Raw genomic sequence first — 112,318 nt, forward strand, 5'->3', positions numbered from 1 at the left:
GCCCAGGACGCTCCGCGTCCGTGACGCGGAGCGTCACTAGAGACATTCCCACGCATAGCGTGGGAACGATCATGAGTCCTACACAAATCCACCAATACCACTATCACCTCTTTTTGCCTTTCTGCCACACCCGCTACGCATTGCCCTCCTAGCATGGCCTTCATCCGTTCGATGAGGTGCCACCATGCACACAGCCCTGACCCAACCCGGCGCACCGATGAAAGTGCGCGCAATCCAGAAACGCTTTGGCGCCTTCACCGCGCTGGACAACGTCTCCCTGGACGTCGCCGCCGGCGAGCTGGTGTGCCTGCTGGGCCCTTCCGGCTGCGGCAAGACCACACTGCTGCGCTGCATTGCCGGCCTGGAGCGCCAGGACAGCGGTGAGCTTTACCTGGGCGAGCGGGACGTGTCCCTGCTGCCACCCCAGGCGCGGGACTACGGCATCCTGTTCCAGTCCTATGCGTTGTTTCCCAACCTCAGCGTTGAAGCGAACATCGGCTACGGCCTCACCGGCAGCGGCCGCGATGAAGTGCGCAAGCGGGTCGCGCAGATGCTTGAGCTGGTGGGCCTGGTGGGCAGCGAAAAGAAGTACCCCGGCCAACTCTCCGGCGGCCAGCAACAGCGCGTCGCCCTGGCCCGCGCACTGGCGCCGGCGCCGTCGTTATTGCTGTTGGATGAGCCGATGTCGGCCCTCGATGCCCGGGTGCGCGAGCACCTGTGCACCGAACTGCGCCAACTGCAGCGGCGCCTGGGTATCACCACCTTGATGGTGACCCACAACCAGGACGAAGCCATGTTGATGGCCGACCGCATTGCCGTGATGAACAACGGCAAGGTCGAGCAGTACGCCACGCCCCAGGAAATCTACGACCGCCCGGCCACGCCGTTCGTGGCGGAGTTTGTCGGCCAGGGCAACTGGTTGCCGTTCAGCCGTAACAGCGCCAGCCATGCTCAGGTGGGTGGGTTGAACATGCGCCTGGCTGAGGACGCGGGTGTCGCCCAGTCCGGCCGCTTGTTCTGCCGCCCGGAAGCCATTTGCGTCAACCCACCGGTGCATGAAGAAAACCTGTTCCCGGCCAAGGTTCGCGAGATCACCTTTCTCGGCAACCGCTGCCGCATGAGCTTTGAGCTGGAGCAGTTGCCAGGCCATCCGTTGCTGGCTGAACTGGCGCCGGAAGCGATGCCGCGCCTGGGCGCCCAGGACATCTGGGTGGCGTTGCCGCCGCGCAGCCTGCAGGTGTTTGCCTGAGATGGGGGCTGTGATGACATTGCCGGTACCGCGCCAGGTGTCCCGCGCCGAGTGGGGCGACCGCCTCTTCGTGGTCGGCGGCAAGTGGCTCTGGCTGGGCCTGTTAGTGGTGGCGGTGCTGTTGCCGCTGTTGGCGATCTTCTGGCGCGGCTTCAGCAGCGAAGCCGGGCAGGGCGGTGGCCTGGTAGCCGCTCGCGAACTGCTGAGCAGCGCCAACTTTCACTGGTTGCTGGGCAATAGCCTGAAAGTTTCCCTCAGCGTGGCGGCCATCGTCGTGCCGCTGGCCTACTTGTTTGCCTATGCCCTGCAACGCACGCTGATCCCCGGCAAGTCCATCTGGCGCGGCCTGTCATTGCTGCCATTAATGGCGCCGTCGATGCTGCCAGGTATTGCCCTGGTTTATCTGTTCGGCAACCAGGGCCTGCTGCGCGGCTTGTTCTCGGAAAATATCTACGGCTTCTGGGGCATTGTGCTCGGTGAGGTGATCTACACCTTTCCCCATGCCTTGATGATTTTGCTGTCGGCGTTGTCCTTGGCGGATGCACGCTTGTTTGACGCTGCTTCGAGCATGGGCGCCAGCCCGGCACGGGCGTTTCGCAGCATTACCTGGCCAGCCACGCGCCAGGCGGTGTTCGCCGCTTTCTGCCTGGTGTTCACCTTGACCATCACCGACTTCGGAGTACCGGTGGTGGTGGGCGGCGATTATCAGGTGCTGGCGCTGGAAGCCTACAAGGCGGTGGTGGGCCAGCAACAGTTCGGTCGCGGCGCGTTGATCGGCATGGTGTTGCTGCTGCCGGCGCTGTTCAGCTTTGGCGTGGATGCGTGGTTGCGCCGTCGGCATGGCGACGCGATGAGCGGCCGCGCCCAGGTGTTCCAGCCAGCGCCATCGCGGCTGCGCGACGGGTGCTACCTGGCCGTCGTGCTGCTGATTTGCGCGGCGTTGCTGCTGGTGTTCGGCATGGCGGTGTACTCCTCGCTGGTGAAATTCTGGCCGTACAACCTGTCGCTGTCGCTCAACCACTACCAATTCGAAGACACCGCCGGCGGCGGCTGGCTGGCCTATCGCAACAGCCTGACCATGGCGCTGTGCACGGCGTTGATCGGCAGCGTGCTGATTTTCACCGGTGCCTACCTGATGGAAAAGACCAAGGGCCAGAAGAACCTCAACCTGGCGCTGCGCATGCTCAGCTTCGTGCCGATGGCCGTGCCGGGCCTGGTCCTGGGGCTGGGCTACGTGTTCTTCTTCAACCTCAACGGCAACCCGTTGCATGTGTTGTACGGCAGCATGGCGTTGCTGGTGGTGTGCACCATTGCGCACTACCTGACCACCGCGCAGATGACTGCAACCACCGCCTTGCGCCAGTTGGACGCCGAGTTCGAAGCCGCCGCGTTGTCCCTCAAGGCACCGTTGTACCGCCATTATCTGCGCGTCACGGTGCCGATCTGTCTGCCGGCGCTGCTCGACATCCTGCGCTACCTGTTTGTCTCGGCGATGACCACCGTCTCCGCCGCGATCTTCCTCTACAGCCCCGACACCATCCTCGCCGCGGTCGCGGTGCTGAACATGGACGACGCCGGCAATGTGGGCGGCGCGGCGGCCATGTCGACCCTGATCCTGTTCACCTCGGCCAGCGTCTCGCTGCTGCTGGCGTGGGCTTCACGTGGCGCGCTGCGCCGCTCCCAAGCCTGGCGCCAGCGCGCACCTGGCCAATAAACATCCCTGAAGGAGGTGCTCCATGTTCAAGCCCCTGGCGCTGGTCGCTGCAGTCCTCACGGCATTCAGTCTGAATGCCTTCGCCAAGACCGAGTTGACCGTGTACACGGCCCTTGAAGCCGAGCAATTGAAGACCTACAAAAAAGCTTTCGAACAGGCCAATCCCGACGTCGAGATCAAGTGGGTGCGCGACTCCACCGGCATCATCACCGCCAAACTGCTGGCGGAGAAAGACCGCCCCCAGGCTGACGTGGTGTGGGGCCTGGCCGCCTCCAGCCTGGCGATCCTCGATCAGCAAGGCATGCTCGACAACTACGCGCCCAAGGACTTGGACAAGATCGGCAAAAACTACCGCGACGCCGCCAACCCTCCGGCCTGGGTCGGCATGGACGTGTGGGCCGCCACCCTCTGCTTCAACACCGTCGAAGCCGAGAAGCAGGGCCTCACCAAGCCGGTGAGCTGGCAGGACCTGACCAAGCCTGAATACAAGGGCAAGATCGTGATGCCTAACCCGGCGTCTTCAGGCACCGGCTTCCTGGATGTCAGCGCCTGGCTCCAGACCTTCGGCGAGAAGCAAGGCTGGCTGTACATGGACGACCTGCACCGGAACATCGGCCAGTACGTTCACTCCGGCTCCAAGCCGTGCAAGCTGGCGGCGTCCGGTGAGTTCCCGATAGGCATTTCCTTCGAATACCCGGCGGTTCAGCTCAAACGCCAGGGCGCGCCGCTGGAGATCATCCTGCCCAAAGAGGGCCTGGGCTGGGAGATCGAAGCCACCGCCGTGATCAAGGGCACTGCCCATGCCGACGCGGCGAAAAAACTCGCCGACTTCTCTGCCAGCACCGCGGCGATGGACCTGTACAAGGAAAACTTCGCCGTGCTCGCGCAACCGGGTATCGCCAAGCCGCAGACCGAATTGCCGGCGGACTATGAGCAACGGTTGATCAAGAACGACTTTGTCTGGGCTTCCAGGAACCGTGACAGCATCCTGGCCGAATGGCGTAAGCGTTATGACGGTAAGTCGGAAAAACAGTAACCGATCGTTCCCACGCTCGGCGTGGTAACGCCGCTCTGGACGCTCCGCGTCCGCTTTTAAAGGTCGTGACGCGGAGCGTCACCGGATGAATTCCCACGCGGAGCGCGGGAACCAGAGGACAGTATGAGTAGTGATCTGTTAGTCGTCGGCGCCGGCATCCTCGGCCTCTCCCACGCCTATGCCGCCGCCAGGCGCGGCCTCAAGGTCAAGGTGTTCGAGCGCAGCGCCACGCCATTGGGCGCCTCAGTGCGCAACTTCGGCCAGGCACTGGTCACCGGTCAACCACCAGGGCCAATGCTGGACCTGGCGCGGGAAAGCCGCGAAATCTGGGGCCAGTGGGCGCAAGCGGCGGGCCTGGCGCTCAAGCGCAATGGCTCCTACCTGTTCGCCCGCACCGAAGCCGAAGAACATCTGCTCGAAGCCTTCTGCGCCGGGCGCGCGCGGGAGCACGGCTACAACGTCGAGCTGCTGCAGGGCGCTGCCATGAACGACCTGTACGCCGGCCAGTTCCGCCATCACCGCGCCGCCCTGCATGGCAAGGATGACCAGCAGTTGTACTCCCGCGAGGCGATCCCGGCGCTGATCCATTACCTGAGCCAGCACTTGCACGTGGAGTTTCACTTCTCCACGCTGGTACGTGACGTAGAGCCGGGCCAGCTGCACAGCACGGCCGGCAGCTTTCGCGGGGAGCAGATCGTTGTCTGTTCAGGCCACGACTATCAGACCCTGCTGGCCGAATCCATCGCCCCGCTCAACCCGCACACCTGCCGCCTGCAAATGCTGCGTGCGCGGCCGGTGCTTAATCTGAACCTGCAACACGCGCTGCTCACCGGCTTGAGTTGCGTGCATTACGGCGCTTTCGCCGACCTGCCGGAAGCCGCTGTGGTCCAGGCGCAGATCCTGCGCGAAACGCCGCATCTGCAGGAGCACGGCATTCACCTGCTGATCAGCCCCACGCCCCATGGCGAACTGATCATCGGCGACTCCCACCATTACGACAGCGACCCGTCGCCCTTCAATGCCGAGCAGATCGATGACTGGATGATCGAGCTGGCGCAGCAGACCCTGGGGTGCAACATCCAGGTGGTCGAGCGCTGGCAAGGCGTCTACGGCGCTCGCGGCCCCGGGCCGTTTTCGTTTGTGCAGGCGGCACCTGGCGTCAGCGCTGCCTTGATGCACACCGGCGTAGGGATGAGCGTGGGGCCGGCCATGGCCGAGCGCAATATCCGCAGGTTATGGGGAGAAGCGTGATGAACCCGGAACAGGCAGGCATTGGCGGTTCAGGTCTGGTCCAGGCGTTGGGCCAGGGCTTCAACCTGCTCCTGGCGCTCGGCCTGGCTTAGTTTCGCGTGGGGGTTGAGGGATGACCATTGCGGATAGGCGCGGGCTTTGTTCAAGGCGTCGGGCAGTTTGCCCTCGCGCCAGGTTTTGTCCTGGGGCGTATCGACCTTGATGCTGTGCATTGCCGCATGGCCGCGCAGGTTCAGGGCCTTGAGCAACTGGCGCTGGCGCAGGGCTAGCAGGCGCAGCACGCTGTCGTCGACGGTCAGCTCGCGCTGGCCCTTGATTTTGCCGAGCAGGCGACTGCCGTAGCTGCGTGCGGTTTGCAGGGCGCCACCGGCGATAGCTCCGGCCAGGGCCGCAGCGCCAAGGGTCAGGCCGCCGACCAGCAGGTCCACGCCAGCACCGGCCGCAGCGCCCGCGGCGATCCCGCCGCCGACCCGCACGCCAAGCTGCTTGAGGGTCTCGGGGTTGAACAAGTCATCGCCCCAGCGACCGTCGAGCAACGGTAGGTCACTGGCGGCGGCATCCTGTGGGCGAAAGCCGAACAGTTTGAGCAGGGCTTCAACGCACTTTTGTTCGCGTTGGCGCACGGCCTTGCGTAAGTCGCTGACGGCTTGGGGCTCATTCTCGGTTGTCACACTGCGACGGCAGGCCGCGCAGTCGATCAACAGTTCGGCGATCAAGCGGGCGGCGCTTTGCTGGCGAGCCTGGCGCTGGGCTTCTTGATCGAGGATCAGGCGTTCCAACTGCGGCCGTGAGTTTTCCAGCAGCAGGGCCAGGCTTTCATACAGCCGGCGTTCGCCGTCTTCGGGCGGTGCCACGCTGTCAAAACGCACCAGCGCATGCAGGCCGAGGCGGGCCAGGGCTTCGCGCCAGTCCGGTTCGCGGTGGTCGCTGCTGCTGACAAAGTTGAGCACCGGCAACAACGGCTTGCCGCAACTGGCCAGCACTTGCAGTTCGTCGCGGTACTTGGCCAGCACCGGCTCGCGAGCGTCGATCACGTACAGGCCGGCATCGGAGGCCAGCAACTGGCGCAGCACCTTGGCTTCCTGTTCGAAACGCTGGCGCGCCTCGCTGCCTTCCAGGAAACGCGCCAGCCGCGCAGGGCCATCCAGGCGTTCGCCGGGGCGGTCGAGGCGTTCCAGGTAATCGAGCAGGGCGATGGCGTCTTCCAGGCCGGGAGTGTCGTACAGCTCCAGCAAAGCTTCGCCATCTACCGATAGGCGTGCACCTTCCACGTGCCGCGTGGTGCTGGGGCGATGGGACACTTCGCCAAAGCCGACATCGCGGGTGAGGGTGCGCAACAATGAGGTTTTGCCCACGTTGGTATGGCCGACCACGGCGAGTTTCAGCGGTTTAGTCATGACCTGTCTCCAGCCAAGTGAGCGGCGCGCAATCGGCAAACGACACTTCAAGCTGTTGCAACGCGGCATGCCAGTCGCCCAGGCGCTCGGCGTCCAGCGCCTGGCCCGGTGGTGCCTGCAGCAGCCATACGCGAGTGTCGGTGGCGCTGCGTGCCAGCTCGGCGATCAGTGCCAGGCTGCCACGGTCGGGCGAGCGGCGCGGGTCACAGGCGATGGCCAGGCGCGCGGGTGGGAAACGGCTGAGTTGCTCCAGCAGTTTGTTGCGTGATTCGCGGCTGTCGAGGATGCCGGCGTTCTTGACGTTGGCAGGCAGTTTGGGGGGCCAAGGGTGTTGGTCGTCGAGTTCGATGGCGACCAGCAAGGCGCCATCACTCTCCAGCTCACTTGCGCCGCCGCTGATCGGGTGCAGGTGATCGGGCGCCACATCGTTGACCCCCAAGCGCTCGCTGCTGGGCATCAGGCGTTCGCGCAGTTGGGCGTAGCCGGGCAGGTTGAGGTCCAGGTGCAACGCTGCGCGCCCGCGTTTCCATCGCCACAGGCACAGCAAGGCAAGGATCAACCGCGGCAGCAGACCGTAGACCAGCAACACGCCCACCAGCCAGGCCGCCCAGGCCTGGCGGGCGCTTTCGATATTCAGCGCGGAGTCGCCGCTGGCGCGGATCATCTCCACGGTGGGCACATTGAAACCGAGCAGAGCCGGGAGTGTGCCGAGGGCCTGGGTCACGGCGACAAAGGTATCGGCGCCGAGAATGGTGGTTTCCCACACAAACCCATAGCGGCGGGTGGCGAGCAGAGTCAGCAGGATCACCAGGGCGCTGAGCAAGGCCAGCAACCACAAGCTGTTGACCAGCACACCCACCGCCCAGCGATTGAGTTTTTGCCGTTGCAGCAACAGCAACAACGCCGGGGTCAGTTGCGCGGCCTTGGCGTCACGGGCCAGTTTCTCGCTGAGCCACAACCACAGCCGGCCAAGGCTGGCGCTGTGTTCGCCGGCAAACAGCAGGCCCAGGGCCCAACTGATCAGCAAGATCAGGTTCAGGCCGAGCAGGCTGCCCAAGGCCCAGAACACATTCACCGGGGCCAGGCCATTACCCAGCGCGGCGAACGCCAAACCGGCGCCGCTGATGACGGCGACCGCCGCCAGTAACACCAGCGCCAGGCGTGCGCCTTGCAGCCAGCGGCTGAGCGCGGCGGCCAAACCATCGCGCTCGGCCAGGTGCAGCGCACGCTGCTGGATGCGCGTGGCCAGGTCGCCCCCGGCGGTGCGGGCCAAGCGGTTGGCTTCCAGGTCTTCCAGAGGGCCGGCGTGTTCTTCCCGCAGGCGCACGGTTTCTGTCAGCCAAAGTCTGTGCAGCGGGTTCAGTGCAGTCACGCGCCGTCCTGTCGTGTTGATGAGGTTGGAGCATAACCGCTGGCTCGCCGCTCTGGTATTCTCGTCGCCATGAAAAAAACTCTCCCTTTAAGCCTGATCGCAGCCCTCGGTGAAAACCGTGTGATCGGCGTCGACAACAGCATGCCCTGGCATTTGCCGGGGGATTTCAAATATTTCAAAGCCACCACCCTTGGCAAGCCGATCATCATGGGGCGCAAGACCTGGGATTCCCTGGGCCGACCGCTGCCGGGGCGCTTGAACCTGGTGGTCAGCCGTCAGACCGATCTTGTGCTGGAAGGTGCGGAAGTTTTTCCTTCACTGGGTGCAGCGGTCGAGCGCGCTGAGGAATGGGCCAAGGCGCAAGGCGTGGACGAGCTGATGCTGATTGGCGGCGCGCAGTTGTATGCGCAGGGGCTGGAACAGGCCGATCGCTTGTACCTGACCCGCGTGGCGCTGAGCCCGGGAGGGGATGCGTGGTTTCCGCAGTTTGATGGGAACCAGTGGAAGCTGGTGTCGAATGTCGAAAATCCGGCTGAAGGTGATAAGCCGGCCTACAACTTCGAGGTGTGGGAGCGCAACTAGTGTAGGAGCGAGCTTGCTCGCGAAGATCGTCAACGATGACGCGTGCATTCTGAATGAACGCGGCGCCCTCAGGTTCTTCGCGAGCAAGCTCGCTCCTACAGGTTATAAGCCTTTATGCCTGCGCCAGTTCGGCATGCTCATCGGCATCCAGCAACGCTTTATCCGTCTGCCCCATGATCTGGCTGGTAATCGCCCCCGCCGTCATCGAACCATTGACGTTCAACGCCGTACGGCCCATGTCGATCAGCGGCTCCACGGAAATCAACAGCGCCACCAGTGACACCGGCAAGCCCATGGCCGGCAGCACGATCAGCGCGGCAAAGGTCGCACCGCCGCCCACGCCGGCAACGCCCGCCGAACTCAAGGTCACTATCGCCACCAGGGTCGCGATCCACAGCGGGTCCAACGGGTTGATGCCCACAGTCGGCGCGACCATCACCGCCAACATCGCAGGGTAAAGACCGGCACAACCGTTCTGGCCGATGGTCGCGCCAAACGAGGCGGCGAAGCCGGCGATGGATTGCGGGATGCCCAGGCGACGGGTCTGCGCTTCAATGCTCAGCGGGATGCTTGCAGCGCTGGAGCGGCTGGTGAAGGCGAAGGTCAGCACCGGCCACACCTTGCGGAAGAAGCGCAGCGGGTTGATCCCGGCCAAGGACAGCAGCAGGCCGTGCACCACGAACATCAGGCCCAGGGCCAGGTACGACACCACCACGAAACTGCCCAGCTTGATGATGTCTTGCAGGTTGGAACCGGCGACCACTTTGGTCATCAGCGCCAGCACACCGTAGGGGGTCAGCTTCATCACCAGGCGCACCAGGCGCATCACCCAGGCTTGCAGGGTGTCGATGGCGTTAAGGACTTTCTGGCCTTTTTCCACGTCGTCCTTGAGCAGTTGCAGCGCGGCAACCCCAAGGAACGCGGCGAAAATCACCACGCTGATGATCGACGTCGGCTTGGCCCGGGCCAGGTCGGCGAACGGGTTGGCCGGTACGAACGACAGCAGCAACTGCGGGATATTCAGGTCGGCAACCTTGCCCGCGTAATCACTCTGGATCACTTGCAGGCGCGCCATTTCCTGGGTGCCGGCCACCAGGCCTTCGGCAGTGAGGCCGAACAGGTTGGTCAGGCCGATGCCGATCAGGGCCGCGATGGCCGTGGTGAACAGCAGCGTGCCGATGGTCAGGAAGCTGATCTTGCCCAGGGACGAGGCGTTGTGCAGGCGCGCCACGGCACTGAGGATCGAGGCGAATACCAGCGGGATCACGATCATTTGCAGCAGCTGCACATAGCCGTTGCCGACCAGGTCAAACCAGCCGATCGAAGCTTTGAGCACCGGGTTGCCGTCGCCGTAGATCGTATGCAACGTCGCACCGAACAGCACGCCAAGCACCAGGGCGAACAGCACCTTCTTGGCGAGGCTCCAGTTAGTACGGCCAGTTTGTGCCAGGCCCAGCAACAGGGCCACGAACACCAATAAATTGAGAATCAGGGGCAGATTCATTGAAGCTCCGTTGAGAAGGCAGCCAATCGCGTGAGCCTGCGATTGCGAACTGGGAAGCCTAACAGCTTGAAATATATTGATTTAATACCAATATGGAATGGCGACTGTCGTTTTTGGAATAAGCGTTTGACGCCCAGGCGTATGCGCTTGGCGCAATCGCGACGTCAGCGGTCGCGCTCGGGCGATAAGTGTCATACGGATTTGTTAGCGTCGATGTCTTTCACTTGAGGGAGACAACGCCTATGAAGCTCGCGCCGAAACTACTGTTATCCGCCGCCTTTTGCCTCGGGCTCGCCAGCCAGGCATTTGCCGCCACCGAGTTGAAACACTGGCCGGCACCTGCCGCCAAACAACTCAATGAAATGATCGCCGCCAACGCCAACAAGGGTAACTACGCGGTGTTCGATATGGACAACACCAGTTACCGCTACGACCTTGAAGAGTCCTTGCTGCCGTTCATGGAAAACAAGGGCCTGATCACCCGCGAAACCATGGACCCTTCGCTCAAGCTTATCCCCTTCAAAGACACCGCCGACCATAAGGAAAGTCTGTTCAGCTACTACTATCGCCTGTGTGAAGTCGACGACATGGTCTGCTACCCCTGGGTTGCGCAGATTTTTTCCGGCTTCACCCTCAAGGAACTCAAAGTGCAGGTCGACGAGCTTATGGCCTCCGGCAAGCCCGTGCCGGTCAGCTATTTCGAAGGCGACGTGGTGAAAAAATCCGAGGTACAGCCGCCAAAAGTCTTCACCGGCCAGGCCGAGCTGTACAACAAACTGATGGAAAACGGCATCGAGGTCTATGTGATGACCGCCGCGTCCGAGGAGTTGGTGCGCATGGTCGCGGCTGATCCGAAGTACGGCTACAACGTCAAACCCCAGAACGTCATCGGCGTGACCACCTTGCTCAAGGATCGCAAGACCGGCGAGCTGACCACCGCACGCAAACAGATCACTGCCGGCAAGTATGACGAGAAGAGCAACCTCGGCCTGGAACTGACCCCCTACCTGTGGACCCCGGCGACCTGGATGGCCGGCAAGCACGCGGCGATCCTCACCTACATCGACGAATGGAAAAAACCAGTGATTGTCGGCGGTGACACACCGACCAGCGACGGCTACATGCTGTTCCACGATGTGGACGTGGCCAAGGGCGGCGTCCACCTGTGGATCAACCGCAAAGACAAGTACATGACCCAACTCAACGGTATGATCGCCAAGCACGCGGCGGCGCAAGCCAAGGAAGGGCTGCCGGTGACGGCGGACAAGAACTGGGTGATCGTCAAGCCGGAAGAGATCCAGTAAGACCGAGTCACCTGCATCGCAGACAAGCCAGCTTCCACCGTCGACCGCATTCTCATGTTGGGGCGCGGTCAACTGTGGGAGCGGGCTTGCCCGCGAAGGCGGTCTTAAGAACACCGCAGACTCAAAGGCAAAATAGATATCAATTGCGAACTAATCTCATTCTTTGCTAGCGTGCGCACTCCCTGAACCGTCCGTTCTTCTCAAGGTAGTGCTGTGTCCTCCTGGAATACGCAGATCGCGCGCCTGTTCGCGGAGCAGAAGAAAGCCCTCGAAGCCTTCGTCACGCGCCGCACCGGCAGCGCCCAGGTGGCTGCCGACCTGACCCAGGAATCCTTCCTGCGCCTGGCGCGCCTGGAGTCCGGCGAGAAGATCGATAACCTACCCGCGTTCCTCTTCACCATTGCCAGCAACCTGGTGCGCGACCACCAGCGCCAGGCTATCCGCCGCGAGCGTCTGGATGCCGGCGCACCGAGCGAAGAACTGCCCTGCAGCAACCCCGGTGCCGACGAACAACTGGCCGCCTATCAGCAGGAGCAACTGATGCAGGATGCGATCCTGGGCCTGCCCGAGGCGACTCGGCAGATCTTCCTGCTCTATCATGTCGACGAGCTTTCCTACCGCGAGATTGGCGAACGCCTGTCGATCAGCCCGCGCAGTGTGGAATACCAATTGCGTCGCGCCTTGATTGAATGCCGTGGGTACATCAAGACGCGCCTAGCCTGCGATGCACAAGGACGTCGGTCATGACTGCCCTGCCTACTGCTGATGTGTTGTTCGAAGAGGCGTCCGGCTGGTATTTCCGCCTGCACGCCGAGGACTTGACCCCGGCTGAAATGGACGCCTTTGCTGCGTGGCTCGGTCAGGGCCAGGCCCAGGATGATGCCTGGCAGGAAGTGCAGGCGATGCTCGGCGGCCTGCGTGAGCCGGCGCGCGTCATTCGCCGTGGCGAGCAGGCCAACTGGCGTAAACCGCTTCGGCGCTGGGCGTATGCGGCTGCCGTGTTGCTGGCCGTGGGCCTGATCGTGCAGAACACTCCCTGGCTTGACCGCTTGCGTGCCGACTACGCCACCGGCACTGGCGAGTCGCGCACCATCGAACTGGCCGATGGTTCCCACCTTCAGCTCAACACCGACAGTGCGGTGCAAATCCGCATGACTGCGGGTGAGCGGCAGATTCGTTTGCTGCGTGGCGAAGGTTTCTTCGATGTGACCAAGGACCCCGCACGGCCCTTCGTGGTGCAGTCGGGCGACGGCTGGGTGCGAGTGGTCGGCACCCAGTTCAGTGTGGCGCGGCGTGATGACCAGACGCGTGTGCAGGTGGCGCAGGGCAAGGTTGAAGTCAGTGCAGGGAGCGGCACGCCGGTCTATCTGGAACCGGGGCGGGCCGTGGAGTATCAGAGCCGGCACCTTGCACACGTCCACGGTTTCGACCCGGCCAGCGGCTTTGCCTGGCGTCAGCGGCAACTGGTGTTCCGTCAGCAACCTTTGTCGGTGGTGGTCTCTGAACTGAACCGTTACTGGCCCGGCAAGACGCTGGTGCTCGGTGATGCGTTGCGCAGTCGGGTAGTGTCCGGCGTGTTCGAAATCGACAAGCCCGATGCCGTGCTCAAGGCGTTGGAATACACCCTCAACCTGCGTGCCGAGCACTACACCCCGTATTTGCTGGTGTTGCGTGAAGGCAATGCGTCCTGACGGCAATTTCTCAAAATATTTTCAGGGTTTCCCCGCAAGCCATCGTCCTTGATCACTGAGGCGTAAATAGTAAGCACTCTCAAGTAGTGCGGCGCCGATCACAGACTTTTGTACCGGGGAGCACCATTCATGGCACACCGATTCGCCACACGGCCCTTGCTGGCCTTGGCCATTTCCTTGGCCAGCTGTATCGCGCCGTCGTACCTGCAGGCCGCTGAGGCCAACCAGGCCCAGACCTACCGCTTCGATATTCCCGGGCAGGGCCTGGACGCTGCGCTGGCGGCGTTCTCGGCGGTGACGCGGGTTCAGGTGCTAGTGAATGGGGAGTTGACCCAGGGGGTGATATCGCCGGGTGTGAAGGGCAACCTGGGGCAGCGTCAAGCCTTGGGGCAGCTGCTCGGCGGCACGGGACTGAGCGCGGCGTTTATCAATGCCGATACCGTCACCCTGGAAAAACGTGTGGTGCCAGGTTCTGCCCTGGAAGTGGGCGCCACCACCATCACGGCCGAACGCCTGGGCATCACCACCGAAGGCACGGGCTCGTACACCACGGGGGCTGTGACCCTGGGCAAGGGCGAGCAAAAACTCAAGGACATCCCGCAGTCGGTCAGCGTCATGACCCGCAAGCAGATGGATGATCAGAACACCACCAAGCTCTCTGAAGTGGTCAAGCGCACGCCCGGCCTGACAGCGACCAAGTCTCCCGGCTCCGGTATGTTCATCTTCTCCCGTGGCTTCGAGGTTGGCACCCTGCAATACGACGGTGTGGGGATTCCACGTAACACTTACACCTTGGGCAGCTATCTCACCGAAAACATGGCCATTTACGACCGCGTCGAGACGCTGCGCGGCCCGGCCGCCTTGCTGCAAGGTGCCAACAGCCCCGGCGGCACCATGAACCTGGTGCGCAAGCGCGGGCAGCAAGCGCCGACGGCGACCATTACCGCCGAGGCTGGCTCATGGGACCACTACGGCACTCAGGTCGATGTCGGTGGCCCGCTGAACGCCGAAGGCACCTTGCGCGGACGCTTCGTGGCGGATTACGACACCACCGACTCCTTCGTCGACTATGCGGGCGGCTGGAACCAGACGGTTTATGGCGCCGTCGACTACGATTTCACTCCCGACACCACCGTCGGCCTGGGCATCAGTAACCAGAAGGGCCATTCGCGCCCCAACTTCATGTCGTTGCCCCGTTATGCCGACGGCAGTGATATCGGTCTGCCGCGTTCGACATTTGTCGGCGCCAGTTGGAACCGCAGCGTCAACAATCAGACTCAGGTGTTTGCCGACATCGAGCACCGCTTCAACGATAACTGGAAAGTGAAAGCCGCACTGGTAGCCATGGATGAGCACAACGACGCAACCTACCAGGCGACGTGGGACACGGTACCCGTCGGCGGTGGCGCTGTGCCCTATGTAGATTGGATCACCGACTTCAATACCAAGAGCCGCGGCGCGGATGTGTATGTAAACGGCAAGTTTGAGGGGCTGGGCTTCCAGCAGGAAGTGGTGCTGGGCGCCAACTATTCCAAGCTCACCACCGACGACCAGTGGGCACGGGCTTCAAACCCCGGCGCGGATATCTTCAACATCGACCACAACCGCCCACAGCGCGACAAATACCAATTGTTCCAGGAGGGTGCCGCCTCGAAGAGCTGGTATGACATTCGCCAGAAAGGCATCTATGGCACCTGGCGTGTGAAAGTCCTGGACCCGCTGACGTTGATCGTCGGTGCGCGTACCAGTTGGTATGACTATTCCTACATTGGCCAGAGTGGTTTCAAAGGCACATATGGTGCCCCGCAAGACAATACCACCCAGTCCAATGGCAAGGTTACGCCCTACGCCGGCCTGGTCTATGCGCTCAACGAGCAGTGGTCGGCCTACGCCAGCTATGCCGATGCCTTTGAGCCGCAAACCAACCTGACCACCTCCGGCTCCCTGCTCAAGCCTATCGAGGGCAAAAACTACGAGTTGGGCATCAAGGGAGAGCTGGCTGACGGGCGCCTCAATACCTCGTTTGCGATCTTCCGTTACGATCAGGAAAACCGTAGCGTGCAGGACCTGCAAGGGCCAATGAACTGCAATGGTTGGTACTGCTCGGTCGCCTCTGGCAAGGTCCGCAGCCAAGGCTTTGAAGCCACACTCAGTGGTGAGGTGCTGCCAGGCCTGCAGCTGGCCTCCAGCTACACCTACAACACCACTGAATTCCTCAAGGACGACACCTACCAAGGCAAGATTTTCAGCACTTGGACCCCCAAGCACTTGCTCAAGGTCTGGGGTGATTACCAGTTGCCGGGCGATTGGCAACATTGGAGCGTGGGTGCCGGTGTGACCGCGCAAAGCAGCACCGAAGCCTATGACCGTACGTTCAGCGTGCCGGGCAATGCATTGTGGGATTCGCGGGTGGCCTACAAGATCAACCAGGAATTCACCGTGGCGGCAAACCTGAACAACATGTTCGACAAGAAGTATTACATCCCGGCCTACAACGCGAACTGGGGCAGCAACTACTACGGGGACCCACGCAATGTGATGTTCACCATGACCTATACCCCACAGTTCTAAGAGATTACCTATATCCAATGCGGGGGCTGGCTCGCCCGCAATGGCGGTGTGCCAAACAAGAACTCACCGGCAGGCCTATAGCTATCGCAGGCAAGCCAGCTCCCACAGTTGATCCTCGGTGTTGTGGAGGTTTTGGCCAGGCATAAAAATGCCCCGCACCTGGCGGGGCTTTTTTATGCGCGGGGCTTACAGGCCGTCGAGCATGGCTTTGTTGCGTACGGCACCCTTGTCGGCACTGGTGGCCAACAACGCGTAGGCCTTCAATGCGGTGGTGACTTTGCGCGGGCGCTTCTCCACTGGCTTCCAGCCTTTCTTGTCCTGCTCAACGCGGCGTGCTGCCAGTTCTTCATCGCTGATCAACAGGTTGATCGAGCGGTTCGGGATGTCGATCAGCACCTTGTCGCCATCCTGCACCAGGCCAATCGCGCCACCGGCAGCGGCTTCCGGCGAAGCGTGGCCGATGGACAGGCCCGACGTGCCGCCGGAGAAACGGCCGTCGGTCAGCAGGGCGCAGGCTTTGCCCAGGCCTTTGGATTTCAGGTAGGACGTGGGGTAAAGCATCTCCTGCATACCCGGGCCGCCTTTGGGGCCTTCGTAGCGGATGATCACGATATCGCCTTCCTTGACTTCGTCCGCGAGGATGCCGCGTACCGAGCTGTCCTGGCTTTCGTAGATCTTGGCGCGGCCTTCGAAGACGTGGATGGACTCATCCACGCCTGCCGTTTTGACCACACAGCCGTCGAGGGCGATGTTGCCGTACAGCACGGCCAGGCCGCCTTCTTGCGAGTAGGCGTGCTCGACACTGCGGATGCAGCCGTTTTCACGGTCGTCATCCAGGGTGTCCCAACGGGTCGACTGACTGAACGCCGTCTGCGTCGGGATACCGGCCGGGCCGGCCTTGAAGAAGGTGTGCACGGCTTCGTCGTCGGTCTGGGTGATGTCCCACTTGGCGATGCCTTCGGCGATGGACTTGCTGTGCACGGTTGGCAGGTCGGTGTGCAGCAGGCCGCCACGGGCCAGGGAGCCGAGGATCGAGAAGATCCCGCCGGCGCGGTGCACGTCTTCCATGTGGTACTTCTGGATGTTCGGCGCGACTTTGCACAGTTGCGGCACGTGACGGGACAGGCGGTCGATGTCGCGCAGGTCGAAGTCGATCTCGGCTTCCTGGGCCGCGGCCAGCAGGTGCAGGATGGTGTTGGTGGAACCGCCCATGGCGATGTCCAGGGTCATGGCGTTTTCGAACGCCTTGAAGTTGGCGATATTGCGCGGCAACACCGACTCATCGTTCTCGCCGTAGTAGCGCTTGCACAGCTCAACGATGGTGCGGCCGGCCTGCAGGAACAACTGCTCGCGGTCGCTGTGAGTGGCCAGTGTGGAACCGTTGCCCGGCAAGGCCAGGCCCAAGGCTTCCACCAGGCAGTTCATCGAGTTGGCGGTGAACATGCCGGAGCACGAACCGCAGGTCGGGCAGGCGCTGCGCTCGTATTCCGCGACCTTCTCGTCAGAAGCGCTGGAATCGGCGGCGATCACCATGGCGTCGACGAGGTCGAGGCCGTGGGAGGCGAGTTTGGTCTTGCCGGCTTCCATCGGCCCGCCGGAAACGAAGATCACCGGGATGTTCAGGCGCAAGGCAGCCATCAACATGCCAGGGGTGATCTTGTCGCAGTTGGAAATGCACACGATGGCGTCGGCGCAGTGGGCGTTGACCATGTACTCCACGGAGTCGGCGATGATCTCGCGGCTCGGCAGCGAATACAGCATGCCGTCATGGCCCATGGCGATGCCGTCATCCACGGCAATGGTGTTGAATTCCTTTGCCACGCCACCGGCGCGTTCGATCTCGCGGGCGACCAGTTGGCCCAGGTCCTTGAGGTGGACATGGCCAGGCACGAACTGGGTGAAAGAGTTGGCAATCGCGATGATCGGCTTTTTGAAGTCGTCATCTTTCATCCCCGTGGCACGCCACAGCGCGCGCGCACCGGCCATGTTGCGGCCGTGGGTGGATGTTTTCGAGCGGTAATCAGGCATTGGAGCACTCCGGGCGGCTAATCAAGTACTAAAGGGGAGTGAGCTTCTAATTGACGACTGGAACACTCAGAAAATGGCCGTGTGTCCGGAAGTTGCCACTCGCGTCGCGGGATCGCCGCGTGCTTGGGCCTCGAGCTCATAAACCCGCCGGGGGATGACTGGCGATGAATAGGGCCGATTCTACACCGCTGGCGGCTGGAGGGAATGGGCGCAACCTTGAAGTTAGCCGCTACAGGACGTGCGGGCGCCGCCGTGCCCATGAGTTCAACGCAAGGGCGGCAAGGCTCAGGATCAGAAAACACAAGCCAAGCGCAGTACTCAACTGGTGGGTAAAGGTGCTGATAAACGCACTGATACAGCCGCCAGCAATGAACAGCACTGCCGCAACGGCGGAAGCTGCGGCTCCCGCATTGTCTGGAAACAGGCTCATGGCCTTGGAGTTGGAAATGGGCCGGGTGATGGTGGTGCCCGCCGTGCAGAGCAGCATGGGCACCAATACTGTCGGGGTTGATAAGCCTAACAGGTAGGCCAACAGCAGCATGACTACGCCAGAGATTGCGATCAGAACCAGCCCGACTGCCATCTGGGTAGCCGCCGCCAGCCGTTTGTGCAGGACGCCGGCACAGAGGCCTCCCACTACGTAGGCGGCGCCGTAGAGAAGCAAGGTCAATGAGTACTCATGGGGTGACAGCTTTAACTGGTCCATGAAAATGAGCGGTGACACAACGATGAATGAGAAATGACAGGCGAAGGTGATCGCGGAGATCGTGGCGTAGCTGGCGAAATGTCTGTTGGCGAAAACCTTGGCGTAGGCCCTGAAAATACCCCGCTCGCCTGGCGCGGTTGGAGGGAAGCCGCCATGCAGTAATCGGTGAGCCATAAACCACGTTGCGGCACAGAGGGCGATAAACGCGTAGAAGCTGGCTTTCCATCCCCAGTGCAATTGCAGCCATGCGCCCAGCACTGGGGAAATCGAGATGAAAATGCCTCCGGCCGTGGCCATTGCTATGCGCAACCGCTCCTGTTCCCTGCCGAAAAAAAGGTCCTGCACCAGCGCTTGGGACAGTATGAAACCACCGCAGCCTATGGCCTGAATGACCCGGAAGAACAGGAATTGGGGCGTGTTTCTGGCGGCCAGACACCCGACTGCACCCAGGATGGCTACTACCATACTGGCCAGGAGTAGCTTCTTGCGACCGATTCTGTCGGACAGCGGGCCGATCAGCAGCATTGAGCAGGAAAATCCAATGGCGAACAGGCTGACGGATCGAGCGATATGGGTGGTCGAGGTATGGAAGTGTTCAGCCAGGGCGGGAAAGGAGGGCAGTACGACGTCAAGGGGGAAGACGCCCAGCAAAGTCATGGTCATCAGCCAGAAAACCAAGAGCGGTTTTTCAGCCTGTGTAATTGCCTTCGACATGCGCGAGCCTCGGTTCCATGAGAGGGGCGAGGATCGAGTCTGCGCTACGGAAAGTCAAAGCCTGGGGCAGTACGACATTTCCTGAAAACCTGTAGGAACCCGCAAGTCCCTACAGGGAACAGCATCAGCTATTGGGTAGCAACCGGCAGGTAATGCTCTTGATATACCGCGTCTCGACAATCGCCGGGTGCACCGGGTGGTCCGGGCCTTGGCCGCCACGTTCGAGCATCTGGATGTTGCGGTCCAGATGGCGGGCGCTGGTGAGCAGGATGTTTTGCAGGTCGTCTTCCGGCAGATGCATGGAGCACGACGCGCTGACGAGGATGCCGTCTTTGCTGAGCAGGCGCATGGCTTGCTCGTTGAGGCGGCGGTAGGCGCCTTCGCCGTTTTTCATGTCTTTTTTGCGCTTGATGAAGGCCGGTGGGTCGGCGACGATCACGTCGAAGCGTTCTTCGCTGGCTTTCAGTTCTTTAAGCGCTTCAAAGACGTCGCCTTCGATACAGGTCATCTTCTCGGCAAAACCGTTCAGCGCGGCGTTGCGCTCTACGCCGTCGAGGGCGAAGGCCGAAGCGTCGACGCAGAACACTTCACTGGCGCCGAAGGCTGCAGCCTGCACGCCCCAGCCGCCGATGTAGCTGTACAGGTCCAGTACTCGCTTGCCCTTGGCATACGGGGCCAGGCGGGCGCGGTTCATGCGGTGGTCGTAGAACCAGCCGGTTTTCTGGCCCTGGATCACCGGGGCTTCGAACTTGACGCCGTTTTCTTCCAGCGCCACCCACTCCGGCACCAGGCCGAACACGGTTTCGACGTAGCGGTTGAGGCCTTCGGCGTCGCGTGCGGCGGAGTCGTTCTTGAACAGGATGCCGCTGGGCTTGAGCACTTGGGTCAGCGCGGCGATCACGTCTTCTTTATGCGCTTCCATGGTCGCCGAGGCGATCTGTACCACCAGGATGTCGCCGAAACGGTCGACCACCAGGCCCGGCAGCAGGTCGGAATCACCGTAGACCAGGCGGTAGAACGGCTTGTCGAACAGGCGGTCACGCAGGGACAGCGCGACGTTGAGGCGGTGCACCAGCAGCGACTTGTCCAGCGGCAACTTGATGTCGCGCGACAGCAGGCGGGCACAGATCAGGTTGTTCGGGCTCATGGCCACGATGCCCAGGGTCTTGCCGCCGGCCGCTTCCAGGATAGCCTGGTCGCCTGCCTGGAAGCCGTGGAGTGGGGTGGCGGCCACGTCGATTTCGTTGCTGTAGACCCACAGGTGGCCGTTGCGCAAACGACGATCGGCGTTGGCTTTGAGACGCAGGCTTGGCAGGGACATGACGTCGCTCCGGAAAAAAGAGCGGGAGTATACCCTTTGCGCACTCTTTCATGTGGGAGCTGGCTTGCCTGCGATGCGGGCGGCGCGGTGTATCAGACGTACGGTGGTGAGGCTATCGCAGGCAAGCCAGCTCCCACATTCGATCGGGTTTCAGTTGGGTTTTTGGGTGTCGGCCACATCGGCATAAGGGGTAGAATTCGCGCCTAGCCCAGAGTGTGTACTTATGTCCCAAGAGCTTTCCCCCGAGCAGATCCAACAGGCCCTGCAAGGCATCAGCGTGCCGCCCCAACCGCAAATCATGGTGGATTTGCAGATGGAGCAGTACATGCCCGACCCGGACCTGGAAGTGATTGCAAGGTTGATCTCCCAGGACCCGGGCTTGTCCGGCGCGCTGCTCAAGATCGTCAATTCGCCGTATTACGGCCTGAGCAACAAAATTGCATCGATCCAGCGCGCGGTAAACCTGTTGGGCAGCCGCTCGATCATCAATTTGATCAACGCGCAGTCAATCAAGGGCGAGATGTGCGACGACACCATCGTCACCCTCAACCGCTTCTGGGACACTGCCCAGGATGTGGCCATGACCTGCCTCACACTGGCCAAGCGCACCGGCTCGCAAACCGTCGACGAAGCCTATGCCCTGGGCCTGTTCCACGATTGCGGCGTGCCGTTGATGCTCAAGCGCTTCCCCAACTACATGTCCGTGCTGGAACAGGCTTACGCCAACGCCGGCCCGGATTGCCGCGTGGTCGATACCGAGAACAATGCGTTCCACACCAACCATGCGGTAGTCGGCTACTACACCGCCAAGTCCTGGCGCCTGCCGGAGCATGTCACCGACGCCATCGCCAATCACCATAACGCCCTGGTGATTTTCAGCGATGAGACGACGCGCAACCCGCAGCTCAAGAACCTGCTGGCCATTTTGAAGATGGCCGAGCATATCTGTTCGTCTTACCGCGTACTGGGTAACCAGGCGGTGGACCATGAGTGGAATGCCATCGGCCACCTGGTGCTGGATTACGTGGGCCTGTCGGACTACGACTTCGAGAGCCTGAAGTTGTCGATCCGCGAACTGGGCGCGCACTGACCCGTCATTCAAGAGGTACACATGCCCGAGTTACCAGAAGTCGAAACCACCCGACGCGGCATTGCCCCGCACCTGGAAGGCCAGCGCGTCAGCCGCGTGGTAGTGCGTGAGCGGCGCCTGCGCTGGCCAATTCCGGAAGACCTGGATGTGCGCCTGTCAGGGCAGCGCATCGTGCTGGTGGAGCGCCGGGCCAAATACCTGTTGATCAATGCCGAGGTGGGCACCTTGATCAGCCACCTGGGCATGTCGGGCAACTTGCGCCTGGTGGAGGTAGGTATGCCGGCGGCCAAGCATGAACATGTGGATATCGAGCTGGAATCGGGTATGGCCCTGCGCTACACCGACCCGCGGCGCTTCGGTGCGATGCTCTGGAGCCTCGACCCGCACAACCATGAGTTGCTGATGCGGCTGGGGCCGGAGCCGTTGACCGACCTGTTTGATGGCGAGCGTTTGTTCCAGCTGTCTCGCGGCAAGTCGATGGCGGTGAAGCCGTTCATCATGGACAACGCGGTGGTGGTAGGCGTGGGTAATATCTATGCGACAGAGGCGCTGTTTGCAGCGGGGATTGACCCGCGCCGCGCCGCCGGGGGAATTTCACGCGGGCGTTATTTGAAGCTGGCGATTGAGATCAAGCGGGTGCTGGCCGCTGCCATCGAGCGGGGCGGTACCACGTTGCGGGACTTTATCGGCGGCGATGGGCAGCCGGGGTATTTCCAGCAGGAACTGTTCGTGTATGGCCGGGGCGGCGAGGCGTGCAAGGTCTGCGGCACTGAGCTGCGCAATGTGGTGCTGGGGCAGCGGGCGAGTGTGTTTTGCCCTAGGTGTCAGAGCTGATGGTTGGGTGAGGGCTGAGATTGCTATCGCAGGCAAGCCAGCTCCCACATTTGAATGTATTCACATATCCAAGTGTGGGAGCTGACTTGCCTGCGATGAGGCCTTTACGGGCAATGAAGAGGCTTAGGCCTTACCGGTAATCTTGCGGTACTTCTCCATCAACTGCTCTTCAGTCTCAGGGTGTGCCTCGTCCAGAGGAATGCAATCGACCGGGCATACCTGCTGGCACTGCGGTTCGTCGTAGTGGCCGACGCACTGGGTGCACAGGTTGGGGTCGATCACGTAGATCTCTTCGCCTTGGGAAATGGCGGCGTTCGGGCACTCGGGTTCGCAGACGTCGCAATTGATGCAATCGTCGGTGATGATCAGGGACATGGAAACTCCTGCCAGGGCACTCTGCCAAGGCATCTGAAAACTAATGCGCGCAATTGTGCCGCATTGACGCCCGCAGTGCGAGCCTGTCTCTGTGGTGAGGGATGAAAGGATTGGGACTGCTGCGCAGTCCAGCGGGAGCAAGCTCCCTCGCCACAATGAGCCTTACTTCTTGAAGCGCAATGTCAGTGCGTCTGCTACAGCTGGATGCACGAACTTGGTGATATCTCCGCCCAAAGCAGCGATTTCACGAACCAACGTCGAGGAAATGAACGAATAACGCTCCGACGGCGTGAGGAACAGGCTTTCCACGTCCGGCGCCAATTGGCGGTTCATGTTGGCCAGCTGGAATTCGTATTCGAAGTCCGACACCGCACGCAGGCCACGCAGGAACACATTGGCGTTCTGCTCCTTGGCGAAATGCGCCAGCAGTGTCGAAAAGCCCACTACTTCCACATTCGGCAGGTGCTTGGTGACCTCTTGCGCCAGCTCCACACGTTGTTCCAGGGGAAACAGCGGGTTTTTCTTGGGGCTGGCCGCGACCGCGATGATCACATGGTCGAACAGGCGAGAGGCGCGTTCGACCAGATCGCCATGGCCTTTGGTAATCGGGTCGAAGGTACCTGGGTACAACACTCGGTTCATCGCGTCGTCCTGGCGGAGTCCGTTGGGGAACCGGATGGTATCGCAGCATTACCGGTGGGCCAAGTCGACTTATGTAGATAGATACCGTGAATACCCTGTCTTTTCATGCCGTTTTCAGACGTTCGGCCAATGCGCTCGCCAGTTGCGCGGTCAATCCGTACACCGACAATTGCGGGTTGGCGCCAATGCTGGTGGGGAACAGCGAGCCATCGTGGATCGACAGGTTACGCAACTGATGATGGCGACCCAGGCTGTCGGCGACGGCATTTTTCGGATCTTCACCCATGGCACAACCGCCCATCACGTGGGCGCTGCCCAGGGTGGTGCGATGCAGTTCCAGGTTCAGACCGTCGATCACGCTGCGCGCTTCGGCCAAGTTGTTCACAAAACGCGCGTCGTGATGCAGGGGCTTGACCGATTTGGCCCCCGCCGCGAACTGAATCTCGGCCATGCTGTGGAAGGCCCGGCGCAGGCCGTCCCAGGCGTAGGGCGAGACCTGATAGTCGAGCACTGGCGTGCCGTCACCGCGTAACTCCACCGTGCCGCCTGGGCTGTCGGGGTGAAAGCCGTCGCGCAGCAGGGCGAGCATGGCGTGGGTGTGGGGTAATTGGTTCATGTCCAGGGCGTTCTGGTTGCCGTAGCCACCAAACAGGGTGCTCGCCAGGCCTGGATGCAGGGGCGGTGCTTCCAGTTTGTAGGACATTTTGCCGGTAGTGCCGTCCTGCCATTGGAAGTGGTCGGAGTAGATGGATTGCGGCGCACCGTAGAAGGGGTTGATCACTTCGTCGAACAGCCCGGCGGAGAAATTGACCAGGTGCAGGAAGGTGCGCTTGCCCAGCCGCGAGTGTGGGTCGGGCGCGTCGGAGCGCATCAGCAGGGCCGGGCTGTTGATGCCGCCGCCCGCCAGCACATAGTGCTTGGCTTTCACCCTGATCTTGCGCCCTGTTGGCGCTACGCAGCGTTCGTCCATGGCCACGCATTCGAGGCTGCTGATGGTGTCGCCGCTGTATGTGAGCCGTTCGGCGCGGGCCAGGTAAAGCAGTTCGCCGCCCTTTTCCAGGGTGGACGGGATGGTCGTCACCAGCATTGACTGCTTGGCGTTGACCGGGCAGCCCATGCCGCAATACCCCAGGTTGAAGCAGCCGCGCACATTGCGCGGGATCACATGCCAGCTGTAGCCGAGCTTTTCACAGCCTTTGCGGATCACATCGTTGTTGGCATTCGGCGGCAGCGCCCAGGGCGCGATGCCCAGGCGCTGCTCCATTTTTTCGAACCAGGGCGCCATTTCGGCGCTGCTGTGGCCTTTGACCGCATATTCGCTGGCCCAATGCGCGAGGGTAGCGTCAGGGGTGCGAAAGCTGGAGGTCCAGTTGATCAAGGTGGTACCGCCCACCGCCCGGCCCTGCAGGATGGTGATAGCGCCGTCCTTGCTCATGCGGCCGATGCCTTCCTGGTAAAGGCTGGCGTAGGCTTCGTCTTCCAGCAGCTTGAAATCACTACTGGTCTTGAGCGGGCCTTCTTCGATCAGCAACACTTTGTAGCCGGCGGCGCTGAGGATTTCGGCGGTGGTACCGCCCCCGGCGCCGCTGCCGATGATGGCGACATCCGCTTCCAGGGTCAGGTCGTGATCCAGGGCGGCGCCATTGTGGGTTTTCCAGCCACGGGCCAGGCCGTCGCGGAACAGATCGGGTACGGGCATAGGTGTGCTCTCTTATTCTTGTCGGAAGATGCAATCTTGGGGGATTGCCCAGGCTAGATCTTGGGCGGGCCGGGGTAGCCGCAATGGGCCCAGGACTCGGGCCGGAAGTACCAGGCCATGATCACTAGTTTGAGCAGCGAGCCCTGGCCCATGCGCAAAAGGTTCAGGTAACTGTTTTCCCAGCGGTGCAGGAAATTGCGGATCTGTTCGCTGCTGGCGTTTTCCCAACTGCCCCAGATACCGGTCAGCGGGCCGCGGGTAATGCCCATGCCCAGTACGTCGAATAATTGCTGGGTGAGCTTGAACATCTCGGGCGACAAGTGCTGCAGGCTGTAATCGAGCTTTTTCAGGGTGCCCTCAATACCTGCAAGCACTTGTTCGGCACTAGCCGCGCCTTCTAGCAGCACCGGGATTACCGCCCGCAAGAACGGCAAGTCGCTGGTGCGCAACATCGCAAAGCCGCTGGCCGGCGTACTGCTGGAGCAACCACTGAGGCTGGCGCCCAACCCGGCGGTGGCGAGGAAGGCGCTGGCACACAGGCCGATTTTCAAGACGCCGCGCCGTGACAGCGCGGGTGAATCAGTCAGGCTGGGGTTCATTGTTTTTATAGTCCCGAAGGTGGCGGTTATCAGCGGATAAACAGCTTCTGGATCAGCTTCTGGATCGACTTACCATAGGGCGGGTAGATCAACTTCGCTGCGTTCAGGCGCTGTTTGACCAGCACACCCTTGGCCTTGCTGAACGTCAGGAAACCTTCGTGACCGTGGTAATGGCCCATGCCTGACGGGCCGATGCCACCGAACGGCATATCGTCCTGGGCGACGTGCAGCAAGGTGTCGTTCAGGCACACACCGCCGGAATGGGTTTCGTGGAGCACCCGCGCTTGTTCGCCTTTGTTGTAGCCGAAGTAATACAAGGCCAGTGGGCGAGGGCGCTGGTTGATGTAGGCAAAGGCTTGGTCAAGGCCGCGATACGGCACGATGGGCAGGAGCGGGCCGAAGATTTCGTCCTGCATCACGGTCATGTCGTCGCTGACATTCAACAGCAGGCTGTGGGCCATTCGCCGCGCCTGGCCTTGCTCGTACAGCGGGATCAAGGTGGCGCCTTTGTCGGTGGCGTCCTTGGCGTAGGCATTGAGCCGGGCCAGTTGGCGTTCGTTGATGATGGCGGTGTAGTCTGGGTTGTCGGCCAGCGTCGGATAAAACCCGCGCACGGCTTTGGAATACGCCTCGACAAAGCCCTCCACGCGATCTTCCGGTACCAGCACATAATCCGGCGCCACGCAGGTTTGTCCGGCGTTCAAGGCTTTGCCGAAAGCGATGCGTTCGGCAGCATCCTTGAGCGGCACGTCGGCCGAGACAATGGCTGGCGATTTGCCGCCCAGCTCCAGGGTCACCGGCGTGAGGTTTTCGGCCGCCGCACGCATCACGTGCTTGCCTATGCTGGTAGCGCCGGTGAACAGCAGGTGATCGAAGCGCAACTTGGAAAACGCCATGCCCACGTCAGCTTCGCCCAGCACGACGCACACCAAGTCCTCGGGGAAGATCCTGGCCAGCAACGCCTTGAGCAGCTCGCCGGTGGCCGGCGTGGACTCGCTGAGCTTGAGCATCACCCGGTTACCGGCAGCCAATGCCCCAACCAGCGGGCCGATGGCCAGGTACAGCGGGTAGTTCCACGGCACGATGACGCCGACGACGCCCAGTGGCTGGTAAATGACTTTGGCTGAGGCGGGCTGGAAGGCAATGCCTACAGCGCGGCGGGAAGGTTTCATCCAGCCCTTGAGGTGTTTGCTCGCGTAGTGAATGCCATGCAGGCTAGGCATCAATTCGGCAAACAGGGTTTCGTCGGCGCTGCGATGGCTGAAATCCTGGCTGATCGCATTGATCAGCGCCTGGCGTTCGTCGCTCAGCAGATCCCGCAGAGCCTTGAGCCATTGCTGGCGCTGCCCGGCCGGCGGCATCGGGTTGGCGGCATAGGCGCGGCGTTGGGCGTCGAACAGGTCCTGGAGTTGATCCAGCGCCTGGGAATCTTGCAGGTAGGCAACGTTGGCAGACATGGCGCGGCACCGATTGTTATTGGTCTGCCTGGATTTTTAGAGTCATTGCTCTAAATTGTCAAATAACATTGCAGTAACATCCAGATTTATCCTGGCCGGGTTAGGCCGTAAGATGCCCCATCCCGTGTATAGAAGCTGATCCCCTATGGCACCACGAGTAAAGACCAGCGAGCGCATTGTGCAAACCAGCCTGGAGCTTTTTAACCAGCAGGGCGAGCGCAGTGTCAGTACCAACCACATTGCCGCCCACATGGAAATTTCCCCGGGCAACCTGTACTACCACTTCCCTAACAAGCAGGCGATCATCGCCGTGCTGTTCCGCGAATATGAAGCGTTGGTAGACAGTTTCCTGCGCCCGCCCCAGGGACGCACGATGGTGGTGGAGGATAAACGCTTTTACCTGCAAGCCGTATTGGCCGGCATGTGGCGTTATCGCTTCCTGCATCGCGACCTCGAACACCTGCTGGAGAGCGACCCGGAACTGGCGACCGGCTACCGGCGTTTTTCCCAGCGTTGCCTGATCCAGGGCGGCGCGATCTACCAGGGCTTTGTCGATGCCGGCATTCTCAATATGGACCCGGTGCAAACAGAAGCCCTGACCCTGAATGCGTGGATCATCCTCACCTCGTGGGTGCGCTTTTTGTGTACCACCAATGAAAAATCCACCCACCTGAGCGCCGAGGCGATCAAGCGTGGGGTTTATCAGGTGCTGGTGCTGGAGGCGGGGTTTGTCACGCCACAGGCCAAAGAGGCGGTGGACGCCTTGTTCAAAGAGTTTTACGTGCCGTTGAATCAGGCACTGGAAGAAGTGAAGTAAGACCTTTCCCCTTTGTATTCACAGGAGTCAGTCATGCCGCTTGCCCAACTGATCAGCCCCCAGCAATTGGCCGAGCGCCAACAGTCGAGCGGGTGGGTGATCCTGGATTGCCGCTTTGCCCTGGAAGACCCGGACTACGGCTTGTGCAGTTACGCCGAAGGGCATATCGAGGGCGCGCAATACGCCGACCTGGAGCGCCACCTGAGCGGCCCGGTGACCAAGGGCGTGACCGGTCGTCATCCTTTGCCGGCGGCGGACACGTTCGCCAGGCAACTGCGGGCCTGGGGTATCAGTGCCGACACCGATGTGGTGCTGTATGACGACGGCCCCGGTGCCTACGCCGCCCGTGCCTGGTGGCTGCTGGCCTGGCTGGGCAAGCGTGATGGTGTGTTTATTCTGGATGGTGGCCTCAAGGCCTGGCATGCCGCCGGTTTCCCCCTGAGCCTGGACGCGCCCGTGGTTGAGCCAGGTACCTTCGCCGGTACGCCGGATCATCGTCTGTTGCTGGATGCCGAACACCTGCAAAAACGCCTGGGCCAACCCGGCCTGACCTTGATCGACGCCCGCGCCCAGCCGCGCTTTCGTGGCGAAGTAGAACCCATCGACCCGATTGCCGGGCATATCCCTGGCGCGCAATGCGCGGCGTTCAGTGAAAACCTGGGCAGTGATGGTCGTTTCTTACCGGCTGATCAGCTCAAGCAACGCTTTGCCGCGCAGCTGCAAGGGCGCCCGCCGCAGGAGTTGGTGGCGTATTGCGGGTCTGGGGTGACGGCGTGCCATAACCTGTTTGCGTTGAGCCTGGCGGGGTACCCGTTGGGTAAGTTGTATGCGGGGTCGTGGAGTGAGTGGATTACTGATCCAGCTCGGGAAATAGCCACGGGCGAGTAAACGACCGGTGTAAACGTTTCATTGAAATGTGGGAGCTGGCTTGCCTGCGATAGCAGAGTGTCAGCCACCTCAACATTGGCTGGCCCACCGCTATCGCAGGCAAGCCAGCTCCCACACTATTGACCGTATTGGGTCTGGAGCCACTGCGGGATCCGGCGTTCCAGGTAGTAACCAGGGCGCTTCAACGAACCCTCCACAAACCCCACATGCCCGCCCTTGGCCAGCAACTCGAACTCGGTGCAGGCCGACAGCTCACTGGCGTCAGGCAAGCTGTGCGCAAACACAAACGGATCATCAGCCGCCTGGATAATCAGCGTCGGCGTGCGGATACCGCCCAGGTAATAGCGGCTGGAAGCGCGGCGATAGTAATCCTCGGCACTCAAGAAACCGTGCAGCGGCGCGGTTACCCGCCCGTCGAAGTCCCAGAACGTGCGCATCTTTTCCAGAGAGCCAAGGGCCTCCAGGGTTTTGAGCCCATCCTCACGACCGTCCTGCAGGAATTGGCGTTGCTTGACGCGGATATACGCCAGCATCTCGCGCATGAAGTGCTTCTGATACACCCGCGAGAACCCCAGCCCAATGCGATCCGCGCATTGATCCAGGCGAAACGGCACCGACACCGCCGCCGCGCCCTGCAGCCCTGAAGCCTCGCCGGTTTCCCCCAAATGCTTGAGCAACACGTTGCCGCCCAGGGAGTAACCCACCGCGTACAAGGGCGCCAAAGGCCGTTTGGCGCGCAGATGAGCAATCGCGGCTGCCAGGTCTTCGCTGGCGCCGGAGTGATAGCTGCGAGCCAGCAGGTTGGGCTCGCCCGAGCAGCCGCGCCAGTTCAACGCAGCACTGGCCCAGCCTTGGGTGGCGAGGACTTTTTGCAGGCCGGCCACATAGGGCGAATTGGACGAACCGGTCAGCCCATGCAACACCAGCACCAAAGGCGCTTGCACGTCATGAGGCCCGTGCCAGTCGAGATCGAGGAAGTCGCCATCCTCCAGCCACAGGCGCTCACGCTGACGCTCGAGGTGGGTGGTCGGCCGCCACAGCGGCCCCCACAGTGTCTGCAAGTGAGGGTTGCTGAGGCCGAAGGCGGGTTTGAACAGGTCGCAAGAAGGGGTCATGACGCTCTCGGTGGCAAGTGAACTCACTGTGGCGAGCGAGCTTGCTCGCGCTGGGCCGCGTAGCGGCCCCATCAAGAACACTGCGTTTATTCAGTCGGAACACCTTGGCAGGTTTCAGGGCCGCTTCGCAGCCCAGCGGGAGCAATCTCTAGCCACACGATCAGGCGGCGTTTTCGACCAAACGATGCCACAACGCGTAATACACCCGCCCGGACTTCTGCTCCCGGTGCAGGCGCCAGCCACTTGGCAGGCCGAGCGTGGACGGCGCGGTCTCGCTCTCAGTGTAGATCCAGGCATCCGGTGCCAGCCACTGGCGTTCTTCCAGCAGTGTGCAGACGGTCGGCAGCAGGTTCTGGTTGAACGGTGGATCGAGGAACACTACGTCGTATTCAGTGGCCGCCTGGGTTTCCAGGTAGCGCAGCGCGTCGGCCGTCTGCACCTGGCCGGTGGTGCAACGCAGTGTGCCCAGGTGCTCCTTGAGGCTGGACACCGCCACATTGCTGGCGTCCAGCGCCTGGCCCTGGGCCGCGCCACGGGACAGCGCCTCCAGGAACAGCGCGCCGCTGCCGGCGAACGGGTCCAGCACTTTGGCCCCGCCTATGTACGGCGCGAGCCAGTTGAACAGGGTTTCACGCACGCGATCGGGCGTCGGGCGCAGGCCCACGACGTCGGGGAAGCTCAGCTTGCGGCTGCCCCATTCACCGCCAATGATGCGCAGTTGGCCCACACCGTTATGCACGTTGTGGACAGGTTTTTTCGGGCGAGATGAACTGGCCATTAATGCTCCGGAACCCCGAGCGGCTGCTCGGCAGGTTTATCAGTGGGGGGCGGTAGTGGCTTTTGCGCAATCGTCGGGCCGGCGGTCACGATGACCATCTTGTCGGCGCTCAAGTGTTTGTTCATTGCAGCCTTGACCTGATCGACGGTCAGGGCCTGGGATTGTTTCATGAAATCTTCCAGATAGCTCAGCGGCAGGTTGTAGAAACCCATGGCGCCCAACTGCCCGACGATATCGGCGTTGCTGGCGGTGGACAGCGGGAAGCTGCCGGCCAGTTCGCGCTTGGCGTCGTCCAGTTCTTTTTGTGTTGGGCCGTTCTTGAGGTAATCAGCCAGTACATCCTCAACCAGGCGCAGGGTGCCGCCGCTCATTTCGGCGCGGGTCTGCAGGTTGATCATGAACGGGCCGCGCACCTGCATCGGTGAGAAACCGGAGTACACGCCGTAGGTCAGGCCGCGTTTTTCACGCACCTCGCTCATCAAACGGGTACCGAAGCCGCCGCCGCCAAGGATCTGGTTGCCCAGGGACAAGGCTGCGTAGTCCGGGTCGGCGCGGTCGATGCCCAATTGCGCAAACAGCAGGTGGGTTTGCTTGGACGGAAACTCGATACGGCTCAGGCCGGCTTTTGGCTCGGTCGGTTGAGCGATCTTGACCATGGCCGGGCCTTTGGGCAGCGATGCCGACACTTTGGCCGTCATGGCCTCGGCTTCTGCACGGGTCAGGTCGCCGACGACCGCAATCACCGCATTACCCGCCGCATAGGCTTTGGCATGGAACGCCTGCAGCTGTGCCAGGGTAATTTTCGGCACGCTTTCTGGGGTGCCTTCGCTCGGATGCGCGTAAGGATGGTCGCCGTACAGACGCTTGAACAGCTCGATGCTCGCCAGTTTGCCGGGGTTCTGTTTCTGGTACTCGAAACCGGCCAGGATCTGGTTCTTGATCCGCGCCAGGGAATCCGCCGGGAACGTCGGCTGGCCAATCACCTGGTCGAACAGGGCCAGGGCGGCGGTGCGCTTATCGTTGTCGCTCAGGCTGCGCAGGGTCACCAGCGCCATGTCGCGATAGGCGCCGTTGCCGAAATCGGCCCCCAGGCCTTCGAACCCACTGGCGATCTGGCTGACATCCTTACCCGGCACGCCTTCGTTGAGCATGGCGTTGGTCATCAGCGCCAGGCCTGGCACGTCGCCATCCTGGCTGCTGCCGGCGGCAAACAGCAGGCGCATGTCGAACATCGGCAATTCGTGGGCTTCGACGAACAGCACCTTGGCGCCTTCGGCGGTGGTCCAGGTTTGTACGTCGAGCTTGCGGTTGGTCGGTGCCTTGCCATCCAGTTCCGCCAGGGACTGCAGGGTGCTGGCCGTTTGAGCCTTGTCCAGGGCCTGGCTGGCGACCGACTCGCTGGGGCGCAAGAAGTAAACGGCGCTGGCCGCCATCAGGGTGACGGCGATCAGGCCGGGCAGGATCAGGCGGCTGTTTTTGCGATCACTCATGAGCGGTCTCCTCAGGCAAAACATGGGCGACGCTCAGACGTTCGCGGGTGAAGTAGGTGCGCGCGGCTTTCTGGATATCTTCCGGCGTCACGCTTTGCAGGTCGGCCAATTCGGTGTCCATGAGCTTCCAGGACAGGCCGACCGTTTCCAGGGAGCCGATGGCCGTGGCCTGGCTGGTGATGGAATCACGCTGGTACACCAGGCCCGCAATGACCTGGGCACGGATGCGCTCCAGTTCTTCAGCGGTCGGCGGCTTGGCCTTCAACTCATCGAGCAGGCGCCACAGGCCGGCTTCGGCTTGGGCGACGGTTTTCTTCTTCTGCTGGTTCGGCGTGGCCGAGAGGGTAAACAGGCTGTCGCCACGGGTGTAGGCGTCGTAGTTGGTGGAAGCCGCGGACACAAGTTCCTCACCGCGCTCCAGTTGCTCGGAGATCCGTGCACTGTAGCCGCCGTCCAGCAGCGCCGAGATCAGGCGCAGGGCCTGCACCGAGCGTTTGTCTTCGGCGGTGGCCAGGCCAGGCACGTTGAAGCCCAGGAACACGCTTGGCAATTGGGTCTGCACGTGCAGGGTCAGCAGGCGCTCGCCGGGCTCGGCCAGTTCCATCGGGATTTTTGCCGGCGGCACGTCACGCTTGGGGATCGGGCCGAAGTAACGTTGGGCGAGGTTTTTCACCTCGTCCGGGGTCACGTCGCCGACCACCACCAGGGTGGCGTTGTTCGGCACGTACCAGGATTGGTACCAGTGGCGCAGTTCCTCGACCTTCATGCGGTCCAGGTCGGCCATCCAACCGATGGTCGGCGTGTGGTAGCCGCTGGCGGGGAAGGCCATGGCCTTGAAGCGCTCGAACGCTTTGGACATGGGGTTATCGTCGGTGCGCAGGCGGCGTTCTTCCTTGATTACTTCGATTTCACGGCTGAATTCGTCGGCCGGCAGGCGCAGGCTGGCCATGCGGTCGGCTTCCAGCTCAAAGGCCACACCCAGGCGATCACGGGCCAATACCTGGTAATACGCGGTGTAGTCGTCGCTGGTGAAGGCGTTTTCTTCGGCGCCCAGGTCGCGCAGGATCAGCGAGGCTTCGCCGGGGCCAACCTTGGCGCTGCCCTTGAACATCATGTGTTCCAGGGCGTGGGACAAACCGGTCTGGCCCGGGGTTTCGTAGCTTGAGCCAACCTTGTACCAGACCTGGGAAACCACCACCGGCGCGCGATGATCTTCGCGCACGACCACCTTGAGGCCGTTATCGAGGGTGAATTCATGGGTGGGTTGTGGATCGGCAGCCAAAGCTGAGAGAGGCAGACAAACTGTGCTGAACAGCAGGCCTGCGGCGCGGCGGGCTAGAGCATTCATTCGTTTTTAAACCTGTTGGGCTGCCCGCTTGGTCTTAGCGTCGGCGGGCGAGGAGGTGCTAGGATACTGATCCGACCTAGGGACGGCCACTGTGGCTGTCTTGTTGAGGCCCTATTTAGGCCTTACAAAATGTTGCGCATGAACGAGCTGGCTAAAAAACAGTCTGTTACGCATCGAATTTTATTTACCGAAGCGCCCCTTGGCGCGTCGCTACCTTGAGATAGCCGTCTCCATGTTTGGTTCCAACGACGACAAGAAGACCCCAGCTGCGGCTGGCGAGAAGAAAGGCCTGTTCGGATGGCTGCGCAAAAAGCCGCAGGAAACCGTCGTCGAACAGCCACAGGTTCACGCTGAACCCACCCCTGAACCCGTAATAGAAGCCGAACCGGTTGCCGAGACGCCAGTTCCGGTGGTGTTGCCGATGGCTGAGCCGGTGTTGCAGCCGGTCGTCGAGGCCGAGCCGGAACTTGAGCCTGCGCCTGAGCACAAGCCTTGGTTGGAACTGCCGGTGGCCGAAGAGCCTGTGGCGTTGGTGGAGGATGTTCAGGCCGAGCACGTCGTGCCGCCGATTCCTGCAGTGGTTGAGCCGGCGCCGGTAGAGGTTGTGGCTGAAGTTCCGCCCGTCGTTGAAGTGCCGGCACCGGTTGTTGCCGCACCTGCCGTCGTCGAGCCAGAGCCTTTCGTCGCCACCACCGAAACCAGCAAAACCGGGTTTTTTGCCCGTCTCAAGCAGGGCCTGAGCAAGACCAGCGCCAGTATTGGCGAAGGTATGGCCAGCCTGTTCCTGGGCAAGAAAGTCATTGATGACGAGCTGCTGGAAGACATCGAGACCCGCCTGCTCACCGCCGACGTGGGCGTCGAAGCCACCGCCGTGATCATCCAGAGCCTGACGCAGAAGGTCGCGCGCAAGCAGTTGACCGACGCCGACGCCCTGTACAAATCCCTGCAGGCTGAGCTGGCCGCCATGCTCAAGCCGGTTGAAGCGCCGCTGGTGATCACGCCGAAAAAGCCGTTCGTCATCCTCGTGGTAGGGGTTAATGGCGCTGGCAAGACCACCACCATCGGCAAGCTGGCCAAGAAGCTGCAAGGTGAAGGCAAGAAAGTCATGCTCGCCGCCGGTGACACCTTCCGTGCCGCAGCCGTCGAGCAGTTGCAGGTGTGGGGCGAGCGCAACAAGATCCCGGTGATTGCCCAGCACACCGGTGCCGACTCTGCGTCGGTGATTTTCGATGCTGTGCAAGCCGCCAAGGCGCGCAACATCGATGTGCTGATCGCCGATACAGCCGGCCGCCTGCACACCAAAGACAATTTGATGGAAGAACTGAAGAAAGTGCGCCGCGTGATCGGCAAGCTTGACGCCGATGCACCCCACGAAGTCTTGCTGGTGCTCGACGCCGGTACCGGCCAGAACGCCATCAGCCAGGCCAAGCAATTCAACCAGACGGTGCAACTGACCGGCCTGGCATTGACTAAGCTCGACGGCACGGCCAAGGGCGGTGTGATTTTCGCCCTGGCCAAACAGTTCGGGTTACCGATTCGCTATATCGGCGTCGGTGAAGGCATCGACGACCTGCGCACCTTTGAAGCCGAACCCTTTGTACAGGCACTGTTTGCCGAGCGGGAGCGTTCATGATTCGATTCGAACAGGTCGGTAAACGCTATGCCAACGGGCATGTGGGCTTGCATGAGCTGAGCTTTCGAGTGCGTCGCGGCGAATTCTTGTTTGTCACCGGCCATTCGGGCGCGGGCAAAAGTACGCTGTTGCGCCTGTTGCTGGCCATGGAACGCCCGACCACCGGCAAGTTGCTGCTGGCGGGCCAGGACCTGGCTACCATCAGCAATGCGCAAATTCCATTCTTGCGCCGCCAGATCGGCGTAGTGTTCCAGAACCATCAGTTGCTGTTCGACCGTACGGTGTTCAACAACGTGGCCCTGCCGTTGCAGATACTGGGGCTGTCCAAGGCCGAGATCGTCAAGCGCGTGGACTCGGCCCTGGAGCGTGTAGCCTTGTCGGACAAGACCGACCTCTTCCCCGGCGACCTGTCCACCGGCCAGCAACAGCGTGTCGGTATCGCCCGCGCCATCGTCCATCGCCCGGCTTTGCTGCTGGCGGACGAACCCACCGGTAACCTCGACCCGCGCCTGGCGGCCGAGATCATGGGGGTGTTCGAAGATATCAACCGCCTGGGCACCAGCGTATTGATTGCCAGCCACGACCTGGCCCTGATTGCCCGTATGCGTCATCGCATGCTGACCCTGCAGCGCGGCCGCCTGATCGGCGATGGGGAGGCGGGCGTATGAGTGCTACACGCAGCCCTAAAGTATCCGAACGCGTGGCGCCGAAACCGGCCGACCCGCAACCGAAAAAGAAAAAACACGACGACGACGACGACGGCCCGGACTTCGGTACCCTGGTGCACGCCTGGATTGAAAGCCATCGCGCTAGCCTGCTGGACAGCCTGCGGCGCCTGGGCAAACAGCCGATCGGTAGTTTTTTCACTTGCCTGGTGATGGCGGTGGCCTTGAGCCTGCCGATGGGCTTGTCGCTGTTGCTTAATAATGTGGAGCGCCTGGGCGGTTCCTGGCAGCGGGCGGCGCAGATTTCGCTGTACCTGAACCTGGACACCAGCAGCAAGGAAGGCGAAGCGCTGCGTGACGACATCAAGAACATCCCGGGGGTAGCCGAGGCCGAGTACATCAGCCGCGACCAAGCCCTCGAAGAGTTCCAGCAGCAATCGGGCCTGGGCGAGGCGCTCAAGGAGCTGCCGCAGAACCCGCTGCCGGGCGTGGTGTTGGTAACGCCGAACGAGGTCGACAAGCCGGCGCTGGAAGCCCTGCGACAAAAACTCGCAGAGATGCCGAAGGTGCAACAGGCGCAACTTGATCTAGTCTGGGTAGAGCGCCTGGCCGCAATCCTCAAGCTGGGTGACCGCTTTGTGTTCGGCCTGACGGTGTTATTAGTGTCTGCATTACTTTTGGTGATAGGTAATACCATTCGTCTTCATATTGAAAACCGTCGCACCGAGATAGAAGTGATTAAACTGGTGGGCGGCACAGACAGCTATGTGCGTCGGCCTTTCCTGTACATGGGCGCGCTGTATGGCCTGGGTGCGGGGATCTTGTCCTGGGGCGTACTGGCGTTTGGCCTGGATTGGTTGAACGACGCGGTTGTCGGCTTGGCCGGGCTCTACGGCAGTGATTTCGCTCTGGCCGGTGTGCCGGTAGCCGATGGTCTGAGTCTCTTGCTTGGCGCGGTGTTGTTGGGGTATATCGGTGCGTGGATTGCGGTGGCACGGCATTTACGTGAGCTGGCGCCGAAGTAGTTAATGCCAGATTAATGTGGTTTCGTTTGTATTGACCGTATCAGCGGTTTAGGGAACTTGTCCTACGGTTCCCAGGTCAATTTTCGCAGTGCTGAACTGCACGAGTTATGTGAGTCGGAGGTTTTTTCGTATGACCACTTCTTTGCAACCTGCTTATGCCTTGGTCCCGGGTGCGAACCTGGAGGCTTATGTGCACACGGTCAACAGCATTCCATTGCTGACGCCCGAGCAGGAGCGTGAACTGGCCGAGAGTCTCTACTATGAGCAGGATTTGGGGGCGGCTCGGCAGATGGTGCTCGCCCACCTGCGTTTTGTCGTACATATCGCCCGTAGCTATAGCGGCTACGGTCTGGCCCAGGCCGACCTGATTCAGGAAGGCAACGTAGGCCTGATGAAGGCTGTAAAGCGCTTCAACCCTGAAATGGGCGTGCGCCTGGTGTCGTTTGCCGTGCACTGGATCAAGGCGGAAATCCACGAGTTCATCCTGCGCAACTGGCGCATCGTGAAAGTGGCCACCACCAAGGCCCAGCGCAAGCTGTTCTTCAACCTGCGCAGCCAGAAAAAACGCCTGGCGTGGCTGAACAACGAAGAAGTCCACCGCGTGGCCGAAAGCCTCGGTGTGGAGCCGCGTGAAGTGCGCGAGATGGAAAGCCGCCTGACCGGCCATGACATGGCCTTCGACCCAGCCGCCGAAGCGGATGACGACAGCGCCTTCCAATCGCCGGCCAACTACCTGGAAGACCACCGGTACGACCCGGCGCGTCAACTGGAAGACGCCGACTGGAGCGACAACTCCAACCACAACCTGCACGAAGCGCTGGAAGTGCTGGACGACCGCAGTCGTGACATCCTCTACCAGCGTTGGCTGGCAGAAGAAAAGGCCACGCTGCACGACCTGGCGCAGAAGTACAACGTGTCGGCCGAGCGGATTCGTCAGCTTGAGAAAAGCGCGATGAACAAGCTGAAGTTGTCGATCGCCGCTTAAAATGCAGCGAACAAAAAATGCCCCGGTCGAAAGACCGGGGCATTTTTGTTTGTGTTCGAAAAGTCTCAAGCCCAACTCGGTTTAATGTGGGAGCTGGCTTGCCTGCGATGAGGCCGTGTCAGCTGAAGCATGGGTTACTGACCCACCGCTATCGCAGGCAAGCCAGCTCCCACAGGTCCCATATTGTGTCAGTCGGACCACGGTGCCTTTCGAGAGTTGTTCAGCTCCACCAGGTAACCATCCCCGCCCAATTGGCTCATCTGCTGGCGAATCCACGCCGCCCGCCGTGCCACATAGGCCGTCGGATGGCTGGCACTCCACACCCGTGGATTGGGCAATACCGCCGCCAGGTAGCTGGCCTGCTGCCGCGAAAGGCCCTTGGCGCTCACGCCAAAATGGTGCCGCGCCGCTGCCTCTGCGCCAAACACACCTTCATCCCATTCCACGCTGTTGAGGTACACCTCAAGAATCCGCTGCTTGGGCCACAACACCTCGATCAAACCGGTAAACCACGCCTCCAGGCCTTTGCGCAAATAGCTGCGGCCGGCCCACAGGAACAGGTTTTTCGACACCTGCTGGCTCAGGGTGCTGGCACCGCGAATCGAGCCGCCGCGTTCGTTGTGCAGAATCGCCGCCTGGATCGCGCCGAAATCAAAACCCCAATGTTGTGGGAAGCGCTGGTCTTCACCGGCCATCACCGCCACTTTCAGGTCATTGGATATTTCATCCCATGGCACCCAGCTGCGTTGCAGGTCGATAGGCTCACCGTCGACCCAGGACTCGACCTTGCGCTCCACCATCAGCGCAGTGAACGGTGGCGGCACCACACGAAACAGCAGCACCAGCAACACACTGCCGATGGCAAACCATTTCACGACGTTGAGAAAGCGTTTGAAGAGGACACGCAGCATAGAGATGGCTTGGCCGAACCCGTTGAGCGGGCCATTATACAGACCCTGCCCGATGAGTCTGACTGGAGTTCCCCATGCTGCGTAGCTTTCTGATGCTGGCTGCCTTTTTCGGCTTTACCGGTGTCGCCCTGGGCGCGTTCGCCGCTCACGGCCTGAAAAACCGCCTGAGCACCGACTACCTGGCGATCTTTCATACTGGTGTGACCTACCAGTTGGTGCATGCCCTGGCACTGTTCGGCGTGGCCTTGCTGGCGGCGCATATTCCGGGTCGGCTGGTCACTTGGGCGGGTATTTCGTTTACCGTCGGTATCCTGCTGTTCTCGGGCAGCCTGTATGTGCTGACGATGACCGGCATCAGTAAACTGGGGATCATCACGCCGTTTGGCGGGCTGGCGTTCCTGCTCGGCTGGTTCTTCCTGGGCCTGGCGGCGTGGCGTTTGCAGCTTTGACCGCTTGACGCTTGGAGCTGACCTTCAGGTTCCAATCGCGCTAGAATGCGGGCCCCTAAAAACGATGGCGGCCCGTGGCATGCGCATTCAGTTGAACGGCGAACCCTTTGAACTGCCCGACGGCGAAACCGTTGCGGCCCTGCTGACCCGTCTGGACCTGACCGGGCGTCGCGTCGCAGTGGAGCTCAACCTGGATATCGTCCCGCGTAGCCAGCACGCCGAGACTGCGCTCACCGAAGGTGACCAGATCGAAGTGGTCCACGCCATCGGCGGCGGCTAGCCCGCCACGGCCGCAACGCATTCTGCAGAACCTCATCCAACCAGAGGATTTCCCATGAGCATCGTTCGTAGCGACAAGCCTTTCGTCCTGGCCGGTCGTACCTACCAGTCCCGTCTGCTGGTCGGCACCGGCAAGTACCGCGACATGGAAGAAACCCGCCTGGCCATCGAAGCCTCGGGTGCCGAGATCGTCACCTTCGCCGTGCGCCGCACCAACCTCGGCCAGATCGAGGGCGAGCCGAACCTGCTCGAAGTGCTGTCGCCGGAGCGCTACACCTTCCTGCCAAACACCGCGGGCTGCTACGACGCCATCGAAGCCGTGCGCACCTGCCGCCTGGCCCGTGAGCTGCTCGACGGCCACAACCTGGTGAAGCTGGAAGTGCTGGCCGACCAGAAAACCCTGTTCCCCAATGTGATCGAAACCCTCAAGGCCGCCGAAACCCTGGTCAAGGAAGGTTTCGACGTGATGGTCTACACCAGCGATGACCCGATCATCGCGCGCCAACTGGCAGAAATCGGCTGCATCGCGGTGATGCCGCTGGCCGGTCTGATCGGTTCCGGCCTGGGGATCTGCAATCCGTATAACCTGCAGATCATCCTCGAAGAAGCCAGGATTCCAGTACTGGTGGATGCGGGCGTGGGCACAGCCTCCGACGCGACCATCGCCATGGAGCTGGGCTGCGACGCCGTATTGATGAACTCGGCCATTGCCCATGCCCAGCAACCAATCATGATGGCCCAAGCCATGAACCACGCCATCGTCGCGGGCCGCCTGGCCTACCTCGCCGGGCGCATGCCGAAAAAACTCTATGCCAGCGCCTCTTCGCCGCTGGATGGTCTGATCAAGTAAGAGCTATTGATGACTGAATCAAACGAAACGCCGAACACCGTGGAAGAAGGCGACGAGTCCAAGCACCGCCGCATCAAGAGTTTTGTGATGCGCGCCGGCCGCATGACCGAAGGCCAACAAAAGGGCCTGGAACAGGGCACGCCGCTGTTCGTCTTGCCCCTGGCCGACGCGCCGGTGGACTATGACCAAGTGTTCGGCCGTTCAGCCCCACGCTCCCTGGAAATCGGTTTCGGCATGGGTCATTCCCTGCTGGAAATGGCCGCAGCCGCGCCGGAGCAGGATTTCATCGGTGTGGAAGTGCACCGCCCAGGCGTCGGCGCATTGCTCAACGGTGTGTTGACCCAAGGCCTGAAAAACCTGCGGGTCTACGACTGCGATGCGATTGAAGTGCTCAACCGCTGCATCGCCGACAACAGCCTCGACCGCCTGATGCTGTTCTTCCCCGACCCATGGCACAAGGCCCGTCACCACAAGCGCCGCATCGTCCAGGCGTCCTTCGCGGAACTGGTGCGCAGCAAGCTGAAAGTGGGCGGCATCCTGCACATGGCGACCGACTGGGAACCGTACGCGGAATACATGCTGGAAGTGATGAACGTCGCCCCCGGCTACCGCAACCTGGCCGAAGACGGCAAATGCGTGCCACGCCCGGCCGAGCGGCCGATCACCAAGTTCGAACGCCGTGGCGAGCGATTGGGGCATGGGGTGTGGGATTTGAAATTCGAGAAGCTGGCTTAAACAGTCATCAGCTTGAAACGCAATCAAATGTGGGAACTGGCTTGCCTGCGATAGCATCACCTCGGTATCACTGATACACCGAGGTGTCTGTATCGCAGGCAAGCCAGCTCCCACATTTGTTTTGTAGTGCCTGCTGAGTCAGCGGCGGTCTGCTACCACGCCAATCAACACCAGCACCACGATCAACACCGGCGCCAGGCTGTAGTTATTGAACTGGCTCAACCCTCGCACAATCCACGGCGTGGCGTAGATCAACGCCGCACCGCTGCCGATCAGGCACAGCAGGGCCATCAAGGGTACGCGCAAGGCGCCGGCGATGCTGCCCAGGCGCGCTTCGACCCAGCCCTTGATGTCGGCGCCGAACAGCACCAGCAAACAGCCCACAAGGGCCAACGAGATTTCCGACAGGTTGCTACGGCTCCAGCGGGATACGGTGGCGAGCAGGTCGAGTACCAGATCCATTCGATTTCCTTAAGAGCTATCAGCTCAAAAACTTCTGCAACAGGTCATTGAGAAAGAGTTGCCCGCGGTCGGTGGCCGCCAGGCGTGACGGTTCGACCTGCATTAATCCACTTTGTTCTGCGTCGCGGCGGCCTTCATCGAGGCTCGCCAGATCGAGGCCGGTGCGCTCGGCGTAGAGCTTGGCATCAACCCCTTCGGTGAGGCGCAGCGCGTTCATCAGAAACTCGAACGGCAGTTCATCGTTGGTCAGTTCTTTCGCGCCGGCCTGGAAGCTTTTGGCCGGGTTGAGGTAGTCCTTTGGTGCACGGGTTTTCCAGGTGCGGATAATGCGCCCGTCCGGGTGGCTGAGCTTGCCGTGGGCCCCGGCGCCGATGCCGATAAAGTCGCCAAAGCTCCAGTAATTGAGGTTATGCCGCGCCGGCCGCCCCGGTTGGGCGTAGGCCGAGACTTCATATTGTGCGTAACCGTGTTCGGCGAGCAGTGCCTGGCCGGCTTCTTGGATATCCCACAGCGTGTCGTCTTCCGGCAGCGCGGGCGGCTGGTTCCAGAACACGGTGTTGGGTTCCAGGGTCAGTTGGTACCAGGACAGGTGCGTCGGTTTGAGTGCAATAGCCTGGCGCAGGTCGCCCAAGGCGTCCTCCAGGGACTGGTTGGGCAGGCCGTGCATCAAGTCCAGGTTGAAGTTGTCGAACCCGGCCTGGCGCGCCATGCCGGCTGCGCGCACGGCTTCATCGCCATTGTGGATGCGGCCCAGGGCTTCAAGCTTCTCTTGCTGGAAACTCTGGATGCCGATGGACAGGCGATTGATCCCCAGTTTGCGGTACGCCACGAACTTCTCTTGTTCGAACGTCCCGGGGTTGGCTTCCAGGGTGATCTCGATATCGTCAGCAAACGGGATACGCGCTTGAACGCCCTTGAGCAGGCGGCCCAGTGCAGCCGCACTGAACAGGCTGGGCGTGCCGCCGCCAAAGAAGATCGAACTCAGCTTACGGCCATATACGGCGTGCAGGTCTTGGTCCAGGTCGGCCAGCAGGGCGTCCACATACTCTTCTTCCGGCAGCACTTTGCTGGCAGTGTGGGAGTTGAAGTCGCAATACGGGCATTTGCGCACGCACCACGGGATATGGATGTACAGCGCCAGGGGCGGCAGATGGGGCAGGGCCGCCCGTGGTGTTTGCGCGCCACCGTGGATCAGCGGCTGCGCAGAGGTGTTCTGGGTCATTTCAAGCCCAGGCGCTGGCGCAGCAACGCCATGGCGCGGGCGCGGTGGCTGATCTGATTTTTGTCGGCCGGGCTCAGTTCGGCGCTGGAGACATTGCGCTCCGGCACCCAGAACAGCGGGTCATAGCCAAATCCATGCTCACCGCTGGCGGCTTGCAGGATGCGCCCGTGCCACAGGCCTTCGCACAGAATCGGCAACGGGTCATCGGCATGCCGCACCAGGGCCAGCACGCAGACGAACTGCGCACCACGCTCGGCCTCCGGCACGTCCTTGAGGGCGTCGAGCAGCTTGGCGTTGTTGGCGGCATCGCCCCGGCCTTCGGCGTAACGTGCCGAGTAGATTCCAGGGGCGCCGCCGAGGAAATCCACAGCCAGGCCCGAATCATCCGCCAGGGCCGGCAGACCAGAGATACGCGCAGCATTGCGGGCCTTGAGGATGGCATTCTCGACGAACGACAGGCCGGTCTCTTCCGGTTCGACCTGGCTGAACTCGCCAATCGAACGCAGGTGCACAGACTCACCGAGCATGGCTTGCAGTTCTTTGAGTTTGCCGGCGTTGTGGCTGGCGAGTACGAGTTGGGTAAGGTTCATCATTCGGCCGGGAACAGTTCTTGGTTGAATTGGAAGCCGTGGGCCTTGCCGCCGGTTTCAACGTTGATGGTAAACGTCTTGTATTCCCGTTGGGTCACCGAGTAGGGCGCGAGGTAGCTGATGCCGCCTTTCTCTTCGATCTGCTTGAACGTCAGGATCTCGCTTTTGCCGCCCAGGTCCTTGATAGTGCCGGTGACTTGCGCGGCCACTGGGCTTACGCCCTTGATCACGGTCACGTTGATCAATCCCTTCTCCTTGCTGCGCACCACGCCGACTTTCTGGGCGGTCTCGGGTGGCAGGAAGCTTGAAGTGAAGGTGTTGTAATGAACGGTGATATCGCCGAAGTCTTTTTTGCGATTAGCGTCGATAGCGTCGGCGGCCATGGCGCTGGCGCCCAGGCATGCGGTCAATAGAAAAATAGCCAAACGACTCATGAACGTCCCTCTTGAAGATGATTAGACGGCAACTTTGTGGTCGGTCAGGCCAGGACTGCTGACCCGGTAGATACCAATTTCGCCCAACAGGTTGGGCCATAGCTTACTCGCCCAGCCGTGGCGGTGCTGTTGATCGACGGCAAGGCGGTTGATCACCTTGGCTTCACGCTCGCCACACAGGGCTTCGAAGTCTTCGAAGGTGCAAAAGTGGATGTTCGGCGTGTTGTACCAGGTGTACGGCAGGAAGTCGGAGACCGGCATGCGCCCCTTGGTGGCCAGGTACCAGCGGCAGCGCCAGTGGCCGAAGTTGGGGAAGGTGATAATGCACTGGCGGCCCACGCGCAGCATTTCGTCGAGGATGCGGTCCGGGTAGTGCACCGCTTGCAGGGCTTGGGTCATCACCACGATGTCGAAGCTGTTGCTGGCAAAGTTGCCCAGGCCCTTGTCCAGGTCCTGCTCGATCACGTTGATGCCCTTGGCCACGCATTGGGCGATGTTGTCCGGGTCGTTTTCCAGGCCGTAGCCGGTGACTTGCTTGTGGTCGCGCAGCCAGCTCAGCAGTTCGCCGTCGCCGCAGCCCAGGTCGAGCACGCGGCTGCCGGCGGGGATCCAGTCTTGGATGATTTCCAGGTCGGCTCTCATGGCGTTCTCACAAGCGAAATACGGTTCATGTAGTTACTGAACGCCTGCAGGTAGCGTGGGATCGGAATCAGGAAGGCGTCGTGGCCTTGCGGTGCATCGATCTCCAGGTAGCAGACGTCTTTCTTGGCGGCCATCAGGGCATCCACCAGCTCACGGGAGCGCGCTGGCGAAAAGCGCCAGTCGGTGGTGAACGACATCACGCAGAACTTGGCCGTGGCGTGCTCGAAGGTTTTCGCCAGGTCGTCATCCTGATTGGCGGCCGGGTCGAAGTAGTCCAGGGCCTTGGTCATCAGCAGGTAGGTATTGGCGTCGAAACGCCCCGAGAACTCCTCGCCCTGGTAACGCAGGTAGCTTTCCACCTGGAACTCGACGCTGTGGAAGTCGTAGTTGAGCTTCTCGCTCTTGAGGCCACGGCCGAATTTCTCGCCCATGGAATCGTCGGACAGGTAGGTAATGTGGCCGACCATCCGCGCCAGCATCAAACCACGCTTGGGGATCACGCCCGCTTCCTGGAACGAACCGCCGTGAAACTCGGGGTCGGTGAGGATGGCCTGGCGTGCCACTTCGTTGAAGGCGATGTTCTGCGCCGACAACTTGGGCGCCGAGGCGATAGCCAGGCAGTGGCGCACACGGTCCGGATAAGTGATGGTCCATTGCAGCGCCTGCATACCGCCCAGGCTGCCGCCAATCACGGCGGCCCACTGGCTGATGCCCAACAGGTCGGCGAGGCGTGCCTGGCTGTGCACCCAGTCCTCTACCGTCAGCACCGGGAAGTCGGCGCCGAACGGCTTGCCGGTTTCCGGGTTGAGGCTGCTGGGGCCGGTGGAGCCGTTGCAGCCGCCGAGGTTGTTCAGGCTGACCACAAAGAACTTGTTGGTGTCGATGGGCTTGCCGGGGCCGATGCAACTGTCCCACCAGCCGGGCTTGCGGTCGTCAACGCTATGGAAGCCGGCGGCGTGATGATGGCCGGATAAGGCATGGCAGATCAGCACGGCGTTGCTCGCCGTGGCGTTCAACTGGCCATAGGTTTCGTAGATCAGGTCGTAGGCTGGCAACGAACGGCCGCAGGCCAGGGCCAGCGGTTCGCTGAAGTGCGCCACTTGTGGCACGACCAGTCCAACAGAATCGGGGGGGAAGGCAGCTGGCATCGACCCTGCTCTCGTTTAAATGAGGCGTAAGTCTAAAGAGCGGGGACCCTAGCGGCAAGCAAAGGTCGGGGGTTAGCGTGATCGTTCCCACGCTCCGCGTTTGATCGTTCCCATGCTCCGCGTGGGAATGCCTCTTGGGACGCTCTGCGTCCCGTCCTTGTGACGCGGAGCATCACGGGCTGCATTCCCACGCAGAGCGTGGGAACGATCTATTGGTCAGATCAGGCCAAACAACTCTTTTGGCATGTAGGCAAAGTACGCCAGGCGTGGAATCACCCAGCTCTGCAGCAGCTGAATCACGATAAACGCAAAGATCGGCGAGATATCCAGGCCACCCAGGTTCGGGATCAGGCGACGGAAGGGTGCCAGCACCGGTTCGGTGATCTGAGCCACCAATTCGGCGCCCGGGCTACGGCTGCCTGGCGCGACCCACGAAAGAATCACGCTGATGATCATCGACCAGAAAATGATCTTCAGGAACAGCGAGAAAATACCGATCAGGCCCCATGGCAACAGCAGCACGGTGAAGGCCTGGTAGCCATTGAGCATCAGGATCACCACGAACAGCAAAATCTGCAGCAACAGCGCCAGCACCAGCGACGACATGTCCAGGCCGAACAGGCTCGGGATCACCCGGCGCAGCGGCTTGAGCAGCGGTTGGGTGGCCTTCACCACGAATTGGCACAGCGGGTTGTAGAAGTTCGCACGCACCAGTTGCAGGATAAAGCGCATCAGCACGATCAGCAGGTACAGGCTGCCCAGGGTCTGGATGATGAAAATGGCAGCGTCATTGATTCCGAGCATGTTTGATTACCTTGGTAAGGGACGACTATTTGCCCAGTTGCTCAGCCATCTCGGCTGAACGATGTGCGGCGGCACCCAGTGCTGTTTCCACCAGGGCTTCAAAACCCCCGGCCTGGAACGACTCGATAGCCGCTTGTGTGGTACCACCTGGCGAGGTGACGCGACGGCGCAGTTCGGCGGCATCCACCTCGCTGCCGACCGCCATTTTCGCGGCGCCCAGGGCGGTTTGTTCCGCCAGTTGCTCGGCCACGTCGTGGGGCAGGCCCAGCTTGACGCCGGCGGCCGTCATGGCCTCGATCAACAGGAAGAAATAGGCCGGGCCGCTGCCGGAAACGGCGGTGACCGCATCCAGTTGCTGTTCCTGCTCCAGCCATACGGCGAGGCCCACCGCAGACAGCAGCTCCTGAGCCTGGTCACGCTGTTGCGCGCTGACTTCGGCGGTGGCGTACAAACCGCTGACGCCCTGGCGCAGCAACGCTGGGGTATTGGGCATGCAACGTACGATCGGCTGGTCGCCGAGCCAGGTTTTCATGCTGGCACAGGTGATGCCAGCGGCAATCGACACCACCAGTTGGTGAGGTTGCAGGCTCGGGCGCAGGCTCTCGCACACGGCCTTCATGGCCTGGGGCTTGACCGCCAGCACGATCACATCGACGCCGTGGATGGCCTCGGCGTTATCGGCGAAGGTCTGGATGCCGTGTTCGGCGCTGACGCGCTCGCGGGTCTCGGCGCCCGGGTCGCTGGCGCGGATCTGCTCGGCGTCCAGGCCCTTGGCCCGCAGGCCACCGATCAGGCTGGCCGCCATGTTACCGGCGCCGATAAAGGCAATACGCGTGTTGCTCATGACAGGTCCTTATTTTCGAGGGATGTCAGCCATTTCACGGCTGGTCGTAGTCGCGGGCGCCAAACAGGGCGGTACCGATCCGCACCCATGTGGCGCCTTGGGCAATGGCCGACTCAAGGTCATGGCTCATGCCCATGGAAAGTGTGTCCAGCGGCAGGTTCAGGCTGGCTTGCAGGTCGCGCACTGTGGCAAACGCCGCATCCTGCTCCGCCCGGTCTTCAGTCGGCTCGGGAATTGCCATCAAACCCCGCAGCTTCAAGCGCGGCAGGGCGCTGATCGCCGTGGCCAGGGCCGGCAGGTCGGCGGGTGTGCAGCCGGACTTGCTGGCTTCGCCACTGACATTGACCTGAATGCATATATTGAGCGGCGGCAGGTCGGCCGGGCGTTGTTCGGACAGGCGTTGCGCGATTTTCAGGCGGTCCACGGAATGCACCCAAGCGAAGTTCTCGGCGATGGCGCGAGTCTTGTTCGATTGAATGGGGCCGATGAAGTGCCAACTCAAGGGCAGGTCGGTCAAATCCGCCTGTTTGCCCAAGGCTTCCTGCAGGTAGTTTTCCCCAAAGTCGTGCAGCCCGGCGGCATAGGCGTCGCGTACCGCCTGCGCGGGTTTGGTCTTGCTCACGGCCAGCAGGTGGATGCTGCTTGCGTCACGTTGCACGGCGTCGGCTGCGGCGCGGATGCGCTGGCTAACCAGGCCGATGTTGTCTGCTATCGTCGACATTCAAGATGCGCCCGTGGATATGGAGTCCGCGGCATTCTACTGGAAATGGAAAGCCCTATGGATATCACGCAATTGCTGACGGCCAGTGTAAGCCGAGGCGCCTCAGACCTGCATCTGTCAGCCGGCCTGGCACCGATGCTGCGCATTGATGGCGAGGTTTGGCCGCTGGATGGGCCAGCGCTGAACGCTACCCAAGTGGTCGACTTATTGAGCCCTTTGCTGAATAAACATCAACAAAAGGATTTCGAAACATCTCTTGAAACGGATTTTGCCTTCGAATTGCCAGGCGTCGCCCGGTTCCGGGCGAACGTGTTCCGCCAGGATCGCGGCGTGGGTGCGGTGTTCCGGGCTATTGCGACTGAGGTCCAAAGCCTGGAGGACCTGGGACTGGGCGAGGTGTTCCAGCGTATGGCCCGCCTTCCTCGCGGCCTGGTGCTGGTGACCGGGCCCACCGGCTCGGGCAAGTCTACGACCCTGGCGGCGATGATCGACGACCTCAACCGGCATCGACGCCAGCATATCCTTACGCTGGAAGACCCCATCGAGTTTATCCACAGGCCGAAACTGGCGCTGGTCAACCAGCGCCAGGTGCATCGCGACACTCACAGTTTCTCGGTGGCCCTGCGTTCAGCCCTGCGGGAAGACCCGGATGTGATCCTGGTGGGTGAATTGCGCGATCTGGAAACCATCCGCCTTGCGCTGACGGCGGCAGAGACCGGGCACCTGGTGTTCGGCACCCTGCACACCTCGTCGGCGGCAAAGACAGTGGACCGGCTGGTAGACGTCTTCCCGGCCGGGGAGAAGGCCATGGTCCGCTCGATGCTGTCGGAGTCGTTGCAGGCGGTGGTGTCTCAGGTGCTGGTGAAGAAGGTGGGCGGTGGGCGCGTGGCCGCTCATGAAATCATGCTGGGCACCCCGGCAATTCGTAACTTGATTCGCGAAGACAAGGTGGCGCAGATGGTTTCGGCTATCCAGACGGGAGGGGCGTTGGGGATGAAGACCCTGGATATGAGTTTGAAGGCGTTGGTCGGCTCGGGGCTGGTCAGTCGGGAAGAGGCCCGGGAGAAGGCGAGGGTACCGGCAGATATCTAGAACACACAGATGCACAATGTGGGAGCTGGCTTGCCTGCGATAGCGGACTGTCAGGCACTCTCTGCCAACTGACACACCGTCATCGCAGGCAAGCCAGCTCCCACATTTGATTGCATTTCAAATGGGGAGCTTCAGTAGCGCCTTGCTTAGCGCTGCACGATCCGCAGGTTGTTGTTCTGCTCTTTAGGCAGTACCCGCTTGGCAATCACGTAGTTCTTGTCCCAGAACGGCTTTTTCAGTGTGTCGATGCTCACCGACTTGCCACGGCGCGGTGCGTGGATAAAGCGGTCGTTGCCCAGGTAGATGGCGACATGATTGACCTGGCGGCTCTTGAGTTTGAAAAACAACAGGTCGCCCGGTTTCAGATCTTTGCGGTCCACCTTCAACCCATGGCCGGCCGCCATGGCGTTGGAAGTGCGTGGCAGGTCCACCGCTTTTACATCGTTAAATGCATATTTCACCAGGCCGCTGCAGTCGAACCCTTTACTTGGGCTGCTGCCGCCCCAACGATAAGGTGTACCGAGCACGTTGACGGCACGGCTCAAGACGTTGCTGCTTTGCTTGGTGTTCACGGCCAACTGGGTGGAAAGCGCTTTGCCGTGGGCCTTGCTCAGTTGAGTCGGGCGGCTGACGGTCGGCTTTGCCGATTTGGCAGTGCTGGGCGTGCTATGGACTTTAGGGGTGAAACCGTTAACGTTCGGAAGTCGTTGCTCACGATTGGTGGCGTGGGCGGCCAGTGGCATTAATAGGCAAATGGTTAGCCATGTCTTGAAAAATGGTCGCATTAGGCGTGGCTCTTATGGGTTTGCGCGCAACTTTATAACAGCTTTTTGTGCTGTTCTCAGCCCGTTTGTCGACTGAACCTTGGGGTCAAATTCAGGAAAAACGCGACGATTCGCCGCAATTGTCCTACACAAGTCAGGCGCTACAAGGCTTTGAGGGCAGGACGATACCATTTGCCGTACGTCGGGCGCCCGTAAAAAAGTCACAAAGAAAATGAAAAAATTTATCTATCGAAGCAAAAGAGGTCCTTCATGAACACCTATCAACAGGTTGCTCAGCAGCAAGACACCCACAGCAAGGCGATTGGTTACCTGCTGTGGATTTTCGGTTTTACCGGGGCTCATCGCTTTTATTACGGCAAGCCTGTGACGGGCACGATCTGGTTTTTCACCTTCGGCTTGTTCGGCATTGGCTGGTTGATCGACTTGTTCCTGATCCCGGCCATGGACCGTGAAGCCGACCTGCGATTTACCGCAGGGCCGATTGAATACAGCGTGGCGTGGATTCTGTTGGCGTTCCTGGGGGTGTTTGGTGTGCACCGTATGTATCAGGGCAAATGGATCACCGGCCTGATCTACCTGCTGACCGGCGGTTTGTTCCTGATCGGGGTGCTGTATGACTTCTGGACGCTGAACACGCAGATCTCGATCCGCAATGCCGAGCGCAACAGCGGGCGCTGAGCACTGATCGTTCGCACGCTCCGCGTGGAAATGCAGCCCAGGACGCTTCGCGTCCACCTTTGGAGTGCTGACGCAGAGCGTCACAGGATGCGTTCCCACGCAGAGCGTGGGAACGAGCTTGCGCGTCAAGCCTGGTAGCTGATCCGCCCATCCATCAAGGTATACCGCACCGTCGCCGGCAGGCTGTGGCCGATGAACGGGCAGTTTTCGCCCTTGGACAACCAACGCTCACCAGCCACCGTCGAGCTTGCCAGGTCGAACAGCACCAGGTCCGCCGGTGAACCCACCGCCAACTGGCCTGCCGGCAAGCGCAGGGCCTCGGCCGGGCCGGCGCTCAGGCGTGCCAGCAGTGTCGGCAGGTCCAGCAAGCCGTCTTCCACCAGCGTCATCGCCAGTGGCAACAACAACTCCACGCTGCTGATGCCTGGCTCGGTCGCGCCAAACGGTGCCAGCTTGGCGTCTCGCTCGTGAGGTTGGTGATGGCTGGAAATCGCCGACACCACGCCCGACTTCACCGCCGCACGCAAACCGTCACGGTCAGCCTTGGTGCGCAGCGGGGGCTGTACGTGGTACAGGCTGGAGAAGTCGATCAGCGCCTCATCCGTCAGGATCAATTGGTACAGGGCGACATCCGCGGTGACCCGCAAGCCGCGGGCCTGGGCCTGGGCGATCAGAGCCACGCCCCGGGCGCTGGTCAACTGGCTGAAATGCGCACGCACGCCGCTTTGCTCCACCAGCAACAGGTCACGAGCGAGAGCCACGGTTTCTGCTGTTTCCGGAATGCCCGGCAGGCCGAGGAAGCTGGCCACTGCGCCTTCGTGGGCCAGGCCGCCTTCGGCCAGGTCGCGGTCCTGGGAATGGAAGATCACCGTCAAGTCGAAGGTGGCCGCGTATTCCAGGGCGCGGCACAAGGTGCGCGTGCTGCGAAAGCTTTCCAGGCCATTGCCGAAGGCCACGCAACCGGCGTCACGCAGGGCGATCAATTCGGCGAGTTGTTCGCCATCCAGGCCCTTGCTCAAGGCACCAATGGGAAACACTTTGCAGTTGCCGGCTTCGCGGGCGCGGTCGAGGATCAGCTCGGTCACGGCCGACGTGTCCAGCACCGGCTTGGTGTTGGGCGGGCAACACAGGCTGGTCACGCCACCGGCTGCCGCGGCCTGGGTTTCGCTGGCGATATTGCCTTTGCGGCTGTAGCCCGGCTCGCGCAGTGCGACATTCAGGTCCACCAGCCCAGGCGCGGCCACCAGGCCCTTGGCATCGATGCTCTGGCCGGCGTTGAAGCCTGCGGGGGCGGCGCCAATGGCGACGATCTTGCCGGCGTCCAGGTGTAGATCGGTAACTTGGTCCAGGCCACTGGCCGGGTCGATGACTCGGGCGCCGAGAATGCTGAGCTTCACTGGGCCTGCTCCTGCTCGAATTGACGTTGCGCGGTTTGCCCGCTCATGGCCATGGACAGCACGGCCATGCGCACGGCGATGCCGTAGGTCACTTGGTTGAGAATCACCGACTGCGGGCCATCGGCCACCGCCGACTCAATTTCCACGCCGCGGTTGATTGGCCCCGGGTGCATCACGATGGCATCCGGCTTGGCCTTGGCCAGGCGTGCGGTGGTCAGGCCGAACAGGCGGTAGAACTCACCTTCGCTGGGCAACAAGCCCCCGGCCATGCGCTCGCGTTGCAGGCGCAGCATGATCACCACGTCCACATTCTTGAGGCCCTCGGCCATATCGGTGTAGACCTTCACGCCATACTGTTCGATGCCGATGGGCAACAGGGTCTTGGGCGCGATCACGCGGATATCCGGGCAACCCAGGGCCTTGAGAGCCAGCATGTTCGAACGTGCCACCCGCGAATGCAGGATGTCGCCGACGATGGCTACCGAGAGGTTTTCAAAGCTGCCCTTGTGCCGACGAATGGTGAGCATGTCGAGCATGCCCTGGGTCGGGTGCGCGTGACGGCCGTCGCCGCCATTGATGATCGCCACGTTCGGGCACACATGCTCGGCGATGAAATGCGCAGCGCCGGAGTCGCCGTGGCGTACCACGAACATGTCGGCGGCCATGGCTTCCAGGTTGCGCAGGGTATCGAGCAGGGTTTCGCCCTTGCTCGCCGACGAGGTGGACACGTTCAGCGTGATCACATCGGCCGACAGCCGCTGGGCCGCCAGTTCAAAGGTGGTGCGGGTGCGGGTGGAGTTCTCGAAGAACACGTTGCAGATGGTTTTACCGCGCAACAGCGGGACTTTCTTCACTGCCCGGCCACCGACTTCCAGGAACGAATCGGCGGTATCGAGGATTTCGGTGAGCAGTTCGCGGGGCAAACCGTCGAGGGACAAGAAGTGTTGCAACTGGCCCTGAGCATTGAGCTGCAGCGGGCGCTTGGCATCTAGAGGCGTCATCGCGGGGACTCTTTACAAGGCGGTTTAAAGGGCAAGGTCTTGCAGTTCGAGTTCGAGCGGCGTAGGACCGGACAATTTTACCCGCTGCTGGGGGGCAAGCGACAGGGTCGCGCCTACGACGTCCGGGCTGATCGGCAGTTCGCCGGCATCCAGGTCCAGCAGGCACACCAGGGTCACGCTGGCCGGGCGGCCATAGTCGAACAGTTCGTTCATGGCGGCGCGGATGGTGCGGCCGCTCATCAGCACGTCGTCGATCAGTACCAGGTGCTGGCCTTCGATCTCGAAGGGCAGGGCCGAAGGGCGTACTTGTGGATGCAGGCCGTTCTGGCTGAAATCGTCGCGGTAGAAGGACACGTCCAAGGTGCCCAGGGGCGAATCGCTGCCCAGTGCTTCCAGCAATGCCTGGGCCACCCACACGCCACCGGTGCGTATGCCGATAAAGCGCGGTTCGCTGATGGCACGGTGTTCCAGGTGCGCCTTGAGGCGTATCGCCATCTGGCTGATCAGTTCGGCAGGGTTCGGCAAGCTCATGGTGGCTCCTTATCAAGTGTGTAGGAGCGAGCTTGCTCGCGAAAAACTCATGGGCACCGCGTTCATCCAGTCTTCTCGCGGTATCGTTAACGTTCTTCGCGGGCAAGCCCGCTCCCACAGGATCGCGGCGGGTCAGGATTCAAATAAAGCGGTGTTTTCATCCAGCCAGCCCTGCAACAGCAAGGCCGCGGCGATGGCGTCTACCGGGTTGTCGCGGTAACTGCCCTTTTGCCCGCCACGGTCGCGGCGCTCCCCCTTGGCTTCGAAGGTGGTGAGGCGTTCGTCGTGGGTATAGAAGGGCAGGTTGTAGCGGCCATTGAGGCGGCGCGCGAACTTCTCGGCGCGCAGGCACATGTCACTGGGGGTGCCATCCATGTTCAGGGGCAGGCCGACCACTACCGCGTCAGGCTTCCACTCTTTGATCAGGGCTTCGACCTGGTTCCAGTCCGGCACGCCGTTCTGGGCCTTGAGGGTGCACAGCTCGCGGGCCTGGCCGGTGATGACCTGGCCAACCGCTACGCCGATCTGTTTGGTGCCGTAGTCAAAACCGAGGATCAGACGCAAGGCCATCAGGCGTGCCCCGCCTGGCTGGTCAGCAGGCTGAGGTTGACCCGCAGCTTGGCTGCTGCCGCTTCCAGGCGCAGTTCGCTGGCGGTGTTGAACAGGATGTCAGCGTCGAACGGGCAGGTCAGCCAGGCATTGCTGGCCAGTTCGGCCTCCAGTTGCCCGGCTTCCCAACCGGCGTAGCCCAGGGTGATCACGCTTTGCTCGGGGCCGATGCCGTCGGCGATGGCGAACAGCACATCCTGGGATGTGGAAAGTGACACCCCATCAAGGTCTACCGTGGCCTGAAACGTCGGCCCGGTGGGGTGCAGCACAAAACCGCGATCGGTCTGCACCGGCCCGCCGATGTAGATCGGTACGCCCTGGCAACGCGCCGGCGGGTCGATCTCCGGGCGCAGTTGCTCAAGGATATCGGCCAGGTTCAGCTCCTGCGGGCGGTTGACCACCAACCCCATTGCACCATTGGCCGTGTGCTCGACGATGTAGGTCAAGGTCTGCGCAAAGTTCGGGTCGGCCATATGGGGCATGGCGATCAGGAATTGGTGCTTGAGGTAGGTCGGGCTGACGTTTTTCATGTCCGCTAGTGTGGCGTTGGAGGGACGAACTGACAAGTGCGGGCGCGAGCCTGGTCGCTGATCGTTCCCATGCTTTGCGTCGGAATGCATCCCGGGGCGCTCCGCGTCCCAAGAGCAGACGCAGAGCGTCCATGGCGGCATTCCCACGCGGAGCGTGGGAACGATCTGTGTGATCAGTTGCTGGACAACCGGTCGCCCTTGGCGAACCGCCAGGTGCGGATGATTTCCAGGCGGTCCACGTCGCTCAAGTCGCCGCTGAACGGCGCAAAGGGCGCGGCCAGGCGCACGATGCGTTGCGCAGCCTGGTCCAGCAGCGGCTGGCCGGAGGACTCCAGCACCTGCACCTCATACAGCGAGCCGTCACGGTTGATCGACACCAGCAAGCGCAAATTGCCATAAATCTGTTGGCGCCGCGCCTCGTCCGGGTAATTGAGGTTGCCGATGCGTTCGACCTTCTTGCGCCACTCGTCCTTATACCAGGCACCTTTATCGCGCATGGTTGAGGCGGCGTTCAGACGGTAGATGCGCGGGCGCTTGGCATAAAGCTGTTGCTCATGAGCCAGTTCGGCTTCCAGGCTGGAAATTTCGTCGGATAACGTCGAACTGTCGAACGTCGGCGCAGGTTTCACTGGCTCGGGCTTGGGTTCGGTCTTGGCCTTTTCGCGCTGGGTCGGGGCTTTTTGCGGTTTGGGCGCGACAGTTGTCACCGCAGCCTTGGGCGTGGCCTGCCTGACCTCAGGCTTGGGCGCTGGCGGCGGAGTGACCTTCTTGACCTGGTTGTCATGGAAGGGCGCTACCTCGGTGGTCTTGGGCACGGCTTTCTTGTCGAGGGTGCCGCTGCCCTGTTGGTTGTCCTGGGCGAGAAAGTCAGCCTTTTCGGGCTTCTTTTCGCTCTTGAACGTGGCGAGAGTGATTTCCAGGGTCTTGGTGATCTGCTTGGGTTCGGCCAGGGTGAATCCCACGCCCAGAAGCAGGGCGAGATGAATCAAGGCAGCGAGAAACAGGGTAAAACCGAGGCGATCAGCCGGGCGCACGCCGCTGGGGGAGAATTCGGGGGGCAGATCGGACGGGAGTGTCATGACAAGAAAACCAACATCGCGCGTTTCACAGGTGGCGCATGATAACGCAATGTTGGTAGGTGTCCGGCTGTTCTATGTCACTTGGCTTGTAGCTTGCGTTCAATGGCGGCCATCAGCATTTCGCCGATGTTCGTGCCAAATGCGTTGTCGATCTCGCGAATACAGGTCGGGCTGGTGACGTTGATTTCAGTGAGGTTCTCGCCAATTACGTCTAGTCCGACAAATAGCAGACCTTTTTCCCGCAGGGTTGGACCGACTTGAGCGGCAATCCAGCGGTCTTTTTCTGATAACGGCCGCGCTTCACCGCGACCACCGGCGGCCAGGTTGCCACGGGTCTCGCCGGCTGCCGGGATCCGCGCCAGGCAATAATCCACCGGCTCGCCGTCAATCATCAGGATACGTTTGTCGCCATCCTTGATCGCCGGCAGGTAGGCCTGGCCCATGATCTGCTGGGTGCCCAGGGCGGTCAGGGTTTCGAGGATCACCGACAGGTTCGGGTCGCCGGCGCGGTGACGGAAGATCGAGGTGCCGCCCATGCCGTCCAGCGGCTTGAGGATCACGTCGCCATGCTTGGCGGCGAATTCACGCAGTACATCGGCGCGGCGGCTGACCACGGTCGGTGGCGTGCACTGCGGGAACAGGGTGGCGAACAGTTTTTCATTACAGTCGCGCAGGCTTTGCGGCTTGTTGACGATCAACACGCCCGCGCGTTCGGCCTGCTCCAGCAGGTAGGTGGAGTACACAAATTCCATGTCGAACGGCGGATCCTTGCGCATCAGGATCACGTCGAGGTCGCTCAGCGGGCTGTCGATTTCGTCAGAAAGCTCGAACCACTTCTCGGGGTTGGCAAACACCTGCAGCGGGCGCATGCGTGCGCGGGCCTCGCCGTCACCCTGGTAAAGGTCGCGCTGCTCCATATAGAACAAGGTCCAGCCGCGGGCCTGGGCGGCCAGGAGCATGGCCAGCGAACTGTCCTTTTTATAGGAAATGCTGGCGATAGGGTCCATGACAATGCCGACGCGAACGCTCATGGGGATTTCCTCTAGCAAATTAGGGCGCATAAAAGTGGCGTCAGAGTGGCGCTGCGGCTGTTGTGGGTCAAGGAAAAACCACTGGGCGGGTGCCTCGATAGATTGCGCCAGGAGACTGTGCTAAAAAGGCTGGCACGGCGCAGCAGCCCTTGAATTCCAAGGCTTGCGGCGTTCATCCTGTGCAACATCAGGCAGTACACACCGAAAACCGATTCGCTGTGGCGATGGTAGAGCAGATATGGAACAGCATTCCAACGCCTTGAAGGTGATGGTGATCGACGATTCGAAAACGATCCGCCGCACCGCCGAGACGCTGTTGAAGAACATGGGGTGCGAGGTCATCACGGCGATCGACGGTTTCGACGCCCTGGCCCGTATTGTTGATCATCACCCGCACATTATCTTTGTCGACATCATGATGCCGCGCCTGGATGGCTACCAGACCTGCGCCCTGGTGAAGAACAACCCGGCGTTCAAGTCGATCCCGGTGATCATGTTGTCTTCCAAGGACGGCCTGTTCGACAAGGCCAAGGGGCGCATCGTGGGTGTCGATCAATTTTTGACCAAGCCTTTCAGCAAGGAAGAACTGCTGGGGGCGATCAAGGCCTACGTGCCTGGGTTCGCCGCAGTAGAACAAGCACACTGACGCCGCCTCACGAGGGCCGGCGCCGACCAATGTAGCGGGGAAAACCATGGCACGTGTTCTGATCGTCGACGATTCGCCGACTGAAATGTACAAACTCACCGGCATGCTGGAAAAGCATGGCCACCAGGTGCTCAAGGCCGAAAACGGCGCGGACGGCGTGGCCCTGGCCCGTCAGGAAAAGCCCGACGCGGTGCTGATGGATATCGTGATGCCCGGCCTCAACGGCTTCCAGGCCACGCGCCAGTTGTCCAAGGAGCCGGAAACCAACGGTATCCCGATCATCATCATCACCACCAAGGACCAGGAAACCGACAAGATCTGGGGCGCACGCCAGGGCGCCAAGGACTACCTGACCAAGCCTGTGGATGAAGAAATCCTGATTGCCACCCTGAACAAGGTGCTGGCCGGCTAAGGCTTGCGATCATGACCGAGTCGCAAACCGCCTTCGAGCTGCTGCTGGACATCGACCGCCGCTGCCGCTTGCTGGCCGCGGACCTGCCGTCCCAGGAAACGCGCCTGCAACGCTGGAGCGGCATCGCTTTCCGCGTAGGGCCAAACGCCTACGTGGCGCCCATGGGCGAAGTCGCCGAGGTGTTGCATGAGCCACGTTGCACCTTGATGCCGGGGGTCAAGCCCTGGGTCAAGGGCGTGGCCAACCTGCGCGGGCGCTTGCTGCCGGTGATGGACCTGGGCGGTTTCCTGGGCCTTGAGTTGTCCAGGGCGCGCAAGCAACGGCGGGTGCTGGTGGTGGAGTTCAACGACCTGTTTGTCGGGCTGCTGGTAGATGAGGTGGTAGGCATGCAGCATTTCCCATTGGATGCCTGGGTGGCGAGCGCTGCCTCGAGCGCGCCGTTTATTCAGGGCCAGTTCGACGGCGACCCGCCGTGGCAAGTCTTCAGCCCCTTCGCCCTGGCCCAGGCCCCTGGCTTCATGGATGTTGCCGCATGAGCACCGCTACCACGCCCAAACCCCAGGCCGCTTCGCGCAGCCGTTCGCAGATCATCGTGCTGTTTATCGCCTTGATCGTGTTCATCATGCTGCTGTTCGCCAACTTCGCGTACCTCAACACCCAGTCCACCTACGATAAGCAGTACATCGGCCACGCCGGTGAGCTGCGCGTGCTGTCCCAGCGCATTGCCAAGAACGCCACCGAGGCCGCTGCCGGGAAAGCGGCGGCGTTCAAGCTGCTGGGCGATGCGCGCAACGATTTTGCCCAGCGCTGGGGCTACCTGAAAAAAGGTGACCCACAAACCGGCTTGCCGGCGGCGCCCAGTGCGGTGCGTGCCGAAATGCGGGCGGTGCAGACCGACTGGGAGGCGCTGCTGAAAAACACCGACGCCATTCTGGCCAGCGAGCAGACCGTGTTGTCGTTGCACCAGGTGGCGGCGACCCTGGCCGAAACCGTACCGCAACTGCAGATCGAGTCGGAAAAAGTCGTGGATATCCTGCTGCAACGCGGCGCCCCGGCCAGCCAGGTAGCCTTGGCCCAACGCCAGTCGCTGCTGGCCGAACGTATCCTGGGGGCGGTCAACACGGTGCTGGCGGGGGATGAAACCGCCGGGCAGGCCGCCGATGCCTTCGGTCGCGATGCCAACCGTTTTGGCGTGGTGCTCAATGGCATGCTCAACGGCAACCCGGGGCTGCGTATCACCCAGGTTGAAGACCCGGACGCCCGGGCGCGGCTGGCGGACATCGCCGAGCTGTTCGAATTTGTCTCCGGCTCCGTGGATGAAATTCTCGAGACTTCGCCGCAGTTGTTCCAGGTGCGCGCCTCGGCGAGCAATATTTTCAACCTGTCGCAAACCCTGCTCGATGAAGCCTCGCACCTGGCCACGGGTTTTGAAAACCTCGCCAGCGGGCGCAGCTTCGACACTATCGGCGGTTACGTGCTGGGCTTGCTGGCGCTGGCCTCGATCATCCTGATCGGCCTGGTCATGGTGCGTGAGACCAACCGCCAACTGCATGAAACCGCGCAGAAGAACGAGCGCAACCAGAACGCGATCATGCGCCTGCTGGATGAAATCGAAGACCTGGCTGACGGCGACCTCACCGTCACCGCCTCGGTCACCGAAGACTTCACCGGCACCATCGCAGACTCCATCAACTATTCCGTGGACCAACTGCGCGACCTGGTCGCCACCATCAACCTCACTGCCGGGCAGGTCGCCGGTGCGGTGCAGGACACCCAGGCCACCGCCATGCACCTGGCCCAGGCGTCGGAGCATCAGGCCCAGCAGATTGCCGAAGCGTCTACGGCGATCAATCAGATGGCGCAGTCCATCGACCAGGTGTCGGCCAACGCGGCCGAATCCTCGGCGGTAGCTGAACGTTCGGTAGAGATCGCCAACAAAGGCAACGAGGTGGTGCACAACACCATCCACGGCATGGACAACATTCGCGAGCAGATCCAGGACACCGCCAAGCGCATCAAGCGTTTGGGCGAGTCGTCCCAGGAAATTGGCGACATCATCAGCCTGATCGACGATATCGCCGACCAGACCAATATCCTCGCCCTCAATGCCGCGATCCAGGCCAGCATGGCCGGTGACGCCGGGCGCGGTTTTGCGGTGGTGGCCGATGAAGTGCAACGGTTGGCCGAACGCTCCTCGGCGGCCACCCGGCAGATCGAAACCCTGGTACGCACCATCCAGGCCGACACCAACGAAGCGGTGATCTCCATGGAACAGACCACCACGGAAGTGGTGCGCGGCGCGCGCCTGGCCCAGGACGCCGGGGTGGCGCTGGAAGAGATCGAAGGCGTGTCCAAAACCCTGGCAGCGCTGATCCAGAGTATTTCCAACGCGGCGCAGCAACAGACGTCATCGGCGGGGCAGATTTCCCTGACCATGAACGTGATCCAGCAGATCACCACCCAGACGTCGTCGGGTTCCACCGCCACCGCAGAAAGCATTGGTAACCTGGCGAAGATGGCCAGCCAGTTGCGCAGGTCGGTATCGGGTTTCACCTTGCCGCCGCCCAAGCAGGTCGATGATTGAAATACGACCTAAAGAACACCACAGTCCAACTGTGGCAGCTGGCTTGCCTGCGATAGCGGTCTGTCAGATACAGATATAGTGCTGACCCACCGCTATCGCAGGCAAGCCAGCTCCCACATCGGATCTCCATTGTTTGTGAGATACCAGCAACTCATGAATTCTAAGCGGAGCAGTTATGGTTGATCGGCACGACTACGTGGCCCTCGAATGGGTCAAGGGCGATATTGCCGAAACCCTGAAACAGGCCCGGTCGGCGCTGGACGCGTACGTTGAAACCCTTGACGACGACGCCCTCAACCAATGCCTGGCCGGTATCCACCAGGTGCATGGCGCGCTGCAAATGGTCGAGTTCTACGGCGCGGCGCTGCTGGCCGAAGAGATCGAAGAACTGGCCCTTGCGCTCCAGGCCGGGCACGTCGGCCAGCGCGATGAAAGTATCCGCCTGCTGCAACAAGCCCTCGGCCAACTGCCGCTGTACCTCGACCGCGTGCACAGTGCTCGCCGCGACTTGCCGCTGGTGGTGCTGCCGCTGCTCAACGACCTGCGCAGCGCCCGTGGTGAAAGCCTGCTATCGGAAACCAGCCTGTTCAGCCCGCAACTGCTATCGATCGAGCCGTTGCCTGAGCAAGCCCTGGCCCAGCGGGCCACGCCGGATCTGCATGAGCAGTTGCGCCAATGGCGCCACCTGCTGCAACAAGCCCTCGCCGGATTGCTGCGTGAAGACCACGGCCCCAGCAACCTGGAAGACATGGCGCGGGTGTTCGCACGCCTTGAAGCGCTATGCCAGGGTGCGCCGCTGCTGCCGTTGTGGCAGGTCACCTCGGCGCTGGTCGAAGGCATGCTCACCGGCGTGGTCGCCAACAGTCCGGCGCTGCGCAGCCTGCTCAAGGCTAGCGACAAGCAACTCAAGCGCTTGCTGGTTCAAGGCATCAATGGCATCAACCAGCCGGCACCGGACGAGTTGCTCAAGAGCCTGTTGTTCTACGTCGCCAAAGTCACCCGGCCGACGCCGCGCATGCAGAGCCTGAAGGAGCGCTACGGCTTGGACGAAGCGTTGCCCGACAGCGCCGTGGTCGATGCTGAACGTGCACGGCTGGCCGGGCCGGATCGCAATGCCATGGGCTCGGTACTCGGGGCGTTGTGTGAGGAACTGGTGCGGGTCAAGGAACGCCTGGATCTGTTCGTGCGCAGTGATCGCCAGCACACCCAGGACCTCGAGCCGTTGCTGGCGCCCTTGCGGCAGATCGCCGATACCCTCGCGGTGTTGGGTTTCGGCCAGCCGCGCAAAGTGATCATCGACCAACTCGCCGTGGTGTTGAGCCTGGTCCAGGGGCAGCGCGAACCCAATGACGCGGTGTTGATGGATGTGGCCGGCGCGTTGCTGTATGTCGAAGCGACGTTGGCCGGGATGATCGGCACCGTCGAACCGCAAAGCCGTGAAGACAGCCGCTTGCCCACCACCGACCTGACCCAGATCCATCAGTTGGTGATTCGTGAATCGTGCCAGTGCCTGCGCCAAGCCAAGGAGCTGGTCATCGACTGCATTGAGGCTGATTGGGATCGTCAGCGCCTGGAGTCCTTGCCCGAGCTACTGAGCCAGGTGCGTGGTGCCCTGGCGATGATTCCCTTGCCGCGTGCGGCGAGCCTGATGCGCGGTTGCACCGATTACGTCGACGAGCAATTGATGATCAACGAGGCCGCCCCTTCGGCGACACAACTGGCGCATTTCGCCGAGGTGGTCAGCAGCCTGGAGTACTACCTCGAGCGCATGCTTCAAGACCCTGACGCGGCAGGGGAAAAAGTGCTGGAGTTGGCCACCCAGGGCTTGAATGCATTGGGCTACCTGCCGGTGGAAAAACCCTGGCGGCAGGCCCTGGCTGCGCCCGAGGGGGCGCTGTCCACCGAGGCTGCGCCAAACCAATCCCAGTTCGATGCCTTGGCCAGCCCTGCATCACGTCTCAACCCTCCAGCCTTGCAGCGTCCCGGTAGCCTGTTGCCGCCGCCGGCCGGCGAAGAACCGATTGACGATGAACTGCGCGAAGTCTTCCTTGAAGAAACCGATGAAGTCCTCGACGTGTTGCATCGCTACCTGCCCGACAGCGCGGACAAAGCCGCCCAGGGCGAAATGCGCCGGGCTTTCCATACCCTCAAGGGCAGCGGCCGCATGGTGCGCGCCCTGGTGCTGGCCGAGCTGGCCTGGGCCGTGGAGAACCTGCTCAATCGCGTGCTGGAACGCAGTGTAGTCCTTGGCCCTGAGGTGCGGCAGGTGTTGGATGAGGCCGTGGCCCTGCTGCCGGAGCTGATCGCCGATTTCGCTAGCGACGACCAGCGCCAGCGCGATGAAGTCGACGCCTTGGCCGCCCGTGCCCATGCCCTGGCCAGTGGCGCTGCAACATCGACCACCGAGCCCCATGACCCAATGCTGCTGGAGATCTTTCGCAACGAAGCCCAGGGCCATCTGGACAGCCTCGACCACTTCCTGCAACAGGCCGCCGAGCAGGTGCCGCTGCAGGTCAGTGATGAACTGCAACGCGCCTTGCACACCCTCAAGGGCAGCGCCTACATGGCCGGCGTGTTGCCCATTGCCGAACTGGCGCGCCCGCTGGATCACCTCACCCGTGAGTACAAGGCCCACCGCGTGCCGCTGGACAAGGACGAAGTGGCGTTGTTGCTTGAGGCACAAGGGCTGTTCCAGCGCGGGGTGCGTGACCTGGACAACAATCCCCTGGCGCCGATCCACGGCGCGGCCAGCGTGATCAGCCGCACCCAACACCTGCTGGAGCATCAACTGGCCGCCTTGCTCGACGCCCCCACGGCCGGCGTGCGCGTCAAGCGTGACCCGCACTTGATCACCAACTTCCTGGCCCAGGGCATGGACATCCTGCTCGACGCCGAAAGCCTGCTGCGTCGCTGGCAGCAACACCCCGGCGACCGTCTGGAACTCACGGCGTTGCTGGACGAACTGACCACCCTGGGCGAGGGTGCGCACCTTGCCGACCTGCATCCTATCGACGCGTTGTGCGAAGCCTTGCTCGACCTGTATGGCGCGGTAGAGGAAAGCAGCCTGGCGGTCAGCGCCCGGTTCTTCCAAGAGGCTGAACAGGCCCACGACGCGCTGATCAACATGCTCGACCAGTTGGCCGCCGGCCAGGAAATCAGCCCCGCGCCTGCACGGCTGCAGGCGTTACGCGCGTTGCTGGACGAAGCCTTAGACCCGTCCGCCACAGGCCTGATCAAAAGCGACGGCAGCCGCGCCCTGAGTATCTCCGAATTGGGCGCGGCCACCGCGCAGCTGGATCACGCCACCGCGATGGACGACGAGATTGTTGAGATCTTCCTTGAGGAGGCCGTAGACATCCTCGACAGCGCCGGCCAGTCGCTCAAGCGATGGTTACTGGAGCCCGACAGCGCTGCGCCCTTGTCCTCGTTGCAGCGGGATCTGCACACCCTCAAGGGCGGCGCGCGCATGGCCGAAATCGACCCGGTGGGCGACCTGGCCCACGAGCTGGAATGCGTTTATGAGGGGCTGGTGGACCGCCGCTATAGCTACTCTGTCGAGCTATCCCAGGCACTGATGGCCAGCCACGAACGCTTGGCTCAACAATTGGAAGAGCTGCAACAACAGCAACCCCTGAGTGACGGCGCCGAACTGGTCGAAAGGCTGCGGGAATTGCGCCAGGCCAGCAGCCCGGCAGCGCCGGCTGCGGTGGCGCCAGCCTCGGGTGCCGACCCGGAATTGCTGGATATATTCCTCGAAGAAGCCGCCGATATCCTCGACAGCTCAGGCAGCGCGCTTTTGCGCTGGCAGGACGAGCCGGGCAATCGCCAGGAAGTGGAAACCCTGCTGCGTGACCTGCACACCCTCAAGGGCGGTGCACGCATGGTCGAGATCGGGCCGATCGGCGATCTGGCCCATGAGCTGGAATTTCTCTACGAAGGGCTTTCCGCCGGTTTGCTCGCGCCGACCCCTGAGTTGTTCGCACTGCTGCAAGGTTGCCATGATCGCCTGGCGCAAATGATCGACGCCGTGGCCGAGGGATTGCCGGTGGGTTCGGTGGATAAACTCATCGAGCGCATCAAGAGCCTGGTGCACCCCAGTGATGAGCCGGTCACACCGGTGGCGCTGCCGGCGGGCAAGGCCGAAGCGGTCGCCGACCCGGCCGCCGACATGGTGAAAATCTCTGCCGACTTGCTCGATGACCTGGTCAACCTGGCCGGCGAAACTTCGATCTTCCGTGGGCGTATCGAGCAGCAAGTCAAGGATGCGCGCATTGCCTTGAGTGAGATGGAAACCACCATCGAGCGCATGCGCGACCAATTGCGCCGGCTCGACAGCGAAACCCAGGGCCGCCTCTTGAGCCGCCAGCAAGCCGAGGCCGAACGCCTGGGCTACGAAGAGTTCGACCCGCTGGAAATGGACCGCCACTCGCAGCTGCAACAGCTGGCCCGTGCGCTGTCCGAATCTGCCTCCGACCTGCTCGATCTCAAAGAGACCCTTGAGCGTCGCAACCAGGATGCCTACAACCTGCTGCAGCAACAGGCACGCATCAACACCGAATTGCAGGAAGGCCTGATGCGCACGCGCATGGTGCCTTTCGAGCGCATGTTGCCGCGCCTCAAGCGCATCGTGCGGCAAGTGGCGGGCGAGTTGGGCAAGGACGTGGAGTTTATCGTCGGCAATGCCGAAGGCGAGATGGACCGCAATGTGCTGGAACGCATGGCGGCCCCCTTGGAGCATATGCTGCGCAACGCCGTCGACCACGGCCTGGAGTCCCGCGAAGTGCGGCTGGCTGCGGGTAAACCGGAAAAGGGCCGCATCACCCTGGACCTGACCCACGAAGGCGGCGACATCGTCTTCGACATGCGTGACGACGGCGCGGGTGTGCCCCTCGAAGCGGTGCGACGCAAGGCGATCAAGCGTGGCCTGCTCGCCCCCCATCAAGAGATCAGCGACCGTGACGTGTTGCAGTTCATCCTGCAACCGGGCTTTTCCACTGCCGAAAAAATCACCCAGATTTCCGGGCGCGGCGTGGGCATGGACGTGGTGCATGAGGAAGTGCGCCAGCTCGGCGGCTCGATGGTGATCGACTCGACGCCGGGCATGGGCGTGCATTTTCGCATTCGCCTGCCGTTTACCGTGTCGGTCAATCGTGCGCTGATGGTGCACTGCGCGGACGACCAATACGCGATCCCGCTCAACACCATCGAAGGCTTGGTGCGCGTGCTGCCCCACGAATTGGCGGGGCACTACCAGCAAGACCCGCCGCACTATGAATACGCCGGCCAGCGCTACGAGTTGTTCTACCTCGGTGACCTGCTGCACACCGCCAGCCGCCCTAAACTGCTGGGCCAGTACCAGCCGGTGCCGGTGCTGCTGGTGCACTGCAATGAACGCCGCGTGGCGGTGCACGTGGATGCCATGGCCGGTACTCGCGAGATCGTGGTCAAGGGCCTGGGGCCGCAGTTCTCCGGGGTGCAGGGAGTGACCGGCGCGACCATCCTGGGCGACGGCCATGTGGTGCTGATCATCGACCTGCTGGCGCACATCCGCGCTCGGCAACCGGCCTTGCCGGCCCAGGCAGTGGATGCGCCGCTGATCCTCAACGACCCACTGAAAAAACGCCCGCTGCTGGTGCTGGTGGTGGACGACTCGGTCACCGTACGCAAAGTCACCAGCCGCCTGCTGGAGCGCAACGGCATGAACGTGCTCACCGCCAAGGACGGTATCGACGCCCTCGCCATCCTGGAAGAACACACCCCGGACCTGATGCTGCTCGACATCGAAATGCCGCGCATGGACGGCTTCGAAGTGGCCATTCAGATACGCAATGACCCGCGCCTGATGCGCTTGCCGATCATCATGATCACCTCACGCACCGGCCAGAAACACCGCGACCGCGCCATGGCCATTGGCGTCAACGACTACCTCGGCAAGCCGTACCAAGAGTCGGTGCTGCTGGAGAGCATCGCCTACTGGAGCAAGTCCCATGCTTGAACACCGCACCAGCCAACTCACCGGCTTGCTACTGCCCCTGGCCGACCGCCACCTGGTGCTGCCCAACGTTGCCGTGGCCGAACTGATCGATTTCCAGCGTGGCGAACCGGCCAGCGATGCGCCGCCGTGGTATCTGCGGCAAGTGACCTGGCGCGATCGGCAAATTCCGTTGATCAGTTTTGAGGCTGCCTGCGGTGAAGCCAGCATGACGGGAGAACGCTCACGCATAGTGGTGTTGAATGCACTGGGCGGGCGACCGACCTTGAAGTTCATTGCCCTGGTGATCCAGGGTATTCCCCGCTCGTACAAGCTCGACAGCGAATTGAGCTACGTGGACGTCCCCCTGTGCCCGCTGGAACTGGCGGCAGTGCAAGTGGGGGAGCAGGTGGCGAAGGTGCCGGACTTGATGGGGCTTGAAGCGCTGCTGGTAGAGTCCGGCCTGGCCTGACTGATCGTTCACACGCTCCGCGTAGGAATGACGCCGGGGACGCTCCGCGTCCCGCCAGTCAGCATAAGGGTGACGCAGAGCGTCACAGGATGCATGCCCACGCGGAGCGTGGGAACGATCAGTTATGCACTGACCCACCATCAACGCAGGCAAGCCAGCTCCCACAGTTTGATCTTCGTTACTCCAGGCGTAACGGTTCGTCCTCCAGCTTGATTGATGCCCTTGCGCTTCACTCCTAAGGTAAGCCCCACGACAGCAACCCCCCGTGGAGCGACCATGACAACAACCATCACCCCCGACTCGCGCTGGACGCGGCGGCGCGACGAGAAGCAGCGGCGGCTCGGGCTGGTCAAAAAATACGCAGACGGGGCGGTGTTGCCCAGTGACAAGATCGTCGAGGCCCTTGAAGCCTTGATCCTCCCCGGCGACCGCGTAGTGCTGGAGGGCAACAACCAGAAGCAGGCCGACTTCCTCTCGCGCTCCCTGGCCAAGGCCGACCCCGCCAAGCTCCACGATTTGCACATGATCATGCCCAGCGTGGGCCGTTCCGAGCACTTGGACCTGTTTGAAAAGGGCATTGCCCGCAAGCTGGATTTCTCTTTCGCCGGCACCCAATCCCTGCGCATCAGCCAGTTGCTGGAAGACGGCATGCTGGAGATCGGCGCGATCCACACCTACATCGAACTCTATGCGCGGCTGGTGGTGGACCTGATCCCCAACGTGGTGCTCTCGGCCGGTTTCATGGCCGACCGTGCCGGTAACATTTACACCGGCGCCAGCACCGAAGACACCCCGGCGCTGATCGAACCCGCTGCCTTCAGCGATGGCATCGTCATCGTGCAGGTCAACCAGTTGGTGGACGACGTTACCGACTTGCCTCGCGTCGACATCCCCGCCAGTTGGGTGGATTTCGTGGTGGTGGCCGACAAGCCGTTCTACATCGAGCCGCTGTTCACCCGCGACCCACGCCATATCAAGCCGGTGCATGTGTTGATGGCGATGATGGCGATCCGGGGCATCTACGAAAAACACAATGTGCAGTCGCTCAACCATGGCATTGGCTTCAACACCGCCGCCATCGAATTGATCCTGCCCACCTACGGCGAATCCCTGGGCCTCAAAGGCAAGATCTGCCGCAACTGGACCCTCAACCCGCACCCCACATTGATCCCGGCGATTGAAAGCGGTTGGGTAGAAAGCGTGCATTGCTTCGGCACCGAACTGGGCATGGAAAACTACATTGCCGCACGCCCGGATGTGTTCTTCACCGGCCGCGATGGCTCGATGCGCTCCAACCGCATGTTCTGCCAACTCGCCGGCCAATACGCCGTGGACCTGTTTATCGGCGCCACCCTGCAAGTGGATGGCGACGGGCATTCCAGCACCGTGACCCGTGGCCGCCTCGCCGGTTTCGGTGGCGCGCCGAACATGGGCCACGACCCACGCGGCCGCCGTCATGGCACACCGGCCTGGCTGGATATGCGCCACGACGATGCGCCTGAGGCCTTGCTTGAACGCGGCAAAAAACTCGTAGTGCAGATGGTCGAGACCTTCCAGGAAGGCGGTAAACCCACTTTCGTCGACACCCTGGACGCGGTAGAAGTGGCCCGCAAAAGCGGCATGCCCCTGGCGCCCATCATGATCTACGGCGACGACGTCACCCACTTGCTCACCGAAGAAGGCATCGCCTACCTGTACAAGGCGCGCTCCCTGGAAGAACGTCAGGCAATGATCGCCGCCGTCGCCGGGGTGACCGCCATCGGTATGCGCCACAACCCCAAGGACACTGCGCGCATGCGCCGCGAAGGGTTGATTGCCTTGCCCGAAGACTTGGGTATTCGCCGCACCGACGCCACCCGCGAGTTGTTGGCCGCCAAGAGCGTGGCCGACCTGGTGGACTGGTCTGGTGGCCTCTACAACCCGCCCGCCAAATTCAGGAGCTGGTAAATGCGCGCGCTCAAACAGCATGAACTGAGCCTGGCCGATCGCCTGGCGGATATGGCCGTGGATGCGCTGATCGACGAAGCGGATTTGTCGCCTAAACCCGCTCTGGTAGACCGGCGCGGCAACGGCGCCCACAGCGATTTGCACCTGGGGCTGATGCACGCCTCGGCGCTGTCGCTGTGGCCGATGTTCAAGGAAATGGCCGAGGCCGCGCTCGACATCGGCGAAGTCGGCCTGCCCCTGCGCGAAGCGCTCGGTCGTATTGGCCGGGAAGGCGAGCAGGCCATGCTCGCCACCACCCAGGGCGTGAACACCCATCGCGGTGCGATCTGGGCGCTGGGTTTGCTCACTGCTGCGGCGGCCCTGGAGCCCCGCGCCATAACCCTGACCGCCGCCAAGCTGGCCCTGCTCAACGACCGCTTCGCCCCGCAGCCCATGAGCCATGGCGCCCAGGTTGCCCAGCGCTACGGCGCACGCGGCGCCCGTGAAGAAGCCCAGCTCGGCTTCCCTTCAGTGACGCAACGCGGCCTGCCGCAACTGCACAAGAGCCGCCGCGAAAACGCCGGTGAGCAGAACGCCCGGCTGGATGCTTTGCTGGCGATCATGACGGACCTGGCAGACACCTGCGTGCTCTACCGCGCCGGTACCGAAGGCCTGGCTACCATGCAACAGGGCGCCCAGGCCGTGCTCGACGCCGGTGGCAGCGCAACCCTGGCCGGACGCCGCCAACTGCATGAACTGGACCTGCAACTGCTGGCCTTGAATGCCTCCCCCGGCGGCGCCGCCGACCTGTTGGCCGCCTGCCTGTTTATCGACCGCCTCGACGGAGCGTTGTGATGGAAACCTTATCCTTTGAATTCCCCGCCGGGCAGCCCCCCAAAGGCCGTGCGCTGGTGGGCTGCGTCGGCTCGGGCGACCTGGAAGTGCTGCTGGAGCCGGGCACGCCCGGCACCTTGACCATCCAGGTGCAAACCTCGGTCAATGGCGCGCAGCAACGCTGGCAGCACCTGTTCGAACGCATCTTCCAGGAGCAGACGCCACCGGCCCTGAACATTGATATCCACGACTTCGGTGCCACACCCGGTGTGGTGCGCTTGCGCCTGGAGCAAGGTTTCGAGGAGATCGGCCATGACTGACTTACTCGCTAAACACAGCTTTGTCGAACTTGGCGCCCGGCAGCGCGCCAAGGCGCTGTTGGATGCAGGCACCTTCCGCGAGTTGATCGACCCGTTCCAGCGGGTCATGTCGCCGTGGCTCAGCCGCCAGGGCGTGGTGCCCCAGGCCGATGATGGTGTGGTGATCGCCAAGGGCAGCATCGGCGCCAAGCCTGTGGTGATTGCCGCGATCGAAGGTAATTTCCAGGGCGGCAGCCTGGGTGAAGTTGGCGGTGCGAAAATCGCGGGCGCCTTGGAACTGGCCGCCGAAGACAACCGCAACGGCGTCCCCACCTGCGCGTTGCTACTGCTGGAAACGGGCGGCGTGCGCTTGCAGGAAGCCAACCTGGGCTTGGCTGCCATTGCCGACATTCACGCGGCGATTGTCGACCTGCGCCAGTACCAGCCGGTGATCGGCGTGGTGGCCGGCAGTGTCGGTTGCTTTGGGGGCATGTCCATCGCGGCTGGCTTGTGCAGCTATCTGGTGGTCACTCGCGAAGCACGCCTGGGATTGAATGGCCCCCAAGTGATCGAGCAGGAGGCTGGCCTGGAGGAATATGACTCCCGCGACCGCCCGTTTATCTGGAGCCTTACCGGTGGCGAGCAGCGCTTCAACAGTGGCTTGGCCGACCGTTATGTGACGGACGATGTGGCGCAGATCCAGCAGACTGTCAGCGCACTGCTGCAGCAGGGCGTGCCCACACAACCGCGCAGCCGGCGCGCTGATTTTTACCTGGCGCGCCTGGCCGAACTGGACGCGAGCGCGCAAATCGAGCCGGCGACTGTTCGCGCGCTGTATCAGGGAGAACGCTCATGAGAGGCTTGCAGTGGTTCAACGCGTTGAGCGCCAACGTAACGCCGGTCGAAGGTTTGCCGGGCTCATTGAAAGTGGCGGATGGTGTGTTGGGTGAACAGGCGGTGCGCTACATCGCCGTGGTTCCCGACCCGCACAACCGCTTCCCCCGCGCCCGCAATGGCGAAGTCGGCCTACTGGAAGGCTGGGGCTTGGCCAAGGCGGTGGACGAAGCCATCGCCCGGGGTGACAAGCGCCCCATCATCGCTATCGTCGACGTACCCAGCCAAGCTTATGGCCGTCGCGAAGAAGCCCTTGGCATTCATCAGGCCCTGGCCGCCGCCGCTGACAGCTACGCTCGCGCTCGGCTCGCCGGCCACCCGGTGATCGCCCTGCTGGTGGGCAAGGCCATGTCGGGGGCGTTCCTCGCCCACGGCTACCAGGCCAATCGCCTGATCGCCCTGCGCGACCCTGGCGTGATGGTGCATGCCATGGGCAAAGCCTCGGCGGCCCGGGTGACCTTGCGTAGCGTCGAAGAATTGGAAACCCTGGCCGCCAGCGTGCCGCCGATGGCCTATGACATCGACAGCTATGCCAGCCTGGGATTGCTGTGGGAGACGTTGTCAGTCACCCGGATTGAACAACCCACGACGGATGACGTGGCGCGAGTCAGCGATTGCCTGGTGCAGGCAGTCAAGGATATCGGCAGTACCGACTTGAGCTCACGCCTTGGCGCCACCAACCGAGCCGCCTCCAGCCGAGTGCGCCAGCTGTTGCGGGAGCAATGGTGAACGCCCACGACTTACTCTGGGGCATGACCCTGGCGCATCTGCCTGCCGATGCCCCGGCCTGGGTGCGGGACCCGATCCGTGCCGGGCATCCGGTAGTGGTGCGGCGTGCCATCGCCGAGCCGGGCCATGTGGCGGTCGGTGTGCGTGGGCGTTTGCGTGAGCAGCGTTTTGCCGCCCAGATGCCCGTGGCGGCGGTGCAACGGCGGGTGGCGCCGCAAGCTTTGCGAGCGGCGGTCTCACCACGGGATTTACCGGCGCTGCGGGCCCTCGATCAACTGCGGCCGGTGCTGGCGCCGCAAGATTGGGGCGTCAGCGGCAGTGCCGGGTTTGAATTGGCCAGTGGCATTGAAGCGCTGCATGCCAACAGTGATCTGGATTTGATTCTGTGCGCGCCCAAGCCCCTGGATCGTAGCGAGGCGCGAGCGCTGTTGGCGATCCTGGACACCGCGCCCTGCGCCGTCGACCTGCAACTGCAAACCCCTTTCGGCGCCGTCGCGTTGCGCGAATGGGCCGGCCCCTCACGCCGTGTACTGCTCAAGACCGTCTGCGGTGCGCACCTTGTGCTCGACCCTTGGCAGGCCGTGGCATGAGCAGCCTTCTGGTGTTTCCGGGGCAGGGCGCCCAACGCAGCGGCATGCTCCAGGTGTTGCCGGCCGACATTCTGCAAGAGGCCAGCGATGCCCTGGGTGAAGACGTTCGTCGGCTCGACTCGGCGCAGGCGCTTGAATCGACGCGGGCTGTGCAACTGTGCCTGTTGATCGCCGGCGTGGCCCATGCCCGGCAATTAGAGTGCACGCCGGATTATGTGGCGGGCCTGTCCATCGGCGCCTACCCAGCCGCGGTGATGGCCGGGGCCCTGGACTTCGCTGATGCGATAAAACTGGTCAGCCTGCGTGGTGAACTGATGCAGCAGGCTTATCCACAGGGCTATGGCATGACGGCGCTGATCGGCCCTGATCTTTCCAGGGTCGAGGCCTTGCTGGCGGATATCCACAGCCCGCATACGCCGGTGTACCTGGCCAATATCAATGCCGACAACCAGACCGTCATCGCCGGCAGCAACGAGGCGATGAAGCGAGTTGCCGAAAGCATCAAAGGCAACGGTTTCGCCAAGCGCCTGGCCGTCAGCGTGCCGTCTCACTGCCCGTTGCTGGAGCAACCCGCCCAGGCACTGTTCCAAGCCTTCGTCCCACTCAAGGCGCCGCGCATTACTTACCTGAGCAGCACCCGCGCGCGACCTATCCACAACCCCGAACAACTGCGTGACGACCTGGCCTTCAATATGTGCCGCGTCGTCGATTGGCGCGGCACGGTGCAAAGCGCTTACGAGCGTGGTGTGCGCCTGCAAATCGAACTGCCTCCGGGCGCGGTGCTCACCGGTCTGTCACGCCGTGTGTTTGAACAGGGCACGGTGATCGCCTGCGAAGGCGCCCGCCTGGACACCTTGCAGGCCCTGCTGCAAGAGGAGGAACGCCGCCACCGATAACGCAGTACCCAAGGCTTTCGAAGCACAAAAACAACAATTTCGAACGAGCACTTTGAGGACAACAACCATGATTATCTACGGTGTGGCTTTTTTGGCGTTCTGCACGTTGGCAGGGCTGTTTGTGGGTGAGCTGCTGGGCAAGCTGCTGGGTATCCCGGCCAACGTCGGCGGCGTGGGTATCGCCATGCTGCTGTTGATCGGCCTGGGCAGCTACCTGAGCAAACGCGGCCTGTTTACCGGCAAGTCAGAGCAAGGCGTGAGTTTCTGGGCTGCGATCTATATCCCGATTGTGGTGGCGATGGCTGCCCAGCAAAACGTGTATGGCGCGATCAGCGGCGGGCCTATGGCGATTCTGGCCGGGACCCTCGCCGTGGTGCTTGGCTTTGCCCTGGTGCCCGTGCTGGTGCGTATCGGTAACCGCGAGCCGGTTGCGGTTGCTCCCACTAAAGAAGCGGGGTGATCGCCATGTACGAATCGATGATGAAAGTGATCACCGGCTACGGCTTGATCAGTGGTTTCGCCGTAATCGGCCTGACCATGTGGGTGTCTTATTGGATCTCCGATACCTTCACCAAGGGCCGCCTGCATGGTTCGGCCATTGCCATTTTGCTGGGGTTGGCGCTGTCGTATGTGGGCGGTGCGTTTACGGGTGGTTCCAAGGGCGTGGTGGATATTCCACTGTTGTCGGGCATCGGCCTGCTGGGCGGTGCGATGCTGCGCGACTTTGCCATTGTCGCCACGGCCTTTGGCGTGAGTGTCGATGAGCTCAAACGCGCCGGCTTCGTGGGGGTGCTGGCGCTGTTTGTCGGCGTGGGCTCGTCGTTCGTTGCCGGGGTAGGGGTGGCGATGGCGTTCGGGTACACCGATGCGGTGAGCCTCACCACCATCGGCGCCGGGGCCGTGACCTATATCGTCGGCCCGGTGACCGGCGCGGCGATTGGGGCCAGCTCCGAGGTGATGGCGCTGTCCATTGCCGCGGGGTTGATCAAGGCCATTCTGGTAATGGTGATGACGCCGTTCGTGGCGCCGCTGATCGGGCTGAACAACCCACGCAGCGCGGTGATCTTCGGTGGCTTGATGGGCACCTCCAGCGGTGTGGCGGGCGGCCTGGCGGCGACTGATCCGAAGCTGGTGCCTTATGGGTGTTTGACGGCGGCGTTCTATACGGCGCTGGGGTGTTTGCTGGGGCCGTCGTTGTTGTTTTTGCTGATGCGTGGGTTGGTGGGCTGAGAGGGGATGATCGTTCCCACGCTCCGCGTGGGAACGCCTCTTGTGACGCTCTGCGTCACGGTCAAAAAGCGGACGCGGAGCTTCCTAAGCTGCGCTCCCACGCAGAGCGTGGGAGCGATCGTCCTCAGCTTTGACGATTGGCGTACATCCGACACTCCGCCAACAACGCCAGCAAGTTCGGATCGCGCTCCTTGGCTTTCAGGAACACCACACCGATCTGCTGTTGCAAGCGATACCTGGGCTGCAACGGTATCAGCTTCACGCGGTTCTCATACACCGCTGCGATACGTCCTGGCAGCAGCGCATAACCCACCCCTGAACTGACCATGCTCAGCAAGGTGAAGATATCGTTCACCTGCATCGCCACCTTCGGCTCGAACCCGGCCTGATGGAATACCCGGTTGCCGTCCTGATGCGTGGCGAAGCCCTGGGTGAGGGTGATGAAGGTGGCATCGCGCACGTCGGCCAGGTCGATTTCCTGATCGCGGTCCAGGGGCGAATCGGCCGGGGTGGCGAGGAAGATGTCATCGCTGAACAGCGCGATCTGCTCGCAGTCGGGGTCGTGGGCGTGTTCGTCGAGGGAGATGAGGATCGCGTCCACTTCCATGTTCTTGAGCTTATAGAGCAGGTCGAAGTTGGAGCCCAGGATCAGGTCGATATTCAGTTCGCTGCGCCGGATTTTCAGGCCCATGATCAACTGTGGCACGGTCTTGACCGTCAGCGAATACAGCGAGCCGAGCTTGAAACGTTCGGCCGAGAACCCAGCGGCTTCGCGGGTCAGGCGCACGCTGTCGACCACGTCGGCCACCAGTTTCTGCGCACGCTCTTCGAGCACGTAGGCGCTTTCCAGCGGAGTGAGGTTGCGCCCCTCGTGTTTGAACAGCGGGCAGCGCAGGGCACTTTCCAGGGAGTGAATGGCGCGGTGCACGCTGACATTGCTGGTTTGCAGCTCGGCGGCCGCGCGGGCCAGGTTGCCGGTGCGCATGAACGCCAGGAAGATCTCCAGCTTCTTGAGGGTGAATTCTTCGTCGATCAGCATGGCCTTGGGCTCTTGTTCGATTGCACTCGATTGTGCCCGTAAACGCGGCTGTCGTCGCCGGAACGTCACGTGCCGCTTGCACTCTGATGCGCAAGGCTGGACGCTTGTCCGCCTGTTCTTGAGGGTTACGGGAGGTCAGTGACAGATGTACCACGGGGAACGATTCAACGCCTGGAGCCATTTGCTCGGTGCAGTCGCGGCCTGTATTGGCGCCGTGTGGATGTTGGTAGTGGCGAGCCTGGACGGCAGCCCCTGGAAGATCGTCAGCGTGGCGATTTATGGCTTTACCCTGATGGTGCTTTACAGCGCGTCGACGGTGTACCACAGCGTGCGAGGCCGGCGAAAAGCGATCATGCAGAAGGTCGATCACTTTTCCATTTACCTGTTGATAGCCGGCAGTTATACGCCATTCTGCCTGGTGACCCTGCGCGGGCCGTGGGGCTGGACGTTGTTCGGGATTGTGTGGGGGCTGGCGGTGATCGGCATCCTGCAGGAGATCAAGCCGCGTTCGGAGGCGCGGATTTTGTCCATCGTGATCTACGCCGTGATGGGCTGGATCGTACTGGTAGCGGTCAAGCCGCTGATGGCGGCGTTGGGTACGGCAGGGTTTATCTGGTTGGCGTCCGGTGGGGTGCTGTACACCGTAGGCATTATCTTTTTTGCCCTGGAGGATCGCTTGCGCCATTCCCACGGCATCTGGCATTTGTTTGTGATTGGCGGAAGCCTGCTGCATTTCGTGGCGATCATGCATTACGTGCTCTGATTGTGGGAGGGGGCAAGCCCGGCTCCCACACTTAAAGGCGTTCCAGTAGCACCTGGGCGCGGCGACCAAAAATCTCTAGCAACTTGGCCAGCATATGCGGTGGAGGTTCGTTGGCACGGGTCAGCGCGTAGAGGGTGATCGGCAGCGGCGGGGTGAGCGTTCGGATATGGGTGGTGGCCGTTGAAGCACCCAATGCTGTGAACGGATCGATCACGGTCAGGCCCGCGCCGGATTCGACCATCGCGCGGGCCAGTGAATAGGTCTGTACCGAGATCGTCACGCGTGGTGGCGGGTCGACGCTTTCCAGATAACTCTCCAGCTTGGCGGCCAGCGGGTCAGCGCTGGAGAGGCCGATCAAGGGCGCGCCGGCCAGTTCGGCCAACGGCAGGGGCTGATGCCGTTCGGCATCGGGCCAATAGCCTTTGGACGCCAATGCCACCAACACCCCGTTGGCCAATACTTGAGTGGTAAGCCCCGGATGCCCGGAAAAGTTGAGCGTCAGCGCCAGGTCGATCTCGCGCATCAACAGCTTTTGCACCAGCTCGTGGCTATGGTCACTGGACAGTTCACAGGCAATGTCCGGGTAATCGCGCTTCCATTCCAGGACCGCCGGCGGTAGCAGCGCCAGCGCCAGCGCCGGGATTGCGCCGATGCGAATGCTTTGTCCCGGTTCGCGGCGCAAACTTTTCGCCAGGCGCCGCACGCCTTGCAGGCTTGCGCTGACTTTCTCGACTTCGCGTTCCAGCGCCAGGGCTTCCGGGGTGGGTTGCAATTTACCCCGTACCCGCAGGAATAACGCAAAGCCCAACTGCAGCTCGGCGTGCTGCAGCACTTTGGTCACCGCCGGTTGCGAGACGTGCAGCAACTGCGCGGCGGCACTGATGGAGCCGGTCTGACGGATGGCCTGGAAGATTTCGATATGACGCAAGCGCATGGCGAGTCCCATAACCTTTGTTTATAGGTGAGCCATCTTTATTCATTGTCGGTGACCTGTCACCTGGCTCTACGCTGAGCGCTCTTAATCAACGGTTGGGGGCTGGGATGGCCAGGCAGGTTTGCATCATCGGCGGTGGGGTTATCGGCTTGGCCAGCGCTTATGCGTTGGTGCGGGCTGGCCATGAGGTCACGCTGATCGATGCCCGTGGCACCTTGGGCAGCGAAACCAGTTTTGCCAACGGTGGACAACTGTCCTATCGCTATGTTGCGCCACTGGCCGACGCGGGCGTGCCCTTGCAGGCAATCGGGTGGTTGCTGCGGGGCGACTCGCCCTTGAAGTTGCGACCCCGCCTCGACCCACAGCAATGGCGCTGGATGGCGGCCTTTATCGGCGCTTGCCGAGGTTCGGTCAACACGCGTAACGGTGCCCATCTTCTGCGCTTGGCTACCCTGAGTCAGGGCACATTACAGCAGTGGCGCGAGGATGATCGCCTGGGCGGCTTCGACTGGCGGCGCAACGGCAAGCTGGTGATGTTTCGCAGTACCAGCACCTTCGAACATGCCCGCGCCAAGGTCACAAATTTCCTGCAGCAACAGGTGTTGTCGTCTGTTGAGTGCGCTCGCCTGGAGCCCGCACTGGCGGCCGGTGGCTTTGTCGGCGGCATCTACACGCCGAACGAGGAAGTGGGGGATTGTCACGCTTTTTGCCGGCAATTGGCGGCCCGGCTTGAGGCGTCGGGGCGTTGCAGGTTCTTGCTCGGGCGCAAGGTCACCGGGCTGCGCCATGCTGGCGGTGCGGTGCAGGCCATCGAACTGGGTGATGAGGTGATGCCAGTCGAGCAACTGGTCCTGGCGGCCGGTTATCGCAGCGCTGAGTTGGCACTGCCGGGGCTGTCACTGCCCTTATACCCGCTCAAGGGCTACAGCCTGAGCGCGCCGATTGGCCCGCAACACAAGGCGCCGAATGTGAGCATCACCGACTACGACCGCAAGATCGTCTACGCGCGCCTCGGCGAGCAACTACGGGTCGCGGCCATGGTGGATATTGTGGGATTCGATGCCGGCCTTGAGCCTTCGCGCCTGGCGTTGATAAAGCGCCAGGCAGTAGAGACATTTCCCCATGCAGCTGACTACGCACACGCGCTCGAATGGGCTGGCATGCGCCCGGCCACGCCAACGGGCGTGCCGCTGATTGGCGCCAGTCGCTATCGCAACCTGTGGCTGAACCTGGGCCACGGCGCGCTTGGCTTTACCCTGGCCTGCGGCAGCGGCCAACTGCTGGCCGAATTGATCGACCAGCGCACCCCTTCCATTGATATGCAGGGCCTGACGCCCCGCGCCGCTTGAGGATGCAGCCGTGACCATTACCCGAATCAACAGCAACGAACGACTCAGCGGTGCCGTGACGTTCAAGGAACTGGTGTTCCTGTCGGGCCAGGTACCCGGCGACGGCCTGGATGTGGCTACCCAGACCCGGGAAGTGCTGGCCCGAATCGACACGCTGTTGGCCGAGGCGGGTAGCGATAAGGACCACTTGCTCAACGCGACGATCTACCTGAAGGACATCGCTGCCGGTTTTACGCCGATGAATGAAGTCTGGTCCGCATGGCTCTCGCCAGGCATGGCGCCCACGCGCACTACCTTGCAGGCAGAGCTGGCGCGGCCGAGTGTGCTGGTGGAAATCAGCGTGATTGCAGTCCGTAAATAACCTCAAAGACCCACGGAGAATAACAATGAAAACAATCCTGTTGACCGGCTGCGCGCTGGGGCTTTTGTTGAGCGCACAGGCCCATGCAACCGAAGCGCCACTGGAGGGCACTTTGAGCAAGATCGCCAGCGCCAAGTCCATCACCCTTGGCTACCGCGATGCGTCGGTGCCGTTTTCCTACGTGGGGGATAACAGTGGTAAACCGATGGGCTACTCGGTGGACCTGGCAAACAGGATTGTCGAGCGTATTCAGCAGAAAACCGCAGTGGGCGACCTCAAGGTGAAGTACAACCTGGTGACGTCCCAAACCCGCATCCCGCTGGTGCAGAACGGCACTGTCGACCTGGAGTGCGGGTCCACCGGCGTGACGGCTGAGCGCCAGAAGCAGGTGGCATTCTCCTACGGGTTTATCTACGTAAAGGGCCAGTTGCTCACGGCCAAGGACAGCGGGATCAAAGGCTTTGCCGACCTTGCGGGCAAGAATGTGGTGACCACTGCCGGCACCACCAATGAGCGCTTTCTCAAAAGTTATAACGCTGAACACAAAGCCAATATGTTCGTGATCAGCGCCAAGGACCATGGCGAAGCGTTCAAGATGCTCGAGACTGGCCGGGCGGTAGCGTTCTATATGGACGACGCGTTGCTCTACGGCGAGCGCGCCAAGGCCAAGGACCCGCATCACTGGGTGGTCGTCGGCGAGGAGCAGTCGCGGGAGATCTACAGCTGCATGGTGCGCAAGGATGACCCGCAGTTTCTGGCTGTGGTCAACGAAACCCTGGGCGATCTGTACCGCTCGGGAGAGATTAACGGGATTTACCAGCGCTGGTTCGAGCAGCCGATTCCGCCCAAGGGCTTGAACCTGGAGTTCCCGATGACCCGCGAGTTGAAAGCGATCATCGCCAAGCCGGTGAGTGACCCAGTGGAGTAGGCCTGGGGTAACCCGATAAAACTGTAGGAGCTGGCTTGCCTGCGATAGCGGTCTGTCAGTTGTAAATTAACTGCCTGAACCACCGCTATCGCAGGCAAGCCAGCTCCTACAGTTGATTGGGTTTACAGGGTGAGGTCAGAAGTCGCCCCAGAGTTGTTGGGCGACGGAGAGTGCGACGACGGGCGCGGTCTCGGTACGCAACACCCGCGGGCCGAGGCGAGCGGCGTGGTAGCCGGCGCCCTGGGCGGTCTCGACTTCATTGTCGGTGAGCCCACCCTCGGGGCCGATCAAGAACGCCAGGCTCGATGGCTTGGCGTGGCTGATCATCGGTTCTGCCACCGGGTGCAGCACCAGCTTCAAATCCGCCTCGGTTTGCTTGAGCCAGTCTGCCAGCAAGAGCGGGGGGTGAATCACCGGCACCGTTGAGCGCCCACATTGCTCGCACGCGCTGATTGCCACCTGGCGCCAGTGCAGCAAGCGCTTGTCGGCGCGTTCGTCTTTGAGGCGCACTTCGCAGCGCTCGCTGAAGATCGGTGTGATGGCATTGACGCCCAGTTCAGTGGCCTTCTGGATCGCCCAATCCATGCGCTCGCCCCGGGACAGGCCCTGGCCGAGGTGAATATGCAGGGGCGATTCGGCCTGGCCGGCAAAGCTATCCGTGAGTTGCACGGTGACGCGTTTTTTACCGACTTCCAGCAAGGTGCCACGAAACTCCTGGCCGGAGCCGTCGAACAATTGCACGGCATCGCCTTCACTCATGCGCAGCACACGGCTGATGTAATGCGCCTGGGCTTCGGGCAGTTCGTGGTCACCGAGACTCAGCGGGGTGTCGGTGAAAAAGCGGGACAGTCTCATGTCTGTTCTCTGAAGAGGTTGTTTATGTAGGAGCGAGGGGGACGCCTAGTTCTTGCTCGCGAAAAATGTACATCCGACGCAGCGGTGCGCCTGGAATGCCTTCGCGAGCAAGCTCGCTCCTACAAGGATTTCGGCAATCAACCCGGATCACGGAAGCCCGGGTGAAAATCTTTGGGCACCGCCACACTGACCTTGCTGTTGGTGGCGATATCTATCCCCTCGCTGGCCACCTCGGCCAGAAAGTCGATCTGCTCCGGGGTAATCACATACGGCGGCAGGAAATACACCACGCTGCCCAGTGGCCGCAACAGCGCACCGCGCTCCAGCGCGTGCTCGAAGACCTTCAGGCCACGGCGCTCCTGCCACGGGTAGGCGGCCTTGGTGGCTTTGTCCTGCACCATCTCGATAGCCAGCACCATGCCGGTCTGGCGCACTTCGGACACGTGAGGATGGTCGACCAAGTGCGCGGTGGCGGTCGCCATGCGCTGGGCCAGGGCCTTGTTGTTTTCGATGACGTTGTCTTCTTCAAAGATATCCAGCGTCGCCAACGCCGCCGCACAGGCCAGCGGGTTGCCTGTGTAGCTGTGGGAGTGCAGGAAGGCACGCAGGGTCGGGTAGTCGTCGTAGAAGGCGCTGTAGACCTCTTCGGTGGTGACCACGGCGGCCAGTGGCAGGTAACCGCCGGTGAGCGCCTTGGACAGGCACAGGAAGTCCGGGCGGATGCCGGCCTGTTCACAGGCGAACATGCTGCCGGTGCGGCCAAAGCCCACGGCGATCTCGTCGTGGATCAAGTGCACGCCATAGCGGTCGCAGGCTTCGCGCAGCAGCTTGAGGTACACGGGGTGGTACATGCGCATGCCACCGGCACCCTGGATCAGCGGCTCGACGATCACGGCAGCGACGGTGTCGTGATGCTCGGCCAGGGTCTGCTCCATCGCCAGGAACATGTTGCGCGAGTGTTCTTCCCAGCTCATGCCTTCGGGGCGCAGGTAGCAGTCCGGGCTCGGCACCTTGATAGTGTCGAGCAGCAACGCCTTGTAGGTCTCGGTAAACAACGGCACGTCGCCCACCGACATCGCGGCGATGGTTTCGCCGTGGTAGCTGTTGGTGAGGGTGACGAAGCGCTTTTTGTTCGGCTGGCCGCGGTTGAGCCAGTAGTGGAAGCTCATCTTCAGCGCCACTTCGATGCAGGACGAACCGTTATCGGCGTAGAAGCAGCGGGTCAGCCCTTCGGGTGTCATCGCGACCAGGCGTTCGGACAGCTCGATCACCGGTTGATGGCTGAAACCGGCGAGGATCACGTGCTCCAGCTGATCGACCTGATCCTTGATACGCTGGTTGATCCGCGGGTTGGCGTGGCCGAATACGTTGACCCACCAGGAACTGACGGCATCGAGGTAGCGCTTGCCTTCGAAGTCTTCCAGCCATACGCCTTCACCGCGCTTGATGGGCACCAGGGGCAATTGCTGGTGGTCTTTCATCTGGGTGCAGGGATGCCACAGCACCGCGAGGTCGCGTTGCATCCACTGGTTATTCAAGCCCATCGGTGATCTCCTCGAAGCGGTCCTGCGGCGGGCGCAGGCGAAACAATCGCGCAAGCCTATGCAATGGTGGCTTGGCTCACAAGCCATTGTGGGGAAATTCGCGGTAAATGCAGGACGGTCTGTCACGTTTCCCAGGGATAGTCTTAATCCCTTGTTAATTTATGATGCCTAGCCTCGTTATCGTATTTTTCGATATTTCAAAGCAAAATTTTCCGCTTTAATTCGATAGGTAAAGCGCTAGTCTTGGGCACAGTTCTTACGGGATTAAGTACATGCAGCTACGTAATTCGCCGGCCCGCTATGGTTGGGTCAGCATGGTTCTGCACTGGGGTGTAGCCCTGGTGGTGTTCGGTTTATTTGCCTTGGGCTTGTGGATGGTCGGACTCGATTACTACAGCGCCTGGCGCAAAGATGCGCCCGACTTGCACAAGAGCATTGGCATCACGCTGTTCGCCATCATGCTGGTACGGATCGTCTGGCGCCTGGTCAGCCCGCCGCCGCCACCGCTGGCCAGCTATAGCCGCATGACGCGGATCGGTGCCGCATTTGGGCACGCGTTTCTTTATGTCGGGCTGTTTGCCGTGATGATTGCCGGTTACCTGATTTCCACCGCAGACGGTGTCGGTATCCCGGTGTTTGGCCTGTTTGAAATTCCTGCCGTGGTTTCCGGTCTACCGGACCAGGCAGATACCGCGGGTTGGGTGCACCTGTACCTCGCCTGGGTGTTGGTGGTCTTCGCTGGCTTGCACGGCGTGGCGGCACTGAAACACCATTTTATCGATCGTGATGCGACCCTTGCGCGAATGCTGGGACGCAAAGCCTGATGTTCAACCTCGACTCACAAGGAATAGAAAGCATGTTGAAAAAAACACTCGCTGCGCTGGCAATCGGTTCTGCCCTGCTGTCCGCAGGTTCGGCGATGGCCGCTGACTACGTGATCGACAAGGAAGGCCAGCACGCCTTCGTCGATTTCAAAATCAGCCACCTGGGTTACAGCTACATCACCGGTACCTTCAAGGACCTGGATGGCAAGTTCAGCTTTGACGCCGCCAAGCCCGAAGACGCCAAGATTGAAGTCAACGTGCGTACTGCCAGCGTGTTCTCCAACCACGCCGAGCGCGACAAGCACGTCAACAGCAAGGACTTCCTGGAGTCGGGCAAATTCCCTGATGCCAAGTTCGTTTCCACCAGCGTCAAGCCAACTGGCAAAAATGCTGATGGCAAGCTGACTGCTGATGTGACCGGGGACCTGACCTTCCACGGCGTGACCAAGCCGATCCTGGTCAAAGCCACGTTCCTGGGCGAAGGCAAGGATCCATGGGGCGGCTACCGTGCCGGCTTCGAAGGCACCACCAACATCAGCCGCAAGGAATTCAACAAGGACGGCATGGACGTAGGTCCACAGTCTGACAACGTGCAGTTGTACATCACGTTTGAAGGTGTGAAAGCGAAGTAATGCTTCGTATGTAGGAGCGAGCTTGCTCGCGAAGGCCGCAAGGACACCGCGTTAAACCAGGATGCCCGCGTTATCGTTGACGACCTTCGCGAGCTAGCTCCTACAGGCAAAAAAAACCCGTATCTCACGATACGGGTTTTTTTTATGCTTCGCGGTTGCGAGTCAGCAGCGCTGGTTTCTCACCACGAGGGCGGCCTGGCAGTTGATCCAACTGCTCAGGTGTCGGGAAGCGATCCGCTTTCGACTCCTTGTGGATGATCTTCGGCGCCGGGCCACCCCGTGGGTTTTGTACTGCAGGCTCGGACGAGCGAGGCTGATCGTCACGGGCAGGGCGGCGGTTGTTGCTGCGTGAATCTTCGCGACGGGCCTGGCCGTCACGCGGTGCGCCATTGCGCGGGCCGCTGCGCTTGGCAGGCGGGGTACCGGTGGTGCCGCCGCTGCTGTTGCGCGGGGCGTTCTGGCGACCGCCCTGTGGCTGGCCGCTACGTGGAGCGCCTGCGCCCTGGGCAGGAGCCCCTGGGCGACGGCCACGGCCCTGGGCCGGTTTGGCCTGGGGCACGTAGTCGACGCGGTTACCGAAGTTATCGATATCGTCGTCAAGGAACTCGTCCGGGGCGCGGTCGGCCGCGGCGCGTGGCGGCTGGCTCGGCTGGCGCTGTTCGCGGGCCGGGGTGCCTTCACGGGGCTTCTGCTCACGGGCCGGGCGTTCGCCACGGCTGCTGGTCGCGGATTTTTCCTTGCCCTTGTCCTTGCCTTTGTCGCGACGACCACCGCCACCACCGCCGCCGTTCGGGCCATCGCCCTTCGGACCACGTGGGTTGCGCGGGTTGCGCACATCCGGACGCTCGCGCGCTTCTGGCTTCTCGGCCTCCACGGCGCTGGCATCGAAGCCCATCAGGTCGCCATCGGCGATTTTCTGCTTGGTCATGCGCTCGATGCTTTTCAGCAGTTTTTCTTCGTCCGGCGCGACCAGCGAAATGGCCTCGCCCGAACGACCGGCACGGCCCGTACGGCCGATACGGTGCACATAGTCTTCATCGACGTTTGGCAGCTCGAAGTTGACCACGTGTGGTAACTGGTCGATATCCAGGCCGCGTGCGGCGATATCGGTGGCCACCAGGATACGCACGCTGCCGGCCTTGAAGTCGGCCAGGGCTTTGGTGCGCGCGTTCTGGCTCTTGTTGCCGTGGATGGCGACGGCGGTGAGGCCGTGCTTGTCCAGGTACTCGGCCAGGCGGTTGGCGCCGTGCTTGGTGCGGGTGAACACCAGCACCTGTTCCCAGGCACCCTGGGTGATCAGGTGCGCCAGCAGCGAGCGCTTGTGGCTGGCGGCAAGGCGGAACACGCGTTGCTCGATACGCTCGACCGTGGTGTTGGGCGGCGTGACTTCGATGCGCTCCGGGTTGTGCAGCAGCTTGCCGGCCAGGGCGGTGATGTCGTTGGAGAACGTTGCCGAGAACAGCAGGTTCTGACGTTTGGCCGGCAGGCGGGCGAGGACCTTTTTCACGTCATGGACAAAGCCCATGTCGAGCATGCGGTCGGCTTCGTCCAGCACGAGGATTTCCACGTGGGACAAATCGACGCTGCCTTGGCCGCACAGGTCGAGCAAGCGACCCGGGCAGGCCACCAGTACATCGACGCCACGGGACATGGCCTGAACCTGAGGGTTCATGCCGACGCCGCCGAAGATGCAGGCGCTGACGAACTTCAAGTCGCGGGCATACAGCTTGAAGCTGTCGTGCACCTGAGCGGCGAGTTCGCGGGTTGGGGTCAGGACCAGTACACGCGGTTGGCGCGGGCCGTGACGTTGGGATTTGTCCGGGTGACCGTTGGGAAACAACCGCTCCAGGATCGGGAGGGCGAAACCGCCGGTTTTACCAGTACCTGTCTGAGCCGCGACCATCAGGTCGCGACCTTGCAACACGGCGGGAATGGCCCGCTGTTGCACCGGAGTAGGCTCGGTATAGCCCGCTGCCTCGATGGCGCGGACTAAAGCCTCGGAGAGACCGAGGGAAGCAAAGGACATGAGTAATCCTGTTTTAGTTAGGGCTTGGCCCAAAGGGATAATCTTGCCGGGCGTGAATGGCGCTTAGGGGAGCGCAACCCCGTCCGGTCCTGCTGCGTCTGGCGGGCACTCCACCGGCTCGCGCGGGCTGCAAAGCTGCGCAGTAGCTGGGTTGGGTGCCGTTTTCAAGACCCGAGCGGCCGGGCGTAAGCCTGGCGGAAAGGCCGCAGTATAACAGAGCAATCACTGCGCGCTGCTTTCCTGCTGCTCAACGGCGTGTTCGGGGGCTGGTATGGGTGCCGTTTGCTCGTGCATCCGGCCATATTTGGCGCTCAATGTGGCATAGGCGGGCTCTTGCTTGAAGCGCTTGAGCTCGGCGGCAAAGCGTTGCACCAGCAGGTCCATGCCTGCGCCACGGCGTACCGCAAGAAATTGCTGCTGGCGGCTGACCACCACCGATGCCTGGCTGACTTTACCTTCCAGGCCCAGGGCCTTGAGCACGTGGTGCCCCACGCGCCGGTCAGTCACCACCATATCGACGCGCCCCAGCATGAGTTTGCCAAAGTTGGCTTCATGGCTGGGGGCGGGTTCGCGCTGGAAGGTGTTGGACTTACTGAACGCGTCGCCATAAAGGTAGCCAGGGGAAACGCCAACGGTCAGGCCGCGCAGGTCGTCGAGCGTGGCGGCGGGGTGAGGGCGTTCGTTGGCATAGAACAAGACAAATTCGACTTCCGACAACGGCTCGCTGGGATAGAGCAGCAACGCGTCGCGCTCCTGGCTGTGAAAGATATCCAGCGCGCCGTCGGCGTGGCCCTGCTCGAGCATCGCCAAGCAGCGCTTCCAGGGCAGGAACTGCCATTGCACCTCCACCCCCAGGCGCTGGAACACGATCAGGGTGGTTTCATAATCCAGGCCGGCCATGGTGCCGTTGTCTTCGTAGACATAGGGCGCCCAGGGTTCGGTGACAATGCGCAGTTTCTCGCCATGAGCGGCCAGGCTCAGGCAAGAAAACAGCACAGCGGTCAACAGCTTGAAGAGGACGGGCATACCCTGAGGTTACGACGCTCCCCGAAGAAAGAGAAGCTCTGGCACGCGCATTGGCGGGCGGTCTTACTTCGCGGGAGCGTTCAGCAGGTGTTCGTGGATCGCGGCCCGGCGCTCACCCAGAATCAAACGCACCACGGGGTTGGCGAACCAGTGTTCCAACTGGTGGGCATCAATCGGGCGCTTCTGGCGTTCTTCCTGGTTTTGTCGGGCCTTGTCCCACCAAACCGGGCCGCACGCCTGGTCGAACTCGTTTTCGTGTTCGTAGCAGCCGTAGAGAATCTCGCGGATGAACTGTTGCTGATGCTTGGGCAGCAGCAGGGTGATCAGCTTGTACATCAAACGCTGCAAACGCGGCGGGCGCGGCAGGTGCGAGGAGACTTGGCGCGTATCGGCCAGGGCTTGCACACTGGTGGGCGCGCTGGCGTGCTTGGCGATCCACGCCTTGACCTTGGCCCGGAACAGCTGTTTGCGGCTCCAGTAGTGGTGGATCAGGTCCGGGCACTCGCGCACCTTGAGGGTACGGTAGGCGGCGATGGACAGGCAGAACTCTTCCAGGGTGTAGGCGCCCTGGGCGTGGGGGAACAGTTCATCCATCAACTCGATGGAGTGGTCGAGGATGTGCGCATCCTGTTGGGTCAGGCCCATGACGCCGGAGTTGAGGGTCATCATGTCATCGTCGGCCACGCCCATGTCCAGCAGGCGCTGGCGCAGGGCGGTGTAGAGGATGCTTTCGTGATTGTCGCCGTACTTGGTGTAGAAAGCGTTGCACAGCAGGGTGCCGGGCTGTACGCGTTCGAACAGGGCCATGGGCGAATGATGGAAGAAGGTGTCGGTGTCGATGAGCAATGCTACCGGGGATTCTTGCAGCACCTGGCGCAGCACCACGTGTTTGGTGCGAAAGTGATAGCCGTGGGGCTCGCTCCAGCGTTTGCGGGTGGCCTCGTCCAGCGGGCGGACGCGCACCGGCAGCAAGCGATAGGGTTCGGGGTTGTCGCTGAATACCTGAATGTCGATGTTCGCGTCCGGCGTGTCCTGCAGGAATGCCAGTGCGCTGGCGATGCTGAATACGGCTTCCTGATGGTAGGTGTCGGCGCCGAAGACCAGGTAGACCAGTTGCGGGCGGGACGTCGAGGGCACTGTATTCATGGACTGCGGGGTTCCGTGGGTAACGTAAAACGACAAAGGCCCTCGTCAGAACGAGGGCCTTGGTACAACCGGTCAAGCGTTAACGTGGCAGCTTGAGGTTGTTCCAGATGGCAAGGCTGGGTTCAGCCTGGTTCAGGGTATAGAAATGCAACCCTGGTGCACCACCTTGCAACAATTGCTCACACATCTCGGTGATGACCTGCTCGCCGAACGCCTGGATGCTTTTGACGTCATCGCCATAGGCTTCCAGTTGCTTGCGCACCCAGCGCGGGATCTCGGCACCGCAGGCGTCGGAGAAGCGCGCCAGCTTGCTGTAATTGGTGATCGGCATGATGCCCGGCACGATCGGGATGTTCACGCCCATCGCCCGTACACGCTCGACGAAGTAGAAGTAGCTGTCGGCGTTGAAGAAATACTGGGTGATCGCACTGTCGGCGCCGGCATTGGCCTTGCGCACGAAGTTCTGCAAATCGTCTTCGAAATTGCGCGCCTGGGGGTGCATCTCCGGGTAAGCGGCTACTTCGACATGGAAGTGATCGCCACTTTCTTCGCGGATGAAGCTCACCAGATCGTTGGCGTAGCGCAGCTCACCGCTGGCCATGCCCATACCCGATGGCAGGTCGCCACGCAGGGCAACGATGCGCTTGATGCCGGCGGCTTTGTATTGGGTCAGCAGGCTACGCAGGTCGGCCTTGCTGTCGCCCACGCAGGACAAATGCGGAGCGGCGGGAACTTTGACTTCACTTTCAAGCTGCAACACGGTGTTGATCGTGCGATCACGGGTCGAACCGCCAGCGCCGTAGGTGCAGGAGAAGAAGTCAGGGCTGAAGCTGGCCAACTGCTTGGCAGTTGCCATCAGTTTTTCATGCCCAGCATCGGTCTTGGTCGGGAAGAACTCGAAGCTGTAGCGACGGTCTTGGGACATGGTCATACCCTTGGAAACTCGAAAGCCTGGAAGGCATACACAATCGATGCGGGTGCCTGGCTTTCTGTGGGAGCTGGCTTGCCTGCGATAGCATCCGCTCGGTGTTACTGGAACACCGAGGCGTCTGCATCGCGGGCAAGCCCGGCTCCCACAGAAGAGCCGGCGCCAGCAAGGCCGATCAGTAGCGGTAAGCGTGCGGCTTGAACGGGCCTTCAACCGTCACGCCGATGTAGTCGGCCTGGGTCTTGGTCAGTTGAGTCACCACGCCGCCGAAGCCGCGGACCATTTCCAGGGCCACTTCTTCGTCGAGTTTCTTCGGCAGTACTTCCACAGTCAGGCGCTCGGCTTTCTGGGCTGGCGACAGGTCGGCGTACTTCTGTTCGAACAGGAAGATCTGCGCCAGCACCTGGTTGGCGAACGAGCCATCCATGATGCGGCTTGGGTGACCAGTGGCGTTGCCCAGGTTCACCAGGCGGCCTTCGGCCAGCAGGATCAGGTAGTCATCGTTCTGTGGGTCGAAATCACCAGCGCCGGTACGGTGAACCTTGTGTACCTGCGGCTTCACTTCTTCCCATGCCCAGTTCTTGCGCATGAAAGCGGTGTCGATCTCATTGTCGAAGTGACCGATGTTGCAGACAACGGCGCGCTTCTTCAGGGCCTTGAGCATGTTCGCATCGCACACATTCACGTTACCGGTGGTGGTGACGATCAGGTCGATCTTGCCCAGCAGGGCTTTGTCGATGCTGGCTTCGGTGCCGTCGTTCTGGCCGTTGATGAACGGCGAAACCACTTCGAAACCGTCCATGCAGGCTTGCATGGCGCAGATCGGGTCGACTTCGGAGACCTTGACGATCATGCCTTCCTGACGCAGGGACTGGGACGAGCCCTTGCCCACGTCACCGTAGCCGATCACCAGGGCTTGCTTGCCCGACAGCAGGTGGTCGGTGCCGCGCTTGATCGCATCGTTCAGGCTGTGACGGCAGCCGTACTTGTTGTCGTTCTTGCTCTTGGTCACCGAGTCGTTGACGTTGATGGCCGGGATTTTCAGCTCGCCCTTGGCCAGCATGTCCAGCAGGCGGTGTACGCCGGTGGTGGTCTCTTCGGTCACGCCGTGGACGCGGTCGAGGATCTGCGGGTATTTCTTGTGCAGCAACTCGGTGAGGTCGCCGCCGTCGTCAAGGATCATGTTGGCATCCCAAGGCGCGCCATCTTTGAGGATGGTTTGCTCCAGGCACCACTCGTACTCTTCTTCGGTCTCGCCTTTCCAGGCGAATACCGGGATACCGGCAGCAGCGATAGCGGCAGCGGCCTGGTCTTGAGTCGAGAAGATATTGCAGGACGACCAACGCACTTCGGCACCCAGAGCAACCAGGGTTTCGATCAGCACGGCAGTCTGGATGGTCATGTGGATGCAGCCGAGAATCTTGGCGCCCTTGAGCGGCTGCTCAGCGGCGTACTTGCGGCGCAGGCCCATCAGGGCTGGCATTTCGGATTCGGCGATAAAGGTTTCGCGACGGCCCCAGGCAGCAAGGGACATGTCGGCGACTTTGTAGTCGTTGAAATCTGCAGGCGTCATTACAGCGCTCATAGAGAGCCTCCATTCGTAGTGTGCGAATGGGCGCCGTTGTGCGTTTAGTATCAGGCCAGGGCAACCAGGCCGGACAACGCCCCATCCGAGCCTGACAGGTTGAACCTGCTGCAGCGCCCCTCGGACAGGTGGCGGGAGAACGGTATCAATCGAAGATGACCGTTTTGAAGCGGAGGCGATTATAGCCGTGTAAGCGGCACTTCCCAAGCCTTTCTGTCGGCGGCATGAAGATCGTTCATGGGCTTGATAGCTAATGGTTCATAGAGCTTGGGTCCTTGCTCTGCCATGATGTTGCCTATCATTTGGCAAGACGCTTTGGAGTGACCATGAACTTCCACACCCGCAAATGGGTAAAACCCGAAGACCTCAACCCCAACGGCACACTGTTCGGCGGCAGTCTGTTGCGCTGGATCGACGAAGAAGCGGCCATCTACGCCATTGTCCAACTCGGCAACCAGCGCGTGGTCACCAAGTACATCTCGGAAATCAACTTTGTCAGCGCCTCGCGCCAGGGCGACATCATCGAGCTGGGGATCACGGCCACCGAGTTTGGTCGTACCTCTATTACCCTGACCTGTGAAGTGCGTAACAAGATCACGCGCAAAAGCATCCTGACGGTAGAAAAAATGGTCTTCGTCAACCTCGGCGAAGACGGTTTGCCCGCGCCTCACGGCCGTACAGAGATCAAGTACGTCAAGGATCAGTTCCAGGAAGACGGCCTCAGCGAGTAATCCCGCGCAGGACCAGTGAACGCTCTTCATCAACCATAGGTCGTACCTGAACATCGCCCCCCGTTCAGGTATCACCATGGCTACGCAAGAAGACGGCAAGACCCCCAACCTGTCCCAGGAAGAGCAGCAGGACGTCGACAAGAACCAGCCGCCCCGCGCAGCGGTATTGCACGAAATCATTCGTACCCAGGGCGACCAGGAGCTGGAGCGCAGTGTCGCCGCGTTGTGGTGGTCGGCCTTGGCAGCCGGGCTGACCATGGGCTTGTCACTGATGGCCATGGGGCTGCTCAATTCACGCCTGCCTGAGGGCGAAGCCTTCAAGGTAATTGCCAGCTTCGGCTACTGCGCGGGCTTCCTCGCGGTGATCCTGGCACGCCAGCAACTGTTTACCGAAAACACCCTGACCGCCGTGCTACCGGTGATGAGCAAGCCAACCCTGGCGAATGCCGGGCGTCTGTTGCGGCTGTGGTCAGTGGTGCTGGTGGGCAACCTGTGTGGCACCTTGCTGGTGGCATACGTGATGCTGCACCTGCCGATCTTCGATACCAAGACCGACCTGGCCTTCCTCGAGATCGGGCGCAAGGTCATGGAGAACGACCCCGCGCAGATGTTCGCCAAGGGCATCGTCTCCGGTTGGATGATCGCCACCATGGTCTGGATGATCCCGTCGATGGAGAGTGCCAAGCTGTGGATCATCATTCTGATCACCTACTTCATGGCTCTGGGTGACTTCACCCATATCGTCGTCGGTTCAGCCGAAGTGTCCTACCTGGTATTTGCCGGCGAGTTGCCATGGAAGGATTTCTGGCTGGTCTTCGCCGGGCCGACCCTGGCCGGCAACATCATCGGCGGCAGTTTCATCTTCGCGTTGATCAGCCATGCGCAGGTTCGCAGCGAAAGCAGCCTGCCAGGTAAAAAGGCTGCGGACCCGAGGCATCCGCAGCAGATCAACAAGGATCAGTGATGCTCAGGCGTGGCCTGGGGTTCGTCCCGGGTCACGTGCTTGACCAGCTTGCCGATGCTCAACCCCTGCAACAGGATCGAAGACAGCACCACGATGTAGGTGATGCTCAGCAACAAGTCACGCTCCGGGCCCAGAGGCAGGGCCAAGGCCAGTGCCACCGAAACCCCGCCGCGCAAGCCACCCCAGGTAAGGATACGGATAGTGCCGCGCGGTACCGTGCGCCAACGGCGCAGCAACAGGATCGCCGGGGCCACGGTCAGCAGGCGCGAGAGCAGGATCGCCACTGCCAGCAGGCTGGCCGCGAACACGTGCAGCCAGTTGAATGGCAATAGCAGCAGCTCCATGCCGATCAGCGCAAACAGCAAGGCATTGAGCATGTCATCGAGCAGTTCCCAAATTTTGCCATTCGCATTTTTTTGTCAGTTATTCGGAATGCCTGTAGAATGGAGATTACAGCCAGCTCACCACGGATTTTGTAAGTGACAATCGTCAAAAAAGGATCGCCCATCGAAACCTATCCCTTCCGAGCTCTGGCGCCTGATGTGGTGGAGTTGTTTCAGCGTTGCGCTGAGCGTAGGAAGGTGCCGTCGACGACGACATTGAAGCTTCTCGAATGCTTTTGTGACATCACCAACCAGCCCTTGTCTTTCTTGAAGCTTTCGTCGTCAGAGCTGACCCACATCGTTGCGGGTTTTCAAGGAGCGCTGTTCGAACAGGATTTGGTCGGTACGTCTGACGTGACGCGCGCGAAGATTTCCGTTTATCTGCAAGATATTTTGCTCGAAGCGCGTAATTACGTCCCTTCCATGCCGCCGACAGAATATGGAAGTGGACTAAGAGAAAAATATAATGCGAAGTGGAAGAAAATACTTCATGGGGTTGACCAGCGTAAAGTCAAATATTGGACTGGATGGCCTGTAGAAAACCGTAAAGGCACCACGTTGTATTGTCACTTTGCCAATATTCATAACAGTCATGGTCATGATTTTACATCCCGCCTGTATGAGCAGCTACGACTCCATATTTCAGGGTATGGAGCTACACAGTTAACTATGCCGAATAAGATGGCTGGTTTTCTGAGTCAGAATAGTGATTCTTGGCCTGAATACACGTTTAACGATTCGACAATGATTTACAATTTCTTCTGGGATTTCAGGGAAAGTTTTTTCATGAGTGGCGAGGCCTTGGGGCTGGATATCGACGCGCAAATGAAGACTTGGAATAAGTATATTGGGTTCATTGAGAAGATTTTCATTCTTCCAGGTGTATGGGCGGAGCCATTGGGAGGGAAGCTGCCGTTAGCACCTGCGAAGCGAATCGATGGTCAGTCGACTAATATCAGAAAAAACGAAGATGGCGCTGATGTAAAAGTCAAGCTCGTAATGGAAATACCATTACATCTTACTGAGTCTGAAGCTATTGAAATATTATTTATTTCCATATCTAAGCGGCTGAAGATTATTGAGGGATGGGCCAAGGCTCAGATAGCAGATCTATATGGTAGGGTTCTTCGTCGTAAAAAGCTCGCTGCGCAGGGAGAGTTGGTAGATACAACTAAACGTAAGAAGGGACACCTACTAATAATCCCAAATATTTGCTGTATTTTCGAAACCTACGGGTACGGAGAGCCATACAGCCACTACGCTTCCTTGTCAGTGGATACAAAAGATTCTCAGACTCCTGCTTCTGATTTAGCCAGCTATATGGGGATGCCACTGGCGGGGAGTCTAATGCCATTTAAGCTCCTAATTATTCTAAGGCATCCGATAATTACGTCAGAGTTTCTGGGTGATTTCGATCTTTGGAATAAGCATGGGCAGAGATCTGGATATGTACTGGACGGGTCGGTGTATAAGCTGGTGGGGTACAAGGATCGTAAGGGGGCAGGAAGGTCTGAACAAAAAATCACGCTAACCTCAGAAACTAAAGCTTTGGTCGACCAAATTATTGAGATCACTGCGCCCCTACGTGAGTATTTGAAATCACAGGGTGATCCCTCATGGAGGAAGCTGTTCATTACATGCGGTAACGCATTTTCACCGCCTGCCAAAAGCACCCTAACCCCGTGGTCGAGGTCAACACTTAAACCTGGTACGTATTTGAGAAACAATCTTTTAGCTCAATTTCGTCCTCATACGGACATGTCTGAAGATGATCTCGTTAAGTTTTTGGAGATGGTGAGTGCGTCTTCCGTACGCGCATCCAGAGTAACCGAGATATTTATTGAGACGCATAGCGCTGAAACTACATCTCAGGCTTTAGGTCATGAGAGCTACGATCCTAACCTCATGGATCACTATTTGCCCAAGGTGATTATCGATTTCCTGCATGAAAGGCGCATGCGAGTATTTAACAAGATCTTAATTTGTCATAGTCTTAAAGATAGTCCGTTTTTATTTCGGGCCAGCAATTTCTCAAGCTTGGCTGAATTAGACGCTTTTCTAGTGAATCATGCTTTTGGAGATATTCCTGCGTATCTTCAAGATCCAGATGGGCATCATGAAAAGATTGAGAACGACGGGACTGTATATGCGTTAGTGTCTGTCGATATTTTGAGCGTGCTGCTCTCGATAAAATTGGCTGTTGAGCAAGCGCCACCCAATCAGAAGGTTAGTGCTAAGGCAGTCTACTGGGCGAGTTACGCAGGCTTTCTAGAAGGGGAGATTAGTAAGCACCGAGATGCCACTTATCGGAGTGATCTCCACAAGGCGGCATTAACAGCTAGCGCAGAGTCTGTGGAGAGGTTTGTATATGAATGCTCCATCTAAACTTGGGTTCCTCGGCGAGCCTCGCTTAGCGCCAGCAGAAGCTTTCCGTAAAGCATCCTGGCTAACCACTGATTTTAATGCTTTCGTCTGGAGCGTGAATTTTAACGGCGATCCCATTCTGCTAAACTGGAAGGTAGCCCTAGACAACAATTCATACCTCACCGATGACGAAAACCTAGATCTGTTGAACGGTCTTAAATACGCCCTCATTGGCGCCACGCGAAATAGCCTGGTTGAAATGGCTAATTCTCAAAGTGTTGAGACATTAAGACGGAAGTTTCACGCCGCCGTGGGTGTTATTGACTGCCTGCTAATTCACGCACATGAGCTCAAGCTTTCAAGTGCCGGATTGGCAGGCTTGTCTGAAGGCGATTTGAAATGGATCCTAAATAAGCTGTCTTCAGAATCCTCCGTGGCCGAAGCGCTGTATGATTGGTCAGAAAAATTGAGTAAGTATGCTCTAGCGCTCTTGGATGAAATACCAGGCGCGACGATTGCTTCCATATTGGAAGAGAATCCGTCGATGTTAGAGATAAGTTCTACTCAGCTCGAGTCCAACGAGCTTAATGTTTCCGTTGATGATATTCCACGTATTCGGGCCGCTTTATATTATAAAGGCCACTACGACGGACATAGAGGTGCTGGCTATACGGTAAACTCTGTACGCATCTCAGCCGAGGTTTACCCAAATACTATCCGTGGGGACATGGCCAAGCCTAGGCATGAAATTCTTAGTTTTTATCCGCTTGGTGAGTCCTATAAGCGTGAGATGGAGGGAGTAAAGGTTACTTCTAGGTCGGGAAGTCTCATGGCCGAATCCCAGTACAGGCTATTTTACAACTTTTTGTATGGAATGGGGTTGCTCAAGAAACTTGGAGTGCCAGGGCCCAATGAGCGAGTTTTGGATAGAATTAAAGGTTACATGCCAGAGCTAGCCAAACCTGGTCGTTATGTGACAGTGCCGTCCGGCACGATTTTTAAATTATTCAAAGGTGCTGTCGAGTTTCATTACGAGCTGGGCCCTCTCGTTATTGAGGGGTTTTGCAGGTTGGCTCGATACTGTGATGAGCATGACACAACGCTTACAAGCCTAACCGATGAGCAGGTTGTTTCAATTGTTGGCAGTGATTTGAAACATCACGGCGTGACAAAACTGGGGCTTGGTTGTAGAAATACAAGTGATGCCGATGGCAGTGGTCTTGAAAGTCGAAAGGGAACGAAGCAGAACTATTTTGAGCGGCTAAGATCCAATGCAGGCTTGCTTGAACTTGTCTACGTTTATATTGGTGCTATTCAATTTGTTGTTGGTTTGCTTATGGCTCGCCGAATAGATGAGCTTTTGCAGATCCCGTCGGCCCGAGCATTCGACTCCACGAATACTTGGCTGATGTTCATGAGAGAAAAGAGCACAACCAATACGTATGGTCTCCGGAAATCCGATGCCAGACCTATTGATCCCCTTGCGGTACAGATGCTTGGGCAATTAGTACGCCTTCAGGAGGAGCTCATCAATGCTGGATTCTCGGCGGAAGCTCCTACTATATTCTCCGTTCCGTCTTTGCATGGCAGAAAGTTAATATATTCCGCCACAAAAATGAGCATGAATACATGCTTTGACTTCTTGTGTGACTACTTTGAGAGCGAAGTTAATGAAGTAGGGCTTCGGTATTATATCAGGCAGCACCAGTTGCGCCGTGTAGCGGCCCTGTTGTTCTTTCACGCATATGGGAAAGGACGCATAGATACGCTTCGTTGGATTCTCGGGCATAACGATATTGAGCATGCATGGAGGTACATTACAGATGCCACAGATGGCGCATCCCTCCGTGGGGCGGAAGCCCAAATTATTGCTGAGAAATTCTTCACTGGTGATGTGCATAACTATAAATCGTTACGTGCGTTGATGAAGGAACAGTTCGGAACGGATGATGTGCGTCTTGTAGATCAAGAATCCTTTTCGGAGCATCTAGAGCATTTGATGAGTAAAGGCATTGTCAAATTTGAGCCTGTATTTGTTCTTGGTGCTTATGGCAAGGAAATGCAGGTTCTTGTTCACGTAAAGGGGGCGTAATCATGGGTAAGCCTAGGTCGGAAATTCAAGTTCACAATCAGTCAATCAAGGCGCGACAGATTTTGCTAGAGGACGTACTTGCCGATGTTGAAAAATACGTTTCAAATGAGGTTGTTACTTCCGCTCTAAAAAATCAGGGAGCTTTGGCTTCCCTTTCTTACAAGTTCGATTTGGCTGGCCAGCAATACGCTATCGCCCCCACGAGTCTGAACACCCTCAAAAAAAAATCCGATGAATTACTTGGTTATCACGGTTTCGCAGGGCTAGAGCGTCTTAGGAGCGTGGCTAAGGATGCAATTGCTGCGTATGCCGAAAGGGGCAACAAGCCTACCAAGAAGACCAAAAATGGGCTAGAGCAAATTAATAGCGAGTTAGAATGCACGGTGGTCGCACTGCGCCGCGCTAATTTCAGGTTACTTCAAGGGCTTTCCACTGCTATATCGGGAATCAAAGAAACCAGGGATGGTTCTAGTGAGGCTGTTAGAAATAAAAGCGCTAGCGAAGCCGTAAATGCACTGTTGGCAATAGTCTCGCTTAATGAGTCTCCTTTTGATGTGATTCCATCTCACGAGAATATCCAGTCTTTAAAGGTAGTAAGGAGTGAGTAATTTCCATGAGCGTAAGCTTTATTCAGTGGTTCCTGAGCTTGAGTTGTTTGACCACAACGCACTGGGGAAGCTCGTGACTAGGGATGCGAGCAATCTGACATTCATCAATTGGCCAAACGGGGCACCCTGTTTTGCCGCGAATCTCTACATGCTTTCCCTTACGGTTCGCCCCAATAGGATGAAGCGTAAAGGGTTAGCGCGTACAGGTAGAAAAGGTGGGACGATTGGTGAGTATGCTCAAAAAATCAGTCAGTTGGTTAGATTCTGTTATGCTTCAAACATTGATTTTATAGATCTATCAGATAACGACTTTACGCGTTTTATTCATCATCTAAGTACGGAAGTAGATCCCAAAAATCTTCGTGAGAAGAAGAAAGCCACACTCACCGTTGTAGACGTTGGGACTGTATGTATAGACTTCCTAAAGTATATTGGAGGGCTTTATGAGCAACCCAGTTTCGTCGCGATTGGAGGGCGAATAAAGATTACTGAAAACGTTACAGTGAAAAAAGATAAGCGTGGTCGTGATTATGCTGTGCACAGTGTGTGGCATCATGCATTTCCACCTGGTGGTAGGAGGCACGAGCGGAATGCGATTCCTGCTGTTCATGTCGACCAGCTCAGGAGCGCTGTCGATGAAATGGGGGGCTCACGGTTCATCAAGATTCGGCGGCATGCATTTATCTCAACATTGGAAAACTCTGGGGCTAGGCTTTCAGAGGTTGCGAGTCTTAAGGTCGTAGATGTCCTGACCGCGTATGAGATGAAGCATCCTATGCTTAGGTTTATCACGCTGAAGGGCGACGACAGCGAGGAAAGGGAAATACCCGTAAATAAGATGTTTCTCAATGAACTGATCTCATACATTGAGTTTCACAGGGGTAAAGTTGTAAGAAATAAATTTTCGAGTATTAAAGATCATGGCTTCGTATTTGTATCATCAGCAACCGGAACTCCGCTTTCAGAAACATCCCTTGGTAATGAGATCGGTTCAGTGCGCAGGTTTGCTGGCATCGAGGAACAAGCATGCGCGCACATGTTTCGCCACTCGTTTATAACGAACTTGGTAATGGAGTTTGTACAGCGGGATAGATATAGGCGTGCAGGAGACTTTGAAGTCAGGTTGCTTTCTGATGAAAGCTATCTTGAGGAGGTTAAGATGTATACCGGCCAGAAATCAATTGCGACTATCATGGGCTATGTACATGCAGCATTCAAGGAGATTGAGGGGTATAGCACTACAGTTAGCAATGTTTTCCTAATTCGAGCCATGGAGCAGTTCGATAAATACTCTCGTAAACTCAGAGCCCATCTCGGCTCTACCCTTACAATTCAAGAATATAACGTAGAGATGGAGAAGCTTGAGGCTTTAAGAGATGATGACTTTGCTCGTGAGCTTGCAAGAGAGAAAACGGTCAAAGGAATCGCTCCGATTCTGCCTGGCCGCGAATGATTCGGTGAATTCTGGCACGGGTCTATCATTCACACGGTAGTGTTGAGATACCATGGTTCATTAGCAATGGATTCAAGTCTTGGGCTTAAGGTTAGGAGAAGGTTTTGTTGCTGCTTTCACGCCTCTGGAACCTTATCAGCCCCGACCGTCGCTCCGAGTGGGAGAAAGCGCGTGAACGCGAGTTCATCCTGGCGGCGAACTCCTTGAAGACCCTCAAGGTGACACCGGAGGGCGGGATGTCCATCGATCCTGAAGAGCTTCGCGAACAGATCGTCGCTTCACGTGAGCAGTTGAAGCATCTCGTCCACAAACCAGGAGCGGCTAGCGGCTCATTCGAAGTTGCGGCAGACATTCGGGTGGAACAGGGAGCGAGTGCCACCATAGAGGCTTCTATGAGCACCATGGACTGTATTGAGGTGGTGGCTTGGCGTCGGATGCAGACTGGCGCTGCAGTTCGCTACGTGTGCCTCCAGTCTATGAGTAAGGGACAATTCGCTGTCGCTTCAGCAAGCATGTTCACAGGAGCCATAGAGAGTCTCCCCACTTGGGTCGATGGCAATACCAATAGGCAAATCGCGAACGCTCTACAACTTGGTGATCTCCAGTGGTACGCGGCTGTGAGCGAGGCTATGGATGCTTGGGATGCGGAGCTTTGATGACCCTGAGCTTTCAGTTGGGGCGCGCCCCTGCGGGGAGCGGCTGTCGTGTACCGAGCCCTTGCGATGCCAAGGTCTCGGCCCTCCGGGCTTCCATCCCACACGCCTGCGCGCTCCGCTTGCCATGCCTACCAGGCACGTGATCACCTGTCTTCGGTTCGAGCGGTCGCACACGCTGTGCTACATCCATACTTCAATGGACTCATCGCTTTCGCATAGGTGAGGGTAGGTATACACCCCTCTGGTAGTTCAAGCTTCGAACAAAGCACGGCATGCGTTCATCAAAGCGGTTGCGTCATGGAGAGCTCGGTGGTGCCTAGTCGTGGGCAGTAGGCGATAAATGTCACTGGCAGCCTCCCGACCCACAAACACTTCCAAAGGCTTCAACTCGAAGGTCGGCATCAGGTCTGCTGCTTCGTAGAGGACATCGAGCCAAAAAACATCTTGAGGTGAGTCGCTGCAAAGCACCTGCCCTGAAAACAGCTGATTCATTCGTTCCGCCACAGTTGGTGGGGCATCACCTTCCTGAAGTAAATGATCCTGAGTAAGACCATGCATGTCTTGCGCATCGAACGACCAATGCGTCCAATAGCGGGCTGGCTTTATCAACGAACTGAACCAGGTTTCATTCGACACGACAGCCACCTCAATGGGATAGCTATCTGGGGCTATCCCTGATGCCTCGAAATCGATAAAAAAAGAAGGCCGTTCCACCTTGCTGCTCCGGTTTGAAGGTTGCGACTTTCAGCGGCTACACCGACTGCTCGTGTGTTTGCGCCGCCATCGCTCGAACCAGCCGTTCTAACTGTTAGCAGCCTTTGCAAGTCGATGGTTTTGCACATGCTGCATCTCACGCTCCCATTCATTCACAAACTTGTCCCAGTCTGTGGCGTAGGGCCCATCAGGAACTCTGGTCGACCCGATGCTTGCTTGGTGGAAACGCTCTCTCCAGGGTTGCGGAATAGTCTTCTCCAAAATGATGTCGATTCCGGAGTTATGACGCATCACCGAGACAGAGTTACGAACCTCAATGAGGTCGAGTAGCTTATCGCTACAGGGGGTGTCGTTTCGCTCTTGGTCGTCGAGATCATCGAGGATGACAAGGAGGTCGGATGCGTTGGGATCACCAGGACGGAGGCATGCAAGGGCCCACAGAACCCTTCGCCTAGTCCTCTCACGCTCGCGGAGTAAATCGCAGGTCATTTAAGCCTCCTTTTCACAAAGCAGGGCGGTGGTTATGGCGTGCCGCCTTCGGCGGATGGCTGGCGTGAACCGAGCCGTGGCAAGCCACGTCTCGTCCCTACGGGCGTCCATCCCACACGCCTGCGCGCTCCGCTTGCCCGATACTCGCAGCCAAAGGAAAGTCTGGCGCAGCGATCCTGAAGCCGGGGCGGGTGTTAGCGTGCCCTACGCACAGGACAATTACTTGTGGAGCTTACTAAAGCGACTCGATAGCGCTGCGGCTTCGGTAGTTTCCCAAGCTTCAGGATCAGATGTAGCGTTGAACATCGCCCATGCCCTCCACAGGAAAAATGCGGCAACCAAGCTCGACTCAATTACTGCAAATACCGTAGTGGTATACATATAATCCGAATTTTCTCCAAACAAGAAAAGCACTGGGAATATCGAAGCTATCCAGCCGGCGACGAAAGTTAAGCAAAATGCGATGGTCGCAGTGACCGTCAGGAAAAGCGGGACTTGATATCTATACTGGGTTGCAAATGATTTCTCGCCGTTTTGCTTCGCTAGGCCGTACAAGATGCCTGTGTTTTTTTTCCTTGTCATTACTTCTTTTGAAAAGTCCATACAAAGTTACGTTTTCGCCGACTTCTAACTCTTCGTAAAGCTTATTCGATACTTGCAAATTCGGGATAACTGCACCATCAATGCTGACTTTAGCTTTATGTCCGCCGTTCATTCGATCAACAGATCGAACGTAGTCAACTTTTCCTGAAACTTTCACGCAATCGAACTTCATCACTCACTATCCCTGCCATCGCTCAAAAAAGTGGATCTGGTTCTTGCCAAGACGTCGCTCAGTGACTATTGCAGGCGGGCTCACGCTGGCCATAAACGCCGGACTTGATGAGCGCGTCTCCCATCGAGACGTCCCTGGCCGTGTCTTAGGTGCTGCTCTGATGACCAATCCATCACCAATCCAGACGTCGCCGCTATGATCAAACGACTGCTTGGCAAACCATATGTCACGATAATATCACTATGATCTGTTTATCGAAACACGCTTGCCGTGGCTCTATCCTCAGTTTTGAGGATCCGACTCATGCATCTGAAAGAAGCGCTGGCAGGAGCATTGCGTGGAGCTCGTGCTCATCAGGGGTTGAGTTACGAAGAGTTGGCGGGGGCAACGCACAGAACGTACGTGGGGAAGCTTGAGCAGGCCCGAGCGAACGCGACGTTGGAGAAACTGGACGAGATCGCTGACTATCTAGGCCTCGACCTTTTGACTATGGTTACTCTCGCCATTGCGGCTCAGGGTGACGAGCTCCCTTCGCAAGCCCTGCAACGTACTGCCTTGCGAATCAGGGAATTCGAGATGTCCGGAGGGTGGCAGTTGGTAGAGGAGCAATTCAGTGATGGAAAGCTCATCAAGCGCTCCCAGGGAAAGCCTAAGCAGCCGCTTTATGCAGATTACGTTCGAGCCCTGAAAGCGCAAGGTTTCGACAGGAAAACAATCGCTGAAAAGCTTGGCATTGCCAGAAGCACAGTCCAAAAATATTGGAATACATAAACCTCCAGGTTATCGCGACCCCTCTTTTTCTACGTGATGTGTTTCGTGCTCATGGCTGCGGTGTATCCTTGGGCAAGGGTAGGCACTTGTGGTGTTGCCCATAACGTAGAGAGCAGGTTCGGATGGCTGAAATAGTGGGGATATTTGGTCGGTGAAGCACGTCAGGCTGATCCGCCATGGAGAAAGCGCGGCCAACGCAGGCCAACCCAGCCTTGATCACGCGAGCATCCCTCTTACCCCAAAGGGGGTCGAGCAAGCGCGCCAAGTGGCAGGGTCATTCGCTCAAGCCCCAGATCTGATCGTTGCCTCGCCGTTCTCCCGAGCGCAAGCAACTGCAATGCAGACAGTGGCTGCTTTCCCTTCAGTGCCGTTTGAAATATGGCCCATTCACGAGTTCACCTACCTTGAACCTGCACGGTGTATCAACACGACCGTTGCCCAGAGACGAGCTTGGGTGGAGGGATACTGGGCCAAGTCAGACCCAGCGTTCACGGATGGTGAAGGCGCCGAGTCATTCTTGGACTTTATATCTAGAGGTCAGTCTTTCTTAGATAGACTTGCAGAGCATCCTGCCCAGGACATCGCCGTGTTTTCACATGGGCAACTCATCAATGCGGTGGCTTGGCTGATTGAGTGCAGGCCACAGAAGATTGACGGTCAAGCTATGGCCGTATGGCGAGAGTACGAGATCACTCACCACGTGCCTAACTGCTCTGGTTACAAGCTTACCAAGCACCCAGACGATGCCGGCTGGAGAGTAAGTCCTGAGGAGTTGCGAGTTGGCGTAACTCAACGCGTACCAGGCAGATCCTACCAAGCGTTTCGCGTTCCCGAGCGCGTGCTGATTGAGGAGCGGGCCCAGGCCCTATCGGCTGCAGGCTACCCGCTGCCAGACGATGATCCGGCTATGTACGCTGAGCAAAGGCTACTCGAGGCAAAAGAGGCTGCAGGTTTATTACCCTCGCACTCTCCTGGCAGAAAACTGTAGCGGGAGTGCGAAGAGGGCAGGACTTTAGCGAGAGGTGTCACCTGGCTGGAGACACCTCCTCCACGTTCAACGACGAAAAATGCGATTTATCAAGATCAACGCTGCAGCACCAATCGCGAGGGCGGCGACTGGTTTTTCTTTAACGAACGTGGATACGCTATTCAGTGTATCGCCATAGGTTTTAGTCAGCTGACCAGCCGCTTGATGTCCCGCACCTTCAGCTTCCATCTTCGAATCACCAATTAGTTTCCCGACCGTGCTCTGCGCCTTGCCGGCCAGCTTTTCTGCTACACCTTCAACTTGTTCGCTCTTCATGATTCATCAAACCTTTGCGTGAGAGTGGGGAGCTCCGAACCGCGCTAATCGGGCGGCTATCAGCACGACATTAGGGACATGCGCATGATGATTAGTTCAATGGTGATGAGCTGTAGGCCAGTTTGGAAAAGCGCCTACACGTTTAAGCCTATTGCTATGCTGTTGCTCCCAACATGGAGGTGAGCCAAATGCAGGGTGAGTATTCCCTATCAGATGTACTGGAAAGGATGTACCAAAACCAGCTGGCCCTTGAGGCTGCGCTCATGGAGCTGACCCTCCAGGTGGAAGCCCAGGGACATGCGGAAGTCGGCGACAACGTCCGTGGTGCGCTTTACACAATTGGTGAGAACGCTGGCAATATCAAACAGGGGCTGGCCCGGCTCAAAAAACTCCCATGACCCAGCCGCTTTTCGATTTTGATCTCAAACGCGTTTCCCGCACGCATTACATCACTGGCAAGGCTGCGATCAACTTTCCGCACGCTGGAAGCACCACTGGCGGATGGCATTTCCTGTCCTACTTCGACCGCGATTCGGGCGTAGCAAAAGTGTCCTTGGCAGGTATTCATTATCCAGATACGACCGATTTCTTTGGAGACGCTGGAGTCATCGACGTAACCGACAAGCTTGCGATGCGAGGCTGGTCAGAAGACGGCAAAAGGCTGTTCATGGCGGATCACTACAGAGCTGCAGCTGACATGGTGATGAAATGGGTGCTAAGTGATTCTAAGCACTGCAACGTCGAGGTCGCTGATTGGTTTCCCTCTTCCGAAACGAAGCAGCGGCTTTTTGAGATCCTAAATTCGGGAAGGCCCAAACTTTTAGATCCCGACAAGCTGCAAAAAATGGAAGCTTGGCTAAGCTCGCAGTAGTCCGAAGGACAGATCTGCATGGCAGCCGGCGTATTGCGTTTTAAGCGGGAGCAATGGATATGCGCAAAAAGTCCCAGTCGTGGTTTATCCCGCTCCTGATTCTTTTTGCCGTCCTGTGGGCAATGGGGAAAAAAGACACGCCTCAAACCCCGGTAGAGCCGAGCGCTCTGAGCACGCTAGTATCAACCACGCCGACGTCTCCATCCCCACCCACGCCGACCTCCGCAACTGAGCAGTTCGTGAGCGCTGATAACCTCAATGTCCGGGATCAACCAGGCGGAAAGGTCATCTCAAAACTTAAGCGCGGGGAGAAGGTTCAAGTTTTTGAGACCCGAAAGGATTGGGCGCGCATCAGCATTGATGGTCAACCTTCAAAGTGGCTTTCGTCCAAAAGCCTGTGCAGCGGCTCAGACTGCTACGTCGTCTTAAGGCCAAGGCCAGCGATTCAGCCGAAACAGCCTGCTCGCCAACAGACCCCAGCTTACGGTTCATCCTGCCCCTGTTCCTCTGGGAACGTGTGTATCGGGCCTCGCGGTGGTCGATATTGCATTACCTCTGGCGGTAACAAACGATACGGTGTCTGATCTGCTGTTCACCATTGAGACAATCTGCAACGATCACACCTAGTTACAGTCCAAAAGGACACATATGCCAGCGTTCAGAGGATGCACTGATGAAGGTGTTCATAAGCTCCGTAGTAAGAGGATTCGAGCAGTTCAGAGCCGCCGCCAAAGACGCGGTAGAGACACTGGACATGAAGCCGGTCATGAGCGAGCACTTCGGAGCGCGAACCTATTCCTCGGAGCACGCCTGTCTGACAGAGGTCGACCAGTGCGACGTTTATATCCTGATTCTTGGCGCTAACTACGGCTATGAACCTCAGCCAGGGCTCTCAGTTACGCAGCAAGAATTCCACCAGGCAGTGAGCAAGCGTAAACCGATTTTGGTCTTCATCCAGCAGACTGACTTTGACGCGAAGCAGGCCGTGTTCGTCAACGAGGTGTCTGACTACAAACAAGGTTTTTTCAGAGCCTCATTCTCAGATCCCCAAGAGCTGTTGAAAGCTATTGTCCAGGGCTTGAGTAGAATGGAGAAATCCAAAAGCGCAATTTCTGAGAAAGCCTTTAACGAGCGCATCACAGAGGCATCAAGCTCTCGCTCCTACGGCGGTCACTCCTATGCGCCACAGCTTGAGTTCGCGTTTCTGCCACAACCCGTTGAGCAGCACGCTGTGCATGGAGCGGCCCAACGCCGTGATGAGATTTTCCATAGTTTCCATAACCTGGGCTTGGCGAAGTTCAAGCAAGGTTACGAAGACTGGGATGACAAGTTGTTCACAGGACTGAAGTCCGGAGATACGTCTTGGCGCGTTTTTGACGACGGGCTCGTCCTTTTGGAAACTGACGCAAGTGTGCCAGTCGAGGGGCGTACGGCTGGTCTCTATTTCGTGTCTCCGACCAACCTATCAAAGCTAATTATGTCCTGCTTCGAGGTGTCTGGATTCAACAGCGGATGGTATCGCATTACCTTGAAGAATTTAGACATGGCGAAGATAGAAGAGCCGCCGGCGACTGCCCCCAGCAGCTATTCGATGCCTATGCGCCGTGAAAAGCTCGTTAGTGAGTCACGACTTTTAATCCCTGCCACACGGCCCATCGTGGAGCAATGGATACAGGAAAGCATCGTAAGAATGGCCAGAAGTTTGGCTTATTGATCAGTGACACCCGTGCCTCTGTCATTTTGAGTCAAGGGGAGCGTTTAATCGTCAACGTGCCACAGGCGCCCAACAGTGCTTCTGGGTAATTCCAGGTGCCGGCAGACCTCTGCCTGAGAAAGACCTTCTGCCTTTAGTTTGCGTACTGCCTCGAGCCTTTCTGCGGCTGCGATTCTCTGTGGTGTGGTGATCTTCTGCGGCTCGCCAGGCAGCGCTTCATCAAGAACTCCTAGCCGCATGAGTTCTATCATCGATTCATTCAAGACAGAGCGTGCTGTCTTGCCCTCATCGGCTGCGGCCACCAGAGTGAGCAGCGACAAAGGCGTTAGGCCCAGCGCATGAGCCAGATCCGCACTCAGATCAATAGTCGGTGTCGTCGTCGCAGCCTCCAAGCGGCTTATGTGAGCCTGGTCAGCTTGATGCTGGAGGTCTGCTTGCGATAAGCCATTTCGAATCCTCAGCCACTGTAGCGTCGCCGCATAAGCCTTCCGCAGGGACATCCAACCTACCTCTCCCAAAAAGAGACGGTATGACGCGTTTGATAGATCCCACACAAATGCATATAATCATATCGGTGGGATTTCTGGCTTGTTGCCCGGTATTTTGCGTGTTCGCAGAGCCTGATTTTTGGGTTCGCACCATGAGGATCATCAATTTATGGGTAATTCTTCGGAGCATGAGTTGCTCCGCGAGGGTGAGATATCGTCCTTTGGAACAGAGCTACCTCAAGCCGAAATAGAGGCATTGGTGTCGGATCGTTTCGGTCGGAAACCATACTGTTTGGTCGAGGATTGGCTGATCTTTCATGTGGACGAGCCTCCTGAATCGCTCGCCAGGGTGCGCGCCATAGGCCTGCAGACAATGTTCCTTTATTCCCATTGCGTGACCTACGACAGCCAGGGCCGGTTCCCTCCAGGGGGCTGGGTACGCTCGACCCTGTGTAAGTCGTTCGACGGCGTTTGCCTGTTCGAGACCCGGAATACGGTGTACGCCTTGGTAGGCAAAGGGCGCGAGATGACCGCATCGCTCAAGACAATATTCGGCTTATGTTAATCGCAGGCGCTAAGCAGGCCTGCTCCACACGAGATGCACGATGTTCAGGATTAGCATGCAAGACCAGGCCGGCCCGGTGGGTATGTTCGGGGACGGTCTCGCTCACTTCCACGCCATGTCGCGATCCTTGGTTACTCATTGGTATCACGTCAGTCTCAAACGCCGGCATGAGGGACGGTTCGTAGCTTATGAAGAGATGCTGAACGATGAGCCTCGCTTGGTGGAGCTACTGGTCTCCCAAGACGAGAGCATGTTCATTCAAGATGTCCAGGTCGTTACCCCGGCATGGATGAACAAAGGGTCAGGCTGGAAGATGGAAAAGCTGAAATCGCTCTCCATGGGGTTCAACCAGGCAGAAGTGCCGATCTGTGTTCTGCACGTCGAGAATGGTGATGTATACGTCAATACCCATCAGTGCGACCTCGATGTCGATGCCTTGGTTGGGGTCAGGGAGCTATATCGGCGCAGCGCTGCAACCACCGGCGTAGCCTCAGCGTCGGAGGCTCTGTAGCTATGGACGACATCAATACCGTCGCAGTCGATTTACACGAAAAGCGCTACTCGGACTTCGACCTTCTTCGCATCGCCAAAGCAGTGAATCAAGACTACGACGGGCTGGTCACGGCCTACCTGGTGAATGTCCATATTCATGCGTGCAGTGCTGTTGGTGTGGTGTTCGGTCACATTTGCCCTGGGCCGTACCAACGATTTGCAGATGGTCGGCTGATTCGGACATCCGACATTCAGTCCGTAACGAAGGAAGGCAGTTTTTGGGTGATCAATACGGTCAACTCGAAGTACGTCATTGCGACGTTCAGGCGGGACGTCGGACGGCGTAGCTTGCGTGAGTTCATGCGCATAGCGGGAGACAGGTATCTGCCAACGCCGGATCGCCTCCAGTAGCTCTGAGGTCGTTGTTTTGGGCTTGCCCCGCCTCGGGGATGGCTGTCTTTTACCAATCCCGCTGTTGCGGGACTTGGCCCCTTCGGGCTTCCATCCTCAAGTCTCCAGCCCTGCTTGGGCCTAGGCGCTCCGCTTGCCATTTCGGACGCCAGCACATGGTGCCTGCTCGATTCCCTAACCGCTGGCCATTGAATCCGGTCTCCGAGGTTTTGTCCGCTTCCTCGGGAGCAGATAGTTATTGGACACTTTCAGCGATATCGTATGCTCGGTTCCCTATGCTTAGCCAAGGACGTGTGGCATGCCGAAGATCAAACCACTGGATATGAAGCTAATCGACCTTCTTTTCGAGATGGAAGGGGGTTACGTGTTGGACTTCTCAGACCGCACCATGTCCCAGTTCTTCCTCGGAGAGCTGGAGATCGATATTGATGATCCGCTGTTCGCTGCGGATGGCACATCCAAAGCTAGGCGCCTGCGTAGCTTCCTCACGCTTGCCGATATACCGACTTGCGTGCGAGCGCTCAAAGCACTCTGGCAATATCGTCAGGCTGCGCTGGCCAACCAACACAAAGATGAACCTGTGGTTAACGCCGAGGGGCGCTTCCTGACGTTGATTCAAGGCTTGGAGTCCGGCTCATCTGCCGACGTCATTAAGGGCGATCCGTTCGCAGCTGTGCGTCAGGTAAATGTTGATCAGGCGGCTCAGTTGAAGAGGGCCCTGTTGGACATTCATAAGCTCGCTCCTCAAGCACGTGGCTACGCATTCGAGACGTTCCTCCAGCAGCTGTTTGAGGCATCCAACCTCCAACCTCGCGCACCATTTCGGAATACGGGGGAACAGATAGATGGAAGCTTCCAATGCCGAGGGGACATCTACCTTGTTGAGGCGAAGTGGGTAGTGAACCCTGTTGGTGCAGGGGAGCTGCACATCTTTCAAGGCAAGATCAGCCAGAAGGCAGCTTGGACACGAGGTGTTTTTATCAGTTACTACGGATTCACTGACGTTGGGCTGGAGGCATTCGGGCGCGGCAAGAGCTTGATATGCATTTCGGGAAAAGATATCAACGATGCTTTAGACAAGCACATACCATTTGCGGATGTAATCGACCGCAAAGTGCGGGCGGCTGCTGAGACAGGTTCAGTATTCGTACCTTTGGATAAATTGTTCTAAGCCCATGCGGCAACGCTAAATTTCATCAGAGGCTCCAATGTACCTAACCATAATGAAGCCCGAAGTGCTTCAGGACGTTGCATCGCTCGGTCGTGGTCTTTGGATTGTAGAAGGCCCTGATGGCCCAGCGCTCGTGGTCAAAGCGGGCAAAGAATTTATCCTCGCCGCACGTGAGAAGCGCGAGCTGAAGTTCTATCTTGCACCATACGAGTCTGATGAGGCGCAAGGCCTGACGCTGTTGACGGCCTGCTTTGATGATCCGATTAGTCCGCTGACTATTAAAACACCTCTGATGGGTAGCGATCCTTTTACAGAGGGCCTGAAAAGTCTTCCTGACCGTTTTAGCGTCTGTTTTTTTGATGAACACAATCGCGAGCTTCTGAGCAGTACAGCGCACGCTAGCCTTGAAGGGCTCCGAAAGTATGCAAAGGGTGTCAATCCCTTGGGGAAGGAGCACTGGCATCTCATGATGGAGCAGGCAGATCACTGGTTCGGCTTTACGACTAGGGAAGATGACAGCCGAGCAATAACGTTGACGCTCTTGGAGGATCTATTTCCAAGCGACTTCCTGATCACCGACCTCACTCGCCAAGGCTTCCAGGGTTCCAGAGGTTTCTCGAATACTCACCTTGAGCGACCGGAGCCAGGACACCTTCAGGAGCTGGATATCATCTATCTGCTCCAGCGTGCTTACTCTGCAGAGCAAATCATCCATGGGCCAGTGAAAGTCTCCGATGGGGAAGAGCTGACAGATGCTGTTGTTTTGGGGGCGGAGGTCACGCTGTTACTGCAGGCTAAGGACAGCCCAAACACCGCTGAGATGATGGGGACAAAGCTTGAACGAAAGCGCAAGAAGGCCCTGAGTCAGTTGAAAGGAGGCCTATCGCAGCTCCGTGGCGCAGTTTCAACTATCGAGCGTGAGGGAAATCCCGCGCTGCGGCTTGTTGATGGTACTCCCCTCAAAATCGATCTTGCAGCACGTCCCCTTGTAGGAGTCGTGGTGGTAAAAGAGCTGTTTAGCGACACCTATGAAGAGTACGGGGCCATGATCTTGGATTTCATGGACGATGTAGGTGTTCGTGTGTTGGCATTTGATTACAACGAGTTCGAGGTTATGACGAGGCACTGTCCCTCAGAGCAGGCACTCCTTTCGGCATTCTGGCAAATTTCCGAGTGCGCGGTTGAACAGAGGATCTATCCCAGACTTCGCTTTACTGAGCTACCCCCACGCTGATTCACCACCATGGCCAGCCCATGACGCGTAACCTCAACGAACTCCAGCACTGAACTATAGGTTTAGATGTCACTTCATTATCGAAAAGGTTAGCGATCCGCAACAGTGCCCTGCCATCACTGAGCAAAGACACCGGCGATAATCCTTGCATCGAGCAACGCGTGGTGAGGCAGCTCTTCACCCTCGCTAGTCGGAGTAAGTGTCGTTGCGTCAGTAGGGAAATTACGAACGATTCTGGGCCATCGTTCCTCTTCATATACCAGGTCGCAAAAAAGCTCCCAATCGTACTGAGGGGCATCAGTGACGATCTCGACCTCCTTTTTGAACGACGTCAGAAACCTGAGCAGCGATATTCTGGCTTCAACAATGGGCAATGCGTAGCTCCCACCCCACAGCTGCGGAAGCACGATTTCCTTTACGAAATCACTGCAGTCTTCTTCTTTCCAAGCATCGAGCAATTCCACGTAGAATTCGCGCCCATCCTCAGCCACCAGTGCGAGTGATATCAGCTTCGCAGCCGCTGAGAGCTTGGTAAACTCACAATCAAGAAAGACCCTCACCTTGTTAGAACTCCGTAATGACTAGGGCTCGCTTGGATATGGCGCAGGAGGGGCAGCTATGGGAAATGGCCCTCGAGCATCTTGGCTCAGACGGACTCCTCCAAGCGGTCATAGAAATGTGGAGCCGCGCCGCCCCTCCACCCAGACCATTGGTTGAACACCTGTCCACCAATGAGGTGAGTCAGGAAGTCTTGAGCATACTGAAAATTGCCCAGCAGCGGGTAGGTGCCATCGTGCCAGGTCGAACGCCTGATGCAGGCACAGTCACGCTGTACGCTCGTCACGCTAGCAACTTAGTTGATGGGCTCATTACACTGCTGCCAAAGGTGAAGCTTTCGCAAGCCTTGAGAGGCTCTTGTCTTGAAATCGAACTGGGGATTTGACGTCCGCACAGGCTCCACGAATACCAGTCAGCAACAATCCTATTAAAACTTGCCCAGCGAAATGCGTCCTTTTGAGATGTTCTATGAGCTCTGATTTAACTGAAGAAGAAATGCGTCATGCCCTTTTCGGCACACCTCAGCCAGAGGAGCAAGTTTCTACGCCGCTAGTGCCGGAGCCCGTGGAAGAAGTTGTGCTCGCCAAACCGCTGGTCGCTCCAGCAGCGAAGAAGAAAGTGGCAAAAGCATTTACGCCTAGGCTGAAGGTCACGCTTCGGGTTGGAAACGAATTCGAGGGGAAGATGCATGAGTTTATCCACGAGGCCGACACGTTGAGCTCGTTGCTTGCTGAGCAGGAGGCTGTGAAGGCTGCTAGGAAAAAGTACAAGTATGTGGAAGTGGTATCGGTTAAATCGATGTAGACGCGCCAACTAATCTGGTTGGGCGAAGGGGCGACCCCTGCCTGGATCATTGATCAACCAGCTTGCCTGGCCGAAGGGGCCTTCAGATCGCTCGCGTGTAGCTGCTCTTGATGCCATTGGCGCTGATGCTATAGGATCAGAACAGGAGATGGCATTCCTCCTTTAACCGCCTTAGAGCTGATGATGCCTACGTGAACCCTGGACAGGGTGCGTAGGTGTGTCTCCCTGTCCTCCAATTAAGGACAGGCTATGATCTTATTCTTCGAGTTTCCCTTTTCCTTCAGCGCGAGCTGCTTGCCAGTTAGTCCACTCAGATCTGATGAGGAGGACTCTGCGTGCTGAAGTCATTATTCGTCATTGCCGTTGGCGCTTCACTTGGAGCCTGGTTGCGCTGGCTGTTGGGCATGAAGCTGAATGCTCTTTTCCCGACGATCCCGCCAGGTACTGTGGTCGCGAACATGGTTGGGGGCTACATCATCGGCCTGGCCATCGCCTTCTTGGCCGCTTCTCCCACCCTCAGTCCAGAGTGGCGTCTCCTTATCATCACGGGTTTCTGTGGTGGGCTTACCACCTTCTCTAC

The 112,318-nt window shown here is 59.9% G+C and carries 110 protein-coding genes, 2 pseudogenes and 2 riboswitches (1 of these 114 running past the window's edge); of the genes and pseudogenes, 64 read left to right on the forward strand and 48 right to left on the reverse strand.

The features are described from left to right. Positions 1–184: 184 nt before the first annotated feature. The 4 genes from FXO12_RS19850 to FXO12_RS19865 all read left to right on the forward strand — a co-directional run bounded on the left by FXO12_RS19850 (position 185) and on the right by FXO12_RS19865 (position 5,250). The gene (locus FXO12_RS19850; protein WP_003195180.1) at positions 185–1,249 is read left to right on the forward strand and encodes a putative 2-aminoethylphosphonate ABC transporter ATP-binding protein; all 1,065 of its coding nucleotides are present in this window, start codon (positions 185–187) and stop codon (positions 1,247–1,249) included. A gap of 1 nt (position 1,250) precedes the next feature. Next, complete coding sequence (locus FXO12_RS19855; RefSeq protein ID WP_054898685.1) at positions 1,251–2,963, forward strand: putative 2-aminoethylphosphonate ABC transporter permease subunit; 1,713 nt, start codon at positions 1,251–1,253, stop codon at positions 2,961–2,963. Between the two features lie 22 nt (positions 2,964–2,985). After that, positions 2,986–3,999, forward strand: coding sequence for a putative 2-aminoethylphosphonate ABC transporter substrate-binding protein (locus FXO12_RS19860; protein ID WP_057976441.1), 1,014 nt, complete (start codon positions 2,986–2,988; stop codon positions 3,997–3,999). A gap of 123 nt (positions 4,000–4,122) precedes the next feature. Next, positions 4,123–5,250 carry a TIGR03364 family FAD-dependent oxidoreductase gene (locus FXO12_RS19865; RefSeq protein WP_054917032.1) on the forward strand — a complete coding sequence of 376 codons (1,128 nt, stop codon included), beginning with the start codon at positions 4,123–4,125 and terminating at the stop codon, positions 5,248–5,250. A gap of 29 nt (positions 5,251–5,279) precedes the next feature. On the opposite strand, the gene FXO12_RS19870 is transcribed toward FXO12_RS19865, so the two are convergent. Both FXO12_RS19870 and FXO12_RS19875 read right to left on the reverse strand, forming a co-directional pair. Then, a complete protein-coding gene (locus tag FXO12_RS19870; RefSeq protein ID WP_034128968.1) occupies positions 5,280–6,647 on the reverse strand; it encodes a DUF3482 domain-containing protein in 1,368 nt (455 codons plus the stop codon). Further along, positions 6,640–8,019 (reverse strand): DUF2868 domain-containing protein, encoded by a 1,380-nt coding sequence (locus FXO12_RS19875; protein ID WP_160049725.1) that lies wholly within the window; start codon positions 8,017–8,019, stop codon positions 6,640–6,642. Before FXO12_RS19875 ends, FXO12_RS19870 begins: the two co-directional genes overlap by 8 nt. A gap of 69 nt (positions 8,020–8,088) precedes the next feature. On the opposite strand from FXO12_RS19875, the gene FXO12_RS19880 reads away from it, so the two are divergent. Next, positions 8,089–8,601, forward strand: a complete 513-nt coding sequence (locus FXO12_RS19880) for a dihydrofolate reductase (protein WP_054898689.1) — start codon at positions 8,089–8,091, stop codon at positions 8,599–8,601. Positions 8,602–8,713: 112 nt separating this feature from the next. Here FXO12_RS19880 and FXO12_RS19885 read toward each other — a convergent pair whose 3' ends face one another. Next, positions 8,714–10,105 (reverse strand): L-cystine transporter, encoded by a 1,392-nt coding sequence (locus FXO12_RS19885; protein ID WP_054898690.1) that lies wholly within the window; start codon positions 10,103–10,105, stop codon positions 8,714–8,716. Positions 10,106–10,347: 242 nt separating this feature from the next. Here FXO12_RS19885 and FXO12_RS19890 point away from each other — a divergent pair, with 242 nt between their 5' ends. From FXO12_RS19890 to FXO12_RS19905, 4 genes are all read left to right on the forward strand, one after another. After that, positions 10,348–11,409 carry a hypothetical protein gene (locus FXO12_RS19890; protein WP_054898691.1) on the forward strand — a complete coding sequence of 354 codons (1,062 nt, stop codon included), beginning with the start codon at positions 10,348–10,350 and terminating at the stop codon, positions 11,407–11,409. 213 nt (positions 11,410–11,622) lie between these two features. Continuing rightward, a complete protein-coding gene (locus FXO12_RS19895; RefSeq protein WP_034128963.1) occupies positions 11,623–12,156 on the forward strand; it encodes an RNA polymerase sigma factor in 534 nt (177 codons plus the stop codon). After that, a complete protein-coding gene (locus tag FXO12_RS19900) occupies positions 12,153–13,100 on the forward strand; it encodes a FecR family protein (protein ID WP_057976447.1) in 948 nt (315 codons plus the stop codon). Before FXO12_RS19895 ends, FXO12_RS19900 begins: the two co-directional genes overlap by 4 nt. Before the next feature lie 129 nt (positions 13,101–13,229). After that, positions 13,230–15,671: a TonB-dependent siderophore receptor gene (locus tag FXO12_RS19905; RefSeq protein ID WP_160049726.1), complete on the forward strand. Its 2,442-nt coding sequence runs from the start codon at positions 13,230–13,232 to the stop codon at positions 15,669–15,671. 186 nt (positions 15,672–15,857) lie between these two features. On the opposite strand, the gene ilvD is transcribed toward FXO12_RS19905, so the two are convergent. The 3 genes from ilvD to FXO12_RS19920 form a co-directional block, all read right to left on the reverse strand. Then, positions 15,858–17,699, reverse strand: a complete 1,842-nt coding sequence (gene ilvD / locus FXO12_RS19910) for a dihydroxy-acid dehydratase (protein ID WP_003195159.1) — start codon at positions 17,697–17,699, stop codon at positions 15,858–15,860. Between the two features lie 229 nt (positions 17,700–17,928). Next, entirely contained in the window at positions 17,929–19,119 is a 1,191-nt protein-coding gene (locus FXO12_RS19915) for an MFS transporter (protein WP_057976451.1), read from the reverse strand. Positions 19,120–19,243: 124 nt separating this feature from the next. Beyond that, positions 19,244–20,440 carry a class I SAM-dependent rRNA methyltransferase gene (locus FXO12_RS19920; protein WP_005792302.1) on the reverse strand — a complete coding sequence of 399 codons (1,197 nt, stop codon included), beginning with the start codon at positions 20,438–20,440 and terminating at the stop codon, positions 19,244–19,246. Positions 20,441–20,717: 277 nt separating this feature from the next. Between FXO12_RS19920 and FXO12_RS19925 the strand changes: the two genes are divergently transcribed. Both FXO12_RS19925 and mutM read left to right on the forward strand, forming a co-directional pair. Then, the gene (locus FXO12_RS19925; RefSeq protein WP_169918786.1) at positions 20,718–21,530 is read left to right on the forward strand and encodes an HDOD domain-containing protein; all 813 of its coding nucleotides are present in this window, start codon (positions 20,718–20,720) and stop codon (positions 21,528–21,530) included. Positions 21,531–21,551: 21 nt separating this feature from the next. After that, entirely contained in the window at positions 21,552–22,364 is an 813-nt protein-coding gene (gene mutM / locus FXO12_RS19930) for a bifunctional DNA-formamidopyrimidine glycosylase/DNA-(apurinic or apyrimidinic site) lyase (protein ID WP_003195148.1), read from the forward strand. A gap of 123 nt (positions 22,365–22,487) precedes the next feature. On the opposite strand, the gene FXO12_RS19935 is transcribed toward mutM, so the two are convergent. From FXO12_RS19935 to FXO12_RS19955, 5 genes are all read right to left on the reverse strand, one after another. Further along, on the reverse strand, positions 22,488–22,739 hold the full coding sequence (locus FXO12_RS19935) for a YfhL family 4Fe-4S dicluster ferredoxin (RefSeq protein ID WP_003195146.1): 252 nt from the start codon (positions 22,737–22,739) through the stop codon (positions 22,488–22,490). 162 nt (positions 22,740–22,901) lie between these two features. Further along, a complete protein-coding gene (gene coaD / locus FXO12_RS19940) occupies positions 22,902–23,381 on the reverse strand; it encodes a pantetheine-phosphate adenylyltransferase (protein WP_003195136.1) in 480 nt (159 codons plus the stop codon). Between the two features lie 103 nt (positions 23,382–23,484). Further along, positions 23,485–25,080 (reverse strand): GMC family oxidoreductase, encoded by a 1,596-nt coding sequence (locus FXO12_RS19945; RefSeq protein WP_057976454.1) that lies wholly within the window; start codon positions 25,078–25,080, stop codon positions 23,485–23,487. 53 nt (positions 25,081–25,133) lie between these two features. After that, positions 25,134–25,679, reverse strand: a complete 546-nt coding sequence (locus FXO12_RS19950; protein ID WP_020301931.1) for a hypothetical protein — start codon at positions 25,677–25,679, stop codon at positions 25,134–25,136. 29 nt (positions 25,680–25,708) lie between these two features. Further along, complete coding sequence (locus FXO12_RS19955) at positions 25,709–27,136, reverse strand: coniferyl aldehyde dehydrogenase (protein WP_057976456.1); 1,428 nt, start codon at positions 27,134–27,136, stop codon at positions 25,709–25,711. 145 nt (positions 27,137–27,281) lie between these two features. Between FXO12_RS19955 and FXO12_RS19960 the strand changes: the two genes are divergently transcribed. Together FXO12_RS19960 and FXO12_RS19965 are read left to right on the forward strand one after the other, a co-directional pair. Continuing rightward, positions 27,282–27,953: a TetR/AcrR family transcriptional regulator gene (locus FXO12_RS19960; protein WP_005792294.1), complete on the forward strand. Its 672-nt coding sequence runs from the start codon at positions 27,282–27,284 to the stop codon at positions 27,951–27,953. A 33-nt stretch (positions 27,954–27,986) separates the two neighbouring features. After that, positions 27,987–28,841: a sulfurtransferase gene (locus tag FXO12_RS19965; RefSeq protein ID WP_054897588.1), complete on the forward strand. Its 855-nt coding sequence runs from the start codon at positions 27,987–27,989 to the stop codon at positions 28,839–28,841. A gap of 116 nt (positions 28,842–28,957) precedes the next feature. Here the strand turns inward: FXO12_RS19965 and FXO12_RS19970 are convergent, their stop codons facing one another. From FXO12_RS19970 to FXO12_RS19985, 4 genes are all read right to left on the reverse strand, one after another. Further along, positions 28,958–29,956, reverse strand: a complete 999-nt coding sequence (locus tag FXO12_RS19970; protein WP_057976457.1) for a hydrolase — start codon at positions 29,954–29,956, stop codon at positions 28,958–28,960. A 160-nt stretch (positions 29,957–30,116) separates the two neighbouring features. Next, positions 30,117–30,734, reverse strand: a complete 618-nt coding sequence (gene rsmD, locus FXO12_RS19975) for a 16S rRNA (guanine(966)-N(2))-methyltransferase RsmD (RefSeq protein WP_034128953.1) — start codon at positions 30,732–30,734, stop codon at positions 30,117–30,119. Then, positions 30,734–32,224 (reverse strand): pitrilysin family protein, encoded by a 1,491-nt coding sequence (locus FXO12_RS19980; RefSeq protein ID WP_057976460.1) that lies wholly within the window; start codon positions 32,222–32,224, stop codon positions 30,734–30,736. The genes rsmD and FXO12_RS19980 overlap by 1 nt, the downstream gene beginning before the upstream one ends. Next, entirely contained in the window at positions 32,217–33,572 is a 1,356-nt protein-coding gene (locus FXO12_RS19985; protein WP_003195117.1) for a pitrilysin family protein, read from the reverse strand. The genes FXO12_RS19980 and FXO12_RS19985 overlap by 8 nt, the downstream gene beginning before the upstream one ends. Positions 33,573–33,804: 232 nt before the next feature. Here FXO12_RS19985 and ftsY point away from each other — a divergent pair, with 232 nt between their 5' ends. The 4 genes from ftsY (at position 33,805) to rpoH (ending at position 37,880) form a co-directional block, all read left to right on the forward strand. Beyond that, complete coding sequence (ftsY, locus tag FXO12_RS19990; RefSeq protein WP_160049727.1) at positions 33,805–35,205, forward strand: signal recognition particle-docking protein FtsY; 1,401 nt, start codon at positions 33,805–33,807, stop codon at positions 35,203–35,205. Next, complete coding sequence (gene ftsE / locus FXO12_RS19995; protein WP_003195112.1) at positions 35,202–35,873, forward strand: cell division ATP-binding protein FtsE; 672 nt, start codon at positions 35,202–35,204, stop codon at positions 35,871–35,873. Before ftsY ends, ftsE begins: the two co-directional genes overlap by 4 nt. Continuing rightward, positions 35,870–36,895: a permease-like cell division protein FtsX gene (ftsX, locus tag FXO12_RS20000; protein ID WP_160049728.1), complete on the forward strand. Its 1,026-nt coding sequence runs from the start codon at positions 35,870–35,872 to the stop codon at positions 36,893–36,895. The genes ftsE and ftsX overlap by 4 nt, the downstream gene beginning before the upstream one ends. 130 nt (positions 36,896–37,025) lie before the next feature. Next, positions 37,026–37,880 (forward strand): RNA polymerase sigma factor RpoH, encoded by an 855-nt coding sequence (gene rpoH / locus FXO12_RS20005; RefSeq protein WP_003176698.1) that lies wholly within the window; start codon positions 37,026–37,028, stop codon positions 37,878–37,880. 188 nt (positions 37,881–38,068) lie between these two features. Here the strand turns inward: rpoH and mtgA are convergent, their stop codons facing one another. Continuing rightward, a complete protein-coding gene (mtgA, locus tag FXO12_RS20010) occupies positions 38,069–38,791 on the reverse strand; it encodes a monofunctional biosynthetic peptidoglycan transglycosylase (RefSeq protein WP_057976464.1) in 723 nt (240 codons plus the stop codon). A 74-nt stretch (positions 38,792–38,865) separates the two neighbouring features. Here mtgA and FXO12_RS20015 point away from each other — a divergent pair, with 74 nt between their 5' ends. The 4 genes from FXO12_RS20015 (at position 38,866) to trmB (ending at position 41,104) form a co-directional block, all read left to right on the forward strand. Next, positions 38,866–39,240, forward strand: coding sequence for a DUF423 domain-containing protein (locus tag FXO12_RS20015; protein WP_054897582.1), 375 nt, complete (start codon positions 38,866–38,868; stop codon positions 39,238–39,240). Between the two features lie 79 nt (positions 39,241–39,319). After that, on the forward strand, positions 39,320–39,520 hold the full coding sequence (gene thiS / locus FXO12_RS20020) for a sulfur carrier protein ThiS (protein WP_020301926.1): 201 nt from the start codon (positions 39,320–39,322) through the stop codon (positions 39,518–39,520). A 54-nt stretch (positions 39,521–39,574) separates the two neighbouring features. After that, a complete protein-coding gene (locus FXO12_RS20025) occupies positions 39,575–40,369 on the forward strand; it encodes a thiazole synthase (RefSeq protein ID WP_054897581.1) in 795 nt (264 codons plus the stop codon). Between the two features lie 9 nt (positions 40,370–40,378). Then, the gene (trmB, locus tag FXO12_RS20030; protein ID WP_003195101.1) at positions 40,379–41,104 is read left to right on the forward strand and encodes a tRNA (guanosine(46)-N7)-methyltransferase TrmB; all 726 of its coding nucleotides are present in this window, start codon (positions 40,379–40,381) and stop codon (positions 41,102–41,104) included. 138 nt (positions 41,105–41,242) lie between these two features. On the opposite strand, the gene FXO12_RS20035 is transcribed toward trmB, so the two are convergent. From FXO12_RS20035 to FXO12_RS20075, 9 genes are all read right to left on the reverse strand, one after another. After that, positions 41,243–41,566, reverse strand: a complete 324-nt coding sequence (locus FXO12_RS20035) for a DUF3392 domain-containing protein (RefSeq protein ID WP_003195099.1) — start codon at positions 41,564–41,566, stop codon at positions 41,243–41,245. Between the two features lie 19 nt (positions 41,567–41,585). Further along, positions 41,586–42,788, reverse strand: coding sequence for a radical SAM family heme chaperone HemW (gene hemW / locus FXO12_RS20040; protein ID WP_054897580.1), 1,203 nt, complete (start codon positions 42,786–42,788; stop codon positions 41,586–41,588). Then, positions 42,785–43,381 carry an RdgB/HAM1 family non-canonical purine NTP pyrophosphatase gene (rdgB, locus tag FXO12_RS20045; RefSeq protein ID WP_057976466.1) on the reverse strand — a complete coding sequence of 199 codons (597 nt, stop codon included), beginning with the start codon at positions 43,379–43,381 and terminating at the stop codon, positions 42,785–42,787. Before rdgB ends, hemW begins: the two co-directional genes overlap by 4 nt. After that, positions 43,378–43,812: a DUF4426 domain-containing protein gene (locus FXO12_RS20050; RefSeq protein ID WP_054916920.1), complete on the reverse strand. Its 435-nt coding sequence runs from the start codon at positions 43,810–43,812 to the stop codon at positions 43,378–43,380. The genes rdgB and FXO12_RS20050 overlap by 4 nt, the downstream gene beginning before the upstream one ends. Before the next feature lie 21 nt (positions 43,813–43,833). Then, positions 43,834–44,454 carry a methionine biosynthesis protein MetW gene (metW, locus tag FXO12_RS20055; RefSeq protein WP_003195091.1) on the reverse strand — a complete coding sequence of 207 codons (621 nt, stop codon included), beginning with the start codon at positions 44,452–44,454 and terminating at the stop codon, positions 43,834–43,836. Further along, entirely contained in the window at positions 44,451–45,602 is a 1,152-nt protein-coding gene (locus tag FXO12_RS20060) for a homoserine O-acetyltransferase (RefSeq protein ID WP_057976468.1), read from the reverse strand. Before FXO12_RS20060 ends, metW begins: the two co-directional genes overlap by 4 nt. Positions 45,603–45,818: 216 nt before the next feature. Then, positions 45,819–46,406, reverse strand: coding sequence for a YggT family protein (locus FXO12_RS20065; RefSeq protein ID WP_003195087.1), 588 nt, complete (start codon positions 46,404–46,406; stop codon positions 45,819–45,821). A gap of 25 nt (positions 46,407–46,431) precedes the next feature. Then, positions 46,432–47,250 carry a pyrroline-5-carboxylate reductase gene (proC, locus tag FXO12_RS20070; RefSeq protein ID WP_057976470.1) on the reverse strand — a complete coding sequence of 273 codons (819 nt, stop codon included), beginning with the start codon at positions 47,248–47,250 and terminating at the stop codon, positions 46,432–46,434. A 34-nt stretch (positions 47,251–47,284) separates the two neighbouring features. After that, complete coding sequence (locus tag FXO12_RS20075) at positions 47,285–47,971, reverse strand: YggS family pyridoxal phosphate-dependent enzyme (RefSeq protein WP_057976471.1); 687 nt, start codon at positions 47,969–47,971, stop codon at positions 47,285–47,287. Between the two features lie 57 nt (positions 47,972–48,028). Between FXO12_RS20075 and FXO12_RS20080 the strand changes: the two genes are divergently transcribed. Continuing rightward, positions 48,029–49,063, forward strand: a complete 1,035-nt coding sequence (locus FXO12_RS20080; RefSeq protein ID WP_057976473.1) for a type IV pilus twitching motility protein PilT — start codon at positions 48,029–48,031, stop codon at positions 49,061–49,063. Between the two features lie 146 nt (positions 49,064–49,209). On the opposite strand, the gene FXO12_RS20085 is transcribed toward FXO12_RS20080, so the two are convergent. Further along, positions 49,210–49,848 carry a C40 family peptidase gene (locus FXO12_RS20085; RefSeq protein WP_034128941.1) on the reverse strand — a complete coding sequence of 213 codons (639 nt, stop codon included), beginning with the start codon at positions 49,846–49,848 and terminating at the stop codon, positions 49,210–49,212. A gap of 249 nt (positions 49,849–50,097) precedes the next feature. Between FXO12_RS20085 and FXO12_RS20090 the strand changes: the two genes are divergently transcribed. Continuing rightward, the gene (locus FXO12_RS20090; protein WP_054897575.1) at positions 50,098–50,526 is read left to right on the forward strand and encodes a TM2 domain-containing protein; all 429 of its coding nucleotides are present in this window, start codon (positions 50,098–50,100) and stop codon (positions 50,524–50,526) included. Positions 50,527–50,651: 125 nt separating this feature from the next. Here the strand turns inward: FXO12_RS20090 and FXO12_RS20095 are convergent, their stop codons facing one another. The 7 genes from FXO12_RS20095 to gshB form a co-directional block, all read right to left on the reverse strand. Further along, positions 50,652–51,923, reverse strand: a complete 1,272-nt coding sequence (locus FXO12_RS20095; RefSeq protein ID WP_034128939.1) for a dihydroorotase — start codon at positions 51,921–51,923, stop codon at positions 50,652–50,654. Then, positions 51,920–52,924, reverse strand: coding sequence for an aspartate carbamoyltransferase catalytic subunit (locus tag FXO12_RS20100; protein WP_057976474.1), 1,005 nt, complete (start codon positions 52,922–52,924; stop codon positions 51,920–51,922). Before FXO12_RS20100 ends, FXO12_RS20095 begins: the two co-directional genes overlap by 4 nt. Before the next feature lie 24 nt (positions 52,925–52,948). Beyond that, a complete protein-coding gene (gene pyrR, locus FXO12_RS20105; RefSeq protein ID WP_019817751.1) occupies positions 52,949–53,455 on the reverse strand; it encodes a bifunctional pyr operon transcriptional regulator/uracil phosphoribosyltransferase PyrR in 507 nt (168 codons plus the stop codon). 132 nt (positions 53,456–53,587) lie between these two features. Continuing rightward, entirely contained in the window at positions 53,588–54,025 is a 438-nt protein-coding gene (ruvX, locus tag FXO12_RS20110; RefSeq protein WP_003195067.1) for a Holliday junction resolvase RuvX, read from the reverse strand. After that, entirely contained in the window at positions 54,025–54,594 is a 570-nt protein-coding gene (locus FXO12_RS20115) for a YqgE/AlgH family protein (protein ID WP_057976477.1), read from the reverse strand. The genes ruvX and FXO12_RS20115 overlap by 1 nt, the downstream gene beginning before the upstream one ends. Before the next feature lie 173 nt (positions 54,595–54,767). Beyond that, complete coding sequence (locus FXO12_RS20120; RefSeq protein ID WP_057976479.1) at positions 54,768–55,673, reverse strand: energy transducer TonB; 906 nt, start codon at positions 55,671–55,673, stop codon at positions 54,768–54,770. 77 nt (positions 55,674–55,750) lie between these two features. Beyond that, entirely contained in the window at positions 55,751–56,704 is a 954-nt protein-coding gene (gene gshB, locus FXO12_RS20125) for a glutathione synthase (protein ID WP_034128936.1), read from the reverse strand. A 238-nt stretch (positions 56,705–56,942) separates the two neighbouring features. Here gshB and pilG point away from each other — a divergent pair, with 238 nt between their 5' ends. The 15 genes from pilG (at position 56,943) to madM (ending at position 74,187) form a co-directional block, all read left to right on the forward strand. Continuing rightward, complete coding sequence (gene pilG / locus FXO12_RS20130) at positions 56,943–57,350, forward strand: twitching motility response regulator PilG (RefSeq protein ID WP_014720321.1); 408 nt, start codon at positions 56,943–56,945, stop codon at positions 57,348–57,350. Positions 57,351–57,396: 46 nt separating this feature from the next. Continuing rightward, positions 57,397–57,762 (forward strand): twitching motility response regulator PilH, encoded by a 366-nt coding sequence (gene pilH / locus FXO12_RS20135; protein ID WP_057976481.1) that lies wholly within the window; start codon positions 57,397–57,399, stop codon positions 57,760–57,762. 11 nt (positions 57,763–57,773) lie between these two features. Continuing rightward, positions 57,774–58,298, forward strand: a complete 525-nt coding sequence (locus tag FXO12_RS20140) for a chemotaxis protein CheW (RefSeq protein WP_057976483.1) — start codon at positions 57,774–57,776, stop codon at positions 58,296–58,298. After that, a complete protein-coding gene (locus tag FXO12_RS20145) occupies positions 58,295–60,346 on the forward strand; it encodes a methyl-accepting chemotaxis protein (RefSeq protein WP_034128934.1) in 2,052 nt (683 codons plus the stop codon). Before FXO12_RS20140 ends, FXO12_RS20145 begins: the two co-directional genes overlap by 4 nt. Positions 60,347–60,521: 175 nt before the next feature. Then, positions 60,522–66,341 (forward strand): Hpt domain-containing protein, encoded by a 5,820-nt coding sequence (locus FXO12_RS20150; protein WP_057976485.1) that lies wholly within the window; start codon positions 60,522–60,524, stop codon positions 66,339–66,341. Continuing rightward, a complete protein-coding gene (locus FXO12_RS20155) occupies positions 66,334–66,789 on the forward strand; it encodes a chemotaxis protein CheW (protein ID WP_003195048.1) in 456 nt (151 codons plus the stop codon). Before FXO12_RS20150 ends, FXO12_RS20155 begins: the two co-directional genes overlap by 8 nt. Positions 66,790–67,065: 276 nt before the next feature. Next, complete coding sequence (gene mdcA / locus FXO12_RS20160) at positions 67,066–68,736, forward strand: malonate decarboxylase subunit alpha (protein ID WP_054916902.1); 1,671 nt, start codon at positions 67,066–67,068, stop codon at positions 68,734–68,736. Next, on the forward strand, positions 68,737–69,570 hold the full coding sequence (locus FXO12_RS20165) for a triphosphoribosyl-dephospho-CoA synthase (RefSeq protein WP_057976487.1): 834 nt from the start codon (positions 68,737–68,739) through the stop codon (positions 69,568–69,570). It begins immediately after the preceding gene. Beyond that, positions 69,570–69,869 (forward strand): malonate decarboxylase subunit delta, encoded by a 300-nt coding sequence (locus tag FXO12_RS20170; protein ID WP_014720312.1) that lies wholly within the window; start codon positions 69,570–69,572, stop codon positions 69,867–69,869. The genes FXO12_RS20165 and FXO12_RS20170 overlap by 1 nt, the downstream gene beginning before the upstream one ends. Beyond that, on the forward strand, positions 69,862–70,704 hold the full coding sequence (locus FXO12_RS20175; protein WP_057976489.1) for a biotin-independent malonate decarboxylase subunit beta: 843 nt from the start codon (positions 69,862–69,864) through the stop codon (positions 70,702–70,704). The genes FXO12_RS20170 and FXO12_RS20175 overlap by 8 nt, the downstream gene beginning before the upstream one ends. Then, positions 70,701–71,471 carry a biotin-independent malonate decarboxylase subunit gamma gene (gene mdcE / locus FXO12_RS20180; RefSeq protein ID WP_057976491.1) on the forward strand — a complete coding sequence of 257 codons (771 nt, stop codon included), beginning with the start codon at positions 70,701–70,703 and terminating at the stop codon, positions 71,469–71,471. The genes FXO12_RS20175 and mdcE overlap by 4 nt, the downstream gene beginning before the upstream one ends. Further along, complete coding sequence (locus FXO12_RS20185; RefSeq protein ID WP_057976493.1) at positions 71,465–72,061, forward strand: malonate decarboxylase holo-ACP synthase; 597 nt, start codon at positions 71,465–71,467, stop codon at positions 72,059–72,061. Before mdcE ends, FXO12_RS20185 begins: the two co-directional genes overlap by 7 nt. Then, positions 72,058–72,957, forward strand: a complete 900-nt coding sequence (gene mdcH, locus FXO12_RS20190) for a malonate decarboxylase subunit epsilon (protein WP_057976495.1) — start codon at positions 72,058–72,060, stop codon at positions 72,955–72,957. The genes FXO12_RS20185 and mdcH overlap by 4 nt, the downstream gene beginning before the upstream one ends. 67 nt (positions 72,958–73,024) lie before the next feature. Then, complete coding sequence (gene madL, locus FXO12_RS20195) at positions 73,025–73,417, forward strand: malonate transporter subunit MadL (protein WP_057976496.1); 393 nt, start codon at positions 73,025–73,027, stop codon at positions 73,415–73,417. Positions 73,418–73,422: 5 nt separating this feature from the next. Then, positions 73,423–74,187 (forward strand): malonate transporter subunit MadM, encoded by a 765-nt coding sequence (gene madM, locus FXO12_RS20200; protein ID WP_032897715.1) that lies wholly within the window; start codon positions 73,423–73,425, stop codon positions 74,185–74,187. Positions 74,188–74,311: 124 nt separating this feature from the next. Here the strand turns inward: madM and FXO12_RS20205 are convergent, their stop codons facing one another. Further along, positions 74,312–75,226: a LysR substrate-binding domain-containing protein gene (locus tag FXO12_RS20205; protein WP_014720307.1), complete on the reverse strand. Its 915-nt coding sequence runs from the start codon at positions 75,224–75,226 to the stop codon at positions 74,312–74,314. Positions 75,227–75,371: 145 nt separating this feature from the next. Here FXO12_RS20205 and FXO12_RS20210 point away from each other — a divergent pair, with 145 nt between their 5' ends. Further along, complete coding sequence (locus FXO12_RS20210; RefSeq protein WP_003195019.1) at positions 75,372–75,989, forward strand: hemolysin III family protein; 618 nt, start codon at positions 75,372–75,374, stop codon at positions 75,987–75,989. 31 nt (positions 75,990–76,020) lie between these two features. Here the strand turns inward: FXO12_RS20210 and FXO12_RS20215 are convergent, their stop codons facing one another. Next, positions 76,021–76,923, reverse strand: coding sequence for a LysR family transcriptional regulator (locus FXO12_RS20215; protein WP_034128925.1), 903 nt, complete (start codon positions 76,921–76,923; stop codon positions 76,021–76,023). A 107-nt stretch (positions 76,924–77,030) separates the two neighbouring features. Here FXO12_RS20215 and FXO12_RS20220 point away from each other — a divergent pair, with 107 nt between their 5' ends. The 3 genes from FXO12_RS20220 to FXO12_RS20230 are packed head-to-tail and all read left to right on the forward strand — an operon-like array spanning position 77,031 to position 79,561. Further along, positions 77,031–78,272: a D-amino acid dehydrogenase gene (locus FXO12_RS20220; RefSeq protein ID WP_034128924.1), complete on the forward strand. Its 1,242-nt coding sequence runs from the start codon at positions 77,031–77,033 to the stop codon at positions 78,270–78,272. 10 nt (positions 78,273–78,282) lie between these two features. Next, positions 78,283–78,633 carry a RidA family protein gene (locus FXO12_RS20225; RefSeq protein WP_034128923.1) on the forward strand — a complete coding sequence of 117 codons (351 nt, stop codon included), beginning with the start codon at positions 78,283–78,285 and terminating at the stop codon, positions 78,631–78,633. A 25-nt stretch (positions 78,634–78,658) separates the two neighbouring features. Next, positions 78,659–79,561, forward strand: coding sequence for a transporter substrate-binding domain-containing protein (locus FXO12_RS20230; protein WP_057976498.1), 903 nt, complete (start codon positions 78,659–78,661; stop codon positions 79,559–79,561). 135 nt (positions 79,562–79,696) lie between these two features. Here the strand turns inward: FXO12_RS20230 and FXO12_RS20235 are convergent, their stop codons facing one another. Beyond that, positions 79,697–80,416 carry a 16S rRNA (uracil(1498)-N(3))-methyltransferase gene (locus tag FXO12_RS20235; protein ID WP_054897560.1) on the reverse strand — a complete coding sequence of 240 codons (720 nt, stop codon included), beginning with the start codon at positions 80,414–80,416 and terminating at the stop codon, positions 79,697–79,699. 137 nt (positions 80,417–80,553) lie between these two features. Then, on the reverse strand, positions 80,554–81,960 hold the full coding sequence (locus tag FXO12_RS20240; protein ID WP_034128920.1) for an adenosylmethionine--8-amino-7-oxononanoate transaminase: 1,407 nt from the start codon (positions 81,958–81,960) through the stop codon (positions 80,554–80,556). A gap of 272 nt (positions 81,961–82,232) precedes the next feature. Between FXO12_RS20240 and FXO12_RS20245 the strand changes: the two genes are divergently transcribed. Next, positions 82,233–82,784 (forward strand): cytochrome b, encoded by a 552-nt coding sequence (locus FXO12_RS20245; protein WP_014720299.1) that lies wholly within the window; start codon positions 82,233–82,235, stop codon positions 82,782–82,784. Positions 82,785–82,816: 32 nt separating this feature from the next. Continuing rightward, positions 82,817–83,416: a YceI family protein gene (locus FXO12_RS20250; RefSeq protein WP_014720298.1), complete on the forward strand. Its 600-nt coding sequence runs from the start codon at positions 82,817–82,819 to the stop codon at positions 83,414–83,416. 142 nt (positions 83,417–83,558) lie between these two features. Here FXO12_RS20250 and FXO12_RS20255 read toward each other — a convergent pair whose 3' ends face one another. The 5 genes from FXO12_RS20255 to ahcY all read right to left on the reverse strand — a co-directional run bounded on the left by FXO12_RS20255 (position 83,559) and on the right by ahcY (position 90,127). After that, positions 83,559–85,442, reverse strand: coding sequence for a DEAD/DEAH box helicase (locus FXO12_RS20255; RefSeq protein ID WP_054897559.1), 1,884 nt, complete (start codon positions 85,440–85,442; stop codon positions 83,559–83,561). A 222-nt stretch (positions 85,443–85,664) separates the two neighbouring features. Then, entirely contained in the window at positions 85,665–86,468 is an 804-nt protein-coding gene (locus tag FXO12_RS20260) for an ABC transporter substrate-binding protein (RefSeq protein ID WP_034128918.1), read from the reverse strand. 63 nt (positions 86,469–86,531) lie between these two features. Continuing rightward, on the reverse strand, positions 86,532–87,614 hold the full coding sequence (locus FXO12_RS20265) for a hypothetical protein (protein ID WP_034128917.1): 1,083 nt from the start codon (positions 87,612–87,614) through the stop codon (positions 86,532–86,534). A gap of 79 nt (positions 87,615–87,693) precedes the next feature. After that, positions 87,694–88,539, reverse strand: a complete 846-nt coding sequence (metF, locus tag FXO12_RS20270; protein ID WP_034129073.1) for a methylenetetrahydrofolate reductase [NAD(P)H] — start codon at positions 88,537–88,539, stop codon at positions 87,694–87,696. Between the two features lie 178 nt (positions 88,540–88,717). Then, complete coding sequence (gene ahcY, locus FXO12_RS20275) at positions 88,718–90,127, reverse strand: adenosylhomocysteinase (RefSeq protein WP_034128916.1); 1,410 nt, start codon at positions 90,125–90,127, stop codon at positions 88,718–88,720. A gap of 21 nt (positions 90,128–90,148) precedes the next feature. Next, positions 90,149–90,255, reverse strand: a riboswitch (S-adenosyl-L-homocysteine riboswitch). Positions 90,256–90,453: 198 nt separating this feature from the next. Between ahcY and FXO12_RS20280 the strand changes: the two genes are divergently transcribed. Further along, the gene (locus FXO12_RS20280) at positions 90,454–90,858 is read left to right on the forward strand and encodes an acyl-CoA thioesterase (protein WP_034128915.1); all 405 of its coding nucleotides are present in this window, start codon (positions 90,454–90,456) and stop codon (positions 90,856–90,858) included. A 76-nt stretch (positions 90,859–90,934) separates the two neighbouring features. Then, on the forward strand, positions 90,935–91,822 hold the full coding sequence (locus FXO12_RS20285; protein WP_034128914.1) for a formate/nitrite transporter family protein: 888 nt from the start codon (positions 90,935–90,937) through the stop codon (positions 91,820–91,822). Here FXO12_RS20285 and FXO12_RS20290 read toward each other — a convergent pair. Beyond that, positions 91,816–92,223, reverse strand: a pseudogene (locus tag FXO12_RS20290) (cation:proton antiporter); the annotation flags it as partial. The gene FXO12_RS20285 and the pseudogene FXO12_RS20290 sit on opposite strands and share 7 nt — an antisense overlap. Positions 92,224–92,301: 78 nt before the next feature. Here FXO12_RS20290 and FXO12_RS20295 point away from each other — a divergent pair. From FXO12_RS20295 to FXO12_RS20315, 5 genes are all read left to right on the forward strand, one after another. Then, a complete protein-coding gene (locus FXO12_RS20295; protein ID WP_032894803.1) occupies positions 92,302–94,590 on the forward strand; it encodes a hypothetical protein in 2,289 nt (762 codons plus the stop codon). Beyond that, positions 94,574–96,661 (forward strand): hypothetical protein, encoded by a 2,088-nt coding sequence (locus FXO12_RS20300; protein ID WP_032894804.1) that lies wholly within the window; start codon positions 94,574–94,576, stop codon positions 96,659–96,661. The genes FXO12_RS20295 and FXO12_RS20300 overlap by 17 nt, the downstream gene beginning before the upstream one ends. A 2-nt stretch (positions 96,662–96,663) precedes the next feature. Further along, a complete protein-coding gene (locus FXO12_RS20305) occupies positions 96,664–97,269 on the forward strand; it encodes a hypothetical protein (protein WP_050499460.1) in 606 nt (201 codons plus the stop codon). Continuing rightward, positions 97,262–98,722 (forward strand): site-specific integrase, encoded by a 1,461-nt coding sequence (locus FXO12_RS20310; protein WP_047338034.1) that lies wholly within the window; start codon positions 97,262–97,264, stop codon positions 98,720–98,722. The genes FXO12_RS20305 and FXO12_RS20310 overlap by 8 nt, the downstream gene beginning before the upstream one ends. 104 nt (positions 98,723–98,826) lie before the next feature. Beyond that, positions 98,827–99,378, forward strand: a complete 552-nt coding sequence (locus tag FXO12_RS20315; RefSeq protein WP_047338033.1) for a hypothetical protein — start codon at positions 98,827–98,829, stop codon at positions 99,376–99,378. A 249-nt stretch (positions 99,379–99,627) separates the two neighbouring features. Here FXO12_RS20315 and FXO12_RS20320 read toward each other — a convergent pair whose 3' ends face one another. Further along, on the reverse strand, positions 99,628–100,092 hold the full coding sequence (locus tag FXO12_RS20320) for a hypothetical protein (protein ID WP_050499462.1): 465 nt from the start codon (positions 100,090–100,092) through the stop codon (positions 99,628–99,630). Between the two features lie 708 nt (positions 100,093–100,800). Then, complete coding sequence (locus tag FXO12_RS20325; protein WP_256678903.1) at positions 100,801–101,184, reverse strand: hypothetical protein; 384 nt, start codon at positions 101,182–101,184, stop codon at positions 100,801–100,803. Between the two features lie 475 nt (positions 101,185–101,659). Between FXO12_RS20325 and FXO12_RS20330 the strand changes: the two genes are divergently transcribed. Together FXO12_RS20330 and FXO12_RS20335 are read left to right on the forward strand one after the other, a co-directional pair. Further along, a complete protein-coding gene (locus FXO12_RS20330) occupies positions 101,660–102,127 on the forward strand; it encodes a transcriptional regulator (protein ID WP_032894808.1) in 468 nt (155 codons plus the stop codon). A gap of 151 nt (positions 102,128–102,278) precedes the next feature. Further along, positions 102,279–102,887, forward strand: a pseudogene (locus FXO12_RS20335) (histidine phosphatase family protein); the annotation flags it as partial. 294 nt (positions 102,888–103,181) lie between these two features. Here the strand turns inward: FXO12_RS20335 and FXO12_RS20340 are convergent. Continuing rightward, positions 103,182–103,430, reverse strand: coding sequence for a CsbD family protein (locus FXO12_RS20340; protein ID WP_032894809.1), 249 nt, complete (start codon positions 103,428–103,430; stop codon positions 103,182–103,184). Between the two features lie 188 nt (positions 103,431–103,618). On the opposite strand from FXO12_RS20340, the gene FXO12_RS20345 reads away from it, so the two are divergent. The 4 genes from FXO12_RS20345 to FXO12_RS20360 all read left to right on the forward strand — a co-directional run bounded on the left by FXO12_RS20345 (position 103,619) and on the right by FXO12_RS20360 (position 106,015). Beyond that, positions 103,619–103,828, forward strand: a complete 210-nt coding sequence (locus FXO12_RS20345; RefSeq protein WP_160049729.1) for a hypothetical protein — start codon at positions 103,619–103,621, stop codon at positions 103,826–103,828. Further along, complete coding sequence (locus tag FXO12_RS20350; protein WP_096143895.1) at positions 103,825–104,301, forward strand: hypothetical protein; 477 nt, start codon at positions 103,825–103,827, stop codon at positions 104,299–104,301. Before FXO12_RS20345 ends, FXO12_RS20350 begins: the two co-directional genes overlap by 4 nt. A gap of 122 nt (positions 104,302–104,423) precedes the next feature. Continuing rightward, complete coding sequence (locus tag FXO12_RS20355; RefSeq protein WP_096143900.1) at positions 104,424–104,885, forward strand: SH3 domain-containing protein; 462 nt, start codon at positions 104,424–104,426, stop codon at positions 104,883–104,885. A gap of 89 nt (positions 104,886–104,974) precedes the next feature. After that, positions 104,975–106,015, forward strand: coding sequence for a DUF4062 domain-containing protein (locus FXO12_RS20360; protein ID WP_096143894.1), 1,041 nt, complete (start codon positions 104,975–104,977; stop codon positions 106,013–106,015). A 44-nt stretch (positions 106,016–106,059) separates the two neighbouring features. Here the strand turns inward: FXO12_RS20360 and FXO12_RS20365 are convergent, their stop codons facing one another. Continuing rightward, positions 106,060–106,515, reverse strand: a complete 456-nt coding sequence (locus FXO12_RS20365) for a helix-turn-helix domain-containing protein (RefSeq protein WP_096143893.1) — start codon at positions 106,513–106,515, stop codon at positions 106,060–106,062. Between the two features lie 157 nt (positions 106,516–106,672). Here FXO12_RS20365 and FXO12_RS20370 point away from each other — a divergent pair, with 157 nt between their 5' ends. The 5 genes from FXO12_RS20370 to FXO12_RS29090 all read left to right on the forward strand — a co-directional run bounded on the left by FXO12_RS20370 (position 106,673) and on the right by FXO12_RS29090 (position 110,376). Next, positions 106,673–107,068, forward strand: coding sequence for a hypothetical protein (locus tag FXO12_RS20370; RefSeq protein ID WP_007246714.1), 396 nt, complete (start codon positions 106,673–106,675; stop codon positions 107,066–107,068). A 40-nt stretch (positions 107,069–107,108) separates the two neighbouring features. Then, the gene (locus tag FXO12_RS20375) at positions 107,109–107,579 is read left to right on the forward strand and encodes a hypothetical protein (protein WP_096143892.1); all 471 of its coding nucleotides are present in this window, start codon (positions 107,109–107,111) and stop codon (positions 107,577–107,579) included. 2 nt (positions 107,580–107,581) lie between these two features. Then, positions 107,582–107,971: a hypothetical protein gene (locus FXO12_RS20380; protein WP_017337052.1), complete on the forward strand. Its 390-nt coding sequence runs from the start codon at positions 107,582–107,584 to the stop codon at positions 107,969–107,971. A gap of 298 nt (positions 107,972–108,269) precedes the next feature. Next, a complete protein-coding gene (locus FXO12_RS20385) occupies positions 108,270–109,142 on the forward strand; it encodes a restriction endonuclease (RefSeq protein WP_124527277.1) in 873 nt (290 codons plus the stop codon). A 52-nt stretch (positions 109,143–109,194) separates the two neighbouring features. Beyond that, positions 109,195–110,376 carry a hypothetical protein gene (locus FXO12_RS29090; protein ID WP_256678904.1) on the forward strand — a complete coding sequence of 394 codons (1,182 nt, stop codon included), beginning with the start codon at positions 109,195–109,197 and terminating at the stop codon, positions 110,374–110,376. Between the two features lie 116 nt (positions 110,377–110,492). On the opposite strand, the gene FXO12_RS20395 is transcribed toward FXO12_RS29090, so the two are convergent. Next, the gene (locus tag FXO12_RS20395; protein ID WP_096143180.1) at positions 110,493–110,936 is read right to left on the reverse strand and encodes a 3'-5' exoribonuclease; all 444 of its coding nucleotides are present in this window, start codon (positions 110,934–110,936) and stop codon (positions 110,493–110,495) included. 466 nt (positions 110,937–111,402) lie between these two features. Here FXO12_RS20395 and FXO12_RS20400 point away from each other — a divergent pair, with 466 nt between their 5' ends. Together FXO12_RS20400 and crcB are read left to right on the forward strand one after the other, a co-directional pair. After that, the gene (locus FXO12_RS20400) at positions 111,403–111,738 is read left to right on the forward strand and encodes a hypothetical protein (RefSeq protein ID WP_096143182.1); all 336 of its coding nucleotides are present in this window, start codon (positions 111,403–111,405) and stop codon (positions 111,736–111,738) included. Between the two features lie 135 nt (positions 111,739–111,873). Next, a riboswitch (Fluoride riboswitch) is annotated at positions 111,874–111,935 on the forward strand. A 138-nt stretch (positions 111,936–112,073) separates the two neighbouring features. Then, positions 112,074–112,318 carry the 5' portion of a fluoride efflux transporter CrcB gene (crcB, locus tag FXO12_RS20405; RefSeq protein WP_096143183.1) on the forward strand. The gene runs 139 nt beyond the window's last position, so 245 of the gene's 384 nt are visible here — the first part of the coding sequence; the start codon lies at positions 112,074–112,076; its stop codon lies off the right edge, out of view.

Source organism: Pseudomonas sp. J380, from assembly GCF_009827115.1.
GTDB lineage: Bacteria > Pseudomonadota > Gammaproteobacteria > Pseudomonadales > Pseudomonadaceae > Aquipseudomonas > Aquipseudomonas paracarnis.

Bases quoted from the DNA above. Each gene is read 5' to 3' on its own strand.
- FXO12_RS20120 (WP_057976479.1), bottom strand. From the start codon at position 55,673: ATGACACTCCCGTCCGATCTGCCCCCCGAATTCTCCCCCAGCGGCGTG.
- FXO12_RS20090 (WP_054897575.1), top strand. From the start codon at position 50,098: ATGAACACCTATCAACAGGTTGCTCAGCAGCAAGACACCCACAGCAAG.
- FXO12_RS20035 (WP_003195099.1), bottom strand. From the start codon at position 41,566: ATGGATCTGGTACTCGACCTGCTCGCCACCGTATCCCGCTGGAGCCGT.
- FXO12_RS19980 (WP_057976460.1), bottom strand. From the start codon at position 32,224: ATGAGTGATCGCAAAAACAGCCGCCTGATCCTGCCCGGCCTGATCGCC.
- FXO12_RS20115 (WP_057976477.1), bottom strand. From the start codon at position 54,594: ATGAAAAACGTCAGCCCGACCTACCTCAAGCACCAATTCCTGATCGCC.
- FXO12_RS19905 (WP_160049726.1), top strand. From the start codon at position 13,230: ATGGCACACCGATTCGCCACACGGCCCTTGCTGGCCTTGGCCATTTCC.
- mdcH (WP_057976495.1), top strand. From the start codon at position 72,058: ATGAGCAGCCTTCTGGTGTTTCCGGGGCAGGGCGCCCAACGCAGCGGC.
- FXO12_RS20170 (WP_014720312.1), top strand. From the start codon at position 69,570: ATGGAAACCTTATCCTTTGAATTCCCCGCCGGGCAGCCCCCCAAAGGC.
- proC (WP_057976470.1), bottom strand. From the start codon at position 47,250: ATGAGCAACACGCGTATTGCCTTTATCGGCGCCGGTAACATGGCGGCC.
- FXO12_RS20145 (WP_034128934.1), top strand. From the start codon at position 58,295: ATGAGCACCGCTACCACGCCCAAACCCCAGGCCGCTTCGCGCAGCCGT.
- trmB (WP_003195101.1), top strand. From the start codon at position 40,379: ATGACTGAATCAAACGAAACGCCGAACACCGTGGAAGAAGGCGACGAG.
- FXO12_RS20015 (WP_054897582.1), top strand. From the start codon at position 38,866: ATGCTGCGTAGCTTTCTGATGCTGGCTGCCTTTTTCGGCTTTACCGGT.
- FXO12_RS20025 (WP_054897581.1), top strand. From the start codon at position 39,575: ATGAGCATCGTTCGTAGCGACAAGCCTTTCGTCCTGGCCGGTCGTACC.
- FXO12_RS20255 (WP_054897559.1), bottom strand. From the start codon at position 85,442: ATGTCCTTTGCTTCCCTCGGTCTCTCCGAGGCTTTAGTCCGCGCCATC.
- FXO12_RS20230 (WP_057976498.1), top strand. From the start codon at position 78,659: ATGAAAACAATCCTGTTGACCGGCTGCGCGCTGGGGCTTTTGTTGAGC.
- FXO12_RS20365 (WP_096143893.1), bottom strand. From the start codon at position 106,515: ATGTCCCTGCGGAAGGCTTATGCGGCGACGCTACAGTGGCTGAGGATT.
- gshB (WP_034128936.1), bottom strand. From the start codon at position 56,704: ATGAGCGTTCGCGTCGGCATTGTCATGGACCCTATCGCCAGCATTTCC.
- FXO12_RS20285 (WP_034128914.1), top strand. From the start codon at position 90,935: ATGGCTACGCAAGAAGACGGCAAGACCCCCAACCTGTCCCAGGAAGAG.
- FXO12_RS19950 (WP_020301931.1), bottom strand. From the start codon at position 25,679: ATGAACCCCAGCCTGACTGATTCACCCGCGCTGTCACGGCGCGGCGTC.
- FXO12_RS19900 (WP_057976447.1), top strand. From the start codon at position 12,153: ATGACTGCCCTGCCTACTGCTGATGTGTTGTTCGAAGAGGCGTCCGGC.
- FXO12_RS20175 (WP_057976489.1), top strand. From the start codon at position 69,862: ATGACTGACTTACTCGCTAAACACAGCTTTGTCGAACTTGGCGCCCGG.
- FXO12_RS20165 (WP_057976487.1), top strand. From the start codon at position 68,737: ATGCGCGCGCTCAAACAGCATGAACTGAGCCTGGCCGATCGCCTGGCG.
- FXO12_RS20205 (WP_014720307.1), bottom strand. From the start codon at position 75,226: ATGCTGATCGACGAAGAATTCACCCTCAAGAAGCTGGAGATCTTCCTG.
- FXO12_RS20260 (WP_034128918.1), bottom strand. From the start codon at position 86,468: ATGCCCGTCCTCTTCAAGCTGTTGACCGCTGTGCTGTTTTCTTGCCTG.
- FXO12_RS19855 (WP_054898685.1), top strand. From the start codon at position 1,251: ATGGGGGCTGTGATGACATTGCCGGTACCGCGCCAGGTGTCCCGCGCC.
- madL (WP_057976496.1), top strand. From the start codon at position 73,025: ATGATTATCTACGGTGTGGCTTTTTTGGCGTTCTGCACGTTGGCAGGG.
- ftsE (WP_003195112.1), top strand. From the start codon at position 35,202: ATGATTCGATTCGAACAGGTCGGTAAACGCTATGCCAACGGGCATGTG.
- FXO12_RS19960 (WP_005792294.1), top strand. From the start codon at position 27,282: ATGGCACCACGAGTAAAGACCAGCGAGCGCATTGTGCAAACCAGCCTG.
- rpoH (WP_003176698.1), top strand. From the start codon at position 37,026: ATGACCACTTCTTTGCAACCTGCTTATGCCTTGGTCCCGGGTGCGAAC.
- FXO12_RS19970 (WP_057976457.1), bottom strand. From the start codon at position 29,956: ATGACCCCTTCTTGCGACCTGTTCAAACCCGCCTTCGGCCTCAGCAAC.
- rsmD (WP_034128953.1), bottom strand. From the start codon at position 30,734: ATGGCCAGTTCATCTCGCCCGAAAAAACCTGTCCACAACGTGCATAAC.
- FXO12_RS19890 (WP_054898691.1), top strand. From the start codon at position 10,348: ATGAAGCTCGCGCCGAAACTACTGTTATCCGCCGCCTTTTGCCTCGGG.
- FXO12_RS20210 (WP_003195019.1), top strand. From the start codon at position 75,372: ATGTACCACGGGGAACGATTCAACGCCTGGAGCCATTTGCTCGGTGCA.
- FXO12_RS19915 (WP_057976451.1), bottom strand. From the start codon at position 19,119: ATGTCGAAGGCAATTACACAGGCTGAAAAACCGCTCTTGGTTTTCTGG.
- FXO12_RS20385 (WP_124527277.1), top strand. From the start codon at position 108,270: ATGCCGAAGATCAAACCACTGGATATGAAGCTAATCGACCTTCTTTTC.
- rdgB (WP_057976466.1), bottom strand. From the start codon at position 43,381: ATGATGAACCTTACCCAACTCGTACTCGCCAGCCACAACGCCGGCAAA.
- FXO12_RS20235 (WP_054897560.1), bottom strand. From the start codon at position 80,416: ATGAGACTGTCCCGCTTTTTCACCGACACCCCGCTGAGTCTCGGTGAC.
- mutM (WP_003195148.1), top strand. From the start codon at position 21,552: ATGCCCGAGTTACCAGAAGTCGAAACCACCCGACGCGGCATTGCCCCG.
- FXO12_RS19860 (WP_057976441.1), top strand. From the start codon at position 2,986: ATGTTCAAGCCCCTGGCGCTGGTCGCTGCAGTCCTCACGGCATTCAGT.
- FXO12_RS20100 (WP_057976474.1), bottom strand. From the start codon at position 52,924: ATGACGCCTCTAGATGCCAAGCGCCCGCTGCAGCTCAATGCTCAGGGC.
- FXO12_RS20050 (WP_054916920.1), bottom strand. From the start codon at position 43,812: ATGAGTCGTTTGGCTATTTTTCTATTGACCGCATGCCTGGGCGCCAGC.
- ruvX (WP_003195067.1), bottom strand. From the start codon at position 54,025: ATGGCCTTGCGTCTGATCCTCGGTTTTGACTACGGCACCAAACAGATC.
- madM (WP_032897715.1), top strand. From the start codon at position 73,423: ATGTACGAATCGATGATGAAAGTGATCACCGGCTACGGCTTGATCAGT.
- FXO12_RS20075 (WP_057976471.1), bottom strand. From the start codon at position 47,971: ATGTCGACGATAGCAGACAACATCGGCCTGGTTAGCCAGCGCATCCGC.
- ftsY (WP_160049727.1), top strand. From the start codon at position 33,805: ATGTTTGGTTCCAACGACGACAAGAAGACCCCAGCTGCGGCTGGCGAG.
- FXO12_RS20325 (WP_256678903.1), bottom strand. From the start codon at position 101,184: ATGGACTTTTCAAAAGAAGTAATGACAAGGAAAAAAAACACAGGCATC.
- mdcA (WP_054916902.1), top strand. From the start codon at position 67,066: ATGACAACAACCATCACCCCCGACTCGCGCTGGACGCGGCGGCGCGAC.
- FXO12_RS19945 (WP_057976454.1), bottom strand. From the start codon at position 25,080: ATGCCCGTACCCGATCTGTTCCGCGACGGCCTGGCCCGTGGCTGGAAA.
- FXO12_RS20340 (WP_032894809.1), bottom strand. From the start codon at position 103,430: ATGAAGAGCGAACAAGTTGAAGGTGTAGCAGAAAAGCTGGCCGGCAAG.
- FXO12_RS20380 (WP_017337052.1), top strand. From the start codon at position 107,582: ATGGACGACATCAATACCGTCGCAGTCGATTTACACGAAAAGCGCTAC.
- FXO12_RS20080 (WP_057976473.1), top strand. From the start codon at position 48,029: ATGGATATCACGCAATTGCTGACGGCCAGTGTAAGCCGAGGCGCCTCA.
- FXO12_RS19935 (WP_003195146.1), bottom strand. From the start codon at position 22,739: ATGTCCCTGATCATCACCGACGATTGCATCAATTGCGACGTCTGCGAA.
- FXO12_RS19985 (WP_003195117.1), bottom strand. From the start codon at position 33,572: ATGAATGCTCTAGCCCGCCGCGCCGCAGGCCTGCTGTTCAGCACAGTT.
- FXO12_RS19965 (WP_054897588.1), top strand. From the start codon at position 27,987: ATGCCGCTTGCCCAACTGATCAGCCCCCAGCAATTGGCCGAGCGCCAA.
- pilH (WP_057976481.1), top strand. From the start codon at position 57,397: ATGGCACGTGTTCTGATCGTCGACGATTCGCCGACTGAAATGTACAAA.
- FXO12_RS19885 (WP_054898690.1), bottom strand. From the start codon at position 10,105: ATGAATCTGCCCCTGATTCTCAATTTATTGGTGTTCGTGGCCCTGTTG.
- ftsX (WP_160049728.1), top strand. From the start codon at position 35,870: ATGAGTGCTACACGCAGCCCTAAAGTATCCGAACGCGTGGCGCCGAAA.
- FXO12_RS20370 (WP_007246714.1), top strand. From the start codon at position 106,673: ATGGGTAATTCTTCGGAGCATGAGTTGCTCCGCGAGGGTGAGATATCG.
- FXO12_RS20060 (WP_057976468.1), bottom strand. From the start codon at position 45,602: ATGCCAGCTGCCTTCCCCCCCGATTCTGTTGGACTGGTCGTGCCACAA.
- FXO12_RS20245 (WP_014720299.1), top strand. From the start codon at position 82,233: ATGCAGCTACGTAATTCGCCGGCCCGCTATGGTTGGGTCAGCATGGTT.
- FXO12_RS20185 (WP_057976493.1), top strand. From the start codon at position 71,465: ATGGTGAACGCCCACGACTTACTCTGGGGCATGACCCTGGCGCATCTG.
- FXO12_RS20300 (WP_032894804.1), top strand. From the start codon at position 94,574: ATGAATGCTCCATCTAAACTTGGGTTCCTCGGCGAGCCTCGCTTAGCG.
- FXO12_RS20265 (WP_034128917.1), bottom strand. From the start codon at position 87,614: ATGAATACAGTGCCCTCGACGTCCCGCCCGCAACTGGTCTACCTGGTC.
- metF (WP_034129073.1), bottom strand. From the start codon at position 88,539: ATGTCCCAAGACCGTCGCTACAGCTTCGAGTTCTTCCCGACCAAGACC.
- ahcY (WP_034128916.1), bottom strand. From the start codon at position 90,127: ATGAGCGCTGTAATGACGCCTGCAGATTTCAACGACTACAAAGTCGCC.
- pilG (WP_014720321.1), top strand. From the start codon at position 56,943: ATGGAACAGCATTCCAACGCCTTGAAGGTGATGGTGATCGACGATTCG.
- thiS (WP_020301926.1), top strand. From the start codon at position 39,320: ATGCGCATTCAGTTGAACGGCGAACCCTTTGAACTGCCCGACGGCGAA.
- FXO12_RS20215 (WP_034128925.1), bottom strand. From the start codon at position 76,923: ATGCGCTTGCGTCATATCGAAATCTTCCAGGCCATCCGTCAGACCGGC.
- ilvD (WP_003195159.1), bottom strand. From the start codon at position 17,699: ATGCCTGATTACCGCTCGAAAACATCCACCCACGGCCGCAACATGGCC.
- FXO12_RS20345 (WP_160049729.1), top strand. From the start codon at position 103,619: ATGCAGGGTGAGTATTCCCTATCAGATGTACTGGAAAGGATGTACCAA.
- FXO12_RS20220 (WP_034128924.1), top strand. From the start codon at position 77,031: ATGGCCAGGCAGGTTTGCATCATCGGCGGTGGGGTTATCGGCTTGGCC.
- FXO12_RS19955 (WP_057976456.1), bottom strand. From the start codon at position 27,136: ATGTCTGCCAACGTTGCCTACCTGCAAGATTCCCAGGCGCTGGATCAA.
- hemW (WP_054897580.1), bottom strand. From the start codon at position 42,788: ATGACCCAGAACACCTCTGCGCAGCCGCTGATCCACGGTGGCGCGCAA.
- FXO12_RS20360 (WP_096143894.1), top strand. From the start codon at position 104,975: ATGAAGGTGTTCATAAGCTCCGTAGTAAGAGGATTCGAGCAGTTCAGA.
- FXO12_RS20155 (WP_003195048.1), top strand. From the start codon at position 66,334: ATGCTTGAACACCGCACCAGCCAACTCACCGGCTTGCTACTGCCCCTG.
- FXO12_RS20065 (WP_003195087.1), bottom strand. From the start codon at position 46,406: ATGCTCGGAATCAATGACGCTGCCATTTTCATCATCCAGACCCTGGGC.
- FXO12_RS20400 (WP_096143182.1), top strand. From the start codon at position 111,403: ATGAGCTCTGATTTAACTGAAGAAGAAATGCGTCATGCCCTTTTCGGC.
- metW (WP_003195091.1), bottom strand. From the start codon at position 44,454: ATGAGAGCCGACCTGGAAATCATCCAAGACTGGATCCCCGCCGGCAGC.
- FXO12_RS20240 (WP_034128920.1), bottom strand. From the start codon at position 81,960: ATGGGCTTGAATAACCAGTGGATGCAACGCGACCTCGCGGTGCTGTGG.
- pyrR (WP_019817751.1), bottom strand. From the start codon at position 53,455: ATGAGCTTGCCGAACCCTGCCGAACTGATCAGCCAGATGGCGATACGC.
- FXO12_RS20305 (WP_050499460.1), top strand. From the start codon at position 96,664: ATGGGTAAGCCTAGGTCGGAAATTCAAGTTCACAATCAGTCAATCAAG.
- FXO12_RS20250 (WP_014720298.1), top strand. From the start codon at position 82,817: ATGTTGAAAAAAACACTCGCTGCGCTGGCAATCGGTTCTGCCCTGCTG.
- FXO12_RS29090 (WP_256678904.1), top strand. From the start codon at position 109,195: ATGAAGCCCGAAGTGCTTCAGGACGTTGCATCGCTCGGTCGTGGTCTT.
- FXO12_RS20150 (WP_057976485.1), top strand. From the start codon at position 60,522: ATGGTTGATCGGCACGACTACGTGGCCCTCGAATGGGTCAAGGGCGAT.
- FXO12_RS19870 (WP_034128968.1), bottom strand. From the start codon at position 6,647: ATGACTAAACCGCTGAAACTCGCCGTGGTCGGCCATACCAACGTGGGC.
- FXO12_RS19920 (WP_005792302.1), bottom strand. From the start codon at position 20,440: ATGTCCCTGCCAAGCCTGCGTCTCAAAGCCAACGCCGATCGTCGTTTG.
- coaD (WP_003195136.1), bottom strand. From the start codon at position 23,381: ATGAACCGAGTGTTGTACCCAGGTACCTTCGACCCGATTACCAAAGGC.
- FXO12_RS20330 (WP_032894808.1), top strand. From the start codon at position 101,660: ATGCATCTGAAAGAAGCGCTGGCAGGAGCATTGCGTGGAGCTCGTGCT.
- FXO12_RS20140 (WP_057976483.1), top strand. From the start codon at position 57,774: ATGACCGAGTCGCAAACCGCCTTCGAGCTGCTGCTGGACATCGACCGC.
- FXO12_RS20355 (WP_096143900.1), top strand. From the start codon at position 104,424: ATGGGGAAAAAAGACACGCCTCAAACCCCGGTAGAGCCGAGCGCTCTG.
- FXO12_RS20085 (WP_034128941.1), bottom strand. From the start codon at position 49,848: ATGCGACCATTTTTCAAGACATGGCTAACCATTTGCCTATTAATGCCA.
- mtgA (WP_057976464.1), bottom strand. From the start codon at position 38,791: ATGCTGCGTGTCCTCTTCAAACGCTTTCTCAACGTCGTGAAATGGTTT.
- FXO12_RS19850 (WP_003195180.1), top strand. From the start codon at position 185: ATGCACACAGCCCTGACCCAACCCGGCGCACCGATGAAAGTGCGCGCA.
- FXO12_RS19880 (WP_054898689.1), top strand. From the start codon at position 8,089: ATGAAAAAAACTCTCCCTTTAAGCCTGATCGCAGCCCTCGGTGAAAAC.
- FXO12_RS20280 (WP_034128915.1), top strand. From the start codon at position 90,454: ATGAACTTCCACACCCGCAAATGGGTAAAACCCGAAGACCTCAACCCC.
- mdcE (WP_057976491.1), top strand. From the start codon at position 70,701: ATGAGAGGCTTGCAGTGGTTCAACGCGTTGAGCGCCAACGTAACGCCG.
- FXO12_RS20375 (WP_096143892.1), top strand. From the start codon at position 107,109: ATGTTCAGGATTAGCATGCAAGACCAGGCCGGCCCGGTGGGTATGTTC.
- FXO12_RS20350 (WP_096143895.1), top strand. From the start codon at position 103,825: ATGACCCAGCCGCTTTTCGATTTTGATCTCAAACGCGTTTCCCGCACG.
- FXO12_RS19865 (WP_054917032.1), top strand. From the start codon at position 4,123: ATGAGTAGTGATCTGTTAGTCGTCGGCGCCGGCATCCTCGGCCTCTCC.